Origin of the sequence: Eubacterium maltosivorans (assembly GCF_002441855.2) — a bacterium.
Taxonomy (GTDB): domain Bacteria; phylum Bacillota; class Clostridia; order Eubacteriales; family Eubacteriaceae; genus Eubacterium; species Eubacterium maltosivorans.
Map to the genome: position 1 here is coordinate 1 of NZ_CP029487.1, position 110,368 is coordinate 110,368.

Here is a 110,368-nt window from a genome sequence, read left to right on the forward strand (position 1 = left end):
AATTTTCAATTTTATACCGTTCACGTTCTGTCAAATGCTGTCCCATGATCGTTACCCCCTATAACGTACAAAACAATATTTTAACACAAAACTGTCGTGGCTGCGGTGCCGATCCGAGCCGGTAAAGGCGTTTTTCAAAAGCTTAACTGTTCAAACCCATCAATCTTTTCATCCTCAACAGGTTTTTCCCTTGTGAAATGCTTGATGTTATAAATCCGCCTGCAAAAGGCCTCCCAGGTTTCCGGGTACTGCTGCTGAATGAAATCATACTGACAGGTCAGCGGAATGTTCGAAATGATATAGACCTTGGTGTAGCAGGCAATCTTATTCAGATAGCGGCAGGGAAGCTCCAGCGGGTAGCGGTCTAAATAGTTGAGCATTTCCTGAATCTTCAGGGAGCTTCTGAACTCCTCGAAAATGACCACGTCCTGGCCCTTGTAACTGTCAAAAGGATGATCATAGTCTGTGATGCGGTACACATTTTCATAACCGTACTGATCCATGACCGACCGTGTTTTTCCGGTTCCCGTTTCGCCCCAGATATAAGTGACTTCCAAATCCCTTAAAACGTTTTTGAATTTCTCCTCCTTGACAATCTGCCTTGCCCGCTCAATCTTATCAATGTGCATCATGTAAGCCGGGTTCTCCTCGATGATGTCAAAGTTTGATAACCCTTGTTTAATCATGTCGTACAAATCTATGAGGTCATTTCTTTGGCCTTGACGCTCAACAGGCATATCGCCAAACTCCTCATGGGTTTCCGGTAAATTGGTTTCTTTTTTCTTGTCGTTAGCCCACTTCCCTTCTTTGTAAATATAATCCCGGTTTTCTTTACTGGTGCCCTTAGCCATCTCAAAATGCGCACGTTCAAACTTTTTCTTGATGGTGGAAAAGCGCACGGCATCGGAGCAGGCCATAAAGACATGGGTGTGATAAGTACCCGTTTCGCCAATCTCGTCACTTAAGCACCAATACACACAGCTTTTAAAGGTACCAAGCTGTTCTTTAATCTTTTCGTGGGTAAAGCCCTTTTCCTTGGGATTATTGATCGTTATCTGCCACTTCCTCGAGCGTGTATCCTTCATTTTTCCCCCTTTTTGTCACAGAAGTTTGTCACAACATTGTCACAAACTTGTTCATTGTTTACAATGGCTTTAAACCACTGTTTTTACGGTTTTGTCACAAGTCACAGAGGTGCGCTAAGGTAATACTAGCTTAGCGCACCTACACCGGATTGTTAATTTACAGCATATGTATAATCTCAATGGTCAACAAGAATACCGTATCAATCAGACACAGCATAATAGCGATAAAGGCCATCATTTCCGTGACATAGTGCTTTGATTGAAGATACTTTACCGGGACGAGTAAATAGGCCAGATAAGCCAGCAGGGACAGGAAAAAGGCAATCCCGCAGATAATGACGGGAATGTATTTAATGTTCATTTTAAACCTCTCAAAGTTTCAATTTGTTATAAAGATATTTAATCCAAAAGACAACCGCCCAGACAAAGTAGGCGAAGATGAACAGGGCTAACAGGATGTCAAACACATTTAATCCACCTCCAATAGCTGCTTTAAGCTGGTTTTCTGCTGCTCCAGAGGGCTTTTCCCCTTCTTAAGCTCTTTCATTAACTGCATGGTGTCATAGCTGTGACGGATTTTATTGTAGGCCACAAAGTTATAACGCCATGCCCGGTGTCGTTTTCTTGCGCCACGATCTGCCTTTTCATCATTGGCGAGGTACTCGGCAGTGTTAAAGGCTTTGTTGAAAATCCATCGGCCGAAGAACAGGGATTTACATTCAATGACAAAGTTGGTCTGTTCTCTCAGCTTTTTGTCGACTCTGGTAAACACCTGGGCGCTGGCCACGATCTGCTTGTGAAGCTTTCTCTGTTGGCTGATGTAGTCAAGCATGTTGTCCGGGCAGTCCTGCCATTTCTGGGACGCAAAGGTCAGGTGGATTTCATCAAAGCCAAAGATAATACCGTCATCGCCGTTGTCATAATCGATTAAGTCCTGCCAGCTGGTAATCTTTCCGTCCGCGTATTTGTAGTTGAAATTCGTATAGATTTTAAGTTTGGGGTATTTTTTATGCATGCGGTTTAAATACTCAACCATGGAGATGGTTTTACCGGAACCGCCAAGACCGCAGTAGAGCCAGAAGCCAAAGCCCCGGAACTTCTTTTTATCAAGCTTAATAAAATCGACAATGCCCAAAAAAAGGGCGATCAAGGGTTTAAATTTCATCATGTAAAAGATAAAGAAAACGGTAAAGGCGATAAAAGGGATGATATAATTCATAACAGTTTCTCCTTTTATTTTTTTGTTTATTTTGTGTTTGATGCGCGCTGATCAGAGTGGATGAGGGACGGAATAAAGTATCAGCGGTTAAAAATGAGTGTCTGTACTTATAATTTCTGCCAATGGCGGAAGGACAGAGGATGTGACCGATGCGTGAGCGCCGACTGAAACAAGCGCAGGTGTACTGCCGCCGTGACGGTGGCCGGGTGGTTACGGTGAAAGGGGACGCGATGCGGTACACCCGATGCACACCGCCCGCCTGCCCATGAAGGGCAGACGCGCGATGTGTGCTAAAGGAGCTGCAATACTGCCGAGATGATGGCACAGACCACCCAGACCGTCAGAATGATGCCGGAGCAGGCCAGGAAGATATCTAAGGGAATGTAGTGGCCAATGACGGCGCAGTAGTCGGTGAGGTTGTCAAAGACGGTCATGGCGTCGGGCGGAAGCTCGACCTTTGGAAAGGCGCCGACCATTCCGGCGACCAGACTGTAAAGCCAGTTATACAGGCCGAATTTTTCGAGCATGGTTTAATCCTCCTTCTTTCGGCTATTGCCACTGCCACCGCCGGAATTGTTATCGGTGTAGGCTTGTCCAGTTCCAACACGAATGCCAATGCCAAAGACGTTGGAGACCATGGCGAAGCAGGCTAAAGCCGTAACGACTTTAAAGAGCAGACCCACGCCGTGCTTGACCTGTTCTCGGGCGGGCTCGTACCAGTCCAGGGTGATCTGTTTGGTGGAACCGTCAAGGTAGGGATAGTAGATGATCAGGGGCCTTGTCTCAACGGTGATTTTATTCAAGGCAGTATTCATCTGGTCCACGATGGGAAAGACCTGTGGTATCTGCTCAATGATGGGTGTTGCGATGCTTTTTCCCTCGGGGATCGCGAAGAAGTCCGGGACGGACAAGGCAAAGTCGGCGATATTGGTTAAGGGAACCGAGATCGAACCCGTTAAAGCGTCAATGCCGGATTGAACCGTTGCGTCGATCCCGGTCAAGGCATCGGTGATATTGCCGAAGATTTCTTTACTACCGTCAAAGACGTCCTGGGCGGTGGCGGTGATGCCGTCAATGATGGTGTCAATGGCGGTTTTAACACCTGCTTCGATGCCGTCAAGGGATGGATTGCCAAGGCCGAGGAGTGCGAGAAGGGCGGAGAGCCAGGGCATGTCAATGTCTTCTGGTTTATCCGGGATGTCTGGGGTATCGGGGTCTTCGACTTCAGAACCGGTATAGCTGGGGTCGATCACGAGGTCTTCTCCGGTTGGGATGTCGTAGGGTAATGGCGGGGCGAGAACAAGGTCGCTGGTGCCATCCCAGGTGTTTATATTGTTGATGATGGTTTGAGGGAGGACGGTGGGAATGGTAAGGGAATCTGATTTAGCAATCTGGTTCACAGATGGATTTAATACATGCGATGTGCCCATAACAAGTTCACCTAAAACACTTAAATTTTCAGACGTATCATAAACAATGATAAAATAAGTTCCCATATTATAACAATCATAAGAATACACTTGACCACTCGAAGTAACTGCCCTTACATAACCTGTAATTGAGCCGTTTTTATATTTATCTGGTTTTGCAAGACCAGCCGTCCCTAAAGCATTATGACGATTGTAAGTAGTTTGTTCCCAGCTGGTGGGATAGGTAATTGGGAAAAAATAGTCCAAAGTATTAACGTTCGCATCATTAAAATACCAAGTAAAATTAGCTGTATTGGCTAAATAATCATAATTATCAAAACCGGGAAGAGCACTTGGATTCGGAGTTTCAAAATTCCAAAGTGTTTCCTGTATCGCCTGCAAAAACGCATAGATCACCGCCCCACTGGCAAGGGCTTTGATTTTGGCGCTCTCGGCACCGGACTTGATGGCTTCGCCTAGTTTGTTGGCTTGGTCGATGGCGGCGGATCCGGCGGCTTGGAGGTTGGCTTGAGCTTTTTCGGTGATGGAAGAAAGATCGGCAGGGGATACCTTATAGCCGCCGGAGATAGCACCGTTTGAAGTTAATGCCGCTAAAATCAATGCAACAACTGGAATACCAAATTTTAGAGTATCCTCAATCGTATTGGCTTTTACTCTATGTATAGAACTGAAAGGAGTAATAGCAATAACTAAAGCCATTAAAATTGCAATAAACTTATATTTAATCTTATGAGTATTTATAGATTCCATTCGTTACTCCTTCATGGTATAATTATTTAAAATACAGACTGGGGGTATGAAAATGTTCAAAATGCTTACATTACTAGCTTTATTGCTAATAGCAGTTTTTGGTATTCTGTTAATCGTATGTCCTGAAGATCGCTTAAATATTCCTGTGATAAAGGATATAGATAGATGGATAAGCAAACATAAATTAATAGGATATGGATGTATATATGGAACCATGTTTATTTTATTCATTGTCTACATCATGTTTAACTAAATTAAAAACCTGCCTACCACAGGGGGAGTGGTGGCAGGTTTTTTTAAGAGGATTAAAAATGATTGGTTGATGCTACAGGAAAGTGTAGATTATCCGGCGAATCAGGCTGATACCGATCATGGTGCCCATGATGCCAAGGCCGATGGGCACCAGCGTGGTTAAGCCGGAATTGATGGAGTCGGTGACGGGTTTTAACATGTCAGCGGTGATTTCCATAAATAAAGCTCCTTTCGTTTAGATTTTACAGGAAGGTATAAATGACACGACGAATCAGGCTGATGCCAATCATCGTACCCATGATACCAAGGCCGATGGGGACCATAACCCCCAGGCCGGAGTTAATGGAGGTGGTAACAGGCTTGATGAGATCAGCGGTGATCAGAAAAGCATTGACAACCGGTTCTTCAGACATAGGCGTACCTCCTTCTTTTGAATTTATATAACCGCCTGTCAGTAATCGACAAAGGCAGATATACACTTGTAAAAGATCAGACAAACAATGATGGCCGCCGTAACACCTACGGCCAGATACATCATGATGGTGATCTGATCCAGCCGTTCAATGATGGTATTCAAAGCGTTCACGGTATCCGTCACCGACTCTGCCACCACCGTAGGGGTCGGGCTGGCGGTTGGTGACGGGACTACCGTTGGTGTTAGATCATTCGTCAAAGAACTGGCGGAGTTTTCGAGGGCTAGTGTCAGGCGTGTCAGAAACATTCCGTGTGACCTCCTCTGGTTCTTCTAAATCGTCCAGATCGTCGGTCATGGGGAAACCACCCTTAAGCGGGCACCCGGTACAGAACTTGTACTCGCCCTGACAACCGGAGTGTACCGACCATTTGACCACACCGTAGACACAGACTGCGCCAATGATAAAACCTGTGATAAAAACCATGGTTTCACCTGTCAGGCTTTCTTCTGATCGTCAACGTTGATTAAGTCCATGGCGTAAAACTTACCTTTGTTGTTGAAGTAGATAAAGACAAACTTGTTCAAGTACTCCTTGAAATTGTAGTCTTTGGCAATCTTGTGTGAAACAAAGATATCCGCCGTGCGGGCACCCTGAAGGTTTTCAGCATCGTCATTATAGACGATAAAGAGCTTGACCCCTTCAATGCGGTTGCCTTCCTTAGTTTCAAAGTCCATGGGTAAATAACCGAGTAATTTTGCTTCCATAAATTTTTCTCCTTTAAGTTTTATTTATTTTCAAGCCTGTAGCGGTTAAGCAGAATCAGGCTGAATGATCATGCGTTTTTATTCATAATGATAATGGCTTGCCTGACTGGGAAAGGCAGGCGGCTGATAGATGGTGACGCGGCCTCCCTCGGGTACAATCATGATCAGCGGGAGCAGGTGATTGTACTGCTTTTGAAAGACCGCATCATTGTAGAGCTTTTTCAGTTCCTCAAGGGATAAGGCCAGACGGGGGACGGGTTTTTCTTTTTTAGGTAGTCGCATTAGGCATTATCCTCCGTCAATTCAATCGAATTTAAATATTCCAAAAATTCATCCATTGATTTATGTCTTGCCCGATCTGCCTTTACCGTATCGTGTTCAAGATTCGATTGAGCCAATCCATAGGTATAAGCGTCGCTCAATGCTATGGCAAAGTAGGCGATTAAATTATTTTTTTGATCTTTCGTCATTTTTCATATCCTCCTCAACCTCAAATGCATTGTATAGAAAGTTAATAAAATCAAATTCCGGGTCAGACTGGCTGTAAAGGGATAAGTCATTATCCAAAGCCGAAGCACGGCCCAGATCATAATTATAGTGAAAAGCTTTCGTTGCAAGCTCCATGAGTTCAGAGCGTTGCTCGTGTGTCATAGTAAAACCCCCTTAAAAAGTTCATTTGTTCTATGCGTTTTATTTTACAACTCAAGTTTTTTTAAAATTTGTGTGAAAAAGTGTTGACAAAGAGTGCGTGCTGCCGTATAATAATGCACGTACTCAAGTTGATGGTCGCTTAGCTCAGCTGGGAGAGCACCTGCCTTACAAGCAGGGGGTCATAGGTTCGAGCCCTATAGCGACCACCATTTTTTATGTACTGCGGCCTGGTAGTTCAGTTGGTTAGAATGCCAGCCTGTCACGCTGGAGGTCGAGAGTTCGAGTCTCTTCCAGGTCGCCATTTCTATTGTACATAAACGTAAAAGTATTTATTTTTTTCTAAAAAAGTACTTGACAACATTAATTTGAGGCGGTATAATTAATACTTGTCACTGCAAGTTTATGCAAGCCCAGATAGCTCAGTCGGTAGAGCAGAGGACTGAAAATCCTCGTGTCGGTGGTTCGATTCCGCCTCTGGGCACCACTTTAATCATCAAGTGGTCAGACAGTGTTAATCAATTATTAAGCGGAAGTGGCTCAGTGGTAGAGCATCGCCTTGCCAAGGCGAGGGTCGCGAGTTCAAATCTCGTCTTCCGCTCCACTATTAAGGTGCCATAGCCAAGCGGTAAGGCAAAGGTCTGCAACACCTCTATCCCCGGTTCAATTCCGGGTGGCACCTCCAATTTTAAACTTTAGTCGCTGATATAGCGGCTTTTTTTATTTAAAAAAGAGCCCTTGCAGGCTCTTTGCAGATTACTTCGTTTTTGACAAAATACCGATGGTAGATCTTCTGGGCAGGACAAAGGCCGCGTCCTCCATTGAAACCCCGATTTCGGCCGGATAACCGCCAAATAGGTTAAAAAGTTTGACCTGTTCCTCCTTTGGCCAGGCTTCGCCCGCGCCGGGAACATAATCGTAAATATCCGGCCAGCTGGCAGCACTGCCAACCTGTTTTGATACAAAGGCCTTTCCAGCGCCCACCAGAAGGTTCATGATACCATCCATCATAAAAAGATCCATCTGATCCGTTAAGGAAGCCGCGTAAGCGTCAATTTCAGTGCCGCAGGTCGCAATGTACGCGTAAAGGGCATCGCCCTCATCCAGATTTGCCATAAGCTTCGGGCTTGTAAAAGCCGCGCCGTTGATCACGATCCGCGTTTCTGTTTTTTCATCGACAGAGCCGGAGATCACCAGTGCCTTAGGCACCGCGGCGGCATTCGTCTGATCCAGCAGAATCTGCGCCTGGTTTAAAAGCCGTTTACGGTTCCGAAGCTTCAGCGCGTCGTTCAGAGTATCCATCGTTATTTCGAAGGGAATCGGATTAAAGATTTGCCCATTCATAAAAATCACTTCCTTAATTAAATTCTTAATAGCATTATAGCACACCTTTACATTAATATATCCTAAAAGAAAATAATGAAACATCGGTTTTACTTATGCCCGTTCATAAATTTTTTTGAAATATTATTGACATTTTCAAAGGAAAAGAGTAAGATAATATGCAGTTGCTCATGTGCGAAGTGGCTCAGTGATAAGTAGGGAACCTAAATCTATGGTTTGATTTAAGGTGAATCACTTATACAAAGTTAACTCAAATCCGGAATTTGGAGTGTCCGGGAGTGTAACACAAGCCGAAAGCACGAAAGACAGAATACCAGTTTTATTAAGCGGAAGTGGCTCAGTGGTAGAGCACTGGCTTCCCAAGCCGGGGACCGCGGGTTCGAATCCCGTCTTCCGCTCCAGTATAGTAAAAAAGATGCCTGAAACCCAGTGTCTGATTGGGGGACGGGCTTTTTTATTTGTACCCGGTGCCTGGGGATAAATGGTTCAGCACAATTTTATTAAATTTACATTTAATAGAGGGCTTAAATTAATTCTTATATAAGATTTAAAGATTAGAATAGTGTCTGAACATTATTTTGAAAGGGACTTTAAATTTATGAAGAAAAGAAGGCGTTCCAGAAAGAAAAAACGGTTCAGGCCGCTTATCTGGGGAATCGTGGTGATCACAGGGATCCTTCTTCTTAACTGCAGCTTTATGGCTGGAAGGGGAAATAAAAACAATGACAAATCTCAGGAAGAGGGACTTTCGTCAGCGGTTGTTGAGTACAGACCGGTGGTCGCGCAGTACGCTGCCGAGTATGGGATAGAAGAATACACGGATTATCTGCTGGCGGTCATGCAGGTAGAATCCGGAGGCAACCATGAGGATGTAATGCAGTCCAGCGAATCACTGGGGCTGCCGCCGAACAGCCTGGAGACAGAAGAGTCCATCAACCAGGGATGCCGCTATTTTGCAAAGCTGTTGAGACTTGCTGCGGAAAAGGGCTGTGATTTTAACACCGTCGTGCAGGCCTACAATTTCGGTGACGAATTTCTGGACTTTATCGCGGAAAACGGAGGTATCTACACCATAGAGCTGGCAGAGGAATACGCCAGACAGAAATCCGGCGGCGAAGAAGTGACCTATTTAAACCCCATCGCCCTGAAAGCAAACGGGGGCTGGCGCTATAAATACGGAAATATGTTCTATGTTCAGCTTGTTTACCAGTATGTCTGAGACAGGCCAGAACAGGATTTTTAGATAAAAGGAGAAAGAATGAAAATAACACCGGAAGAAAAGCGACGCAATCTGGATATTTTTTACGTGGACGGGCTGATTGATAATATTCTCGAGGAAATGCTGAAAGAAGTCGATAAGCTGACGCCAGAAGAGAGCGTTCATTTTAAAAAGAAGAAAAATATAATTATTTAGATTTCAGATATGATTAAAATATGCTGACAGGGGTATAATTAGTTTTGAACACACATACCTCTTACTTAAATTAATAAAACTTACTCCCCCAACTTTTCCTTTTTTAAAATCCCCAGCTCCTTGCGAACCGGGGATTTTTCTGTTGTTAAAAAATGGAATTTAGATTATAATATAGTGCTGGAAATTTAAAAGAGGAGGTGTACAGAATAGAGGATCTAACCATTGTGCAGGCTGAGAAGAAGGACGTAGAGGCGCTCTTAAAATATCGCGATGCAATCGGCGCTGAGAGCGACAATTTAACCTTTGGCAGAGAAGGCTCTGGCATGACACTGGAAGCCCAGGAGGCTTTTATCCAAAAAACAAGAAAAGACGAGGGATCAGTCATATATGTTGGAAAAATTAATGATGAAATCGTGGCTCTGGGCTCGATTACAGCCTATAATAAACCGCGTATCCGCCATCGGGGAGAGCTGGGTTTGACGGTTCGGAAACCGTACTGGAACCAGGGAATTGCTACAAAAATGATGCAGGCCCTGATGGATTTCGCAAAGGAGAGCACAAGCTGTGAGATCGTTGAGCTGGAGGTCCGGTCAGATAATAAGACTGCTGTCCACCTTTATGAGAAGTTTGGTTTTAGAACCATCGGTGTCTATGAAAAATTCTTTAAAATCGGAGAACAATACGCCACAGCCAATTTGATGACCTGCTGTCTATAGGTTGTAGGCGATCTTTTTGCGGGGATACTGCCCACGGATGTACCTTCCGTAATATTTGCCGACAGATTTCGCGGCCAGCATGCCCTGGTAATGGCGGAAAGGGACATTAAAATATTCGTATAGATTACCGTTTTTAAACTGGATATACAGATTCCCATTGTGGTACCCGATGGAATCGACCAGGGTAGAGCTGACAAAATGCATTGACATAGAATTCACGCCCTTTTTGCTCATTATAACATGCGAGTATAGAAAAAGCCACTGACAGGCAGTGGCTTGAAAATTATTGCTTTTTCCATTTATGGCCGGCTTCCTGAGTAGGGGGAAGGCGGTCGCCCTTGGCGATTGTGACGACACGGCCGTTTTTAATTTCACCGCCGCGTGGGCCTACTTCCTTATAGGTACCTGGTGCCTGATTGTCTGTACCAGGATTTACGAGTTCTGACATCATAGAAATCACTCCTTTCAAGATTAAAGGTGTTTGTATTTTGTATAGAACAAATATATCCAAAGGGCATAATGAATAACACTCTTAGTAGCCATTCAGCAAGATGCCAATAAACTTTTAAGAAAAATCGGCTTTATTTAGAATATGAGAGAGTAAAGATGAAAATAAGTTATCCAACACCAAAACATAGGCAATATATAGATTATATGCAGGCCATCTGCAGCGAGCAGCGACTTTCACTTGTTTTAGAGGGCTCTCTGGCTGCGGGAAAGGCCAGCCGTTTTTCGGATATTGACTTGATTTTAACTGGAAGTGTAGCAGTAGCACAACTGGAAAAAATAATATCAGGTTATGGATATTTAGCCATGACCAATTATACAGAAAATCCAAAAGGGATTTTAATCTTAAATTATGCGGATGGTATAAGTGTTGATCTGGATATTCGCAAGATTGTGTTAAAAGAGGAAATTGAAGCAAATTGTATTTTATGTGATTTTGGATTTGACTTTGGAAAAAATGTCGAGCGTCTGGAATTAAAGACAGATTTGGTGCCAGAGCGACCTCTCTGGTATAAAATCCTCCGACTTATCCACCGCTGCTGTTTAAAGTATTTGGCAGATAAGGTAGAGAACGCAGCAGGATTGGCAAAAGAGGTTGCTCTAGGGGTGGAACAATGCTGCGGCATATCGCTTCAAAGACAAGGAATTCCAGAGAGAATGGTTGAAGCTTTTAACAGCATCGATAAATATTTTGATACAGGAGTTACTATCCAAGAACTTTTTAACCCTTTGTTCAAAGCGATGAGCGAAAAAGAATAAAAAAAGGCAAAAATTTACCCTTTTGGAATGTTGAAACAGATATAGTAAAAATAGTGGTCTGTTTTATGGTCGCCCAGCCTCTTTTTCTGTCAAGATTTTAGCAGTAAACAGAGGCAAAATACATTGAAACTTTAGCATCGAAAGAATAAAATAATGAGGAATTCCAAAGAGCTTTTGTCTTTAAAGGCAAAAGCGACTGAAAAGAATTGAATAATTCTTTTCCCCTCATTTTTTGTCTCCGGTCCGCCGGAGGCATTTTTGTTTTTTGCATAATGGCAGTCATTCTGTTAAAATGAAGCTAAAAAATGGGAGGGAATTATACAATGACCGATAAAAGAGAAGAAGGTGCTCTGGAGGGATTGAAAATACTGGATTTTTCAACCCTTTTGCCGGGTCCTTTCGCTACAACCATGCTGGCAGACCTGGGGGCAGAGGTACTGAAAATAAGCGGGCCGGGCAAGCCGGATATTGTATTGGACTATCCGCCTTTTATTGAGGGGACCACTGTATCGGCGAACCAGGCTTGGCTTGGGCGCAATAAAAAGACCATGCTGCTGAATTTGAAAAAGCCCGGAGCCGTAGAAGTCGTCAAAAAGCTGATCATGGAATACGATATTGTGATGGAGCAGTTCAGACCTGGGGTTATGGAGAAACTGGGGCTGGGCTATGAAGCCCTTGCCGAGATCAACCCGCGCCTGATCTACTGCTCCTTAACTGGCTATGGACAGACAGGGCCTCTGAGCCATAGGGCTGGACATGATATTAATTACCTGGCAAGAAGCGGAAACATGGCCCAGGCCGGACGTGCAGAAACAGGACCAGTCCTGACCAATATGCAGGTTGCGGATGTGGCGGTTGGCTCGATGAATTCAGTCATTGGAATTTTGGCAGCGGTCCAGTACCGGAATCGGACGGGGAAAGGACAGCGTGTGGATATTGCCATGCTGGACGGCCTTATTCCCTTTAATGGTATGGACGGCACTGCCTTTCTGGCAGCTGGAAAAGTTCCGAAGCGGGAAGGCGAGCGCCTGAATGGCGGCTGTATGTATGATTTTTATGAGACAAAAGATGGGCAATACCTGAGTGTTGGCGCTCTTGAGCCAAAATTTTGGGCAGAGTTTTGCCATTGCATCGGGCGTGAGGATTTGATCGAGGGATCGGTGTGGCCAGAGGACGTAAAGGCAGTCAAGGAGGTCATAAGGGGGATTCTCAAGGAAAAAACAAGAGATGAGTGGATGGCTGTTTTTGACGGCTGCGATGTGTGTGTGGAGCCAGTGCTCTCAGTACAGGAGGCTTTGTTGGAGGACGCGCATATTCGCGCGCGTGAAATGGTGGTAGAGGTAGAGCTGCCGCTGTCGGATGGTAAGAAGGTCCCCCAGTACGGCACTGCAGTCAAGCTGTCCGAAAGCCCCGCCCAATACCGGTTCGGCGGTTATCCGGTCGGTTATCACACCGAAGCAGTGCTGAAAGCATTGGGCTGCTCAGATGACGCGATCGAAAGCTTAACTTCTATATAATTTAACAAGCTTTTAACTGGTGCTCTGGTCAGAAAGCAGCTATAATAAAGCAGACACCAGAAAACTTTTCATTTCTCTCTGGGGCTTCCGCTTTTTTGGTGGGAGCTTCTTTTTGTATTAAAAAAAGCCTGGTAATCCAGGCATAAGGTAATTAGAAAAGACGTCCACCGCCGAATATAAAAAACAGCAGACTGGCAAATTTAAAAACAACCACCATAAGACCAATGGTCCGTCCGGTTTTGGCATTATCGTTTTTCGGGTCCGCCGCCAGTTCTTTTTTCCCCATAAAAAAGGCCACAGCGCCGCAGACGATAATCAGACCACTTAAAACAAGCGAAACAGGGTTAGTGTTGTTTTTAAAGGTCAGCAGAATATTAAGCGCCCACAGAATAATGGCTATTACACCAAAGGTATAGCCTCTCTTACCAAATTGAAAGCCCATATTTTTCTCCTTTTCTTTTGTTAGTTGAACGTTTTGGCTCAGTGCTATTATACTTGTTCAAATAAAAAAATACAACATCGAACCATTGATTTTCTCCTTTTCTGAAATTTAGGGAGAAGTGTTATTTTCACCCGGTCTTTGGGTAAAAACTAGATAACACTAAAAGGAGGTATTTATGATGGAAAAGGATACAAGCGCATTTTTAAAAGATAAAAGAGGTGCCGCCTTGACAGCCGACAACACAGGTAAGTGCGGTGAGTATATCTACGAGGAAACCATTTGCTCCGCCGAATTTCCGCAGGGATGTATTGATTCGGAATCACCGAAGCCCGATGCAGCGGCGGATGTTGAATAAACACGATTAAGCAAATCCGGGCACGTCTGAGGGCGTGTCTTTTATTTTATTAAAACGTGGCGTCGTTTTCATTGTGGTTTAATGTTTTTATAATCTCTGCATGATATAATAAAAGCTCAAACCTATAATCGTTATGAGAAGGTGATAAAATGAATAACGGAACAATGATGCAGTATTTTGAATGGTACCTCCCGGCGGATAAGCTGTTATGGAAGCGTTGTGCCGCTCAGGCGGGAAATCTGAAAAAAGCTGGAATCACTGCTGTATGGCTGCCGCCTGCCTATAAGGGAGCGGATGGTATTTACGATGTGGGCTATGCGGTTTACGATACATACGACCTTGGAGAATTTGATCAAAAGGGGGATGTTGCCACCAAATACGGCACCCGCGAAGAGTACCTGATGGCTATTGACGCCTTTCACAATGAGGGAATTCAGGTTTTAGCCGATATTGTATTAAACCACCGGATTGGCGCGGATGAATGTGAGGAAACAGAAGCGATCCAGAGTAAGGAAACAGACCGTAACGAGCAAATCGGCGAAAAAAGCGTTATCACAGCCTGGACAAGGTTTACCTTTCCGGGAAGAGATGGAAAATACTCGGATTTCACCTGGAACTGGCGTTATTTTGACGGGACAGACTGGGATAATAAAAGCAACAGCGGCGGTATTTACCGGTTCCATGACAAGGGCTGGGACAGCGAGGTCGATCCGGAAAACGGCAATTATGACTACCTGATGGGCGCAGATGTTGATATGACCAACCGCGAGGTGGTCGAGGAGCTGAAGCGGTGGGGAAAATGGTACCTCGAAACCGCCAATATGGACGGTTTCCGTCTGGATGCGGTCAAGCATATTCGTTTTGAGTTTTTTGATGAATGGCTCTCCTATCTCAGAGAGACAACTGGCAAGGAGCTTTTTTCAGTGGGCGAATACTGGAGTGCGGAGGTCGAAACGCTGGAGCATTATTTTAAGGTCTGCAACTGGAGCATGTCGCTCTTTGACGTGCCTCTGCATTTTAAATTTCATCAGGCCTCCTGTGAGGGACAGGCCTTTGATATGGGCAGTCTTCTGGAAAACACGCTGGTCACCACTTTTCCAGATAAAGCGGTAACCTTTGTGGATAACCACGATACCCAGCCAGGACAGTCTCTGGAGTCCTGGGTTCAGGAATGGTTTAAACCCCAGGCCTACGCGGTGATCCTGCTGCGGGAAGGCGGTTATCCCTGTATTTTTTATGGGGATTATTACGGCATGCCCCACGATAACCTGCCGGCAGTCATTGGATTGGAAATGCTTTTGAGGGTCCGGAGCCTTTACGCTTACGGACAGCAGCACGATTATTTTGACGATGCGAATATTGTGGGATGGACAAGAGAAGGGGACGTCGAGCATCCGGATTCTGGTATTGGAGTTTTACTCTCCAACGGACCGGAAGGTGAAAAGCGTATGTATCTTGGAGCCACCTTTGCAGGTCAGTTCTTCAGAGACTGTACCCGCCATTTTTCGGAGCCGGTTTTCATAGATGCAGAGGGCTACGGCGTTTTCAGGGTTTCGCAGGCCTCGCTGTCCGTTTGGGTTAACGAGCGGGCCTACGGAGTGCTGATGATTAATCTCCCATAAAATACAGGATTAGGAATGGATTGTGAAATGTTATATTTGATGGAAAAATCGGGGATTCACCGTGCAGAGGAAAAAACGGCGCTGGAGCCGGATAAGAAATATATTGGTGTCTACACATATGAGGAGGCCAGCGGGCAGGGGGATAAATTTGGACTTCATGCCGGGTTTTTAAATCGGACGCTGTCCAATGACTCGATTCGCTTTGAAAGCTACGACCATCTGGATATGCTCTGCATTGCCGTGGTCGATCTGGCGGTAATGAAGCTGGATGTCCCCACAATGCATCTGTTTATCCAGGAAAACGCTTTTTTGATTGTCTGTGAGGATATGGCGTTTGTCAGCAGAATTCTTGAGCAGATTTCAGTGTACGATAAGCTCGAGGTGAGTTTTGGACGGCTGCTGTTTCATCTTTTTGACAAGCTCCTGGAGGACGATAACAGTTACCTGGATAAATTTGAAGAGAAAATTATGGCGCTTGAGAAAAAGATCATCAATGACAAAAGAAATAAAAACTATGTGAATAATATTATCGGCTACAGAAAAAAACTGGTACTGCTGAAAAGATATTATGAACAGGTCAGTGTTGTTTTTAAGTATATTGATTTAAATGAAAATAAGCTTTTTGATCATCAGTCTTTAAAACTGCTGCGAATTTTGTCGGGGAAAGTGGACCGCCTTTATAACAACGTGCTCTCGCTCATCGAATATGTGACTCAGATACGGGAGGCTTATCAGGCCGAGGTCGACATAAACCTCAATACAACAATGAAATTATTTACGGTTATCACCACCATCTTTTTTCCGCTCAGCCTGATTGCAGGCTGGTATGGTATGAATTTTAATATGCCGGAGTATCAGAGCCTTTACGGCTACCCTATGGTTATTATTCTGAGCGCCGGAGTGATCATTGCCTCGATTATCTATTTTAAGCGGAACCACTGGTTTTAAAAAGTTGACAAAAAATGTTGTTTTTTTCTGTAAGTTGGATATATTTATTAAAACAACTTAGGGAAGGATTGTATCGATGAAAAATTTACTCAAAGAATTCAAAGAGTTTGCGCTCAGAGGCAATGTGATGGAACTGGCTGTCGCGGTGATTATGGGCGCAGCCTTTCAGGGAATTATCAGCTCATTGACCGGGGACATTATTTCGCCAGTTCTTGGCCTTTTTGGCGGTGTTGATTTCAGTAATCTTGCAATTAATATTGGTGATGCCAGTATCCGGTATGGCGCCTTTGTAACAGCGGTTATTAATTTCATTATCATGGCCTTCGTCATTTTTTTAATGGTCAAGGGCATGAACAAGCTGGCAGGCCTCAGAAAAACAAAGGACAGCGAGGTGGATGAAGAAAAAACAAAAACCTGTCCTTACTGCTATACTGAAATACCCGAAAAAGCAGTGCGCTGCCCAAATTGCACCACAGTTTTGGTTAAACGGAAAAAGCAAGCGGCAGCAGAAATCCAAAAGGAAGATTAAAGCTTATGCGGGACCAGATAGGCAAGGGATGATTCGGGTATAATTAAGAAAAACCATTAAAGGAAGTGTTTTAAAATGAAAATACTATTTCATGTTGATGATACAGACCGGTTAAGCATGGCGGCAACCAATGCTGCCAATGCCGTTAAGTACATTCAGGATAACAAGCTTACTCTTGAGGCCGAGATTGTGGTGAACGGTGAAGCTGTGGCCGGGTTGGTTCGCAGGCGTATTGATGAGCCGCTATACCAAAGCCTGCAAAAGCTGGCAGACGGAAAGGTGTGCATTGCTGCCTGTCAAAACGCGTTGAAGGCTCATCAGCTTTCAAAAGAAGACCTGTGCGATTTCGTTACTGTTGTCCCCGCAGGGGTCATTGAGTTAGCCCGGAAACAGGAAGAAGGCTATGCTTACATTAAGCCTTGATAAAAAATCGTTATGTAAAAAAGCTATCGCTGTGTTCTAGGCGGTAGCTTTTTTATTGTTTAAGAGATCTTAGAATATGGGCTCAAATGGCTTAATGGGCTTGCTGGTCCTTGAGTTTGTCGGTGACCGCATTTGTCTTTTCCTTGGCTGCATCGCCGGCCTCGTCAGTCTTATGCTTTAGCCTGTCAATCGTTTCATCAGCTTTGGTTTTTGCTTTAGAAGCCATTTCTTCAGAGTTGCTCTGAACCTTTTTTCTGGACTCCTCAACCGAGTCTTTGGCCTTATCGGCCGCTTCGTTCAGCTTATCCACCATATTTTCAGCCGCATCATTTATTTTATCGGCAGCCTTTTCCACACTTTCGTTCACCTTATCGACCGCTTCCTTTGCTTTCTGGCTGGCTTTATTGTTTATTTCCTGTGTTCTTTCTTTTAATTCATCAAGATTTTTCATTATGAGTGCTCCTTTCTGTCAGAATATTCTCAAATTTTGTTAATATTTTATATACCCGCATTGTGAGCTTTAAACAGAAAAGCAATATAGGATCAGTTTAATTAAAGCAGCGATAGTGGGCTTTGGCAGAGGCGCTGCAGATGCTGGATTATTTATAAAATATTAAATTAAAATAATTCCGCTTTAAAAGATTGACAAACTTGCAAAAAAGATTTAATATTATAAAATGAACAACGTTCATTTTGGAGGAAACAATGAATACAAACGTAACGTCCAGGGAAGCGCTGGTGACGGCTGCCCGGGAAATCGCGCTGGCAGAAAGCCTATCTAAAATCAGTATACGGCGGATTGCCACTGTATGCGGCATCTCTGTTGGCGCAATATATAATTACTTTCCGACCAAAAGTGAGCTGATGATTGCAGTTATTGAAGACTTTTGGCGGTCCGCCTTTCATGGCGTGGGAGACGATTTATTTAAAGAAAAGAATTTTTGCCTTTTTATAAAAGGCGTCTATGAGCGTCTGTATTGCAATGTGCAGGAAGTTTATGAAAGCTGGCTGGAAGAAATTACCAGGCTTGATCTGGGCCAGAGCGGTAAGGAGCAGGAAGCACGGCATTTTGAGCATATCAAAAAAGGGCTGCTGAAGGTTCTGGAGAACGACGATGCCATAAGACAGGACGTCTGGAATGATCAGTTCACAAAAACAGGGCTCATTGATTTTGTTTTTGACAATTTACTGCTCCTTATGGGAAAAAGGGAAAAGGAATGCTGCTTTTTAACCCAGATGCTGGAGCAGGTGCTCTATCGCGAATAAAGAAAGGATCAATCAAATGAAAAAAATAATTCCAAGAGTTGATAAGCTGACGCTGCTGGTACTGGCCGGTGCCGTCTGGTTTATTGCAGGCTTTAACATTATGCGTATCGGCACACCAGATATGATTGCAAACTGGCAAAGCCCGGTGTTGCCCCTGTTGTTTTCGGTGGTAGTATTTGGCCTGTTTTTTAAATTTGTTTTTTATAAAATGGTGGTTAAGCATAGCGCGCGTATTATGAATTACGGAGACGAGAAAATACCGTTTTACCGCTTTTTTGATAAAAAGAGCTATCTGATTATGATTTTTATGATTACTTTTGGGGTAACCTTAAGAATGTCACATTTAATCCCACCGCTTTATCTCGGTACTTTCTATACCGGGCTGGGGGCATCCTTAATCGGCGCTGGTATTTTCTTTTTTATCCAGTACCGGAGAAACGCTGTGGCTGTAAATGCTTAAGCCTTTCTGATTTAATGTGATTGAGCACACATCTTAACATGTTTCTAATGACACCTGTTGGGTAAATATATATAATAGAAATATAAAAAGAAAGGAGTGCTAAAATCATGCTATATAGTACAGAAATGATGCGGAAAGCAATGTCTCTCGCAAGACATGCCTATTCAGACCGTATCGACAGAAAAGGAAGATCTTTGTTTTTGATGGCCTGTGCAAAGGCAGAAAAAATGAAAACAGAGAAAGAAACCGTCATTGCCCTGTTAAAAACGACAATGGAAGAAACAAATCTGACACTTAATGAAGTGAAGCAGGCGGGCTTTGAAGATGCGATAATCAATGCTCTTCCAAGCGGACAGTCTGCTAAAAAATGCTATGTGAAATCCACATTAGAAAGTCTGACGGCTTAAACGTTCGCTCGGAAAGCTCAGGCTTTCTTTTTTTATTTTTTGAAAAAGGGGTAATAAATATAAGATGAAGGGAGGCAGCTTTGTGTTTGATGATTTTAAAAAATTTGCGTTTAAGGGAAATATCCTTAGCCTGGCCATCGGCGTGGTCATTGGTAACTCTTTTAATAAGGTAGTATCCTCGGTAGTCAGCGATATTCTCATGCCCTTTTTTGGCTATCTGACAGCAGGCATTGATTTTAAGACGCTGAAACTGGTGCTGCATCCGGCAACCCTTGAGGGCGATAAAATTATCCGGCCAGAGCTTGTGATCTCTTATGGGGATTTTTTGCAGAATGTCATTGATTTTTTTATTATAGCGCTGTCCATTTATATTGTGACAAAAGCCATTCGGAAGATCAGCCGCAAAGATCAGAATCAAGATCAGCAGGATGCAGTGACGGAAATTGACCTTTTGACCGATATAAAAAATATATTGGAAAAAGATCAGAGCAGCCCTCCGGCACCATTGCCGGAAAGTGTGAAGGCTCAAAAAACAGACCTGCCAGAACAAAATGTTCCGATTCACAAAAATGCGCAGAAGCTGCGGCTTGATAAAAAGTATAGAATCCATTAAAATAAAGAGTAAACTTATTTGGAAAAACATGTAAAAGTTAAAGGGGAAACTATTGAAAGAACTATCCGTATTTGATATTATCGGGCCAAATATGATCGGGCCTTCCAGCTCCCATACCGCAGGAGCTTTAAGAATCGCACTTCTGGCCCGCAAAATGGTCAAGGAGACCATCCGAAAGGTAGATTTTGTGCTCTATGGTTCTTTTGCCAGGACCTACCGCGGACATGGCACAGACAAGGCCCTGGTGGCTGGAATTTTAGGCTTTGGCACCGAGGACTACCGTATTCGGGATTCCTTTGAGTATGCCAGAAAAGCAGGGCTTGAATACCGTTTTATTGCTAATACCGAGAAAAAGGATATCCATCCCAATACTGTAGCCATTACTATCACCGATATAGAGGGACAGACCACTGTTGTCGTCGGAGAGTCCGTAGGCGGCGGAGCCGCAGTGATCCGGGAAATCAACGGTGTCGAGATTGCCCTTTCCGGCGAATATAACACTATTCTGGTCAAGCAGAGGGATAAGCCCGGCGTGCTGGCCCATATCACCCGATGCCTGAGCGACTGCCAGATCAATATCGCTTTTACCAAGCTCTATCGAGAAAAGAAAGGCGAAATCGCTTATACAATTATCGAAACCGACGAAGAGATCACGGGCGAGGTCATCGCAGCCATCGAGGCGTCCGAGAATATTTTCAGCGCTACGCGCATCGAGCTGTAGGAGGAAAGCGATGAATTTTACAAATGGAAGTACCCTGTTAAAAAGCTGTCACCGCCATCAGTGTCCGATTTCAGAGGCCATGTTCAGAAGAGAAACGACCTATCTGGAAAACACGCCTGAAGAAACAGAAGCCCGGATGCATCACGCCTGGGAAATTATGAAGGACGCGGTCAGAACCTCCCTTGAGGAAGAGCTGACCTCTGTCGGCGGACTTATCGGCGGTGAGGCTCGGAAGCTTAACGCGCGCCGCCAGGCAGGCAAAAGCATCAGTGGTCCTCTGACCGCTAAAGCCATCGCCTATGCCATGGGCGTGCTTGAAGTGAACGCCTCCATGGGGCTGATCGTTGCGGCGCCTACTGCTGGCTCCTCCGGCGTACTGCCTGGAGTTCTCATGGCCGTTCAGGAGGAACACGGCTTTAGGGATACCGAGATGGAAAAAGCATTATTCAACGCGGGGGCTATCGGCTATATTATTTCACGGAACGCAACCGTTGCTGGAGCAGAAGGCGGCTGTCAGGCCGAGGTCGGTGCCGCCAGCGCCATGGCGGCCAGCGCGCTGACCGAGCTCTTTGGCGGAACCCCGCAGATGTGCCTGGGTGCCGCCGCAAACGCTCTTTCAAATCTGCTGGGACTGGTTTGTGACCCCATTGCAGGATTGGTGGAAGCGCCGTGTCAGAAGCGGAACGCCATCGGGGCTTCCAATGCCATTATCAGCGCAGAGATCGCATTGAGCGGCGTGGAAAGCCTTGTTCCCTTTGACGAGGCAGTCAGCGCCATGCTGCAGGTCGGAAGACGGCTGCCGCCAGAGCTACGGGAGACAGCCCTTGGGGGCATGGCCGCAACGCCGACAGGCTGTGCGCTGTGCAAGCAAATTTATAAAGGACAGGATGAGGAGGAAAGAGAATGAAAAGAGAAGATTATTTGTCCTGGGATGAATACTTCATGGGGATCGCCCTGCTGGCAGCCAAAAGAAGCAAGGACCCTGGAACACAGGTAGGAGCCTGTATTGTAAGCCCGGACAACAAAATTTTAACCATGGGCTATAATGGAATGCCCACAGGCTGTCATGATGACGAGATGCCCTGGGAGCGGGAAGGCGAGCCCCTTGAGACAAAATATCTTTACGTCTGTCATGCTGAATTTAACGCTATTTTGAATAACGGCGGTCGTTCTCTGAAAGGAGCGACCCTTTACGCAACCCTTTTTCCCTGTAATGAATGCGCCAAAGCCATCATTCAGTCGGGAATTCAAAAAGTTATTTATATGGAGGATAAATACGCAGATACCGACGCGGTCATTGCCTCCAAAAGAATGTTCGATATGGTTGGGGTCACCTACGAGGCCTATGAAGTTAAGCATAAGAAAATTGTCATTGAGCTGTAAAGCTAAAAAAGCTGCCGGCAAAACCCGGTAGCTTTTTTACCTTTCTTTATTCCTTGATGACAACCCCCAGAAGCCTTGAAAGCTCAGCGGCCTGAAAAAGATTTACAACAGCGCCTCGCAGCTCCTGGCTGCCGGAAACCGTGATCCGGCTCAGGGTATCGCTCGTGAAATCTATACCCTTTAAAGGCGTATGGAGAAAATCAGCTTCAGTGAGGTCGCACTGCTGAAACTGGGTGGTTTTCAATTTACAGTCCTGGAAGCTGACATTTTGGAGGGGGCAGTTCTCAAACAGGACGTGCTTGGTTTTACTGGTGGAAAAATTCATGAAATTTCCAAGGCATTCCGTAAAGTGGCATTCTTCCAAAATACAGGCGTTAAAATCGGTGCCCAGCAGTTTGCAGTTTTTGAAGACGACGCGGTGGAAGGTGGAATCACTGAGGTTAAGATTCGATAGATCACAGCCGGTAAAAATAACGTCGGCAAAAAAAGTATGGGTCAGGCCAGAAGATAGAAACTGACAGTTCTTAAACTGGCAGTGGTGAAATTCAAGCTTTGACTGGCGGAAAGCTTCAAGACCAGTATCGCTGAATTTAAAGCTTTCGATATCCTCATCCTCATCAATACATTCATAAATAATTGTGAGCAGGTCATTATAAGGCTTTAGGGGATCGGGAAAAGCCGGTGGTTGTAAGCGCATAAGGACACTCCTTTCATGATGACTTATTATAGCATAACAGATATCAGAATTAAATAGAAAATTTGTTCTTTTTCTGTTGACTAATTCGATCTGATGTTTTATACTAATTTAAAGAAAGAACGGATATTTGAAGGGATGAGGGCTTAAAATGGAACTGTTGGACAAATTGAAAATTCTAACCGATGCTGCAAAATTTGACGTAGCCTGTACCTCCAGTGGGGTAAAACGGAATGGAAAGAAGGGTGCCTTGGGAAATACGGTGGCGGATGGCATCTGCCATAGCTTTGCAACGGATGGCCGCTGCATTTCTCTTCTGAAGGTGCTGATGACAAATGTATGTGTCTATGACTGCAAGTACTGTGTGAACAGGGTTTCTCAGGATGTTGAGCGCGCTGCATTTACCCCAAGGGAGCTGGCAGATCTGACCATTGGCTTTTACCGGCGAAATTATATCGAAGGCCTTTTTCTCAGTTCTTCGGTCATAAAAAATCCTGATTATACCTGTGAAAGAATGATTGAAACCCTGGCGCTTTTGAGAGGGGATGAATACAATTTTAACGGCTACATTCATGTAAAAGCCATACCAGGGGCCGATCCAAGGCTTTTGACACAGCTGGGCTATCTGGCGGACCGGATGAGCATTAACATTGAGCTTCCGTCTGAGGAGGGCCTTAAACGACTGGCGCCGGATAAAACAAAGACCTCCATTTTTAAGCCCATGGGGATGATTACAGATAAAATCGAAGAAAACAGCTATGATGTGGTCAAATACCGCCATACCCCCAAATTTGTCCCGGCCGGCCAGAGCACACAGATGATCATCGGTGCAACCCCGGACACAGACTACAAAATATTAAACCTGACAGAAGGCCTTTATCAGAAATATTCGCTTAAACGCGTGTTTTTTTCTGCTTATGTGCCTGTGTCAGAAAATAAACTACTGCCGGCCCTCGACACTAAACCGCCGCTTTTGCGAGAGCACCGGCTGTACCAGGCGGATTGGCTGCTCCGGTTTTATGGCTTTCACGCGGCTGAGCTGCTGGATGCCGAGCATCCGAATTTTAACCCACTGGTTGATCCAAAGTGCAGCTGGGCGCTGGCGCATCTGGATCAGTTTCCCATTGAGGTGAATACTGCCTCCAGAGAAATGCTTCTAAGGGTGCCGGGTATTGGGGTTAAAAGCACCACGCGTATTATTCAGGCACGGCGGATGGGGAGGCTGGATTTTGAGGGACTGCGTAAAATCGGTGTGGTCTTGAAGCGGGCTCAGTATTTTATTTTGTGCAGCGGAAAAATGGTTGAAGGGCTTAAGGTAACGCCGGACGGCGTGTTGAGAGCGCTGATTTCAGAGCAGGGACAACGCGATTTAATTGAACGGAAATATGAGCAGCTGTCCTTCTTTGATAAAGATCAGTCGCCTGTGCTGCATAGGGAGGTTTTAAAATGTCTGACACAATGAAGCAGGTTTATCTCTATGATGGTAGCTTTGAGGGGTTTCTGTGCTGTATTTTTGAAAGCTATATAAAAAAAGAAACCCCTGTCGATATTGTGCCAGATACCTTTAAGCAGTTTTTTCTCTATCCCATTAAGGAGATTGAAACAAACCGCAGACACGCCGACAGGGTTTTCCGTTCCTTTGATATTAAAATGTCTCCAGAAGTGACTGACTTTATTAAGTGTGGATTTCTGACCTGTCATCCTAAAAAGGAAATGTTAATGTATCGTTTTATCCGAAAAGGTTACCGTGTGGGGGGCGGTATTATCGACTGTCTGGCTGATCCGGATGTTCATGAGCTTTACAGAGCGGTCAAGCACCTTAAAAACGAAGCCCATCTTCTTCGGGGCTTTATCCGGTTTAGTGAGTATAATAAAACCCTCGTCTCAGTAATCGCACCTAAAAACTGGGTGCTTCCTCTTTTAGCAGAGCATTTCAGCGATCGGTATAACGGAGAAACGTTTATGATCTATGACGAGGTCCACCACTCAGCCCTTATCTATCACCCTTATGAGTGGATGCTTGTGCCGGTTGAGGATTTTACGCTGCCGGAGGCTGATGAAGAGGAGCTTCTTTTTCAGCAGCTGTGGCAGCGCTTTTACAATACGATCGGTATTAAGCAGCGTTTTAACCCGAAATGCCAGATGACGCATATGCCAAAACGTTATTGGTCTCATACGGTTGAGCACCAGCCTGAGCGCCTTGGCGAATATGGGCAGAAAAAACATTTAAGCGGAACCTAGCGGACAGCTAGGAAGGAGCAAATGGTCTCCTGCTTGACAGAACGGTATAATCCAGCGATGGTTTTATCCTGACATTTGCCTAAATAGGTTTTAAGGGAAGGCCAGCGCAGGCCTTTTTCAACAATGATGGCAGAAATTGCCTGACTGACAGCCTCTTTACATTTTTTTCGGGGTTGTCCTTCAAATTGTTCTGCCAGCGACAGGGCTTCCCGCTCTGTTATAAGGATTGACGCATTGTTATCGTCCAGGAGCCTGCGGGCTACAGCGTTATTGAGTACCAGACCAAAAATATTTTCAGTAAGATCCCGGCTGGGATAACCGACATTGGCGGCAAACCGGTTCAAAAGCGTAATAATCTCGTCCTGATCGAACTGATTACAAAAGTGGTTTTCGAGATAGAGATTATTGATAATTTCTTTCATATAATGGATGCCGGAAAGGCTTTTTTGATAGTAGGAGGGAAGGTATTCCAGCATACCGGGCGTTTCGGTTGCCTTGAATTCTGGATCGTACTCTTTGAAAAATAAAGGTATATCGTCAATGGTGGTGTTGTAGGCATAGACGTCAACCTTTAGTCGGTTTCCTTTCAGGCGAGTATAGAGTAGTTTCGACTGATTAATTTCCTGTTTAATCTGGGTCAGCCCTTCGGTAAAAAGACTTGGAAGGGTTGAGGTTTGAAGTTTTTCGATGGCATCTTCGGGATTTTCATATTGTGATAAGATGGTGTCGATACAGTAAAAAATGCCATCGGTCAGCATACCTGCGATTTCTGTCTTGACAGAGCTTCCCCCCTGGGTGTAATGGCTGATCTGGCGGGTAAGCAGTGCGCTGAGATGCTTTTGAAAAGTTTCGAGATTGTTCTTGTTGATCATTCCAATGCGCACCCCCTCATATAACAATGTTTTTGTGTACTCGGCAGGGTCTAAATTTTTGACTTTCAGTGTGTTAACGGGCTCCATTTGTTTCATTTTAAATCTCCTGTTTGTGTAATTTGCTTCTGCAAAGTGCGTTAATTTGTCGATCCATCAGGATATCTTCGGCATTTGTCAATCCGCGGTCCAGAGCATCTGCCAGATGCTCGATGATGCAGTCGTCGCTGATACGGTCCAGAGTGTCCTCTTTGATAATATAGAAGGCTTCGACCAATTCTTCAAGGGTTTGGATATAGTTTTCTGGCCAGAGACTTTGAGAGTGGCAGACCGCGCGGATGATTTTTGGCAGTATGCCCTGGCCAATTTCTATACGTCCATGGCTTTTGAGTTCGCCGGCATTATACATGGTCAGCCTATGGGCTTCGTCAGGAGTGAGGGAAAGGCCGTATTTAGCGGCGTTATCATTGGTACAGAGAATGGCATTTTCTTTTTCAACAATGTCTAGAGTACCAGAATTCAGCAGTGTAATCTGAAAATTCTTCATAAATATCCTCCTTGCCTATTGACAAAATAACCGATATGTGATATAATTATAAAATTAATATAGATAAATAATTTGAACGCAAACACTAGTATAACATTGATCACGCAGTGCTGTCAATGTTTTTTATTTTTTTGAAAAAAATGGTTGATAAAATTTATCGGTCATTGGAAATATACAAAAACCGCTGCAGGGTGCCTGCAGCGGTTTTTTAATGGCTAGTCTTCCGTAAAGGAATTGATTTTTAAATAGTCGATAAACTGCTCAGCCGTACGTCCGGAACGGTTAAGATGCCGCAGCTCCCATTGGATGGCCAGAGACTCGATTCTTGCGGCGGGCATATTAATACCGGCCTCCTTTGCGAGTTCCAAAACCATGGAGAGATAGCCTTTCTGATTAGGAACCTCAAAGGTGAGCACCAGACCAAAACGGCTAGAAAGTGAGAGCTTTTCTTCCATGACATCCTTGGTATGAACCGCGTTATCGCGTTCGGACATGGTTTCAGTTACAAGATGGCGTTTGTTGGAGGTGGCATAAATCAGCACATTCTGCGGGTTTTCCTCGAGAGAGCCCTCCATGACATTTTTGAAAATCTTATAGTCTGCATCGTCCTCGTCAAAGGAGAGATCATCGATAAAAAGAATGAACGGGTAAGGCCGTTTTTTTACATATTCGATGACCGAGGGGATATATTCCAGCTGGTCTTTTTTTATTTCAACCATTTTAAGCTTGGTATCCTTAAAGGTATCCAGCAGGGCTTTGACCATCGTGGATTTTCCGGTACCCATATCTCCTTGAAGCAGTACGTTCAGACCAGTGTAATTGTTTATAAAGGAGGCAGTATTGGCAATGAGTTCCTTTTTTTGCATATCATAGCCGACAAGGGAATCCATAGGCTTATATTTTTGGTTGGTAATAGGGGAAAGGCGTCCACCGTCCACAATTTTAAAGCTGACATTAATTTCAAAAATTCCAAGACCGTGATGGTTGATGTATTCGTTGGTGGCGGTAAAGGCTTTATCGATGTTCTCAGTAGAAAAGGCCAGATCGATTTCATCACAGGGAGGAACCGGGAAAAAGATATGGGCAGAAAAGATATTGGTGTCGTCAAGATTTGTTTCCTTTAAAAAGGTATCCCAGTCAAAGTGATAGAGCTTCATGAAAATTTCAAATTCATGGTACATGCTTTTGGCAAAGGGGTGCTGCTTAGTAACGGGACCTCTTTCGAATAAAAGCGTCAGAGGATTCTCATTCCCGACGATCTGGGTGATCAGAAAATCCTTCCAGGGAGTTTTAGCGTAATTGGTGTCCTCGCTTTTATTAAAAGAATAGCCCAGCATCAGAGATTTCAAATGATAGTATGTGTCCAGATATTCCTTTCGATATTCGGCGCCCTTTAAGCCGGATTCATAGGCTTTTGAAAGAATCAGAAAATCCTTGAGGATCGGGTGCTCCAGAACGGGGCGGTAAAAGGAAAGTGTACTAAAGATATCTGACGCAATCACACGATTTATATTATCAGAGCTTTCAGTTGTCATATTTTGTTCACCTCAATAGTAAATTGTATTTTGTATTCTATTATAGCATAAGCGATTGCGTGATGGGACTAAAAAACAAAAATCTTAAAGATTCATCCTTTTTGTAACGAAAAAGTTACAAAAATCTTGAGAAAAGTTTACGTTTATGTTAAAATTCAATTGTCAACATGTTTTAGCGCTAATTTAAGGAGAAAATATAAATTGAAAACCTCAAAATTTGGAGATAAGCTGAGTTCTGTTGAAGAAAAAATTAACGCAAGGCTGGACAAATTTAACGATAAAATTGGAAAGCGGATTTTTACTGCCAGAGCGTCTGCCATTGTGGTAACAGCCTTTATGGTCTGTGTCGGAACGGGAATTGCCCATGTCCAGACAACAGCTTACGAGGTGTTGTATAATGGACAAAGCATTGGATATGTCAAAGATCAGAGTACCTTTGATAACGCTCTCGGAGAGCTGCAGCAAAAGCTTTCAAAGGAATATGGCAATGATAATGTTATTATTGCAGATGATATCAAGCTTAAGCCTGCCCGTACAATGGGAGAAAAGCTCGATGTGGACCAGTGTGCCGAGACCATTTATAATGCCGGAGTCGATGTTAAGCTCAAGGGGGCAGCCATCATGATTGATGGAAAGGCAGCCATCCAGACCGACTCTAAGGAGACAGCAGAAAAGGCGCTGAATGATTTTAAAAAGCAGTACGCCCAGGTAGAGGGTGCGACCGTTTTAAGCTCTGAGCTTAAGCAAAATGTCACGATTGATGAGCAAAATGTGGAAGTGCCTGATGCAAAAAATTATGATGTTACGATGTCATACCTGAAAGAAGGAAACGAGATTACAGCTCAGACCACCGTTCAGCCGGGGGAAACTGATGGAAATCTTATTGCGGCCAACCGTGGAACAACTGTTGACCGTCTAGCAGCCATGAACGCTGATAAGGATCTGAATGCTTTAAAGGAAGGTGACGTCCTGAATACAACTCAGAAGTCGCCTGTACTGACAGTGGTTACCATTGTCGAAAAGCAGTATCAGGAAGAAATCCCCTTTGAGACAGAAGAACAGCCTACCGATGAGCTGATGACTGGCGAAGAGGAAGAAATACAGAAAGGGGAAAACGGCCAGAAGGATATCGATGCTGTTTTTACCTATGAAAACGGCCAGGAGGTCGGTAAAGAAGTTAAATCAGAAAATACTACCAAGGAGCCAGTCAAGGCAGTTAAACGTGTGGGAACAAAGGAAGCGGCAGCTGCGCCTGTATCCAGAGGCTCCATCAGCGGCAGCGGACAGTTTCTGATCCCGACCAGCGGCCTTGTGGGTGAAATAGGACGCCCGGGCGGCGGATCAAGCAATCACTCCAATGGCTGCGCTGTGGATATTTTGAACAGCTACGGCACCCCGGTTTATGCATCAGCGGCTGGAACAGTAACGCGCGCGTCAAGCTTTGGCGGCTATGGAAACTGTATTGAAATTCAGCATGAAGGCGGCTACTCGACATTGTACGGCCACCTGAGCAGCATTGATGTCAGTGTTGGACAGACTGTCGGCCAAGGTGAATATATTGGAGGAACCGGTTCTACCGGATCTTCAACGGCTAACCATCTTCATTTTGAAGTGAAGATTGGCGGTGTTGCCCAGCTTATTCAGGATTATATCCCTGTTTCGTCTGGCGCTTATGTTTAAAATTTGTTAAAATAAAACTGCTGGGATTAGCCGGCAGTTTTTTTAGTGGAAAGGAAACCCTATGAGTGATCCTAAGACAGTTCAGAAAGCCTATGACCAGAGTCTGAATTACATTTCTTTTAAAAATCGGACTGAAAAGGAAATGGTCGACTATCTGGAAAAAAAAGAGTACAGTGAGCGTGTGATTGCAGAGGTTATGGCAAAGCTTATACAGTATGCCTTTATTAACGATACCGCTTATGTAAAGAATTATTGCTATAACAATATTCATTTCAATTTCTGGGGCAGGATTAAAATGCGTTATGACCTGAAAAAACGTGGGATTCCTCACGAGTTGATCGCCAGCTTAGAGGAGCTTTATACGCCGGAGCAGGAACGGATATGCTGCGAGAAACAGTATGAAAAAGCGGCCCGTCAGTACAGCCGGGAAAGCTACAGGAAACGCAAAGGTAAAATCTATACCTTTTTGCAGAGAAAGGGATTTCCGGGTGAGGTTATCCGCGAGGTGATCGAGGCTAACCTGCCAGAGGATGAAACTGAAAACCTGACTGAGGAAGAGGCCGAGGCACTTCTTGAAAAACAGATGACCGAACTCAGACGTTTTTATGAAAAATACCGCAGAATGCAGGAAAACAAAGGTTATACAGGCCGAGAACTGAAGCAGCGAGTTACCCGTAATCTGATGAGCAGAGGCTACAGCTACGATCAAATACGAATAATGACCGAAGAAGACGAATAATTATCTTTTTTGCCGTTAAGGTTACAAAGAATTTTGGTGATTGGTATAAATTTATCCTTAAAAAGCATGCGGGTTTGTATTATAATAAGCTTATTAGGATTAAATTAGGATTCGGAGGCAACGAGCGATGAAAATTGTAATAATGGAACCCCTCGGCATTACAGAGGATGCACTGCAGACCTTGAGCATGCTGCTTCGTGCAGACGGGCACGAGTTTATTGCTTATGAAAACCGGGAAACCGACACAGAAAAGCTGATTGAGCGGGTAAAAGACGCCGATGTTGTCGTACTGGCCAACCAGCCTTTTGGAAAAGAGGTTATTGACGCCTGCAAAAATCTGAAGCTGGTGGATATTGCCTTTACAGGGGTTGACCATGTAGATGTTGCCGCCTGTAAGGAAAGAGGCATTATCCTGTGCAATGCGGCGGGCTATTCGACCAATGCGGTGGCCGAGCTGGCCTTTGGTCTTATGATTGATGTCTACCGCTATATTGTGACCTGTGACCATGAAACCCGCAATGGCGGCACCATTGGCGGACTGATCGGCCATGAGCTCTGTGGTAAAAAGCTGGGAATCGTAGGAACTGGCGCCATTGGTCTGAAAGTGGCAGAAATTGGAAAAGCTTTTGGCTGTGAGCTTTTAGCCTACAGCCGGACTGTTCGCTCAGAAGGTCTAGAAATGGGTATCAAGTATATGGATTTAGAGGAGCTCCTCAAGCAGAGCGATATTGTAACGCTTCATATTCCTGTAAGTCCAGAAACACAGGGACTGATCAGCCGGGATATGCTGGCGCTTATGAAGCCTGAAGCCATTATAATCAATACATCGAGAGGCGGAGTTATTGACAATGAGGCACTGGCTGACGCACTAAAAGAAGGTAAAGTGGCCGGCGCCGGCATTGATGTTTATGAAGGAGAACCGCCGCTGCCAAAGGACCATCCGCTTTTAAGCGCACCGAACACAGTTCTTACACCACACGTGGCATATGCTACAAAAGAGTCCCTGTATAAGCGAGCAGTCATTGTATTTGATAATATTCGCTGCTGGCTTGAGGGCAATCCACAGAATAGGGTATAGGTAAAAATGAAGAAAATACTAGTTGTAACAGCCAGCCCTCTGGCTGAGAATTCTGTCAGCTGTCAGCTGGCAGGTGTTTTTATGAAAAATTATCAGGAGGTACATCCAGAGGATCAGCTTAAGTGCATTGATCTCAGCCGTCTGGAGCTTCCAGAGATTGACGAAGAGCTTATTGCCTACTTTAACGGGCAGTCTGACTCAGATAATGGCGCCTATACAGAAATAGACACCCTTTGTGAAGAATTTATGGCGGCGGACAAAACTGTTTTTGCGCTGCCGCATTGGAATTTAATCGTTCCGCCGAAGATGATCAGCTACTCGCTGGCGGTTATGCGCGCGGGCAGGAGCTTTCGTTATACGGAAAAAGGGCCGGTCGGCCTGCTGAAAAATAAAAAAACTCTGATTCTGATGGCCAGCGGCGGTACTTGTAATACCGATAATCCTGTTATGCACTGTTATGGCGTGGACTGGCTTAAGGGAATCCTTGGCCTGTGTGGGATTAAGGATGTCTCTGTGATTTATGCCCAAGGTATGGAGGAACAGCCGGATAAAACACAGGAGATCATGAATAATGCCTGTTTAGAGGTTGAAGCCTTCTCAAAAGAATGGTAAAATAAAAGCAGATGCGAAAAAAGCGTCTGCTTTTTTAATTTATTTTATAAAAAATTAAGCGAAACATATTAAAATAGAGTTTGTTATTGAGTTTGCTTTATAGTCACAACAGGAGAGATAGTATGCTAAATACAAAAATAACCGATAAGACACCCATGGTGGATATACTTAAAAAGGTTGGCGCGGAGGTATTCGTTGGAAACGATACCACAGATCCTTACGAGGTAGCGCAGGCCTTAATCAAGGAATTATATGATTTGGAGAACACCTATACAGCGGCGATTAAGGAGGTGCGCACCAAGCTTGAGATTTTGAACGACGAGTTTCAGTCAACCCATGAGCGCAACCCGATCCATACCATTCAGTCCAGAGTAAAATCACCCAAGAGCATTGTTGAAAAGCTGGATCGCAAGGGCTTTGACCTGTGCGTTGAGTCCGCCAGAGAAAATCTGGATGATATCGCAGGGATTCGTATCATTTGCCCGTATATTGAGGATATCTACGCTGTTAAAAATCTTTTGAAAGCGCAGGACGATATTGAGCTTGTCCGCGTTACAGATTATATTAAAAAACCAAAGCCAAATGGTTACCGTAGTCTGCATTTAATTTTAAAGGTACCGGTGTTCTTTTCGGACCATAAGGAGATGGTTAAGGTAGAGGTACAGATCCGGACCATCGCTATGGATTTCTGGGCCAGCCTGGAACATCAGCTCCGGTATAAGGCAGTGGATTCTGCCAACATCCCCGAGTCTGTCGCCCGTGAGCTGAAAGAGTGCGCTGATACTATTGCAGAAACAGATGTGAGAATGCAGGATATCCATAACCAGGTAATCCGATAAAATACAGCCGTCAGAAAGCTGCTCTAGCCTCTGACGGCTGTATTTTTGTTTAATAAAACCTTGCGAACTGCCTGTTTTAACAATTTCAAATTGTTATTTTAAGTGTAATAGGATATAATTGTTCTACAGCATGAATATTATGGAGGAAAAAAGTGTCAAAGAATGATTACTCCAATCTTGGCGAGGAAATTAAATCCATTGTGAAAGAAGCCATAAACTCAACGGATTTTAAACAGCTCAACAAAAATATAAGCAATACGGTGAACAGCGCCCTGGAAGAAGTAAAAAAAGGCGTGCAGAGAGGAAAAGCCGTATGGTATGAAACAAGTGCCAGGATTGATGATGAAGAAGAAACAGTAACAGAGGCGCAGGTGGTAGAGCGGCCGCTGCGCGCACCGGTGGCAAAGTCGCCGGCTGGTAAAATATCCAGTATCATTATGATGGTGCTGGGATACTTTGGAATAGGATTCAGCGCCTTTGTATTGGCGGCTGTGGGAATTGCAGTCGGTATATCCGGCAGTCTTATTGCAATGGGTGTATCTATGGGGGTGCTGATCCCTCTGCTGATCGTATGTATCATCCTAGCTGTTACAGGAACAAAATCCAGAGGCCGGGTAAAGCGGTTTTATGAGTATGTTCGCACCCTTAACGGGCAGGCCTATATCTCAGTAAAACAGCTTGCATCCAGCGTTGGAAAAAATGATAAGTTTGTCGTGAAGGATTTATTGAAAATGATTCGTTCTGGTATGTTCCCTGAGGGGCGGATTAATGAGGAAAAAACCTATCTTCTGCTAAGTGATGAAGCCTACGACGCTTATGAAAAATACGAGGAAGGCGTCCGTCTGCGCGAGCGTGAGGAGCGCCGTTTAAGAGAAGAGGTAGAGCGGCAGCAGAGAATGGAAGCCCAAAATCCGATTCTCAAGGAAACGCGTCTGCTCATAGAAGAAGGCAAGGAAAGTATCGAACAGATCCGAGAGGCTAATGAGGCCATTTCAGGGGAAGTGATCTCACAGAAGCTTGACCGCCTGGAAATCATACTCTGCAAAATTTTCGAGTATGTTGAAAACCATACAGATGAGCTTCCCGAAACCCGCAAATTTATGGGCTATTATCTGCCAACGACCCTGAAGCTGGTTAACGCCTACCGTGAAATGGACGCGGAGCCCATCCAGGGAGAGAATATCCGGAGCGCGAAGCATGAGATCGAGGAGACACTGGACACCATCAATTATGCCTTTGAAAATCTGCTTGACAGTTTTTATCAGGACAAGGCGATGGATATCTCTACAGATATTACAGTGCTTGAAACCATGCTGGCCCAGGAAGGCCTGACAGAAAAAGACTTTAACACTGGAGGAAAGTAAAATGAGTGATGAAATAAAAGATTTTGAAACCGTTACGCCGACCCTGACTTTTGACCCCTTCGAGGAAGTAAAGGAGCCGATGCCAGAGACGGTAAAAGAAATGGCTGTAGAGGATGCAGCTTTTAATGAAAATACGCTGACGCCAGAAGAACGTCAGATGGTGGAAAATTTTTCACAGCAGATCGAGCTTACCAATTCTAATATGATCATGCAGTATGGAGCAGGCGCACAGAAAAAAATTGCGGATTTTTCAGAAACAGCGCTGGACAGTGTCAAGAGTAAAGATCTTGGTGAAATTGGCAATATGCTTACCAATATGGTCACAGAGCTTAAAAGCTTTGATGTTCAGGAGGAAGAAAAAGGATTCTTTGGTTTCTTTAAAAAAAGTGCCAATAAGATAACAGCTATGCGTGCAAAATACGCAACAGCAGAAACAAATGTTAATAAAATATCGGAAATTCTGGAAGGTCATCAGATCCAGCTTATGAAGGATGTAGCCATGCTGGATAAAATGTACGAGGTTAATAAAACCTATTTTAAAGAGCTTTCTATGTATATTCTGGCTGGCAAGAAAAAGCTGGCCAAAACTCAAAACGAAGAACTGCCGGCACTGGTAGAAAAATCTAAGCTCAGTGGTTTACCGGAGGACGCCCAGGCAGCCAACGATTTGGCCGCCATGTGCAATCGCTTTGAAAAGAAAATTCATGACCTTGAGCTTACTCGTATGATCTCATTGCAGATGGCGCCGCAGATTCGTCTGGTTCAGAATAATGATATTCTGATGGCAGAAAAAATTCAGTCTTCACTCGTGAATACCATTCCGCTGTGGAAGAGCCAGATGGTACTGGCACTGGGAGTTGTCCACTCAGGGCAGGCAGCGGAAGCTCAGAGACAGGTTACCGATATGACCAACGAGCTCCTCAAGAAAAATGCCGACACCCTTAAAATGGCAACCATTGAAACCGCCAAAGAATCTGAGCGCGGTATTGTAGATATCGAAACTCTGAAGCATACAAATGAATCGCTGATTTCCACTTTTGATGAAGTCCTGCGAATCCAGGCTGAAGGACGAGAAAAACGCCAGGCCGCTGAGGTTGAAATGCAGAAAATTGAAAGTGAACTGAAACAGAAGCTGTTAGAAATTAAAAAATAAAAAGCAGGGCCCCGCCCTGCTTTTTTTATCTGGTTTTATAGTATAATGGATTTTATATAACGCAGTCTATGAAGGATGAGGCTTATAAAAGAAGGGGATGAGGATATGCTGGATCATTTTAAGGATATAACTAAAATGCAGGAAGTACTGCATGAGGCTCAAACGGGGCTATGGGTCATTGAACTGGAGGAAGACAGAAAACCCAGAATGTATGCGGACAGTTCAATGCTGGACCTGCTGGGTTTTGAAGAAGCGCCCACTCCGGAAATGTGCTATCAGTGGTGGTACGACCGTATTGAGGATGATTACTATCCGATTGTTCAGACTGCGGTGGAGAGAATCACGCAGGATGACAGGGCAGAGGTGCAGTATCCCTGGCAGCACCCAAAATGGGGCAGAATTTATGTGCGCTGTGGGGGTGTCAGAGACTGGAATTACAAAAAGGGAATGTGCCTTAGAGGTTATCACCAAAACATCACCAATACAGTAATGCTTAAAAGGGAATATGACGCCATTATACAAACGCTCAGTAAGAGCTATACCGGTATCTTTTTATGTAATCTAGAGGATAAAACCTATAAGGCCATAAAAATGTCTGAAGTTTTTCAGAAATTTCAAATGGATTTTTCCAATTATGAGAGATTTATAGAGAGCTATGCAGTGGGGGAGGTAGCGCCGCAGTATCAGGAAGCCTTTTTAGAAACAGCAGGAATAAAAAATATCTGCAAACGCATCAGAGACGGTGAAAAGCAGAGTGAGGTTCTCTACCGAAATCAGATGGGGAGGTGGCGGCGAATCAAGATTATGCCTTCATCCGAGTATTCGCCGGCGTATCCGTGGGCGATTATCGCTTTTGACGAGCAGGACGTGGAAATGGAAAAAAGGATTGATGATACCATCACACAGATTGCAGTGTCGCAGATTTATAAGATGGTTATCTGTCTTGATTTTGAGCGGGCCGAGTATCATTGTATCCACTATTATGGTGAGCTGCTCCATTTGTCGAAACACGGAAAATCACATGATTTTTATCGGCAGATCATTAAATTGATGCCTTTGGAGGATAAGAAAGCTTTTGACAGCGTCTTTGACATTCAAAGCTACGATAAAAAAGGCTACCTTGAAGGGGTCCTGAGGCTTTGGGATAAAGAAAGGGAAGCCCTGCATTATTATAATTATTACGCTGTCCGGATTGATCAGGATAATGAGGAGCGCATTATATTAATGCTGAGAAACATTGATGACAAACAGGAGGCGCAACGAAGGGAAAATATATTGTCCAATTTATGCCAGTGTTATTACTCCATCTACCTGTTTGATCTGGAAAACAACGTGGAGGAGGCGATCTGGCAGGAAGAATTTATCAGGGAGCGCCATGAATTTCCAAAAGGCAGGCTGGATACATACTATTCAAAATTTGTCAAGGAGTATGTTTACAAAAGGGATCAGGAAAAGATGTACCGTGCGGGGAGTCCGGATTTTTTAAAACATGTGCTCTCACTGGAGCAGCCAGTTTATGAGGTGGATTTCAGAAGACGATATCCAGATGGCCTTTACTGGGTACGATCGCGGTTCAGCATTGCTGAAATAAGGGATGGAGAGGTAACCAAAGTCATTTTTGCCAATATGAATATCAATGAACAAAAGCTGGAAGAGCTGGAGCAGGAGGAGCAGAACCGCAAGGCGCTTCTTGCCGCCTATGAAACAGCCAAAAGCGCCAATGAGGCGAAAAGCAGCTTTTTGGCACAAATGTCCCATGATATCCGCACGCCCATGAACGCCATTATCGGGATGTCCGCCATCGCGTCCAGTCAGATTGATAACCCACAAAAAGTAAGGGAATGTCTGGAAAAGATTAATTTATCAAGCAAACATCTGTTGGCGCTTATCAATGAGATTTTAGATATGTCTAAGATCGAAAAGGGGAAAATTGCCCTGACAGAGGAACCTTTCTGCCTCAGTGATGTGGTTGAGGATGTACGTGCAATGATCCGGGCAGACGCAGTGGATAAAAAGCATGAGTTTACAGTGATCACAAAGGATCTGGAGCACAATATGCTGACGGGAGATGCTGGACGTATTCGACAGGTACTGTTAAATTTAATCAGTAACGCCATTAAATATACTACAAGCAACGGAAAGATTTTTTTTACAGTGCAGGAGGTATCTGCCACAGTACCCGGCTATGGGAGCTTTGTATTTACCGTTGAGGACAATGGTATTGGTATGGATGAGGACTTTCTGGATTATATTTTTGTACCCTTTTCACGGGCTGAGGATCCACAGGTTCAGAGAATCCAAGGAACTGGTTTGGGAATGGCCATTTCGCAAAAAATAGTGGCGGCCATGCAGGGAAACATCCAGGTTGAAAGTAAAAAGGGAGAAGGCAGCCGATTTGTAGTCACCCTAAATCTGAAAATAGAGGAAGGCCACTCGGCTGCCCGGGCCGAAACAGTAAGAAAACCCGCTGTTCAAAAACAAACATCTGGTTTCTCGGGTAAAATAAAGGTGCTGTTGGTGGAGGATAATCCGCTCAATATGGAAATTGCACAGACTATACTGGAAGAAAAAGGATACCTGGTGGAATGTGCTGAGAATGGAGCTGAAGCGCTTAATCTTTTTATAAAGTCAGAGCCCTACACCTACCAGCTTATCCTAATGGATCTGCAAATGCCAGTGATGGATGGCTGTGCCGCGACACGTGAAATCCGGGAAAGTGTGCATTTACAGGCAAAAAACATACCGATTATTGCGCTGACAGCTAATGCCTTTGCGGAGGACATGGCTAAGGCACTGGCGGCAGGGATGAATGATTATGTCTCTAAACCTATTGATTTTAACAAATTGACCGACATCATTGAGAAATGTATAAAAGAATAAAAATAAACCGTCCGAGCTCTGTTTTAAGAGCTTCGGACGGTTTTTGTTCGTTATAAAAGTTTTTCTGCGAGCGCCGTTACTTTTTTCAAAGCCTCGGGGACGTCGATGCTCTGGGGACAGTGCTCAATGCACTCGCCACAGGAAACACACTGCGACTCTTGTTTTTCTGAACCCAGCGCTCTATAGCCGTTGACAAAATCATTTTTATCCTCGCCTAGCATATACTCGTTATAGAGCTTGAAGAGTCCTGGAATCTCTACGCCGGAGGGGCAGTCCATGCAGTACCTGCAGCCGGTGCAGGGAATGGTCTTTGTTTTTGTGAAGATATCGCCGGCCTTGTTGACAAGCGCCATCTCGGATTCGGATAAGGGCTCAAAATTTTCCATGGTACAGATATTATCAGCGACCTGGTCCATGGCGGACATGCCGCTGAGCACAGTGAGCACATTTGGCAGAGTGGCAGCATAGCGCAATCCCCAGGAAGCCAGGCTTTTATCTGGTTCAGCCTCTTTAAGAACAGCAGCCGCCTCATCACAGAGGACTGCCAGGGTGCCGCCGCGCAAAGGCTCCATGACAATACATGGAAGACCATGTGTTTCAAGAATTTCATACTGGCGCTTGGCATTCTGAACATTCCAGTCCACATAGTTTAACTGAAGCTGGACAAAATCCCAGTCATAACGTTCAACCAGCTCCTCCAGCTTTTCCGGAGAGCCGTGAAAGGAAAAGCCCAAATGGCGGATCTGTCCGTCAGCCCTGCGCTTCAGCAGATGTTCCATAATGTTACAGTCATCATAAACCTTAAAGCTTTCATCCGAAATCGCATGGCAAAGGTAAAAATCAAAATAATCTACCTGGCAGTTTTCTAACTGCTTTTCAAAGATCTCATCGACATCCTTTTCCTCTTTTACCAGAAAACCTGGCATCTTACTGGCAAGATAAAACTGATCCCGGGGATATTTTTTCAGAGCTTTGCCCACAAAGGGTTCAGACAGCCGCTGATGATAGTTGAAAGCTGTGTCAAAATAATTAACGCCGTGTTCAAAAGCATAGTCAAAAAGCGCCTGCGCGGCCGCTTCATCAATCTCCGGTCTGTCCGGGCTGATTTTTGGCAGGCGCATACAGCCAAAACCTAAAATTGAAATGGCGTCTTCAGTGTTTCGATAGCTACGTTTATACATTCTCTCCTCCTAATTATGTAAGCCTGTTCTTATGATAACGCTGTAAAAGGGAACTCGCAAGTAATTTTCATATAATTTGAAAAATAAAAAGACACAAGAGGAAAATCCACTGTGTCTTTGAGCGTTATTGATAATTTTGAATAAACGTGGTGTAAAAAGTAATGGCTCGGCCCAGGTTTTCAATGGAAATACGTTCATTGACGTTGTGCATGGCGTCGCGTTCATTTTTAGTGACCTGCACAGGGGTAAAACGATAGATATTTTTTGATACTATATCATACTTACGCGCGTCAGTGCCGCCCAGCGAAATGGATGGAGTCGTTTCTGCGCCAGGGAAGATAACAGAAATGCAGGCTTCCAGATGTCTGTAGGCCTGAGTATCCGTCTCCGAAAAAACAGAAGGGGGATGATTCATCAAGATTTCAAAATCTGGTTTTTTCTTACCGCAGAGCTTAGTGATATGCCGGATCATATCTTCTACGTTGTCTCCCTGCAGCATACGGCAGTTTAAAATAGCGGAAGCCTCTCCTGGGACCACATTAGCCATATCGCTGCCCTGCAGAATGGTCGGCGCAATGGTGCTTCGTATCATGGCATTGGTCATGGGAACCTTTGAGAGTTCTTTGTAGAGCGCAGGCTTTAAAAGCTCAATATGGTCATAAAAACGGCGCTTTCTGCCATGAACATCCGGCGAGACTTTTTTGAGCAGCTGCTTGACCGGCTCGGTAAGATGCGGCGGCATAGGATGATCCTCGATACTGACCAAAAGCCTTGAAAGTTGATGAATGGCGCTGCCCGGTGAGGGCACGGCAGAGTGTCCCCCCTTCTGTGAAAAGGTAACTTTTAAATTGGCCTGTCCCTTTTCGCCGACGCCGACAGTCGCCATTGGACGGTCGATCTGGGGAAAAAGATTTTCAATGCACATGCCGCCCTCATCCAGCACACACTCAAATTGAATGTTCTGGGACTTGAAAAAAGAAGCAATCCGTGAGGCGCCGAGGTTTCCGCCAACTTCCTCGTCAAATCCAAAAGCGAGATAAACATCGCGCTCAGGCTGCTGCTCCATGGTAATAAAGCGTTCCAATGCCTCGAAAAGAGCAATGATCTGGAATTTATCGTCTAAAGCGCCGCGCCCCCAGATATAACCGTCGGCAACGGCGCCGCTGAAGGGTGGGTAAGTCCATCTAGATTCGCTGCCCGGATCGGTCGGGACCACATCGTAATGCCCCAGAAAAAGCAGAGGTCTGGCTTCACGGTTTTTACCTTTCAGGCGGTAAACTAACCCGTAATTATTCACACGGGTATGCTCAAGATGCTCGTGGCAGATGGGGTAGGCTTCCTTTAAAAAGACAATAAAATCATCAAAAGGCTGATAATCCGGCGCGCGTCCGGGCCGGTTAGAAATTGTTTTTATCTGAATGGCCTTAGAAAGGTTCTGTATTGCTTTGTTGAGCGTAAGGGTCGTATTCATGGCGTCACATCCTTTGACAAAATTAAACTTAATGCTATTATATCATAATTGCGAATTCGCGAAAACGAAAATTAAGCCAAAATAATCTCTACACCCATATCTCGGTATAGCTTTACAATGTCAGGGTCTGCGTCGGAGTCTGTGATCAATGTGTCCCCGGATTTTAATTTTCCGACACAGACAAAATCATCCTTACCAAGCTTATCGGAATCGGCCATAATCACCAGCTTTTTTGAGATTTCCGCCAGAACCTTGTATAGACCGATTTCCACCAGACTGCCGTGATGCAGGGAACCGTCGGTGCCAATGCTGGTCACACCGATATAAGCTGTTTCAAACTTGAATTCCCGGATCATTCCCTCCGCGAAGCTGCCGGTAGTCGCCAGGGTGTTGCTGCGCAGCTCACCACCGATGATAATAATCGAAATATTTGTACGCTTGCTGAGCTCAAGGGCTGTGTTGAGTCCGTCTGTCACAATAAGCAGCCGTCTGGAATTATCCAGCTGCCGTGCCAGGGTAAAGACCGTGGTGCCAGAACTCAGAAAAATTTTCTGGCCGTCTGTAATCATGGCGGCGGCTCTTCGGGCGATGCGCTCTTTATGTTCGGTATTTGTGTTTAAACGCACATAAAGAGGTTTTTCCAAAAGAATATCTGTATTGTTTAAAACAGCACCGCCATGGGTTCTGGAAATTTTCCCTTCATTTTCCAATTTATCAAGGTCTCTGCGGATTGTCATCTTTGTTACACCAAAAAGATTACAGAGCTGCGAAACCTCCACACTGCCGTGTTGTTCTAATAGTTGTAGAATTTGTTCCTCTCTTTGTTCTTTTAACATCGTTTATGTCTCCTTTATGTGCTCTTTTGTGTCACTTATCTATAGAATAAACCATTTTAGGATTAATTGCAAGTAGATTAAAGGTAAACGGTTGACTTCTATTATGAAATGTGCTATTATACAAACATAAAGTATCCAAACGAACATGTTAAAGGTTCATTTAAAACATGAGGAGGAATAACAAAGATGGCAAAGTATGTAATCGGTATCGACTTCGGTACGCTCTCCGGTAGAGCTGTTGTGGTCAATGTAAAAACAGGGGAAGAAATTGGCTCGGCATTTTATAATTATCCGCATGCGGTAATGGACAGAGAGTTGCCAGATGGCACAAAACTGCCAATGGACTACGCGCTCCAGCATCCGCAGGATTATCTGGATGTTTTCAAGAACGCTGTTCCAGAAGTTTTATCACGCACACAAGTAGACCCGGCAGATGTTATCGGCGTAGGGGTTGACTTTACGGCATGTACAGTCTTGCCAGTAAAAGCTGACGGCACACCCATGTGCTTCTTAGACAAATATAAGAACGACCCAATGGCATATGTTATGATGTGGAAACATCACGGCGCTCAGAGCTATGCCAATAAACTGACTGAAATCGCAGAACAGCGCGGAGAAGATTTCATGGCCCGCTATGGCGGCAAGGCATCGTCTGAATCCATGACACCCCGTCTGTGGCAGATCTGTGTCGAAGACCATGAATTATATGAAGACATGGACTATTACATTGAAGCTGGCGACTGGGTAATCTGGCAGCTGACCGGAAAACAGACCAGAAACTCCTGTGCGGCAGGCTACAAGGCTTTATATCACAAAGTAGACGGTTATCCGTCAAAGGATTTCTATAAAGCGCTCGACCCACAGCTTGAAAATGTAGTGGAAGAAAAATTAAACTGCCCAATCTCACCGATCGGCAGCAGAGCAGGTGAAATTGACACAAAAGGCGCAGCGTTGACAGGCCTTAAGGTTGGCACGGCAGTAGCCATTGCCAATGTCGATGCCCATGCAGGTGTACCGGGTGCCATGAAACAGGCTGGTCCGGACCAGATGCTCATGATCATGGGGACATCCACCTGCCACATGCTGATCTCGAAAGAAGAAAAAATTGTACCCGGCGTCTTTGGCGTCGTTGAAGATGGTATTCTGCCAGGTTATTTTGGATACGAAGGCGGACAGAGCTGTGTAGGGGATCATTTTGCATGGTTTGTTGATAACTGCGTTCCTGAAGAATACGCTAAAGAAGCAAGAGCACGCGGTCTAAACCTGCACCAGATTTTAACCGAAAAAGCTGAAAAAATGGCTGTCGGTGAAAGTGGACTTATCGCGCTTGACTGGTGGAACGGCAACCGCTCCGTCCTCCTCGACAACGACCTAACGGGTATGATGCTCGGTATGACACTGCAGACAAAACCAGAGGAAATGTACCGTGCATTAATCGAAGCAACCGCTTATGGTACCAGAGAAATCATTGAAAACTTTGAAAAATGCGGTGTAACGGTCAATAATCTGTACGCGACTGGCGGCATTGCCATGAAGAATGCTATGATGATGCAGATCTACGCCGATGTTACCAGAAGAACGATCCGCATTGCGGGCTCCGAGTATGGCCCGGCCCTTGGCGCTGCGGTTATGGCTTCTGTAGCAGCGGGCGCTGCTGAGGGCGGCTATGATTCTGTATTTGAAGCTGCTCAGGTTCTGGCCAATGAAAAAGATATTCTTTATACACCAAATGAAGAAAACGCAAAAGTATATGACAAGCTGTTTGCGGAATATGCCATCTTGCACGATTACTTCGGCCGCGGCGAAAACGACGTAATGAAACGTCTGAAAGCCATCAAGGCAGAAGCAGCTAAATAGTCAGTAAAAGTCATTCCTCAAACAGGGGAATGACTTTTTTTGTCCCAAATGATTTGTTTTTTTTTGGAGGATTTTATCAATTTACAATTGACGAAATGTTATAAATGTGCTATTATAAAAACATAAAGTAACAAAAAGAACATTTGAAGATCGACAGAAAATTTTAATCATTTAGGGAGGAACCATGTTAGAAGAACTGAAACAGCAAGTTTATGAAGCCAATATGCTGCTGCCGGAGTATAAGCTCATTACCTTTACCTGGGGTAATGTATCCGGTATTGACCGGGAAAAAGGTCTGATCGCCATTAAACCCTCCGGTGTGGAATACGACAAGCTAAAGCCAGAAGATATGGTCATTGTCGCGTTAGAAGATGGTAAAGTGGTAGAAGGAGACCTGAATCCTTCATCCGATACCGACACACATCTTGAGCTTTACCGTGAATTTTCAAATATCGGCGGTGTGGTACACACCCACTCACAGTGGGCGACCATTTGGGCTCAGGCGGGAAAAGATATTAATGCTTACGGAACAACCCATGCTGATTACTTCAATGGACCGATTCCCTGCACGCGTGTTATGACCGATACAGAAATTGAGGGTGACTACGAGCTCAATACTGGCAAGGTTATTGTTGAAACCTTCAATGATATGGACATCAATCCCGATTATATGCCAGCCGTACTGGTTAAAAGCCACGGCCCGTTTACCTGGGGGAAAGACCCGCACGAGGCTGTCCACAATGCGGTCGTTTTAGACCAGCTGGCCATGATGGCCTTCTACACCGAGCAGCTGGCTGGCGGCGCATACCCAATGCAGGATGCACTTTTAAACAAACATTTTTACCGCAAGCACGGCGAAAACGCCTATTACGGCCAGAAGTAGCGAACCAGAGAAACCAAATCCATGATTTTGTGTTCCTTTAAAAACAAGCTTAAAAAACAAATTAAGTATCTGAATCTAACCTGTTTATAAAATCAAAAGGAGAAAAACATGAGTTTTAAAGAATTATCCATTAACGAATTAATCAACCACGAATTTGATTGCAGCTGCGGGAAAAAACATATTGCCAGCATCGAAAATATCGCCATCGGCAAAAACGCTTTAGATAAACTGCCAGGCATTATGGAAACCCAGAAATTAAAAGACGGCAGCACCCTGAGCAAAAACGATAAAATTTTTATCGTGGCCGATGTAAATACCTGGGAAGTGGCAGGAGAACGCGTTGAAAGCATGGTGGCGGGAGCGGGCTATCCTGTTGAAAAATATATCTTTCCGCATAAAAGCATGCACGCAGAAGATAAATACGCCGAAGAAATGAAGGAACATTTACCGGCTGATACCAAGCTGATCATTGCCATTGGCTCAGGCTCTTTAAATGACTTAACCCGTTATGTCGCGTTTGGCGCGGGACTGCCGTATTATATTGTGGCGACGGCACCATCTATGGATGGCTACGCCTCAAACGTTTCTCCTTTAGTTCATAATAATCTTAAAATTACCTATTCTGCAGAATGTGCCAATGCCATCATCGGCGATACCGATATTCTGGCCACCGCGCCGGATGTCATGATCGCAGCTGGTTTAGGTGATGTTTTAGGTAAATATTTAGCCATCAACGACTGGAAAATGTCTGAGCTGATCAATGGCGAATACTACTGTCCAGAAGTTGGGGAGCTGGTTCTCTACTCTGTTAAAAAATGTGTTGATACTGTACCGGGTCTCGTGAACAGAGAATCCGACGCGCTTCAGTACCTGATGGAATCCCTGGTACTCATTGGGATTGCCATGAGCTATATCGGTTTCTCCAGACCTGCGTCTGCCTCAGAGCATCATATCTCCCACTTCCTGGAAATGAAGTCCATCTTCAAGGGCGAATACGGCCAGCTGCACGGTACCTGTGTGGGTATGGCAACCTGCATTGTCAGCGATATGTATGCAAAATTCCTGACCATGCCTTTCGATTATGACAAAGCGCGCGCACATGCAGAAACCTTTGATTACGATACCTGGGAAAAAGAAATCAAACGTTCCTTTGGTCTGGGTTCAGATGAAGTTATTAAGCTATACCAGCAGGTACACCAGAATGATCCTGAAGTGGTTGAAAAGCGTATTGACAGCATTCAGAATAATGAAGCGAAACTGGTCAGCCTGATGGAAAATGTGGTGGCAGATACTCAGAAAGCGCCGGAGCTGTTAAAAGCCCTCCACGGTCTTACCAGTCCGGCTGAGTTCAATGTAACAAAGGAAGAATTCAAGGATATTTTAATGTACGCCAAGGAGCTGCGTAACCGCTATGCTGCACTTCAGTTCTTCTATGATATGGGCGTTCTTGAAGAATTAGCGGATGACATTATTGACAAATATATGAAATAAACCTTCAATAAAAAAGGACAGACGATCGTGTCTGTCCTTTTTAATTTATAAAAGCCCTATGTTTAAAAAGACAAGCTGAGGAACCATGGTGCAGAGGACCAGCGCAGCAAAGACAATGGCATAGGTCTGCCGGTTCATTGAGAGCACCCCGATAAATTCGCGGAGAAAAGCGTTTGGAAAGTAATAAAGCGCTGTCTTTGCCGGAATGCCTGTAAAATCAAGTCCAGCGTCGCGGGCATAAAGACTGGCACGGAGAACATGAAAGCTGCTGGTTACAAATACCCCCCGAGCATTCGGCATAAGCCTGTCAATGATCGCCTTGGAAAACAGCATGTTTTCCCGGGTGTTTCGGGAATGATCCTCCACTAAAATGTCTGATTCATTATAGCCTTTGGATAAAAGGTAGTCTTTCATTACCAAGGCCTCCGAAACCGATTCATCCATTCCTTTACCGCCAGAGACAACAAATTTTGCTTTCTTTCCAGTCATTTCTATCTGTTTTTCATAAAAAGCAATGGCCCGGTCCAGGCGCTTGGCCAGAAGTGGAGTAACCTTACCGTCAATTACCCGGCAGCCCAGGATCAGAATAAAGTCTTCGTCGTAGGAAGGCTTGTTGAAATAGTAAAGAGCAGAGGCATTGGCAAAGCTGATAAACAGAAAGCCGAAAAACAAAACGACAATCGCTAGCATGGAATAGATCAGCGGAATGACAGGATTCACATTCATAAAAAAGGGAAGCGTGCAGAACAGTATCAGCGCGGCAAGAATAATGAGTCCGAGAAACAAGGTTAAAAGATTACTGACCTGCGTTCCCTCGCGCGATACCATCCGCTGTCCATTGATCATCAACGCAATGCTAGAGAAAAGCAGCAGCAGAGGCATCATTAAAAATACCAGCGCGACAATTCCGAGTATCACCCAGATAATCGGATTGAGAGGGGATATTAAGGCATAGCCGAAAAGCCCAAGAAGAAACAGGGCGAGAAAGACCGTCATCAGAATGCCGCCGGCAATGGGGCGTTTCTGCTTATAATACAGACGATAAAACAGGATAAAGACAATAATGGCAGGTATTAAAAAAATCATGGCATTCTCCTGATTGAAATTTATTTTTATAGTATAAATATACCCGCCATTATGAAAATAAAGCAGACATTTTATGACCGGCAAATTTTACCGGTTGTCACCAGCCGTTTTTTTAAGCTTTAGCCGGTACTGTTCCTGAATCAGATCAGCCACCAGGCTGCAAAGGGCCACGCTGTCTTCAATATGCATCTGCTCGCTGATGGTGGCGTCAAAAAGAAGCTGGAAAGCCCCCGGGAAATCCTCATCACCCGCCCAGAACTGGATGCGGGCAGGAATACGCGGCGCAAAGAAACCCTGTGCGCTGAGATCCGCTTTGTTCTCGACAATCGAAAAGCCGATCTCTGGCAGAGCCGCCTTCAGTATATCCGGATTACAGCTGTCATAAAAAACGCCCATGGGCTCAATGACATTCTGCCGGATATTCGGATAAAAGACCGCGCCTCTGGGCTGATCCTTATAAGAAATCCACTTTCCTGAAAGGGGGAGATCCACAGCGTGGGAAAAATAGTTGAGCGCGATGAGACGCCAGCTGATGTCAGGCTTTTCGGCAGTGCCTGCAAAAAACACATCGCCGTGGGGGTAGGGGATGCTCAGAAGCTGTCCAAAGCAGTCAAGGGTGAAATCCCCCGTTTTTTCATCGTAAGGGCAGCCGGTATTTTTTGCGATCACCACAGGATCAAGGGCCCGCAGCTTGCGCCGGCTTTCGTCAAAGGCGCCGCGGTAGGCGCCCTCCTCAGGGTTACTTTTCATATAATCGTACATGGTCTGATACCTCACTTTGTAAGTTATGCCCATTATAGCATGCCGGGGCAGCAGAGGCAATTTCACATTGGCGTGGGTTTGTGCTACAATAGCTTTACTGAGAATGGGGGGATGAGCATGGCCTATGAGGTGGTAGAGCTTTCGGTGCGGGAGCTGGTAGAATTTATTATGCGCTCCGGCAGTATTGACAGCCGTTTTGGCGGTTTTGACCGGGCCGCAGAGGGGGCGCGTATTCACAGAAAGCTGCAAAAAGAAGCCGGAGAGCATTACCGGTCAGAGGTTACCCTGGCCGAGACCACAGACATCAAGGGCTTCACCTTTAAAATACAGGGCCGGGCGGATGGAATTTTTGAGGAGGATGGCATTACCGTCGTCGATGAGATCAAAACCATCACCCAAAGCCTGGAGGATATGGATGAAGACAGCCGCCCAGTGCACTGGGCCCAGGCCAAGTGCTATGGCTATATTTACGGCAGCCAGCAGGGACTTGACTTCATCGATATTCAGCTCACCTATTATCAGGTGGATACAAAAGAGATCCGTCGGTTCCGTAAAAGCTTTTCCGTTATCGAATTGGAAAATTTCTATCTTGCTCTCTTAAACGCTTATATCCGCTGGGCGGAGATGCAGCGTCAGTGGGTTGAAAAGCGGAATCATACCATCCGCACTTTGGATTTTCCTTATAAAACCTACCGCAGAGGCCAGCGGGAGATGGCGGTGGCCGTTTTTAACACCATCAAAAAAAGCGGTAAGCTTTTCTGCCAGGCGCCCACCGGCATTGGAAAAACTTTGTCCACGCTTTTTCCCTCCGTGAAAGCGCTGGGCAGCGGTATGGCAGAAAAACTTTTTTATCTGACGGCCAAGACCATCACCCGCCAGGCTGCTGTGGACGCCTTTGCACTTATGAAGGAAAAAGGCCTGGAGCTTCGAACCGTTACCCTGACAGCTAAAGATAAAATCTGCTTTCTGGGCGAACGCAGCTGTAACCCAGATGATTGCCCCTACGCCGACGGTTATTTTGACCGTGTGAGCGATGTGCTCTATGAGGTGCTCCAGAAGGAAACCGTCTTTTCAAGAGAGAATATCGAGGCCATCGCGCTTGAAAATAATCTATGCCCCTTTGAGTTTTCGCTGGACCTTACGCTCTGGTGCGACGCCATTATCTGTGATTACAACTATCTCTTTGACCCGGTGGTGGCCCTGAAGCGCTTTTTTATGGACGAGAAGGGGGACTACGTCTTTCTGGTGGATGAGGCCCATAATCTGGTAGACAGGGCAAGGGAAATGTATTCGGCTGCTCTTAGGAAATCCGATTTTCTGAACCTTAAAAGGCAGCTGACCAAAACAGATAAACGTCTTAGGGAACCTCTGAATAAAGTAAACCAGGCCATGATCGATCTGCGGAAAAGCTGCCCGGACAGCCGGTCCCGCATCAGCCGGGAGGAGCTTGGAGATTTTAATGAGCTTCTGGGCTTCTTCTGCTTTGCCTGCGAGGAGTGGCAGAAAAAGCACCCGGACCACCCATCGGCCGAGGCAGTGCTGGAGCTCTATTTTCAGGCCCGGACCTATTTAAAGATCGCCGAGTTTTACGATGAGCACTATATTACCACTATTCACATTTACGGCAGCGAGGTGATCGTGAAGCAGGTGTGCCTGGACCCAGCGCTGCTGCTGAGGGCACGGCTGGCCTGCGGCAAGGCATCCGTCCTCTTTTCAGCCACTCTCACCCCTCTGGAATACTTTATCGCAGTGCTGGGCGGCGAGGAGGAAACCCCGCGCTACGAGCTGCCATCCCCCTTTGACCCGTCGAAGCTTGGCATCCTGCTGGCAGATACCATCAGCACCCGCTATGTGGACAGAGAAGAGAGCTATGCCCCCATCGCTGAAATGATCGCCGCTTTTGCCGCAGGAAAAAAGGGCAATTACATGGTCTACTTTCCATCCTACGCTTACCTTAACGCAGTCTGCGAGATTTTTGGGGAACGATTTCCAGATATCAAGACCATGGTCCAGGAGCGGGATATGGACGAAGCCGCAAGAGAAGCCTTTCTGGCAGCCTTTGACGCCGAAAATCCTGAAACCCTCATCGGCTTCTGTGTGATGGGCGGTATCTATTCCGAAGGGATCGACCTCAAGGGCGACCGTCTTATCGGAACGGTTATCGTAGGTGTAGGCCTGCCTCAAATTGGCGACGAGCGCAATATCATCCGGAATTATTATGACGATAAGCAGGGCAGCGGCTTTGCCTATGCCTATCAGTTTCCCGGCATGAATAAGGTTCTCCAGGCTGTTGGACGCGTCATCCGGGATGAGGATGACCGGGGAATGGTGCTCTTTATCGATAACCGGTTTTCAAGCAGCAGCTATCGCAGGCTCTTCCCGCCGCATTTATCCCATTATATAAAGGTGAGAAGTGTGCAGGACATTGGGCGGGAGACCAGAGAATTTTGGGATGAAACGAAAGATTGTGAATAAATACTGTAAATAATAATTAAGCTTCTATATATTATAGTAATCCTGACAGCGGCGCGTCCTCATGGGCTTTAACCTGCTGCCAAAGCTGACTGAGAGTGAGGAAGCAGCCTGCCTGGCCGCAGAGTTCTGAGGTATAAACCTTTATCTGCGTTGATTTTTTAAAGGCGTTGGGGTATAATGAAAAATGATAGAGGGCAGGGCTGAGGTTTTATTCAGGTCTGCCTTTTTTTATAAAATGATGGGGAAGCAAGAGAAAATTTCCGTTACGGAAAGGAATAAAAAATGACCGTTCAATTTACAGATCAGTATATTTTTAAAAATGAAGCGTATGATATTACAGCTTTGGAGAACACGCTGGCATTTGATCCTTCGGATTACGGCGCCTTTCCAATATCCTTCTGTCCAGCCTGCGCCAGGGGCTTTTATGGGCAGTACGGTTTGCGCGATGGCCGGCTTTGTCTGAGAAACCTGTACATGACCACCCTGGGTGATTATCCGGAAATCAGGGGCGTGGCTCCGGAGACCAACCGCCAGGATTTTTTTCTGAGCCTCTTTAAGGTTTACCGTGGCGTCAATATCCCGGCGGGCTACAGCGGCGGTATGTTTATTGGCCGGGATCTGGTGGAGGATTTTTATGAATCCACAGGTGTTCAGAAGCATTATGCCTACAAAGATGTGTATCTGCTCAAGTTTAAGGACGGACGCCTGAAAAGCGCCCGGGATTATTCCGATAAAATGCAGAAGATCCGGGATGATATTATCTGTGATACCAATTATTTTTATTATGATGAGGCTTCCTTTTCCTTTGTGCGCAATCCGTCGTACGATTCGCCCTATGAGGTTAACTGGGAGGATCTGGTCAAACAGGAATAGGATGGGCAGAGCCGCATGTCTGGGAAAATTTATGTAAATGGAAGCAGAGGAGGAGAAGATGGGAAACATTGAACTATTACTGGGCGATATTACAAGGGATTACGGTGTGGACGCCATTGTCAACGCGGCCAACAGCTCGTTGCTGGGCGGCGGCGGTGTGGACGGCGCCATCCACCGTGCGGCGGGACCAGAGCTTTTAGAGGAGTGCCGGACGCTGAAGGGATGCCCCACCGGCGGGGCGAAAACAACCAGAGCATACCGACTGCCCTGCAAATATGTTATTCATACAGTAGGGCCGGTGTGGCACGGCGGTGGCCAGCACGAGGCGGCGCTTTTGAAAGACTGTTATCACAATTCCATGACACGTGCTCTGGAAGCTGGAGCCCGCTCAGTGGCCTTTCCGTCAGTTTCGACCGGGGTGTACCATTATCCGGTGGATCAGGCGGCAGCCATTGCCCTGAAAACTGTCCGGGATTTTTGGAACGCCCATGCCAGCAGCTTTGAGCGCATTTTGTTTGTTCTGTTTGACGAGCGCACTCTGGCGGCTTATAAAAAGGCCTATGAAGACCTTAATTGAGCTTTATGACCCGGCCCACCCGGTCAAAAATATTCTGGCGTCGCTGATCTTTAAGCCGGAAGCCTTGGTGTTCATTGGCCTGAAGGGCAGCCTTACAGACCGGGCACAAAGCCTTATTGAGCGTTTGCTGCGGCGAAAAGGCATTGAGGCAGAGCTGTGTTTTATCGAGACCGATTTAAAGGATGGCAACCGGGTTGTGCGTATGTTTGAACAGATCACCTGGGAGCACGCAGACTGTGTCTTTGAAATTTCAGGCGGCCCAGATCTGCTGCTGGCTCTGGTAGGACATTTCTGCGCTCTGCGCGGTGTTCCGCAGTTGTATAAGGATATGGACAGTCAGGAGCTGATCTGGATTACCAGTGAAGGGGAACGGCGGGAGCCTCTGTTACTGCCGAAGCTTGACATCAGCGATCTGCTGCTGGCTTACGGTGCACGTCTGGAACGCACCGACCATTATTATCCAGATCTGGGCGATGCGGCTCAGGAGGCCTGTATCGGCCGGATCTGCCAGGTGTTTCTGCGGTTTCTGGAGGAATGGCCCCACGTCAGTGTCTGGTTCCAGTATGTGTGCCGCAACGCGGTTGAGGAGGACCAGGCCTACGAATGCCTGGAGGTCAGTGAGAAGCGGGATGGCCGGGTCAATATGCTGCTGCGGCAGTTTAAAAATCTGGATGTGTTTTACGCTTTGCAGAAGGCGGGCGCGATTCATCATCTGGCCGTTGACAGGTGGCGCATCAGTTTTCGGTTTGAAAACACGGAAATCCGGCGGCTTCTCACCAATCAAGGCGTTTGGCTGGAGCTCTGCACCTACCTGAGCGCTGCGGAAGCCGGTGGATTTGAAGATCTGGTCATGAGCGCTGTCATTGGATGGGATTATGAGAATAAGGAGCATTACCCACAGAATGAGATTGATGTCATTTTACTGAAAGGCATCAGAGCCCTGTTTATTTCCTGTAAAACCAGCATTACCAAGCGTTCGCCCTACGATTTATATGAGATTAAAACCTTATGTGAGCGTTTTGGCGGTGATATGGCACAGGCGGTCCTTGTTACCGCGGACAACTGTCTGGATATTAATCACAGCCTTTATGTCCGGGCGCGGGAGATGGGAATTGTGATTTTGGATATTAATACCATTAAAAAGGGAAATCTCGGAAGCGATCTGCTTAAGATCGCGGAAGGGCGTTACCATTTCCCGAAATAGGAGGAAATTGAAAATGGATGAGCAAAAAAAGCCGCTTCTGGTCGTTGGGGTCAAAGGACAGCAATATGTCTATGCGACAGAAGAAAACCTGGAATACAGCGAATACAGACAGATAAAGGATATTGCGGAGAGCACTACACACTACGCTGCCAATGCCCGGTGTGTCAATCCGGATGTGCTGGCCTTTCAGTTTACCACAAGGGTAAAGGAGGAGCTTGGGGTGGTCCTTATACCCGTTCCGGTTTGGCCTCAGATTGTTGTGAAATTTAAAAAATAGCGAACAGCAGATTTTGGTACATATCGTGTGCCGGATCTGCTGCTTTTATTTTTGTCTTTCTTAAAAAGACTATTGTCTTTTGCTTTAAGGTGTGTTACACTTTTATACGTTGTCTTAAGAAAGGCTTAAGATGCAACAAAACTCTGGAGAGTCTCTTTTAAAAGAGCGCCGAAGGTGTACCCCCTGTTTTCAGGGCTATCTCTCAGGCAAAAGGACAGAGCAGTTATTTTGCTTTTGTTCAACTCCAACGACATCAAGAAGGAGGAACAAAAATGTTTCAACAATTCACTGATTTTCTGGTATGGGTGGATGATAAGGTTTGGGGAATTCCGCTCATTGTCTTGATTTTGGCAGTCGGTATTTACCTGACCTGCCGCCTGCATATTTTACAGATTCGTCACTTACCAAAAGCGCTTAAGTTTATGGTCAAAAATGAAGAAGACGGGACCGGTGAGGTCACCAGCTTCGGCGCTTTGTGCACGGCTTTATCGGCCACCATCGGCACAGGCAATATCGTCGGTGTGGCAACAGCTCTTGTTGCTGGCGGCCCCGGCGCGCTGTTCTGGATGTGGATCGCGGCCTTCTTTGGGATGGCCACCAAATATGCCGAGGGCGTTTTAGCCATCAAGTACCGTGTGATCGAGGAGGACGGACATGTGCTGGGCGGCCCTTTTTATTACATTGAACGCGGGATGGGGGTAAAATGGCGCTGGCTGGGCAAGATTTTCGCTTTCTTCGGAGCAGGAGTCGGCCTTTTGGGCATCGGTACCTTTACGCAGGTCAATGGGATTGCCTCCGCGGTCAACGGCTTTTTTGATCCAAACAATGCCTGGACGGTCAGCCTTTTTGGTTCAGACTACTCATGGACTGTTGTGATCAGCGGTTTGATTTTAACCCTTTGTGTAGGGATGGTGGTTATCGGCGGCATCAAACGTATTGCGCGGGTTTCTGAAATTATTGTACCTTTTATGGCGATTGCCTATTTTTTGTGCTGTCTTTTGATTCTGATCATGAACTTTAAAGCCATTCCGGCCGCGCTGCTCGAAATTATTCAGAGCGCCTTTGGCATGCGCGCGGTAACCGGCGGAGCCATCGGTGCGATCATCGTGGCTATGCAGAAGGGGATTGCCCGGGGGATATTCTCAAATGAAGCCGGCCTGGGGAGCGCCCCCATCGCGGCGGCAGCCGCCCAGACCAGGGAGCCTGCCCGTCAGGGGCTGGTCTCCATGACAGGGACTTTTATCGATACGATTATCATCTGTACCATGACAGGACTCAGCATTGTCATCACCGGGGCCTGGGATATTGGCCTTGAGGGCGTGGCGGTTACAACACACGCCTTTCAAACCGGCCTGCCATTCGCGCCGCAGGTCAGTTCATTTCTGCTGATGATCTGTCTGGTGTTCTTTGCCTTTACAACGATTCTGGGATGGAATTATTATGGCGAACGCTGTCTGGAATATCTGGCCAATGGAAGAAGCGCGGCGGTGACAACCTATCGCTGGCTGTATATTCTGGCTGTTTTTATCGGTCCGTTTATGACGGTTTCAGCGGTGTGGACCATCGCGGATATCTTTAACGCTTTGATGGCGCTGCCGAACTTGGTAGCTATTATTGCTCTCAGCGGCGTGGTGGTTGCGGAAACAAAGGCTTATTTTAACCGGGCGAAAGCGCTAAACCCCATGGGGCTGGGCACAGATCCGGAAGAAGCATAAAAAAGATCTTCAATCCCTCTTTTGATATTCTTTGCAGTCTGGCAAGAGACTGCAGGGAAGCCTGTATCTAAAAAAGCCCGAAGCAGCTCGCTTCGGGCTTTTTTGTTTATTTTTTCACTTTTGCGCCAAATTGGACTTCATCTGCGCGTTCCTGTTCCTCGCTGGAAAGTGGCTTATCTTCCTTTTCATTCACCTTAGCACCGAAAAATACCTCATCATCGCGTTCCTGTTCTTTGGTTTTTTCACCGTTTCTTGCTGGATCCTCTTTTACATCTGCACCAAACATAATTTCATCGTTGCGTTCTTTTTCATTACTCATCGTTAGCATCTCCTTTGCTTGTAATGTTTTTCTTATGTATACTCTATACCCATATTGAAGTATAATCAACATGATATCCGAAATTTTATTTTATTTTATGAAATTTTACTGGTATACCATAACAGTTATTAAGACTTTATTAAAAGTCCGCTTGACGCGCCATGAGAGACTTATTATAATAGAAATAACATTGGATTTAGTCTAATAATAAGGAGTGAAAAAATGGAAACAAATTTTGATGGCTATGCCTATATTACGGAGGAATGTATTAATGCTTTCAGAAAGGATACCACCATTGTGCCGGTTGAGCTGGCTGTCCGGATTATGAAGCATCCGGATTTTCCCATGCACTACCCTTACCACCATTATCTGGTGCCGGCGGTTATGCTGACAGCAGTATACCGGCTCCAGGGTGAAGAGGAAGCTCTGAGGATGGCTCTGGAGGAAGCGAAGAGCCGGGCGCTCAATGTTCTTAAGGGGTTTTGCGGCCTGTATGGTGATTGCGGTGCAGCTGTGGGGCTGGGGATTTTTATGAGTATTTTGACCGGCACAACACCTCATTCGGAGGAAACCTGGGCCATGACCAATCGGATTACAGCCGGCAGTCTGATGAAGATTGCGGAAATAGACGGTCCGCGCTGTTGTAAACGCAACTGTTTTCTGGCGTTGCAGCACGCTGTGCCCTTTCTAAAGGAAACACTGGATGTTACCCTTGAGGCGCCAAAGAAAATTGTGTGCACCTTCAGCGATATAAACGAGGACTGTAAAGGGACGGCCTGCCCCTTTTTCCAGCTGTGAGGTAGGGAGATGAAGGTTCCGATTTTAATCGACCACCGGGCAGCGCCGGTTATTAAGGATGAAAATGTCTGTGAATGTAAGAAAGAACCAGTGCTTATGACATATAAGAAGGCTGTAATCTATTGGCAGAAAGAAATGGGTGCGTCCGTATCCCGGGGAGAGCTAGTGGCAGAGGGAGAGATTGAAAAACAGAGCATCGCTGTGACTGCGCCGTCTGACGGCATTCTCAGTGAGATCTGTGTGATGGATGGACAAAAGGCAGGGGTGGATATGCCCCTTGGCTATATTGAAAGCGAGGACTAAATGGAGCAGGAAGCCCTGGAGCTGCTGGTATGCCTGGCCGAAGCTGGCGATGCGGAGGCCATGGAGCAGGCGGCGGATTATTATTTTTACAAAACCAATAAGCAAAAATTGAGTGAGGAAAACTTTGACCGTGTCTGGTCTTGGTACCACACACTGGCAGAGCAGGGAAACGGACACGCCATGGCCGTGATCGGCGCCATGTACTACGAGGGCGTCAATATAAAACAGGATTATACCAAAGCGCGGCAATGGTATGAAAGAGCTGCGGAAACTGGCGATGTCTGGGGCATTAACAATTTGGGCTATTGCTACTATTACGGCCGTGAGGTGGATGTGGATTACCAGAAGGCCTGGACCTATTTTGGGCGTGCCGCTGCTCTGGGTAACCACTGCGGTATGTATAAAATCGGTGATATGTACTACCACGGCAAATATATGAGACAGAGTTTCGAAAAGGCTGTGTACTGGTACCGGAAGGCCATCGGGCAGATTGATGAGGATTGTCCTGAGTATCCAAACATCGCGGCCCGGCTGGGCCACTGCGCCTTAAAGGGAGAAGGAGTGGATAGGGACGTACTGCTGGCCCTGAAATGGCTTCAGGCGGCAGAATACGGCTGTTACCAGTTTCTGCTCAGAGGGGACGCCTTTGCGCATCTTTCCTTTCCAGGCGTCAAGGCAGATCTGGCGGAGGCACGGGCCTGGCTGGAAATTGCCATTGAAGAGACCCGCTCAGTGGTGCAATATACCTGACGCCATAAGTCGCTGCCTGTTGCGTTTTCAGGCAGCGGCTTTAATTTAAAAAGGCTTAAAAGAAAAAGTTTTTCTTTGGGGGATTGACAGAATGTGTAAAAGATAGTATAATAAGTCTCGTATTCAAGGAAGTATCAATTGATTTCACATATTTTTGCAAGTCATTTTGGTTTTACTTTTCGAAATGATTTACAAAAATATGTGTTTTTTTATTTATATGTTCCTAGAATGAAGTTTTAATTTAGGAGGTACCGTAAAATGAATAAAGGTACAGTAAAATGGTTTAACAGCGAAAAAGGTTTTGGATTTATCTCTAGAGAAGAAGGCGACGATGTATTCGTACATTTCTCTGCGATCGTTGGCGATGGCTTCAAAACTTTAAATGAAGGTCAGGAAGTTACCTTTGATACAGAAGAAGGTCCAAGAGGCTTACAGGCTAAAAACGTTAGTGTTGCTTAATTTAAATTAAGCCAAAAACAGCTGGAACAGCATTTGCTGATCCGGCTGTTTTTATTTTGGGATACGGGTATACTTTTTAAGCCAGAAGGTTTATAATGATTAATAATTTTAATAAAGGAGTGATACATGATGTCTGATTATAAAGAAATAACAACCGGGGATTTATCCCTTAACCCCTTTAAGCGTATTGCGAAGGATTGGATGCTGATCACCGCCGAAAAGGACGGAAAGGCCAATACAATGACCGCAGGCTGGGGCGGTCTGGGAGTAATGTGGGGAAAGGATGTAGCTTTTATTGTTATCCGTGAAAGCCGCTTTACCAAGGAGTTTGTGGATGGATCAGAGCATTTTTCCCTGACCTTTTTTGGTGAAGGCTATAAAAAGGAGCTGGGCTATCTGGGCTCTGTCTCTGGACGGGATGAAGATAAAATCGCCAGGAGCGGCCTTACACTGGTGCCAGACGCTGCCCCTTACTTTAAAGAGGGGAATCTTGCTCTGGTCTGCAAAAAGCTTTACGCCATAAATATGGGGCCAGAGGGTTTTACCGCTGGGCCGGAGCTTGATAAAAAGTGGTATGCCGATAAGGACTATCATACTCTGTACGTGGGAGAAATCGAAAAAGCTTATACTAAATAGCACAGATTGTGAAGACCATGAAATTTTCTGAAACAGCAGTTTGACAAGGCCTTAAAAGGGTAATTATTAATTGTCAGTTGAATTGATTCAGAAAGGATTGAATGTCATGAATGTAAGTATTGATGAAAGCGGCTGCATCGGCTGCGGATTATGTACACAGGTCTGCCCTGAGGTTTTTGAAATGGGTGATTCCGGCGTAGCCGAGGTCATTATGGAAGAAGTTCCGGAAAATCTGGAAGACAGTGCCCAGGAAGCAGCAGACAGCTGCCCGGTAGAAGTGATTACAGTAGAATAAACAGGAGACGACCGGTAAAACATACCAGTCGTCTCCTGAGGGTTCGCAGGCCTCTGGTCCGGCATCCGCTGCCGGCGCCAGGGGCTTTTTCATCAATGAAGAGCGCTGAAGTCTTCCAGCGTGGTCTTCTGCCCGGGCGGAATAACACAGAAATTTTGTGTCCAATGTCCTGTCAGCAGCTGCTCCAGAATGGTCAAGCTGCCCTCGCCCTCGATGAGTTCAAGCTCTGTAAGGGCTGAAAACGCATCGAGTTCTTCTTGTACCTCCGATATATCATAAGAGCCTGTACGGATCATCATCATGTAGGTGTAGTTTTTGAAAAGCACCCGCGTGATTTTTTTTGATTGTTCTTTTCCATAGCGTTTAAGCTGGTAGTTCAGGTCCTTTGTCACAGGACACTCGCCCCGAAGCCAGCCCTTTGTCAGGAAATAGGTGTTGCTTCGTATCTCATCCAGAGCCGAGTTATCGTTCAGAAGCATATCAATACAGTCGCCAAAACGGGGAATCACCATGGCAGCGCCAGGGCACTTAATACCTACAAGGCCGTTTCCGCAGTTTCCGTAACCCAACAGTACCTGATCCAGGCCTGTTATGGAGTTGAGCACTTCCTGCAGGGCTTCTCGCAGGCGGTCCGGTGCGGCATGAAGTGAGTTTCCCATCCAGTGAACCGGTATTTCCAGCTGATGCAAATCCATTACCTTGTGGATTTCATCCTTCAGGGTTTCGCACGCAATTAACAATTGCCCCATGGGTGTAATGCCTCCTATCCGCATGCAAACATTTAACAGTCTGTATATTATAACACACTTCAGGACATTTGTGTGCCCTTTATGAACTAAAATGTATCTTGTTAAAGGGAAGCGGGCAGTGCTATAATGAAAAAAACACTTCTTTTGGAGGCAGAGATGAATTTTAATGATGGTTATTTTTTAAACAATTTTCACAAAGCAAGATTTAAGGATATGGCCCGCCGTCATGGCAGAGTGTATCAGGCGCCGGCATACTTAGTCAGCGCTTATATTTTCAGCTCAACGCCTGAGCTGATGGCTAGGACTGAGCCCAGTATGAACGATTCAGCCATTGATTTTGCTAAAGTTTTGAACGGAGAGCTGAGTGCGGAGGAAAAGATTCTTGTTCAGTTCGCCGCTAACTTTTATGATCCGGCCAGGTATGAAAGCCCGTCGGTTTCGGCATTGATCAACGACCTCTCAGGGGAAAGCTATACAGTGATGCTGAACATTTTTAAGATGTTCAATTAGTTTAAATAAGAAAGAAACAGGGTATATCAGAAGCAGTATTAATGAAAAGGAGAGAAGCAATGAAACGAAAATCTTTTGTTTTAGTGCTGCTTTTGATCGCTCTGTTATTTCTGGGGGCAGGCTGCAGCATGACAAAGCCATCAGGCGAAAGCGCGTCTGACCCAGACAGCAGAACCCAGGAAATGGATGGGGAAGCCTCAAACGACAGCACAATCAATGAATTTAAACGCGAAACCTCAGAAATCTCGCAGAGAGTGGATGAGGTAGTGCCCATTGAAAATGATATGAATGAAAAAACGCAGCAGTTCAACGGGATTATGCAGAAAATTGACGCCTTGGATCAGAAAATTGATGATTATGAGAACCAGATAGAAGCAGACTATAAAAACCAGAAGCTCTCGGAAAGGGATTATAAAGTCGCCAAAATGGATATTGAAAAGGCGGACGATGACCTTGGGGCTGTAAAGGAAAAACTGGAAAACAAGTTTGCGATGGATGACTGATTTTAACAAAATAAGCCAGAGAAAGATGCGCAAAGCTAAATTCTCTGGTATTTTTATTGAAAAAAAGGCAAAAACATTCGGAAAAGTTTCTATTTTCATATCTTTTTTTGACATTATCTCTAGAATTTTGTATAATTGTATCAATACATTCAAGAAATTATTGAAAGGCCGGAAAAAATGAATCTTAATCATCTATATTACTTTAAAACTCTGGCTGGATTGGAACATTATGCGAAGGCTGCCAAAGAGCTTAACATTAGTCAGCCAAGCTTGAGCTATGCAATTGCGGGACTGGAAAAAGAGCTCGGCGTTCCTCTGTTCAGGAAAAAAGGCAGAAATGTGGTACTGACCAGTTATGGGAAGGCTTTTGAAGAGTATGTCACCATTGCCATTGCCCAATTGGAGGACGGTGTCCGCTTTATCCAAAATATGGACGGAGAGGAACAGGCATAAAAGATACGAATAAGATATTTAAAAGTCGAGAACAGCGCAAGCTGTTCTTTTTTTGCTTTGAACGAAGGGGGACGGTGCCGGGAGTGATTTTCAATAAATGATAAGGGTATATTATACATATGACTTACATAGGAGGTTAAACAAATGGAATCAATTGATTATTACAGCACCAGTAATACTTTAAATACTTTTATGACTGCCCTTTTCGGCGCGGCTGCCGGCGTTGTGGCCGTTATCTCAGCCCTGATCGGTATCGTGCTATACCTGCTTTTAGCATACGCCTATTACCGGATGGCAAAAAACAGAGGTCTGGACCATGCCTGGACAGCCTGGATACCCATCGCGCAGCTTTATCTGCTGGGAATGCTGATAGACCGCCGCGTTTATTTTGGCAGCGCCAAAATTTCCAATGCACATGTCCTGTTGCCCATCGGCTTTATTCTGGTACCGGCCATCGCCTTTATTCCAGTAATAGGATATCTTTACGGGGTTGCCTATACCATCTATGCTTTCGCGGCGCATTACCGCTTATACCGTCTTTATGGTACATCTAACCAGGCCTTAGTATTTCTGATTTTAAGTATTATTTTCCCGGTGACAGAACCCTTTTTCGTCTTTGTGTTAAGGAATAAGCCTTCGGTTGAATATCAGACATATTTTTAAAAACAACACAATTGTAATTGAAAGTATCTAAATACTAACAAAAACAAAACTAATGGTTATGGTATTTATCTAAAAGAATCATATCACAGTGTAAATGGTGATATGATTTTTTTATTTTGAGATTGCACTGTAAAAGAAAATCTTGTATAATATATCTGCTTGGATTATAAGGATAAAAGATGTTGGCTTTTTAAAATCAACGGCCTTGATCCAGGTACAAACCTGGCTATTCTTAAGAGACTCCCTCTCTGTTTGAATAGACATTTACATTTCTTTCGCAGAGGCTCAGGCTTCTGCAACGGGTGGAGGAGCGCGCCAATTTCCTCCATTTACTCTTCTTTGAGACAGCACTTTTGCTGTCTCTCTCTTGATATCAGCCAACACTGGTTTTTATGAAGGAGCAAAAAAATGACTGCTCAAGTATATAAAACAGACAGCCTGCCGGGTCAGGAGCAAAAACAGGAACTTTTTATCCGGCGGCTTGGGGAAATACTGAAAGAAAAAAGAACAGAAGCGGTCCTGGCCGCCATGGATATTCAGAATTTTAAATCGGTCAATGAAATTTGGGGCATGAAAAATGGCAACCGTCTTTTGTCAATCATTGTCGACCAGTCGTTAAAAGTTTTGGGTGGCGGAGAGAGCGTTTCGCGCTTTTTTAAGGACCGTTTTTACCTGCTGCTGTTAGGGCCGGTGAATACTATAAAAGAGAGGCTGGAAGCCATGAGGCGGCAGATAGAAGCAGAGTTTGTGCGCTGTATTGGTTATCCCTATTCGTTAGTGGTGAGCCTTGGACTCTGTGAGTATAATGATGACGTAAAAAGTGGAGACGAGTGGCTCATACGGGCAAACTATGCGCTGGAAAGCGCTGAATTGCCTGTTGGGGATGGCTTCGCAATTTATGATAACGCCATGCAGAAAAATCTTCAGGAAGTCCGAAAGATTGAAAAACGGATGCAGTTTGGTATTGAGAACAATGAGTTCAGAATATATCTTCAACCGCAGTTTGAACTGGCAACAGGACGCCTGTCCGGTGCTGAAGCCCTGGTTCGCTGGATCAGTCCAGAGACTGGGTTGGTCAGCTGTCCGGATTATTTTATTCCTTTATTTGAGAAAAACGGTTTTATCAAAAAACTGGATCTTTACATGATGGAGCAAACCTGCCGGGTGCTTAGGGACTGGAAAAAGCAGGCCCTTGAGCCGGTGCCCATCGCAGTGAACATTTCACGCCGCCATATCGGAGAGCCAGGCCTGGCTAAGAGACTGCTTGAGATCTGCGAAGCTCATGGAGTACCGCCGGAATACATTGAAATTGAGATGACTGAAACCTTTGAGCTTGCGGAAAATAAAACACTTCAGAAAGCTCTGATTACGTTGAAAAAAGCCGGATTTTCACTGGCTTTGGACGATTTCGGTAAGGAAAACACCTCCATAAGCTTGCTCCGGGAATCCTGCTTCGATGTGATTAAATTTGATAAATCATTTTTGTCTGGCTGCATAGAGGATAAGCGCGCCCGGGGCCTGCTGAATTCTATGCTGCAGATGGTTAAGAACCTTGGAATTAAGACACATGTAGAAGGGATTGAGCGCTGGGAAGAGGAAGATCTATTAAAAAAATACCAGTGTGACCGGGTGCAGGGGTTTTATTATGCAAAACCCATGCCCGCAGATATGCTGACAAACTATTTGCCAAAAACATAAGCAGGGCTTGTGTTTTTTAACTCCAACAAAACAGGAAAAGCACAAATAAACGGGGGTATCGTAGCTGTGTGTTCTGCTTTGGAGGAGTTTTTTTATTGCCTGAAAGACACTTTATAAATAATATTTTTAATATTGTAGGTTTTTTAGAACGATTATGGTATAATCAAGGCTACTAAACGCGTACAATCTGGAACCGGAGGACAGAGTATGAGTGAATTAGCCACCCAGAATTTGGCAACCTATGTTTATGAAAATCTGCTGCTTAGAATCATGACAGGAAAATTAAAAAAAGGCGATGTTCTGCCGTCCAGAAAGAAGCTGGCAGAAGAATACAATGTCGCGGAGATTACCGTCCGAACAGCGATTCAGATGCTGGCTCTAAACAGTATGGTGAGCACCTCTCAGGGAAAGGGAACGGTTGTCACTTTTGATATGCAGCATGACGAAAATTCGCAGTTTTATTGGAGTTTTATGTCTAAGCGTGTGGGCTCCATTGTGGATGTGATGCGGGCCACATCGCTGTTTTTTTCGGATATTATGATCTATGCGGCTCTAAACTGTGGCCCCAAAGATATTGCCCGTTTCAAACGGCTTTACATTGATTACCAGGAGGCCTGTGGAAGAAATATCGTTGTCTGCTTCAGCCGCTTCTGGACAGAGCTTCTGGAAACATTGAAAAACGCGCTTGTCAAAGAGCTTTACCAGCAGATGGTTCAGTTTACCGGATTGTTTTCCATCATTTTTGAAGAAAAAATGATGATGGATTTTAAAGAATGGTCACTGCCTTATCTGCAAGTCTTTTTTCGGGGAATAGAGGAGGGCGATCTGGACAAGCTGCAGCAGGGACTGGGCGCAGTGTTTGGAGATACCGAGTTTGTGACGTATTCCGAAATGTATAACGACAGGCTGGGGACAGAGGAACAGGTTCCTTTTTACTGGTTTATCAGCAGTGAACGTCACAACCTGACGGACTCCATTATTAATGTTATTCTGAAACGTATTGAAATCGGCGAATACCAGATTGGGGACTCTATCCCCTCCCTTAATGCGATCCGGGAGGAATTTCAGGTTTCAGTCAAAACTGCCAGAAGCGCCCTTTCCAGTCTGGAGGAGACAGGCGTGGTCGAACGGTCCCAGGGGAAAAAGGCAGTGGTCACTAAACGTGAGGCCATCCGAATAGACAAGGAAAAAATACCAGTGCGGCAGATGCGGAACGACCTGAAAAATCTGCTGGACGCCCGTGCCGCTTTGCTGCTTACCCACAAGACCTTTGTCCGTGAGGCGTTAAAGGGAAAACGCAAAAATGAAGGGCTCTGCCAGCAGAAGAGCCGGCTGAAGACAGTGACCTACCATTCGCCGATCCCCCTGTTTAATGAGATGATTCTGCAGATAGAATCACCGACTCTTCGTCATATTTATACGCAGCTTGAGAACATCCTGATTAAAGGCAGTTATTACAGGCAAACCGCTGATTATGATTACAGCGACCGTGTCAGCGCTATTATGGAAAATTATGAAAAGGCCCTGAACGCTTATCTTGAGGAGGACGAGGAAATCCTGGTGAAAAGCCTGTATGCGGTTATTCGTATACAATACGATGTGACAGTGGATTACTGCCGCAGAAAAGGCGTTTTGGTCGAGCGGCCCATTACCTAAGCCAAAAAGGGATTTGCTTAACTTAAGGAAGTAAAAACTTTTGCTGAAGCCTGACAAAAAACTACCCTTACTTTCCTTGACGAACGCGGGAGTAAAACTTATAATTAAAAGCGACACGTATGTCGTTTTGGAGGTTTTATGAGTACACTGAAGGCTGATATGAAGCGGAATTATATTTTAGACAAGGCGCGGGATGTTTTTATCCAGAAGGGTTTTGCCGCCGTTACCATGAAGGACATTGTGGAAGCCTGCGACATCAGCCGCGGTGGACTGTACCGCTATTACGGATCGACCCGGGAGATTTTTCTGGCTCTGTTCCAGCGTGACGCTAAAGAGGAGCTGGAGCGTGTAGAGGTAGCGATTTGGGAGGAAATGTCTGCCAGAGACATTCTTTTTTCCTATATGAAGCGGCAGAAATGTGCCTTTGAGCAGGAGAGAACCACCTTATCCAACGCTGCTTATGAGTTCTTTCTGGAAAACCCCGATGACCGGGTGATCTTTCAGTGGCAGTTTGACGGTATCTCCGAGATGCTGCGGGAAATTTTGGAGTATGGGGTTCGAAAGGGTGAGTTTGTTTTGCCCGACACTGCGGCCTTTGCAAGACACCTGGCTCTTTTTATCAACAGCATGCAGCTTTCATTGCCCCTGCTAAACTTTCCGGGTCCGCGAATTGAGGAGCAGTTCGGATTGCTTTTAAGACCGATTTTAGCCAGTTAAACAATAAAAAATTCCCAGCCGGGTTCTTTGATTCGGCTGGGAATTTTTAGTTTATACGCTTATTTCGCTTTTAAAAAGACAAGGATGACCGCCCCGGGGCCGGTGTGTGTTCCGATGACGCAGCCTACCGGGTGCATTTCGATTTTGTCCAGATGGTGGTCGCGGATGGCCTGGGCTTTAAAATCCATGACCTGCTCCTTGTCCCGGGTATAGCCGAGATAGACCGGCACATTGGGGTCAAGCCCCTGAGCCTTGGCGATCTGCTCAGAGAGAATTTTATTACCATTTTTCAACCCACGGGCCTTTGCCAGCATTTCAAGACTGCCCTGGTTCAGGGTAACGATGGGTTTGATCCGCAGCAGGGAGCCCATGGTGGCCGCGCCTTTGCCGAGACGGCCGCCCTTATGCAAATATTCCAGTGTGTCGACCATGGCCAGCAGTACCAGTCGGTGGCGGGCCTCATCAAGGACGGAGACGATCTCATCAGCGGTTTTACCTTCAGCCCGCATGTTGACAGCGTATTCGACCAGCAGGCGCAGGCCCATGCTGGCGTTTAAGGTGTCGATGATGTGAATGCGGTCATACTCCGCCATATTTTTGGCCAAGGTCGCGCTCTGGACTGTGCCACTGATTTTGCTGGACAGGAGCAGGACAATGACATCATCACCGGCCTTTTTTGCCTCCTCAAAATAAGGGAGAAACTGAGTGGGTGTTGGCTGTGAGGTGGTCGGCAGGGTTTTTGAGCTCTCAAGGATCGGATAAAATTCCTCAATGCTGATATCCACACCTTCATCGTATTGGTTGTCGCCTACGATGACCTTAAGCGGGACGATGGAGACATCCAGCTTTTTGGCCTCCTCCTGCGAAATATCGGAAGTTGAATCGGTAATAATTTTTATAGACATGGATAATTCCTCTCTGTTTTCATTTGAAATTTAAAATAACTTTAACTTAAAACTATTAGCATTTATAATTTTATCAGAGAATGCTTAAATGTCAAGGAGTTTTCAAAAGTTTTCATTTTTCTAAAGTAAAAAGCCGCGGCCAAAGGTGGCTGCGGCGGGCAGGCTTACAGATGAAAAAGGGATAATCTACTGCTTTCTGTCGATGAGCTGGGCGTCTTTTGTGAAAAAGGTTTTATAACCCAGGGTGACAAACAGAACCACCGTGATGGCTGTGCAGCCCAGAATAGCCAGCATGATGCCGATCTGGTATTTGATGGCAGTCAGAGGAAAGGTCCCTGAGAGGATCTGGCCAGTCATCATGCCTGGCAGGGAGACAATGCCCATAGTAAGCATGTTGTTCATGGTGGGGAGAATGGCGCTGTCAAAGGCGTCGTTGACGATATCCCGGGTTGCGGCCTTTGGGGTGGCACCCAGCATGAGGGCGCTTTCGATCTGGTCGTGCCTTTCAAGCATGGCGCTGCACAGCTTGTTGGCCCCGAGGGCAATACCTGTCATGGCGTTGCCGACGATCATGCCGGAGATGGGAATCATGTACTGAGGGTTAAACCAGGGCGTAACATGCAGCACACCCAGCATGAAAATGACTGCGGTGATGCTGTAGCCGGCTGCCATGGAAACTGCGATGAGCTGCCTGAGCTTTTTGCTCATGGGCGTTTTTACACGCTTCAGGGCATTGAAAATGGCAAATCCAACCATGACGGAGAGCATCAGCAGTGTCAGCCACCAGCTGGGGTTTTCGAAAACATACATTAAAATATAGCCCATCACTGTGAGCTGGAGAGTCATGCGGGTGGTGGCAATAAGGATCATTTTTTCACGTTTGATGCCCCTTGCCTTAAAGATGACCAACAGCAGAAGCACAAAGATATAGGCGATGGCGAGGTTAAGAATGGAAAGATCCATAACCGTACTGTTATTCATGGGCGTAGCCTCCTGTCCGTCCGTTCTCAATGCGGATCGTCCCCTCCGGGTAAAGGCCGGAGACCTCCTCGGAGTGGGTGACCATGATAAGTTCCTTTTTTTCACGGATCACAAAATCTGCCAGATTAGTGATGATGAAATGCTCCGTTTCCTTATCCAGCGCTGCCGAGGGCTCGTCCAGCAGATAGACCTCCGCGTCCATGAGCATGACACGGGCCAGGCAGAGCCGCTGCTTCTCACCGCCTGAAAGGCTGAGACAGGGATCATCCAGCGGCTTGTCCAGTTTCACCTGCTCGAGAGCGTTGAGCAGGCGGTCCCTTGACGCGGGCAGCTTCTCAGAAAAGCGGAGGCCGATCTGTAAATTTTCTTCGAGGCTGCCGCTGTAGATTACCGGGTTCTGCCCGAGCATAACAACCTCACGGCGCAGGGATACAGACGGGATATCAGCGAGGTCACTGCCGTTATAGATAATGGCCCCGCTGTCGGGGCTATACAGCTTGTTTAAATGTTTGAGCAGCGTGGTTTTTCCGCTGCCTGAGGAGCCGATAATACAGGTGATGGGACGGTCGATGGTCAGGGCCTCGATGTCCAGAATGTTCTTGAATTTTAGGTTGCAGATTTCAAACACAGCTTTTTTCCTTTTTATTTTTATTCTAGCACATTTTACGCGCTGAGAGTAGCCTAAATAAAAGGCCGTGTTCTTGAAAAGCACAGGATAAACTAAAGAAAGCCGGCGTAAAATAATCTTATATTAAAATTATGACGAAGCGGAGACGGCATCGTTTAAGGAAATAATTAAAAAGATCTGAATTCCAGATCTTTTTTTGAGTTGAATTTGACCCGCCTTTTTATATGACGTATAATAGGTAGCGTGAGAAATAAACAAACGAGGCGACAATATGATTACATTTAATAAACCTCCCTTTATGGGGGACGAATTCAAATATATCAAGGAGGCGATCGACAATAAGCAGATCAGCGGCGACGGCGCCTTCACGGCCAGATGCAAGGCCTGGCTGGAAAAAAGCTGCGGTGCGCCGGAGGTGCTGCTGACAACCTCCTGTACCCATGCCCTTGAGATGGCAGCTCTGCTTTTGCAGATACAGCCGGGCGACGAGATCATCATGCCTGCCTATACCTTTGTGTCCACCGCCGATGCCTTTGTGCTGCGGGGGGCACGCATTGTTTTTGTGGATATCCGTCCGGATACGCTGAATATTGATGAAAAACAGATTGAAGCCGCGATTACCTCAAAGACCCGCGCCATTGTCCCGGTGCACTACGCCGGCGTTTCCTGCGAGATGGATACCATCAGCAGCATCGCCGCGGCATACGGCCTTAGTGTGGTGGAGGACGCGGCCCAGGGAGTGATGGCTTTTTATAAAGGGAAAGCTCTCGGCACCCTCGGTGATTTTGGCTGCTTCAGCTTTCATGAAACAAAAAACTACAGCATGGGCGAGGGCGGCGCTATTTTGATCAATGATCTGAAATACAAGGAAGAGGCTGAAATCATCCGGGAAAAGGGAACCAACCGAAGCCGTTTTTTCCGGGGTGAGATCGACAAATACACCTGGGTGAACCACGGCTCGTCCTATCTTCCGAGCGATATGAACGCAGCTTATCTGTGGGCGCAGCTGGAGCACGCGGATGAAATTAACAACGACCGGCTGGCCAGCTGGAATTATTACCGCGACGCGCTTCTTCCCCTGGCCCAGAGAGAACAGATTGAGCTGCCTTTTATTCCAGAGGAGTGCACACACAACGCCCACATGTTTTATATCAAGGCCCGGGATCTTGAGGAGAGAACCGCGTTCATGGCCCACATGAGGGAGGCCGGCATTCAGGCGATTTTTCATTATATTCCGCTGCACACCGCGCCCGAGGGCTTGAAGGTTGGCCGTTTCAGCGGCGAGGACCGTTACACGACCAGCGAGAGCGAGCGGCTTGTGCGGCTGCCTATGTACTATGGACTGGCAAGGGAAGATCAGAACCGGGTGATCAGTGCCATCGAAGACTTTTACCGGGTGTGAACGTGAAGGAGAATGGATCGATGAAGGAGAAAATTGCAATTATCGGCGCCAGTGAGTTTCAGAATCCGCTGATTCTGAGGGCAAAGGAGAAGGGCTATGAAACCCATGTTTTTGCCTGGGAGGCAGGAGATATCGGTGAAAAAACAGCCGATGTCTTTCACCCTGTCAGCATTGTTGATAAGGAAAAGATTCTGGAAATCTGCAAAGCCGAGGAGATTGCGGGAATCTGCTCCATTGGCTCAGATCTTGCGTCCCTGACCGTCAGCTATGTGGCTGAGGCCCTGGGGCTTCGGGGGAATTCCATGGCGTCTGCTGAGCTCAGCACCAATAAATACGCTATGCGCTGTGCCTTTCAGGCCGCGGATGATCCGATTCCCGGCTTTATGGAGGGAGATGCGGCCACCCGCCCCCAGGACGTGGCGCTTACGTACCCGCTGATCGTAAAACCTACAGACCGGTCTGGAAGCCGGGGAGTTACAAAGATCGAGGGCCCGGATGGGCTGGAAGCCGCCATTCATAAAGCCCTTGAGGATTCCTTTGAAAAAAAGGTCATGATTGAGGAGTTTGTGGAGGGAAGAGAGTACAGTGTGGAGTGTATCTCTTATGAGGGAATTCATGTTTTTCTTGCGCTGACGGAAAAAAGAACTACCGGTGCGCCTAATTTTATCGAAAAGGGACATTTGCAGCCAGCCGAGGTCACACCTGCTCTGCGCAACCAGATCATCACCATTGTCAAAAAAGCACTGGATACCCTCCAGATAAGATTTGGCGCGTCTCATTCAGAAATCATTATCCAGAAAAACGGTGTTATCCGCATTGTTGAGATCGGTGGCCGAATGGGAGGAGACTGTATCGGCTCACATCTGGTGCCCTTGTCCACTGGCTATGACTTTGTGGGCATGGTCATTGATATTGCCTGTGGGAAGGCGCCGGATTTTTCCATTATCCACGAGCCCTCCCCGGTCGAAATCCGTTTTATTTTTGGACCGGAGGATCTGGCAGACTACGAGGCCATGAAAGCGGCGGAAAAGGATCGGATTGTGTTCACCTCCTTACCGGAAAAGCTGGATGATCACCCGGTTACAGACAGCTCGAGCCGCTATGGCTTTTATATTTTTGAAAAGGAAAGGGTGGGTGTGAATGTCGATTAGCGAAAAAATATCCTTTGTGATTCCCTGCTACCGCTCAGAGGATACCATCGAAGCAGTGGTGCGGGATATTGATGAGACCGTCAGGCAACGGCCAGGCTATGATTATGAGGTCATTCTGGTCAATGACTGCTCGCCGGACAATACCTATGAGGTATTAATGCGCCTGGCAGACACAAACCCAAGAGTGCGGGTCGTGAACCTGGCCCGGAATTTTGGGCAGGCATCCGCCATTATGGCGGGCTACCACTATGTGACCGGCGACCTGGTCATTAATCTGGACGACGACGGGCAGACAGACCCTAAGGAATTCTATAAGCTGGTGGACCGGGTGCACGAGGGCGATGATGTGGTTTACGCCAAATATCCGGAAAAAAAGCACAGTGCTTTCAGAAACTTTGGCTCCAAAGTCAATGATATGATGGCAGACGCGTTGATCGGAAAGCCCAGACACCTGGTTTTTACCAGTTATTTTTGTGCAAGACGTTTTGTCATCGATGAGGTGCTGCGGTATGACAAGCCCTTTCCTTATATCGACGGGCTGCTCATGCGGGTTACCAAGCGGGTGAGCGCTGTGGAGATTCCCCATAAGGAGCGAGAGACAGGGGAGTCTGGCTATACCATCGGCAAGCTTTTTTCACTTTGGCTGGACGGCTTCACAGCCTTTTCGGTCAAGCCTCTGCGGATCGCGACGGTTTTGGGCTTCTTGATCGCCATGGTGGGGTTTGTCTACGGCGTTTACACAATTGTTCTGCAATTTATTGAACCGAGCGAGGTCACGGGCTGGGCGTCGCTGATGGCGGCCACAGTCTTTCTGGGCGGCATGATCATGGTCATGCTGGGGCTTGTGGGTGAGTACATCGGCCGTATTTACATCAGCCAGAACAACGCGCCGCAGTATGTGGTGCGGAACACATTAAATATTGAGGATGGGAAAAATGGAAAAGATACGCGTTAAGGATTTTGTTTTTCTCCACGCCCTTTTACTGGTTTATTCTTTCTCATCCGTCTGCTCGAAGGCAGCTGCGGCTCAGACGTTTCTGTCCCTTCATTTTTTTATTTATTATGGTCTGGTGCTGGTGATACTGGCAGTTTACGCGCTGCTGTGGCAGCAGGTGCTTAAGCGGATGCCGCTGACGGTGGCCTTTGCGAACAAAGCGGTGGTGATCATCTGGGGCATTGTCTGGGGCATGCTCTTTTTTGGTGAGACCCTTCGGATTTCCATGGTCGTCGGGTCTGTTATCATCATTGCTGGCATTTATCTGGTGGTGAGTGACGATGAATAATATGCTTTTTTATACCATTTTGTTTCTGGTCTCTGTGTTTATATCGTCTGTTTCCCAGATTATTTTGAAAAAGAGTGCGGAGGTTAAGTACGCGAGCCTTATTCGGGAGTACCTGAACCCTATGGTTATTACCGCTTATACCATTTTTCTGGCGTCTACCCTGCTGACCACCTTTGCCTATAAAGAGGTTCCGCTGTCGCTGGGGCCGGTGCTTGAGGCCACAGGCTATATCTATGTGGCGGTGTTGGGAACCCTCATTTTAAAGGAAAAGCTGAGCCGGAGAAAAATCATCGGCAATGTGCTGATTATTGCGGGGATTATGGTTTTTGCGTTGTTTTAAGCGAGGAGGTAATGGATGAAAAAAATATTGACAGTACTGCTGGTTTTAACGCTGCTCTACATTGCGGTGCCTTTTTTGTTCAAAACAGGAAATTTTGTGCTGAACGGCGCGCTTGTACTGGCGACCGCGGCGTTTCTGGCATTCTGGTGCAGCCTGGTATTCACAAAGGAGGAACAGGATGTGGACTAAAGCCTTTTTTAAAACCTATCAGCGGGAAATTTTCTTTGTTTTGTTCTGCTTCTTTTTTTATTTTGCCTGGTCGCAGCTGATTCCCTATAATAATGCGCCGGATGAGGATATGCGGTACGATATTGCCCATTTTATTTTTAAGAATGGCGTACTGCCACTTGGCAATGAACCGGAAATTGTCAATCCCCTCTGGGGACAGTCTTACGCTTATCAGCCAATTTTTGCCTACCAGATCGCGGCGGTGTTTATGCACGCGGGCGCGCTTTTCGGCATGGCTGAGGATCAGCTCTACCTCGCGGCCCGTTTTGCCAATACGCTTATCGCCACAGGTACAGTGGTGCTGGTGCTGGCCATTGGAAGAAAGTGCTTTGTTGGAAAAGGCATTTACCTTTTCGCGGCGCTTATCTGCCTTCTGCCGCAGTTTGTTTTTATTTCCTCCTATGTGAATAATGACACGCTGGCGTTGTTTTCCACAGCGCTGATCCTTTATTCGTGGATATTGGGCATGAAACGCCACTGGGATTTAAAAAGCTGCGCGGTGATGGCTGTGGGGCTTTCACTATGTTTTTTGTCCTATTACAACGCTTACGGTTTTATTCTGTGCAGTGTGGTTCTGTACGCAGGAGATTACCTGATAAACCGTAAAAAATGGCCGCTCAAAAGGTTTCTGGGTCTGGGTTTGGCCATTATTGGGATCTGTGCTGTGCTGGCAGGCTGGTGGTTTGTGAGAAGCGCCCTGCTGCACGACGGCGATTTTTTAGGCATGCGGACAAGCGCCGCGCTGGCAGAGCAGCTGGCCCAGCCGGCCTATAAGCCTTCGCAGCACGTAACGCCCATGAGCTCAGGCTATTCGATTCTGCAAATGCTGTTTACCTCCTATCAAAATATGGATAAGGTGAGCCCGCCCTGGGTTTTTGTGACCTATATCAGCTTTTTGGGGAACTTTGGTTTTATGAGTATTCCCATGTCAAAGATTGCCTATGTTGTTCTGACCGGTATCTTTGGTGTAGGGGGCGTCGGCTTTTTGCTGTGGTGGTTTAAAAAAGCGCGGAAGGAAGAGGGCGCCCGCGGCCATTTATGGACAGCCACGCTGATACTGGCGATTCTGCTGCCCATTGGTTTGAGCATATGGTATTCTTATTCGTCGGATTACCAGCCTCAGGGGCGCTATGTGATCACTGCGCTCATTCCACTCATGTACTTTCTGTCAAAGGGTCTGGTGTGGGTGGAAAATGCGCTGCGGTCCAAAGGATTTGCCGTACCAGTAACACTTTTGACGATTTTTGCTGAGATAGTGGTGGTTTTTTACGCATTCTGCGGCAATCTGGCGGCAGCGGTGCTTTCCTGACAAGCGCCGCCACTTTACAGGTGTGATATAATAATGTTAGGGTGAAATAAAAGAAGCCCAATAGGATAATAAAATGATGGAGGTAACAATGGAAACAATTCAGATGATCTCAAATCCGACTATGAGCAGTATTTTAAACCGCCGGAGTATCCGGAAATACAAGCAGGAGTCTGTTGGAATGAGCGAGCTGGCAACCATTATGGAGGCCGCCCTTCAGGCCCCAACAGGACGGAACGAGCAGTCCTGCGATATTATCATGGTTCAGGACAAGGACCTGCTAACGGAAATGAACGCTGGCTTTAAGGCCTACGCCAACGAGCATGGCAGCCGCTATGATCTGTCCGCGGACAATTATTCAGTTTATTACCACGCGCCGGCCTTTGCTTTTATTGTGGGCGATACCGCGAATAAATGGCGCTATGTGGACGGCGGCATTGTGGTTGAAAACATGGCGCTGGCAGCGGAATCCATGGGTGTGGGCACTTGTATTATCGGCATGATTTTAGACTATATGACCAGCGAGGACGGCGCGGCCATGATGAAAAAGATCGGCGCGCCTGAAGGCTATGAGTTTATCATCGGTCTGGCTCTGGGCTATCCGGATGAAGCGCCGGAAGCGAAGCCGAGGGATGGCTCGAAGGTACGCTTTCTGTAATCTGATACCACATAAGGCATGGGCGCTGTTTTCGGACAGCGTCCTTTTTTTATTGACACAGGGAAATCTTGGCAGCGCAAAGGATGTCGCTTTTTTACAAGCCGCCAGAATCTGAGATGGGTATAATAACAGATATAAAAGCGAAAGGAAAGACTTGAGATGCAGAGTACTTTTTATAATGAAATTAAAACATGGATGTACCGAAACGCGCGGCATGTGGAGTTATGCCTGTGGCAGTATTTTTTTGAAGGCGGGGATAAAAAAGCCGTTGCCGATGCGCTGTTATCCTACCAGAATGAGGACGGCGGCTTTGGCCACGCTGTGGAGCCGGACAACTGGAATCCAAATTCTACCCCCACCAGTACAGACCATGCGCTGGGGCTTTTAAGGATGATCGATTTTTACGACATGGAGCATCCGGTTTATGAGGGAATATGGAAATACCTGAATGCAGAGAAAGACCTGGCAGACTATGGCTGGCGCTTTACAGTGGAGAGCAATAACGACTATCCCCACGCGCCATGGTGGAACTACAGCGAGGAGATGAACCGCAAGGAGTATCTTGGCCTGACGGCCAGCTTTTCAGCCTTTATCCTGAAATACGGCGCTGCGGAGTCTTTGCTTTACCAGAAGGCTCTTAAATTCACCCACACTTTTATGAAGATGCTGACACAGGATATAAGCTACGGCGAAATGGGCCTGAGCGGCTATATAGTGCTCATCGACACGGTCAGAGAGCTTAAGCTTAGCGGCTATGACTACAGCGCCCTGGTACAGACACTGGGCAAAAAAATAAAAAAGGCCATTGGGGAGGACGAAACCATCTGGGAGCAGTACGGCGTGCGCCCGTCAAACTACATCAACAGCCCCACCAGTATCTTCTATGAAGATAATGCAGAAATGGTGGATAAAGAACTGCAATATCTGCTGGACACTAAGCCCAAAGACGGTGTCTGGGGGATTACCTGGACCTGGTTCGACAATATGGCGCAGTACGGCGATGCCTTTATCCTCAGTGAAAACTGGTGGAAGAGCAACTGGGCCATTATGAACACCCTGTTTCTGAGAAACTTTGGAAAGCTGTAAAGTGGGCATAAAAAACGGCACGCGCTAAAAGCGGTGCCGTTTTTGTGGTTTTTTAGAAAAATTCATCCACATAATATTGGATCGGATAGGTCATATATTCGACGGGTTTCATTTTTTCAACGGTAACATAACCGGCAGGCGCGTTCAGCAGGGCCGGAATCCGGTTGACAACTGTGGCGCAGGTGTGTTCTACTGTGGCTGGTTTTTCCACATAGAAGGTGGTATCCGGTTCTCCGAAAATTTTCCAGTCACACATATCACCGTCGTTAGGTCCGTAAACCTTGCCGATACACTGCGTTTCGATCACTGGTCCCTGGAAGGTCTCGGTAGTGACCACAGAGCTCATGCCTATGGCATTGCCGCGCTTAATGGTTTCGCCCAGAGTTTCGGAATAAACATCCTCATCAGAGAAGAAGGGGACGTTTTTCTGAGTCTGAGACTTGATGGTCCATCCCATTTTAGAGCACAGCGCTTCGTTGGAGTTCCAGACGTAGGAGGGCTCAAGTGTTTTGGGATGGGCAATCTGTTCTTCAAATTCTTCGGCGGTAAGGCCGGCTCCGTGGGCCTTGGCCAGTGCCAGGCCGTAATCTTCAACATTATAGCTCACAGCGCCCTCGATGCGGTCGATACGGTCAACACCACCTGCGACGGCGCCGATCATGTTAATCCAGAATATATCCTGCATGCCGGAGCCCGCAATGGTACAGCCGGTTTCCTTGGCAATGACATCGAGCCGGTTGGTGATGGCAGGGGAGGTATTCCAGGGGTAGATCGCTTCCTCACAGGTTGTGATGGCATTGATACCGCGCTTCGCTACTTTTTCGAGGGCTTCCTCCATATCGTCCATAAAGCTGAACATGGTCACAATGGCGACATTTGCGTCGGTATTGTCTAAAACCGCATCGGCATCATCGCTGATGGTGACGCCCAGTTTTACGCCAAGTTCGGCAAAATCACCGATATCCATTCCCACAACATCCGGGTTAACATCGATGGCGCCCACAATTTCTGCGCCTTTTTCATATAAATAGCGGATGATGACCTTGGCCATCTTGCCGCAGCCGTATTGAACCACACGGACTTTTTCTCTAAACATTGGCTTAAACCTCTTTTCTTTGAATTTACAGGTTTCCCTGCGTGCATCTTCTTTTAGAAATATACCCAAAACCAAAGGATTAAACAGGGGCTTAAAAAACCTAAGGAACGCACCTTGAAAATACCGGCAGAAACCGTTACAATGGGGAAAGAAAGGGAGCGATAAAATGAAAGTCATTGTTTTAGCCGCCAGAGCGCGGATTGAGAAATACACAGATTTCAGCCAGATTCCAGAGGACTGGGAGCTCGTTTTTGCCCAGGGGATGACCGACGCCGAAATCTTAGAAAAGGCCGGTGACGCGGCATTTATTTTTGCCGACCCGGTGCTGCCAGTCAGCGGCGGCCTGATCCGGGGCCTGCCGAATCTGAAGTTGATCCAGTCTGAGGGCGTGGGCTATAACCGGATTGATCTGGAGGCTGTCAGGGAAAAGGGTGTATATGTCTGCAATAACGCCTCCGCCAACAGTGGCGCTGTCGCTGAGCAGATCATCCTGTTGATTTTAGCGCTGCAGCGCAGGTTTATGGAGGGCGCCCGTATGGTGTATGAGGGTGGGCAGGCAGATGCCAAGCAGCAGTTTATACTGGACGGCCTCATGGAGCTGGGAGACAGCACGGTGGGCATTGTTGGCTTTGGCGCCATCGGTAAGGAGCTGGCCAGACGGCTGGACGGCTTTGGATGCCGGATGCTCTACTATAACCGCCACCGCCTGAAAGCGGAAGAGGAGGCTGAGCGGAAGGTTACCTACTGTGAGCTTGACACCCTGCTCGAAACCTCGGATATCGTGAGTGTTAATCTGCCGGTAACGCCGGAAACCACTGGCTTTATCGATTCTGAGTTTTTAAAAAAGATGAAAAAAACCGGCATTCTCATCAACACCGCCCGGGGCGAGATCATGGATCAGGATGCTGTGGCTCAGGCTCTGCTTGATGGAAGTATTGCTGGTGCTGGGATTGATACCCTCGCACCAGAGCCTTTTACGCTGAACAACCCGATTTTAAGGCTGCCTGAGGAAGTCAGGGAAAAGAAGCTGGCCGTCTCGCCCCATGTGGCGGGCACGACCTATCATGTTTTTCATAAGATGCACCGGGACAGCTGGAAGAATCTGCGCCTGGTGGCAGAGGGGAAGGAGCCGGAAAATATTGTGATCAGGCCATAAAAAAAGCACGGCGCAAAAATGCGTCGTGCTTCAGTTTGTCGACAAAGTCGGTCATGAGATGCAAAGAGAAAGCTTGAAGCCGTTTGGGTGGAAAATTGAAGGTTGAAAGTGGAAGGTTATGGAACGTTTTTGTTGACGCAAAAACGACTGGAACAGCGGCCGGAGGCCGCATTCAATCAAATCGGCCAACGGCTGATTTGCACCTGAACTTTCCTCTATCCACTTTTAACTTCAAAAGCTTGCTTTTTAACGCTCTGTCTCTTGATGTTAAAGTTTGTCTGCAGTCTGAGATCGGCGCAAAATTGCGCCGATCTTTTTATGCGCGCTTCCAGTAAACGTGGATGCTGAAAAGTGATCCGTCCAGACTGGCGGAGACCTGGTGGCCCATGGTCTCTGCCAGATTTTTGACAATGGCCAGTCCAAGGCCGGTGTTCTGTCCGGTGCGCATGCGGTCGGCTGTGAAAAAGCGGTCGAAAATGGAGGCGACATCCGCCTCGGTCAGGCCGCCGGCCTCGTTTGCGAAAAGGGTGACCACGGTATTTTCCTCAGTGTACTGGCGGATTTCAAGGCGCTGGCCGCCGTGCTTCAGGGCATTCTGAATCAGGTTGGTAAAAATGCGGGTGACCGCGCCGGCATCAGCGGCAACCTCGGGCAGGTTATCCTCAAGATCGACCGCGAGATGAACGCCCTTCTCCGTAAAATCCTCATAGAAAGCGGCCAGCAGCTCGCAGAGAATGGGGTGGAGCGCAACCGGAGAGAGGCTCAGGGGGTATTCGCCGGATTCCATGCGGGAGAGGTCGTAAAAGCCTGTGAGCAGGGTTTGCAGGGTGTGGGAGCGTTTTTCCACCACTGCCAGGTACTCGGCCCGGTCCTCAGCGGGCAGGGCAGGGTCTTTTAAAAGCTGGGTGTAGCCAAGAATGGCCGTCAGCGGCGTTCTCAGGTCATGGGAGATGTTGGCGATCTGCTGCCGCAGCGCCTTTTCCCGCCGCAGGGATTCCACCTGAACGGCCTGCTTCTCGTCCATCAGGGCATTGATTTCATGAACCAGCGCCTCAAGGGGACGCCCGGGCGCGGGCAGGGTCAGGCGTTTGTTGGGCGTGTCTTTGCCGGAGCGGCTGATGGTGCGCAGGTCATCCCTGAGCCTTTTGAGGCTTTGGCGCTCAAGCAGCAAAAGAGCCAGTAAAACGGCCGACAGGGCCATAAAAAAGACGAGTATCAGGAACATGTTTCTGACTCCTTTCAAAAATGTATGGAAAAGCACGCTAACGTATTTCCCGGCGTCTGTAAACCGCCAGGCCGATAAGGGTGGCGATTACCGCGTAGGCCAGGCCGAGGATAAGGCAGTAGGCCACCGAGGTGGCGGGGAGGAGGGCGGCGTTTGCGATGCTGTCAATGCTCTCCACCTTAAAGCCGACGGCCATCATATTGCCCATGTTGGCAACGCTGATATCCAGCCCCATGATGGCAGTGTAAAAGGGGGTTACCAGAGCGGTGCTGAACAGGGGCATAAAAGCCGGGTTCAGCAGCGTCAGGGCATAGAACAGAAGATAGGGGACAATCAAAAAGCCCATGTACACAAAGCTGAAGGCTGTGCTGTTGGGGATGATGAAGGCGCAGGCGTTGCAGAGGCACAGCGCGCCGATATACAGGGGAATGGCCGCGGCGATACGGTTAAAAACCAGGCCGATCAGGTTCATATCCTCAGGAAAACCCAGCAGCAGAAACAGGGTGGCCAAATAAACGAACAGGGTGATCAGAGATATGACCGCGGTCACGATGATGGAGACCGCGAGCTTTCCAAAATATACCTGGGTTCGCGTGAAGCCAAAGGACAGCGTGTTTTTAAAGGTTTTGTATTTGTACTCCTCAGAAAACACAATATCAATCATAATCAGCACCATGTATACCATGATCAGAAGCATGGGGACAATAACGGAGAGGCTGGTCCGGATAAGCTCCTGAGAATCTGCGGGGTTACTCCGGAACGCCATAAAAAATACGACGTTGACCAGGGCTGCCAGCAGCGCGAAGATGAGCAGTGTGTTGCGCGTATAAACCCGGTTAAAGGTCTTGAAGCATTCTGCCTTGATGTAATTAAGCATTTTCCACACCTCCGATGACTGAGATAAAATAGTCCTCGAGGCTAGTGCCTTTGGGGGTCAGGGAGCAGAGACCAACGCCGTTTTGCGAAAGGGTCTGGGACAGAAGCGGCGCCTGATCCAGAAAGCCGTAAACACGCAGCACGCCGTTGGGGAGCACCTCATAGGCTCGGCAGTCCAGGCAGGTTTCCAGAACCATGGCAGCTCTTTCGGTATTGTCGGCGACTACCTCAAGATATTCCTGACACTGGCTTTCCAGCTCACTGGCAGTGATCTCGTTGACAAGGCGTCCTTTATGGATAAAGCCGTAGCGGGTGGCCAGGGTAGAAAGCTCAGAGAGAATGTGGCTTGAAATCAGAATGGTGACCTCCCGCTCCTGGTTAAGCCGGAGCAAAACATTGCGGATTTCCACAATGCCCATGGGGTCCAGCCCATTGGTAGGTTCATCCAGAATCAGAAAGTCGGGCCGGTGCATGATGGCCAGGGCCAGGCCGAGGCGCTGTTTCATCCCCAGCGAGAATTTTTGGAATTTCTTCTTTCCCGTATCGCTGAGGCCAACCAGCTCCAGGGCTTCCTCCACGCACTCTTTTCCGGCAATGCCGCGCTGTATCCGGTAGTATTCCAGATTGTCGCGGGCGCTCATAAAGGGATAGAAGCAGGCGTCCTCAACAATGGCGCCGATGCGGCGGCGCATGGTGTTCAGCCCGCTCGCCGAGGCTTCGCCCCAGAGCTCGATCTCGCCCATGTCCGGTAAAGCCAGCGAGGTGATCAGACGGATCAGCGTGGTCTTGCCCGCGCCGTTTTTGCCTATGAGGCCATAGATATCCCCCTTTTTCAGAGAGAGAGAAATCCCCTCCACAGCCGGGACATGATGGTATTTTTTAGTCAGGTTTCGTGTTTTAAGTACGGTTGTTTTCATATGGTTCACCTGTCCTTTCGTTGGCCTTATTATAGCGTGGAAGTTGTAAGGGAGTATCAAGCAAATCTTAAGAAAGCGTGAAGTTTGGCCGCCTTTGGCGTGTCAGAAAATTTTAACACACAGAGACAAAGCCTTAAAAAGAGGGTTTTTGAGTTGAAAGTTGAAAGTGGATAGTGGAAAGTTCAGGTGCAAATCTGCCGCAGGCAGATTTGATGCGATGCGGCCGGAGGCCGCTTTTTATTCGCTTTGGCGTCAGCCAAAGGGGTCATGAACCTTTCACCTTCCACTTTCCACTTTATCTACCCCTCCAGCTTAAACCCGATGCCCCACACGGTTTTGATATAGCTGGTGTCCGGGTCGATTTTGGCGAGCTTGCTGCGGATATTGCTGATGTGCACATTGACGGTGTTGTCCTCGCCCAGAAATTCGTCCTCCCAGACCTGGGTAAAGAGATTTTCGCGGGTGAAGACCTTTTTGGGGTGGGACATGAGCAGGTGCAGGATTTTGAATTCCCGGAGGGTCAGGGAAACCGGCTGGTTCTTCAGGCGCACCTCCATGCTTTCCGCGTCCAGGACGAGATCGCCATTTGTCAGGAGGTCTGGGCTGCGGCCGGCCTCTGAAAAGGCTACGGCGCGCCGGAGCTGGGCCTCGACACGGGCCAGCACCTCGCCCACGTCAAAGGGCTTGCAGATAAAATCATCTGCGCCCAGCTTTAAGAGGTCGATACGGTCGGCCACGGAGGCTTTGGCGGAGATGATGATAATGGGAACGGTACTGGATCTGCGGATCTGGGCGACCAGCTCCTCTCCGGTAACGCCGGGGAGCATGAGGTCGAGGAGCACCAGATCATACTGGTACTGCTCAAGGCACATTTTTCCCTCACTGCCTGAAAAGGCGGGGCGCGCGTGATAGCCGGCTCTGGTCAGCAGCTTTTCCAGCAGGCTGTTAATGTCCGGGTCGTCTTCTACAATAAGAATATGATAGGGGCTCATGGGCGGTTCCTTTCTTTGCCGGGGGTTATTTTATAATGTCGGCCACACTGCCGCGCACAAAGGCGACGAGGGTTTCGGGCGTCATCTCGATCTGATAACCGATCTTTCCAGCGGAGACGATGATGTGCTGAATGCTCTGGCAGCTTTCATGAAAGACGGTTTTGAAGGCCTTTTTCATGCCGATGGGGGAGCATCCGCCGCGCACATACCCAGTGACAGCGTTGATATCCTTGACATGGATCATCTCGACGGATTTTTCACCTGCGGCCCGGGCGGCTTTTTTTAAATCCAGCTCCTCGGCCACCGGAATCACAAAGACGCAGTAATCGCCGGAGTGGCCGTGGCACACCAGGGTCTTAAAGACCTCCTCCACGTTTTGCCCCAGACGGGCCGCGACGGTAACGCCGTCCACAGCGCCGTCCCCGTGCTCGTATTCGTGCGGGGTGTAGGGGAGCTTCGCCTTATCTAAAATGCGCATCACATTGGTTTTGTTTTTATCTTTTTTTGCCAATTCAAGTCACTTCCTTTTTGTCTGTGGATTGATTACGGGGATATTATAGCACAAAAAAAGATCGGCGCAAAACTGTGCCGATCTCAGGCTGTCAAAAAACGTAACGGCAGAAGTTAAAGTCTTAAAAAGAGGTTTTTTAAGTTGAAAGTTGAAAGTGGATAGTGGAAAGTTCAGGTGCAAATCTGCCGCTGGCAGATTTGATGCGATGCGGCCGGAGGCCGCAATTTTAATCGCTTGAGCCAGCGCGAGAGCGTACTGTAACGATCCACTATCCATTATCAACTCGAGCTGCTTCAAGCTTTCTCTTTGCAGCTTATGAGCAACTTTGTTCAGCCCAAAAAAAGATCGGCACAATTTTGCGCCGATCTTTTTGGGGGTTATTTAGAATTTTTCGGTTTCAAAGGCCTTCCAGGGGATATCTACCTGAGCGCCATTGTTAATGATGTCATCCACATGCATGAGCAGCGGGAAGTCTGCCAGATCGACCTTGCCGTTTTCGGCCAGTCTGCGGACAGCCTTGGCGGTGCGGGTAGCGATGACAATGGATTCCAGTGTGACGCCTGCCAGCTCCTGCATGGCGTCGTCGAAGGACATGCCGCGGCCAAGAAGGGTGCCGATTTTGCGGGTTCTGCCGCCAAAGATGGTGACATAGAGGTCGCCCGCGCCGTAGATAATATTTTCTTCACCGCCGCCGACTAACTGGAGAAGCTGTTTCATCTCTTTCACGCTCTGGCCAAACAGAGCCGCCTGGGAGTTGTAATGCTGGACGCCGATGCCTTCATTTTTTTCTGCGATGCCGACAGCCAGGGACACGCCCAGAGCATAAGCGTTTTTGAGGGCGACGGCGCATTCGACGCCGATCACATCGGTTGAGAGGCTTACATGGTAGTAGGGCGCTGTGAACATGGCCTTGATTTTGCGCAGGATTTCGATGTCGCGGCCGCAGAAGGCCACCGCGGAGTTGTCCTTATCGGCCAGCTCGTAGCTGGTGCAGGGGCCGCCGATGCCGTTGATGGAAAGCTTTTTGCCCTCGGGAAGCCGGGATTCCCAGTAGTGGGGATAGGTGATCATGGAGCCGTCCTCCTGGTCGATCATCCCCTTTGTCACCGCGATCATGGGGACATCGTCCGGGATGATGGGGAGGATATTTTCCGCGAACCAGTCTACGCCGAAGCTGCTGACGCCGCATAATACGACATCCGCGCCTTTAAGGGCTTCTTCCACTTCCTCTGCCTGATAATATTTAACGGTGTCCGGCAGGGTTCTCTTTAAATTAATATGGAAGTTTGATTTGCGAAGCTCGTCGATGACTTCTCGGTCAAGGGGGGTGCCCACCAACCGTACTTCATGTCCGTTTTCGATCACAGGGTAGGTTAATGCAGACGCCATCTGGCCTGCTCCGACATAGGTAAGAATGCTCATAGTTTAAATCTCCTTTGGTTCTTTTGTTTCTCGTGATATTTGATTGCTGACTATAGAATACGCCTGTTTTTTTGAATTGTCAAGCAAAATTTGAGAAATATTTCAAATAATGAAAATAATCTCATTCATGTAATTTGTATCGTGTTTTTCAGGAAAATAAGCTTGACAAAGTATTGAAGAACCATTACAATGAAAATAATCTCAGATATTGAAAAATTTCTCTACCACCAAGAAGGGAAGACTGCATTATGGAACAGAGCAAAGTTAATCAGATTCTTCGCGTCGCTAAAATGTACTATGAGCTCAAGATGAGCCAGCAGGATATCGGCGCCAAGGAAAACATTTCAAAATCCACGGTCAGCCGTCTGTTAAAGAACGCCATGGACGAAGGGTTTGTGGAGGTGCGGATCCGCCAGCCCCATTACGCGCTGGCCGATCTGGAGGCTGAATTTACAAACCGCTTCGGAATCCGCAAGGTAGTGATCGCGGCGGATGTTGTGGAAAACCGGGAGGTGCTGGTACAGGATGTCTGCAGCGCCATGGCGGCAGACCTGCCCAAGTACATCGAGGACGACAGCGTGGTGGGCGTGGCCTGGGGACGCACCTTAAATGTCCTGATCAGGCATCTGCCCAAAATGAGCAGAAGCAATACCCTGACCATCCAGCTCAACGGCGGCGCCTCAAGAGCTCTGTATGAGTCGGGCGCAACGGATATTGTCAAGGCCTTTAAGAACGCCATCGGCGGCGACGGCTATCTGCTGCCCGCGCCGGCCATTGTGGACACCCCGCGCATCGCGGAGGTGATCATGGGGGATTCCCAGATCAGCTCGGTGCTCCAGCTGGCAGAGCGCTGCCGGACCGCGGTCTTTTCAGTGGGCAACATTACCGAGCACTCGGTGCTCTATGAGCTGGGCTGTTTCAGCCCGCGGGAGTACATGGGCTTTAAGGCTAAGGGCGCGGTGGGCGATGTGTGCTCACATTATATTGACATTGATGGCAACGTGGCGGATGAAAACCTGGACGGCCGGGTGGTGGGAACCTCCCTTGAGAATATCAGGCGGATTCCCAATAAGCTGATGGTGGCCGTGGGGCTTGAAAAGGCCGAGGCGGTTCTGGGCGCGCTGCGGGGTGGTTATGCCGACGTGCTCTATCTTGACGAGCCGCTGGCGAGAAAGGTTCTTGAGATTGACGAAAATTCAGAGGACTTGAAAAAATAAATCAGCGTGTCAAAAAAGTGGCATAGACCGAGACTGCGCCTTTTATCCAGATAAGAAAAAAGGTCCAGGCGCTGAGGTAAACGGCCAGGAATCGTGCCAAATAATTGGAAGAGCCGGACACTGGTGAGATCAGGCATCCACTTTAGTGAAGAAAATATTCGTGTGAGGGCAGTGCCCGCAGGACGCTTTTTTCTTCCTTAGGTAAAAAGCTTCGTCTCTCAGGTTTTTCGACAATCCGAAAATAAATTTCAAATTTCTAAGGGGGAAATTAACATGAAGCAAGCAAACTATTTTATGGGTATTGATTTGGGTACGCAGAGTGTGCGTGTGGTGGTGGCCGATATGAGCGGCAACGTGGTGGTATCGGACGAGCAGGCCTATGAGACACTGTATCCTCAGGCGGGCTGGGCGGAGCAGCGGCCTGCGGACTGGTGGCGCTGTCTGAACACCGCGGTGGCGAACGTGACCGACAAGCTGTCCATCGGCCTGCGCTACAGCATATCTGCCATCAGCGTGTGTGCCACCTCACCCACCATTATCCCGGTGGATGAAAACTGCGAGGCCCTGACTAATGCCATCATGTGGATGGACAACCGGGCGGTTAAGGAGACTGAGCTTGTCAACGCCACCCATCATCCCATCCTTGACTACTGCGGCGGCGAAGACTCTGTGGAGTGGACGGTTCCCAAAATGCTCTGGATCAAAAACAATCAGCCGGAGGTTTATAAGAAGTGCTATAAAATCATCGAGCAGCTGGATTATATCAACCATAAGCTCTGCGGCAAATTTACCAACTCGGTCTGCCAGGCAGCCTGTAAGGCTCATTATGTGGCCTGCGAGGGCGGCTGGTCCGACGACTTTTTCTGCCAGGTGGGCCTTGAGGATTATAAGGATAAGATGATTCTTGACGTGACCCGTGTGGGCGATGTGCTGGGAACCATCAATAAGGATTTTGCGGAAAAATACGATTTGAACCCGGAAATGCTGGTGGTGCAGGGGGGCATCGACGCCCACATCGGCATGCTGGGCCTGGGGGTAGACCGGGCCGGTAAAATGGCCATGATCATGGGCACCAGTTTTGTGCAGCTCTGCTTCTCAGAGCAGAAGCTCCAGCTGGACGGCCTCTGGGGGCCTTACGACGCGCCCATTATCCCGGACGCGTGGCTTTTGGAGGGGGGACAGACCTCGGCCGGCTCCATTGTAAAATGGTATATGCGTGAGTTTGGCGTGGACAAGCTGGACAACCCCTATGCCTATATGAATGAGCAGATCGAGGGCATCGCCCCCGGAGCCGACGGGCTGGTGGCTCTGGACTTTTTCCAGGGAAACCGCACCCCCTACAAGGACGCCAACGCCAAGGGGGTGATCTACGGACTGACCCTCAGCCATACCAAAGCACATATTTACAGAGCTTTGCTGGAATCCGTAGCCTTTGGCACCAAGAACATCATCGACAGCTTTGAGAAAAACGGCAGCCCAGTCAATACCATTGTGGGCTGCGGCGGCGTGACCAAGGATAAGGTGTGGATGCAGATCATCTCGGATGTGACCGGAAAGCCCATCGTGGTGACTGAGGACGCGGGGGCCAGCGCCCTGGGCTGCGCCATTGTGGCCTCTGTAGGCTCTAAGGCCTACACGAATTTCGAGGAAGCCACCCGCGGCATGGTCAAGGAAGCCTACGTCGTGGAGCCAAACCCCCAAACCCACGCCGTGTATGAAGGCATCTTTGAAAAATATGTGGAAATCTACCGTCAGTTAAAGGGAACCATGGCGGGGGCGTAAACAAAGATTTATTATGAAACGGCAGTGGGGTAAGAGGAGGATGGTTTAGTGGAAGGTTGAAGGTTGAAGGTGGAAGGTGGAAAAGTTGAAAGTTGAAAGTTCAGGAGCAAATCTGCCGTCGGCAGATTTGATCAGACGCGGTCTGCGACCGCAATCTTGGTCGCTTGAGCCACGGGCGAAAGCGTACTGCAACTATCCACTATCAACCATCCACTATCAACTCAAATGGCTTTAAACTTTAGCTTTGCATCTCATGAACAGCTTTGTCGACACGCCAAGATCGGCGCAATTTTGCGCCGATCTTTTTGTGTCGTGTGGAATTTAATATACATTCACCCCCCTCTGTGATATGATTAATAAAGAGAAAAATACGTATCAATAACAACAGAGAAAAGGAGGGTATATATGAAAGTAAAACTTTGTGATCTGAAAGCTTTGGAAAACCTCACCATTGCGGCGTACGACATACCGGATAATATGGTGCTGGCCTCCAAGGTTAAATTTACCAAGGCAGCGGGAAAGAACAACTGCTTTATCTCCGGGGCCCCTTCACAGGCCATCGACCGGGATCTGGAGGTGCTGTCTGTTTCTGCGCACCGCATATCCTGTACCTACTCCTTCTCCATGAGTGAGAAGGGCTATGAGGAGCTGATTGAGACCTTGATGAAACGGCCGGATTTTACCAATAACCCCAAGTATAATAAAAAATATCACCGGGTTTTTTATGTGAACAAGCGCAAGTTCACCATCTCTTATTTTAACAAAAAGCGCATTGCCACTGTCTACGCCAGCAACGATCTGTTCGATACCGATCTGGCGCCTTTGTTTGACCGCCAGTGGGGGGACCCCATTGAGAGCGGCACTGCTAAAAAGGAGGCGGCCAAAAAGGAAACGGCTAAGGAAGCCCCCAAAAAAGAGGCGGCTAAAAAGGCGGCGGTGAAAACCGAAAACCACAAGTGGGAAAAGAAAAAACAGCCGGCGGTCGCGGCTTCGCTCACCGCTCTGCCGGTGGCCGAGGAGCCTCTGAGGCTTGAAAAAAGTGAGCCACACTGGACCGTGCAGGATATCAGCTTCAGGGTCAACCGGATTGTGGTGGTGGCCGAAAAGCTGAGTGTGAGCGGGGTGAAGCGCGTTAAGGATATCACGGACAAGAGCAACAACAGCGTGAGCCTTAAAACCGAGAACAGAGGGCCCGGACAGCGAAAGCAGGCGGTCACCCTGACCAGCAACATCAACAGCTACCTGGTGGAAGCCATCGACTGCGTCAAGGCCGAATCTCCCGAGCCCTTATCCTTTGAGCTGCGCTTCCCCATGAAAACCGCCACCTGGGATTATATCTGCCGGAACAGCTGGCTGGACGGCGCAGCCAACGAGACCATGGAAAACGGCTTTAAGCTGGTTTCCGAGGGGCAGTCCGTGTTCTTTTCGCGCAACAACAATACCGGCGTGTGTGAGATGAAGGGCCTGAGCACCGGACTGCTGCGGGACTGCATCATAAGGCTGGAGGATATTTTTGAGAACAACACCGGCGACCGCCGGGTAGAGAAGGAATCCATCAACGAGGTGATCCGGAAAAAGATCCCTTACACCATCCGCATCTTAAAGGATCAGGCGGACCAGTTCATCAACCTGATTTCCCCGTCCTTTGTGCTCCTGAACGACGCCAGCATTGAGCTGACCGACTACAGCCCCATGGTCTTTTCGGTGTACCGCGGCGTTGAGCTGTACCTCAAATACCTGGCAGACCTGAGCGGCATCGACCTGGCCAACCAGCCGGTGGGCAAAATTTTTAAATCCGTCGGACGCCAGAAGCACCAGTATCTGCAGATGATCAACGACTCCATGAAGGGCGAGATGCTCCAGTCCATTTTTGAGAACTTTGGGAGCTACCGCAACGCCCTGTTCCACGCTAATCTGGACAATGTCATGGTGATTGGCAGCCGGGAGGCGGCTGAGGATATCTGTATCAGCGCGCTGCAGAACCTGGAGGCGGCCAGCTTTCAGTTTCATCTGGAAGAGATGACGATCACCATCTGAGGAGGAGCGTTTATGCCTTTTTATCTTGCCGATTACCATGTTCACACCCGTTTTTCCTTTGACTCGGAGGAGACCATCGGGGCCATCCGTAAGATGGCTGCCGCCAGGGGGCTTACTGAGGTGTGCATCACAGACCATTTTAGCGTCAACCCAGAGGATAAGAGCTACGGCCTTTACCCCTACCGCAAGGCTTATGAGGAGTACCTCAGGGACAGCGCCGGGGAGGGGCCGGCTGTGCGCTTCGGCCTTGAGATCGGAGAGGGGCAGTACCGGAGGGCGGTTCTGGAGGATTTTCTGGCCCAGGCCGATTATGATTTTATCATCGGTTCGGTCCATAATATCGGGGATATCACCATCCGCCAGACCATCAGGGAGCGGGGTGTGGACTACGCCTTTGACGCTTACTATGACGAGGTGCTTGGTCTGGCTGAGGAGGGCGACTACGATGTACTGGGGCATCTCGACCTCATCAACCGCTATGCCTGGGACGAGCAGGGAATTTACCGGCTCGACGCCTACACCCATCAGATCGACGCGGTCTTAAAGGCTGTGATCCGCCGTGGCCGGGGCATTGAGGTTAACACCTCCAGCCTGTATAAAAACTGCCGGCAGTTTATGCCCAATCCCTGGATCGTGGCGCGCTTCAGAGAATTGGGCGGGCAGATCGTTACCCTTGGTTCCGACGCCCACAGCGCCGGACGGGTGGGAGACGGGCTGGCTGAGGCGGCCGCCCTGCTGAAAAGCTGCGGCTTTGAGGCAGCGGCAGCCTTTGAAAAACGCCGGCCGAGGCTTTGGGCCCTGGAAAAATTTGACAGTGAGCGATAAAACGACCGATTTTGTTTAGTATTTAAACCTTTCTGATAAATTTTTGTCAGCCTTGTTATTTCGTATGAATTAAGCTACAATAGAGTATATGAAACTTGGAAAGTGTAGATTATAAAAAATGGAGTTATTTGAAGTTAAAACAACGGATGAAATGAAAGCGTTAATGGAGCATTATTTCTCAGATTATCAGCTGGAAACAGAGACGGTTCCCCTTGAGGGGGCGCTGGGACGCGTTTTAAGCGCGCCCGTGGTTTCGGGTGTAAACGTCCCGCACTTTGACCGGTCGGTGGTGGACGGCTATGCGGTAAAGCTGCGGGACGTGCAGGGCGCCAGCGAGTCGATCCCAGCCTTTTTAAAGCTGACCGGCGCGGCGGCCATGGGGCGGGAAACCACCCTCTCCCTGCACACTGGCGAGGCCGTTTATGTGCCCACTGGTGGCATGGTGCCCGCGGGCACCGAGGCCATGGTGATGATCGAGTACACCGAGCGGTTTGGCGAGGATGAGCTGGCCGTCTATAAGGGGGCCGGCTCCCTTGAAAACATGATGCTCACCGGCGACGATATCCGGGCCGGGGCGCGGGTTTTTGAGGCTGGGCATACCATAAGGCCTCAGGATGTGGGGGTTTTGTCCTCTGTGGGCGTGGTGGAGGTTCCGGTCTACACAAAACCGCGGATCACCATTATCTCCACCGGTGACGAGATCATCAGACCTGGCCAGACGCCAGGGCCTGGCCAGATCGTGGACATCAACACGCCGGCCATCGCTGCCCTCAGTGAAAAACTGGGCGCAGAGGCGGCCGGCGTGGCCTACGCGGCCGACGACCCTCAGGCCATCGAGGACGCCATTGTCCGCGGGCTGGAACAGAGCGACGCCGTGGTGCTCTCCGGCGGCAGCTCGGTAGGAGAGCGGGACTATACCCTGGCAGTACTTAAAAAGCTGGGCGAGGTCTTTCTGCATGGGCTGTCCATCAAGCCGGGCAAGCCCACCATCATGGGCAGGGCCATGGGCAAGCCAGTCATCGGCCTGCCAGGGCAGCCCGCGTCGGCCATCATGGTTTACATGGTGGTGATGAAAAAGCTCATGAACATCTTTCATAAAACCGATCTGTATAAAAACCAGTATATTGTGGGAACGCTGACCGAAAACGTCCACGCGGCGCCGGGGCGGCGCACCTTTCAGACGGTTGCTGTGGAGACGGGCGAGGACGGCGTGCGTGTCAAGCCTACCTACGGAAAATCGGGGATGATCACCCTGCTGGCCTATTCGGACGGGTATATCGAGATGACGGAAAATGAGGAGGGGAAAAACCCCGGCGACAGCGTGAAGGTCATGCTGTTTTAGCGCGAAAGGAGAGAATAATGGCAAAAATAGTGGATATCAGCGCGCGTAACCTGTACCTGAAAAACGAGGATCTGGACGACGCTGTTGCAAAATATTTAAAAATGGCCGAGGCCGGGCATGGGGGCGTCTGCAGCGAGCGCGCAGACGTGACGGAGGCTCTGGGCAGGGTGACTGCGGAGCCGGTCTTTGCGAAAATATCCTCGCCCTATTACAACGCCTCTGCCATGGACGGCATCTGCGTCAGGGCGCTGGAAATTGTGGGGGTGGATGAGCGCAGCCCAAAGGTGCTGACCCTGCATGAGGACTTTGAGTTTGTGGACACCGGCGATGTCATCGAGGAGCCCTACAACGCGGTGGTCATGATCGAGGATGTGGTGGCCGAGGACGCGGACCATGTGCGGATCTCAAAGCCTGTGTCCCTCTGGCAGCATGTGCGGCCCATCGGTGAGGACATCGTAGCCGGGGAGCTCATTGTTCCCGCCTACCACCAGGTGCGGGCCATGGACATCGGCGCGCTTTTGGCCGGGGGCATTCTCACCCTCGAGGTATTGAAGCGCCCAAGAGCGGGCATTATCCCCACAGGCACCGAGATCATCGAGGCTGGCGAGCCCATGGAAAAGGGCAAAATCATCGACTCCAATACCCGTATGTTCGAGGCCCTGATCACCGAATATGGCGGCGAGCCCACCCGCTACGCCCCGGTCCCCGATGATTATGAGGTCATTAAGGCCGCCATCCAGCGCGCCGTAGCCGAAAACGACCTGGTGCTCATCTCGGCCGGTTCCTCTGCCGGCACCGAGGATTACACCAGAGCCCTGGTCGAGGAGCTGGGCGAGGTGGCCATTCACGGGGTGGCCATCAAACCGGGCAAGCCGGCCATTCTGGGGTTCATCGAGGGCAAGCCCGTCATCGGCATTCCCGGGTACCCGGTATCGGCCTATTTTGTGTTTGAGAACTTTGTGAAACCTGTGGTGTTAAGCATGACCCATCAGCGGCCTGTGGGCCGGCCAGTGATTAAGGCCACCCTGTCCAAACGGCTCATGTCCACCTTAAAATACCTGGAATTTGTGCGCATGAAATGCGGCAAGGTGGGCGGACGCTTTGTGGCCACTCCCCTGGACCGCGGCGCAGGCGTTACCATGTCGCTGGTGAATGCCGACGGCATTCTGCGCGTGCCCAAAAACGTGGAGGGCTACGAGGCCGGCCAGGAGGTCGAAATTGAGCTGCTGCGCCCGGTGGAAGAAATCGAAAACACGCTGGTGACCATCGGCAGCCACGATGTGATGATCGACATGATGGCCAATATTATCCATAAAAATAAAAAGCTGGTGAACCTGTCCTCTGCCCATGTGGGCAGCCTGGGCGGCATCATGGCCTTTAAAAAGGGCGAGTGCCACCTCACGCCCACCCATCTGCTGGACGAGGCCACTGGCGCCTATAATATCCCTGCGGTCAGGAAGTACCTGGGCGAGGGAAAGGCAGCGCTCATCAAGGGCGTGAAGCGTGTCCAGGGCCTGATGATCCCAAAGGGCAACCCCAAAAATATTGGCGGCGTTGAGGATCTCCTGCGGGAGGGCGTCACCTTTGTGAACCGCCAGCGCGGGGCCGGCACCCGGGTGCTGTTTGACTACCTTCTGAAAGAGAAGGGCATCGATCCGGCGCGGATCGTGGGCTATGACCGCGAGCTCAACACCCATATGATGGTGGCCTCAGCGGTGCAGTCCGGCTCCTGCGACGTGGGCATGGGCGTGCTGTCCGCGGCCAACATGATGGGACTGGATTTTATCCCCGTGGGGGACGAGGAGTATGATTTTATTGTGTCACAGGAAAACCTGGAGGACGAGAAGGTCAAGGTTTTTCTGGAGGCGCTGCGGGGCGAGGAGCTGCGCCGCGCGCTCACCGAGCTGGGCGGCTACGGCTTTGATGAGCCTGGAAAAGTGGTGCTGATTTGAGAGACCATTTTGGACGAAAAGTGAATTATATGCGCATTTCCATCACCGATCTGTGTAACCTACGCTGCGTTTACTGCATGCCTGAGGCGGGCGTGCCCAAGCGCCGCCATGCCACCAACCTCACCTTTGAGGCCATTGAGGCCCTGGTGCGGGCAGGCGCTGAGATGGGAATCGACAAAATAAGGCTTACCGGCGGCGAGCCGCTGGTGCGGCGGGGCGTGCTGGAGCTGGTGGAAAAAATCGGCGCGATCCCCGGAATCCGGGATTTTGCCATGACCACCAACGGCATTCTGCTGCCCGCCATGGCCAGAGACCTGAAGCGCGCGGGGCTTGACCGGGTGAACATCAGCCTGGACACCTTTGAGCCTGAGAAGTACGCGAAAATCACCCGCTGCGGCAGGCTGGAGGACGCTTTGGCCGGTATTGAGGCCGCCCGAGCGGCCGGGCTCACCCCCATCAAGCTCAACACCGTTTTGATCAAGGGCTTTAACGACGATGAGATCGAAGCCTTTGTGGACTACACAAAGGACCACGCCGTGGACGTGCGCTTCATCGAGCTCATGCCCCTGGGGCAGGGCGCCGACTACGCTTTCGGGCAGTATCTGTCCGGCGACGCGGTGCTTGAGCGGGCGCCGGCGCTCACGCCTGTGGTGGCTGCGCCCGGCGCGCCCGCCAGGCTCTTCGAGCTGCCTGGCGCCAGAGGGAGAGTGGGGCTCATCAACCCCATCAGCCACCGGTTCTGCGCAGACTGCAACCGCATCCGCGTCACCGCTGACGGCAAACTCAAGCCCTGTCTCCACTCCGATGAGGAGCTGGACGTGGCGGCCCTGCACCAGGCGGGGAAAAGCTACCGGGAGATATTGGAAATGGCGGTGACGGCCAAGCCGGAGCGCCACCACATCGATGAACGGGAAACCATTAAAAAAAGAAACATGAACGAAATAGGAGGATAGAATGGCCATCTCAGACGAATTTACCCATTTTAACGCAGAGGGCCGCGGCCGCATGGTGGACGTGACCCACAAAAAGGATACGGAGCGCATGGCGCTTGCCCGCGGCGCCATCTACATGAAGCCCGAAACCCTAGAAAAGATTTTAAGCCATCAGATGAAAAAGGGTGATGTGCTGTCTGTGGCGCAGATCGGCGGGATTATGGGGTGCAAGCGCACCTCGGAGCTGATCCCCATGTGCCACAATATCCCCATTACCGCCAGCGATATCCGCTTTGAGCCCGACGCCGAAAACAGCTGTATCCATATCGAGGCCGAGCTCAAAACAACGGGCAAAACCGGCATCGAGATCGAGGCCCTGACCGCTGTGTCAGTGGCTGCCCTGACCATTTACGATATGTGTAAAGCCGTCGACCGGGATATGGTCATCGGCGATATTAAACTGATGAAAAAGACCGGGGGCCACTCTGGCACCTTTGAGAGAAAAGAGGAGAAATGATGATAAAAGGAAAAGTGATCGCTATCAACCGCAGCGAAAAAAAGGGCGTGATGAAAACGCCCGTCGGCGAAGGCGTGTTTATTGAAAAATTTGGACTGGAGGGCGACGCACACGGCGGCGACTGGCACCGCCAGGTGAGCCTGCTGGGCCAGGAGAGCATCGATAAAATGGTGGCGCTGGGCGCGGGTGAGCTGACCCCCGGCAATTTTGCCGAGAACATCACCACCCAGGGCATTACCGTCTACGAGCTGCCAGTGGGCACCCGGCTGAAAATCGGCGAGACCCTCCAGGAGGTCACCCAGATCGGCAAGGAGTGCCACAAGGGCTGCGAGATCGCCAAAAAAGTGGGCGACTGCGTCATGCCCAGAGAGGGCATTTTTACCATTGTTCTGAAGGGCGGCGTGGTAAAGCCCGGGGACAGTATCGAGGTGTTGGAGGATTAGGCAGGGCGAGAGATCGGCGCAATTTTGCGCCGATCTTTTTGGGCTTTTATTTATTCTGAAAATATTGTATAATAAATGTGCAAATTATGTGCAAGTGATTGTAAGGAGGGCAGATAATGGATACCACCAATGTGACGGTTCGAATGGATAAAAAGCTGAAAGAGGAAGCGGACGCGCTTTTTTCTGAGCTGGGACTCACCACTAATTCGGCGATTAACGCTTTGGTACGTCAGGCTGTGCGTGACGGCGGCGTAACCTTTAAAATCAAAAAAACGCCGGATCATCTTGACAGCCTGATCGAGGAGGGCTATGAAGACTTCTTAAAAAGGAAAGGACGCCCGGCAGAAGAATTTTTTGCAGAGATGCAGGAGAAGTATGGTGAATGAAAAGCTATGAGGTGATTGTCACCGACGCGGCGCAAAAAGATATTGAAAGGATATGGCGGTATATTCGTACAGAGCTTTTAGAACCAGAGGCTGCGAAGGCATTTAGAAAAAAATTGAAATCGGAAATTTTAAAGCTGGGGCAGATGCCTGCCCGGCATTCGGCTTATAAGAAAGAGCCCTGGGCTAAACGAGGATTGAGATTTTTTAAAACAGGTCATTTTCTGACATTTTTTATTATATTGGAATCAGAACGGCAGGTTTATGTTTTGCGAACCGTATATGAAAAAAGAAATCTGGACGATATGTGGCATTGAGTTTATGGGAGCACGGCGTAATTTTGCGCCGTGCTCTTTTTGGCTTTTATCAGGCGGCGTTTCAGCTTTCAGCTGCAGATTGGTTATGCGGGACAAGCCGAACAGCCGAAAATCCTTTCTTTCATGACAATATCCTTGAAAATACCAGTGGCCGCTTTTCAATACAAGCTGATACGGCTCGACGGTTCGTGCGGCGTTATATGCGCTCTGCGTATATATCCGCGTTTATATGCCACTCGCCGTCCTCTTTTACAGTGATATTCTGCCAGTGAAAATGGGTATCCTCAATTTTGATAAACACCCATTTTTGCCTTTCGTCGTCAATGTTTGTAAGAACGACCATATCGTTTTGTTTCCTCGCTTCAAGCCGCATGATTCTCCCTGTATAACCATAGGCGATATCCCATGTGTGTGTATCAGGATTGTAGACCCGAAGCGTTGTGCCATACTCAGTAAGGGGATGTGGGGGTTGGGTTTTAGTTTCGCGCGAGGGTAAAATAATCACATCCTGTACTGCCATGCCCTCAAGAACCCACGAAAAATGCCATTCGCCTTTGACTGAGCAGGCTATATTGTGGTCTGTATAATCGAGTTTCCAACTGCCGATAAGCTTTCCAAAATAATTATATGCCTCGGGCAGCTCTGCGCTCTTACCACTGCTTGTCAGCGTTTCAATAAAGTGATTCATTTCAATCCTCCTGATAATCGGTTTTAGCTGCGCTATGGGAATCCCTCTCCAGGGACTGCGGAATGTGATTTCCGCAAAGTGCTGCCAGTTATTATCTATTATAGCATATTGGCAGGGTTTTACCTAACTAACGGCTGTTCAGCATATTTCCCAAAGCGGCGGGCAGCGCCTTGCCTCCAGACCAGTCTAATCCCGGACCAACGCCAGCTCTTTATGAACCCGGAAAGCCATAAAGACCGTCACCACAGCGGAGAGCACGTCCGCGACGGGCTGAGCGCACAGGATACCGTTCAGCCCCCAGAGAGCCGGGAGGATCAGAATGACCGGGATGAAGCAGATCCCCTGACGGCAGGCGCCCAGAATACAGCCCTCTTTTGCCCTGCCCATGACCAGAAACAGGAATGAATAGACTGTGTAGAAGCCAAAGAGCATGAAAGACAGGCCGCTCAGCCGGAGCCCGGCCGCCCCGATGCGGATCATTTCCATATCGTTTTTTGTAAACAAAGACAAAATCGGCGTCGCGAATATGGCAGCCGTCAAGCCAAAGGCCACACAAAACAGGGTAGACCAGAGGATGGCGGTTTTGATGGCCTCGTGGAGCCGGTCAAATTTACCGGCCCCATAGCTGAACCCGGCGATGGGCTGGAAGCCCTTCAAAAACCCAAACACGACCAGTGTGCCCATGGACATGATCTTGGTGAGGGGCCCCATGGCGGCCAGGGCAGAAGCGCCGTATTCTTTGGCGGCGTCGTTGATCATGCCCATGGAAAGGCTGGTCAGCAGCTGGAAAACCAGTGTGGGAATCCCGATTTTCAGAATTTCGGACAGAATTTCTCTGGAAAAGCAGCATTCCCGGATACTGAAGCTGAACACGCTTTTTTTCATAAAGATATAGCCCAGATAGATGAGCGTGGAGACAATTTGGGAGAGGGCTGTGGCCGCAGCTGCTCCGGAAACGCCAAGACCGAGAGTATAGATGAAAATGGGGTCCAGGGCCACGTTTAAGACAGCGCCGGCCATGAGCGCGCACATGGCGGTTTTGGCGGCCCCCTCGCTGGAAACAATGTTGTTCATGGTCACGTTGAACACGTTGAAGATCGAAAACAGGATGTAAATACGGGTATAAGCAAGGGCGTAGGGCATAACGCTGTCCAGAGCGCCGAGCTGTTTTAAAATAGGCTCCAGAAAAAGAACTGAGCATAAAATCACGAGCGCTCCGATAAAAACGCTGCTGTAAAGCGCCGTGCTGGCCACCTTGCCGGCGGTTTCGCCATCGCCGCGCCCCAGCAGCCTTGATAGGCAGGCGGCGGCGCCGTTTCCAAACAACAGGCCCAGGCCCACGACCACCTGCCCGAGGGGAAAGGCCACCGTGACAGCGCCCATGGGGCCGGTCCCAAGACCGCCCACAAAATAGGTGTCGGCCAGGTTGTACAGGGCGTTGATGAGCATGCCGGCCATGGTCGGGAGCCCCAGCGCGAGAAGGGCTTTGGGAATGGGGGCGCTGCCCAGCAGTGCCATTTTTGAGTTGTGTTCCTTCATGTTAAAATCTCCTTTTACTTGACAATGGTTGTAAAATATAGTACTATAAATTACAGTAATCCGACTGAGGAACCCATAATACTATAAATTATAGTATCTGTCAAGAAGAAAAGGGAGGTTATTATGGCAACCATTGATCTGATCGTACTCGGCATGCTCACAAAGGAACCGATGAGCGCGTACGATATCCAAAAGCAGGTAGAATACCGGAACATATCCAGATGGGTGAAAATCAGCACCCCCTCCATCTATAAAAAAGTCATAAAGCTTGAGGAAAAGGGGTATATTAAAAGCGATGTGGTGAAGGAAGGAAAAATGGCCGAAAAGGCCGTCTATGCCTTAACCGACGCGGGCGAGAGGGAATTTGAAAAGCTGATGACAGAGATCGCCTGCAAGCCCATCAACATCTTTCTGGATTTTAACGCAGTCATCGTTAATCTCGGCAGTCTTCCGCCCGAAAAGCAGAAGCAGTGCCTGGACAGCATCGAGGCGAATGTAAAAACCCTGAAAGGCAATCTGGAAGAAAATATGGCGTTGAAAGAGACCCTGCCGGAAATCCCGGAAACTGGGAAAGCTGTTCTGCGGCAGCAGCTGATACTGGCCGAGGCCATCGAGGCCTGGATGGCCACACTTAAGGAGCGTTTTTAGGAAAGGCCGCAGCGGCATGGATAGGAAAAAAGATCGGCACAATTTTGCGCCGATCTTTTTTAATGGCAACGACTTTCTTTACCAATGTGGCACAATTTATCCGATCTGTTATAATGGTTAAAGAATGTTAACGAAAGAAGGTGGAAATCATCATTAAGCATTCCATTAAAATGATCAGGGAAAAATATATTGGTCTCGGCCTGTGCCCAGAGGTCTGCGTTGCATGGAGCGCCGTTCTGGACGCGCGGGATTTATAGGAGGGGCCCTATGGAAAAAACATGTGAAGAACGGATTGCTGAGATTACGCAGGGCTTTGAGGCCTGCCGGAATGCCTTTACCGCCATCGGCGATGAGACCCGGCAGCTCATCCTGCTGGTGCTTTTGCAGAGCGACCTTTCCGGTATCCGGGTCGGTGAGATTGCTGAAAAAACCCACCTGACAAGGCCCTCGGTGTCCCACCACCTCCAGATTTTGAAGGCGGCGGGCATTGTGAACATGCGGCGGGAGGGAACCCGGAACTACTATTATATCAGCGCGGATGAAACCCAGTGGAAAGCCCTGGCAGAGCTGGTAAACAATATTTACGACGGTGTGGTGCACATTGGTGAAAATGGCGCGCACGTCTTTGAAAGGAGCAGTTTAAAATGATTTTATATTTTTCAGGCACCGGAAACAGTGCCTACACAGCCAAAAGAATCGGCCGGGAAATCCAGGATGAGGCCCTCGACCTCTTTGATAAAATAAGGAATCACGACCACAGCGCCCTGTCCTCAAAGCGGCTCTGGGTGGTGGCCGCGCCGACCTACGCGTGGCGGATTCCCCGGGTGGTGAGTGACTGGCTCATGAAAACAGAGCTTGAAGGCGCCCGGGACATTTATTTTGTGCTGACCTGCGGCGGTGGTATTGGCAACGCCGGCGCATATCTGAAAAGGCTGAGCGAGGCCAAAGGCCTGCGTTACCGCGGATGCGCGGAGGTCAGGATGCCCGAAAATTACATTGCCCTTTACGACGCGCCCGGCAGAGAGGAGGCCCTGGCCCTCATCGACAAGGCTGAGGCTCCGATCAGCGCCATTGCCCGGCGCATCGGGGAGGGGGCGGTGCTGCCCGGACCGTCAGCCACCTTTAAGGATAAAATCCAGAGTGGACTGGTCAACGATGTGTTTTACCCTGTAGTGGTACATGCCAGCAAGTTCCGGGTCACCGGCGCCTGTATCTCCTGCGGGAAGTGCGAGGCGGTCTGTCCCCTTTCCAATATCCGGATGGAAAACGGCAGGCCCCGCTGGGGCAAACGCTGCACCCACTGCATGGCCTGTATCTGCCGCTGCCCGAAAGAGGCCATCGAGTACGGAAAGCACAGCGAAGGACAGCCGCGGTATGTCTGCCCAAAGACCGTTGAGGCCCCGGTTTATAAAAACAACGAAGCCGCGCAGTAAACCAGTAAAAGAGCCATGACCAGATTGACCGTTTTGGTATGTCTGGTGAAAAACTGGCAGAAAGCAGCGCCGAACAGAGCCCAGACAAAGGAACCGGAAGCGCCGATGAGCGACAGAAGAACCGTGAATCCGGCCAGCGCCCAGGGGGATTGGTAAAACGGCAGAATATAAAGGGAGGCGGCCGTAATGGCGTAGATATAGATTTTTGGGTTGGCGAATTGCAGGAGCATGCCCGACAGAAAACGGGCCTCCCCGCCGCCCTTTTCCTTTAAATCCGCTGTGCTTTTCCAGACCTTCCAGGCAAGGTACAGCATGTAAGCGGCGCCCAAAACCTGCATGATGATTTTTACCCTGGGCAGGAAGGTGTAGAGCGTTGCGCTGAAAGCCATGCAAAGTGTCATGATAACGGTAAATCCGGCCAGGATACCCAGATTAAACCGGACGCTGCGCCGGAAGCCCAGGCGCGCGGCGTTGCTCATGGAGAGCAGATTATTGGCCCCCGGTGTGTAGGCAGTGATGAAGCAGTAAATCAGAAAATCGTATAAATGAAACAATTCAAACCTCTCTTTCCTTTACAAAAGTGCTTTTAGATTATATAATAATACAAAGTGAATATTATATCGCACAAAGTGTGTGATATAATGATACATCTTGTGCGATATAATGTCAATAGGGAGGTGTTTTTTTGGATACGATGAATCAAATCATTGCTAAAAATATAAAAAGGCTCCGTGAGGAGCGAAAATTGAGTATGGATGAGCTCGCGAGGCTGAGCAGCGTGAGCAAAAGTATGCTGGCGCAGATCGAACGGGGAGAGGGCAACCCTACAATATCGACCCTGTGGAAGATATCGAATGGCATCGGCGTCCCCTTTGATGCCCTGACCCTTCGTCCCAAAAAACCATATGAGATCGTAAAAACCGCAGAGCTGCAGCCGCTGCTTGAGGACAATGGAAAAGTGAAAAACTACGCGCTTTTCCCCGACGATGAGAACCGGCGCTTTGCCGTCTATTACCTGGAGTTGGATAAGGGCAGCTACTGGGAGTCGGAGCCGCACCTGCGGGGAACCACTGAGTTTATCACCCTGTTTGGGGGATGTGTTGAGATCTGCGCAGACGGCCAGCGGCTCATTGTGGAGAAGGGGGAAAGTATCCGGTTCAAGGCTGATACTGCGCATTCCTATAGAAATACAGGGGATGAAACCGCCATACTGCATATGATTCTTTTTAACCCATAATGGGGTACGAGAAAAATTGGGCGTTTGAGCCAGAAAGCTTAAAGGATGCGCCTGGGCTTTGCCTTTGTCCCCGGATATGTTAAAATGATGCTGAACAAAATAATCAAGAAGGAGAACATGCTTTATGTATCAAAACCGTAAAACGGATATTGTGTCAGGCCGGGAGGTCTGCGCAGCATAACGCGTCAGAAAACCTCCCATAGGTTAGTGTAATACAACTTTAAGGAGGAAAAAACATTGAATAATATCACATTGAAGCAGATGGGAATGAACGACCGGCTAATCGAGAGTGCAGGCGAGTACAGCGGGCTTTACGCCGGGCGGGTAGTGTCGCAGTATAAGGATTCTTACCGGGTGATGACCGAGAAGGCCGCGCTGATGGCCGAGGTCTCTGGCCGGCTCCGGCATGGGGCGGCCGGGCCCGCGGATTTTCCAGCGGTGGGCGATTTTGTCATGCTGGACCGGGAGAGCGACGCGGGCGGCCATGCCATTATCCACCACGTGCTCCCGAGAAAGAGCGCCTTTATCCGCAAGGCGGCGGGCACAGCCCAGGAGGAGCAGGTGGTCGCCAGCAACATCGACACGGTTTTCATCTGCATGGCCATGAATAAGGATTTTAACCTGAGGCGGCTGGAGCGGTACCTGGCCATTGGCTGGGACAGCGGTGCGGCGCCTGTGGTGGTTCTGACCAAATCCGACCTGTGTGAAAACCCGGCGGACCGCCTGGCCGAGGCGGAGTCCACCGCCATCGGGGCCGACGTTGTCATGACCACAGCTCTGGACGGCGTGGGCTTTGAGGCGGCCATGCCCTACATGAGACCCGGGCAGACCGTGGCCTTTATCGGCTCGTCCGGCGTGGGCAAATCCACGCTCATCAACGGCCTGGCAGGAGCAGAAATATTTGCCACCGGCGGCCTGAGAAGCGACGACAAGGGCAGGCATACTACCACCCGGCGTGAGCTGATTCTGCTGCCAGGCGGCGCCATGGTCATCGACACACCAGGCATGCGTGAGCTGGGCGTGGAGAGCGCGGACCTGGACAGGGCCTTTGCCGACATCGAGACCCTGGCAGAGGACTGCCGGTTCCGGGACTGCACGCATACAAACGAGCCGGGCTGCGCGGTGCTATGTGCGGTGGAAAAGGGCGCGCTGGACGCGGACCGGTTTGCGAGCTACCAGAAGCTGAAAAAGGAAGCAGGCTATGAGGGCCTGAGTTCCCGCCAGATCGAGGCGAAGAAGCTGGAGCGCATGTTTGGCAGCGTGGGCGGCATGAAAAACGCCCGGCGTTTTTTAAAGGATAATGACAAAAGAAGAAAGCGTTAAAAAGAGACCGGCGCGGTTTTGCGCCGGTTTTTTTGTGTTGGCAGCCGGAAAGCTTAATGAAAGATTTAGTAATGGTGCATTGAGCGCAAAAGACTTGCCTTGAGAGAAATATGTGTTACAATAGGGCCAAGAAAATGTTTACATCGATGGGCACTTTCGAATAAAAACCTCAGGGAAGCTGGCTGCAGCTCTTGCAGGAGGGCAGCTCCGCCTCGAGATCCCGGGTGGTGTTGGCCTTGGCCCAGGCGCAGATATTCTGGAGGATGGGCAGGACAGACCGCCCCTTATCGGTCAGGGAATACTCGACCCTTGGGGGAATCTCGTTATACTGGGTCCGGATAATCAGGTTGTCGGCGATCAAATCCTTTAGCATGGAGGCCAGAACCGTGTCGGTGATGTTACTCAGCTCTTTCTTGAGCTCCTTGTAACGCATGGCGGAAGACAGGGACAGCACGCAGATGATACGGGCCTTCCATTTGCCGCCAAAGGCCTCGAGGCCGTGCTCAATGGGGCACATTCTTTCTTTTTCGAGTTTGTGCTGGTATTTCATAGGTTCCTCCTATCGCTTGTTTTATTTAATTTTAACACACTTTTCGGTTTTGGGTAAAAAATTTTGCGGTTTTCCCATTACTCATTAATTTATGAGTGACTCATAAATTTGTAAACAACTTGTTTTGGGAAAAAATGGTGATAAAATAAAGTTAAGAAATCAATTACATCGGGGGAGGGAAGAATGATGGAGATTCATTCCAAAAACGGCCTTGTCTTTATGGTTCAGGTTGACCACTTGACAGGCGAGTGTGTAGGCCAGGCCATCGACCACCTTTATGGCGCAGGGGCCGCGAATGTCCAGGTGGTGTCTGCCATCACCAAGAAAAACAGGCCGTCTTACATGTTTTTTATTGACTGCTGTCCCGCTTCCGGAGATGCGGTGGAGGCGGCCATTGCCAGCGAGCTGACCAGCGGCGGCTGGCACCGGATCAGCACCGAGCACCGCTACCAGTATAATGATAAGCTGAAGCGGCCGGTGGAACTGCAGTACCAGGGAGAAAGCCTCAGCCTTACCGTTGAGGGCAAGCGGTTCGAGAGCGGCAGCCTACGGCCTGAGCACGACAGCGTGATGGCCATGCGGGCGGCGGTCTATGAAAAGTGGGGGCGGTCCGTCGCCTATGACGCGGCCTACCATATTGCCTTTTCAGTCCTGAGGGACGAAGAAAACAGTGTTTATCAAATTTAATTTTAAGATTTTCAGGAGGGAATATCATGAATGATGTTAAGAGCAGAGTGATCTCTGCAGTGGAAATGGCTTCGGTATCCAATATTTCGAATCTGACCAACGACCGGATCGAGGCGCTGGCTGGCGGGCACGGCATGGTCAACATGGCGATCCACACCGTGGCCAACGTGATTACCAAAGAGCTTTTAAAGGGAGAACGTCTCTCCATTGAGTTCGCGGACGCCAGACGGCTGCCGGTGGACGATATTATGGAAAAGGCCATCAATGTGGCCAAGAAATCCGGCGCCGACGGGGCTAACGCGGCCCTGATCACCGCCTGTATCATGTACCTGGCTGGCTCCGCCGCCCAGGTGGGCATTCCGGCGGGTAACCGGAAGCTGGGGGCCACAGCCCGCATGATGGCCGGCGTGGACCGCAGCGGCGTGGCCGCTATTCCTACAGCCAAGATGAACAATAAGATCTCGGATTTCCCGGCAGTGCTGGCCATCAACAAGGCCATGATGGAGGGCACCCTCTCGTCCCTTGACGGGCGCAACGTGCCCATGAACGTGGGTGGCGGCCCGCTTTACGGCCACAGCGCTCTGGGCGAGGACTATGTCTGGCCTGAGCTGGCCGTCAATGGCGCGCGCATCGGCACGCAGGCTATGCTGGACGCCATGGCAGGCGCGGTGATGGTTCCCCATCCCTTTACCGCCGCGGTGCTGGGCGCTGCCGCCATTTTGGAGATTATCCATCCCGACGCCGAGGTGCCTGAGGGCGAGGGCGTCTACGGACGCACCAGCTCGGCCTATCTGGTGGGTAAATCCGCAGTGGCCACCGCAGGACTGCCGGAGGAAGTACACTTCAAGGTTACCGGCGAGGCAGTGGACACAGCCAAGCTGGTGGGCGACGTGGGCCTGATTCTCAAAGATATCGGCGCGCCGTCGGTCATTGGCATGATGGCCTTTGATGAAATCTTCTCCTGCTTCCAGGAAGGCATTGCGGGCTTCTCCGGCGGCCCGGTCAACGCGCCGCTGGGCCATGTGGGCGCTTACGCGGTTATCGGTATGAAGGCCCTGATCAAGAATGAGGGCGACGCGGCCAAAACCGGCCGGGAAATCGTGGCTGAACGCAGCGCCTGCTCCTTTGATCCGGAAGTGGCACAGCTCAGCATTAACACCATCTGCCGCAAGGCAAACGAGCTGTGGCGCGGCCCAGTGACCGATATGCTCATCGACGCCACCGAGCCTGCCCGCGCCTGGGCGATTCACCGCCGGGCAGAGTACGCCTATGATCAGCTTGAAGCCGGCACAAGTCTGGAGGCCGTCGTGTCCAAATTTGACGATGACCGCATCGCCGAGGTCGAAAAGAACGCTGGCGTTCTGCTCTCCGGCATGGTGGGCGAGCCGGTAACCATCAAAGTGCGCCGGATCGAGCCCGCTGCCCGCAGAACCTCCAAGCTGGCTCAGAAATACTGGTCCTTCGACCCGGCTGTGGACATTACCGTGACCGTGGGCGAAAATGTGGCCGAGATGGACGGCTTTGTCCATGACATTATCCCCAAGGTGGTACGTGGCGAACGGGACGACGTGGCCTGGGCAGTGCCTCTGGGCGCGGCCGTGATGGATGAGCTGGCCCTGTGCGCCTGCAGTATCTTGAACGTGACAGTGCCCGCGGCGGTGGCGGCGGCCATGAAGAAATGCGCGCCGGACGAAGCCGGCGACATCGTGGAAAAGGCCGCGCACCTGACCCGCGCCATCCCGGGCGGAAAGTTTGCAGCCCAGAAGGTTGCGGCGCTGGCCCTCAGTATTGTGGAATACCAGGCATAGCAGGCCGAAGCAGCAGCCAAGGCAGAACAGTGCGCGCCCGCGGGTCCAGAGTTACCTGGATCCGCGGGCGTTGCTGTCTGCCGGATTAAGAAAAGGGGAGCAGGAAGATGACAAAAAAAGAAATAGAACAATTGTTAACCGCGGTGCGCTCCGGCGCTCTGGAGGTGGGCGACGCCCTGGAGCAGATCCAGGAAATGCCCTATAAGGATCTGGAGTACGCCAAGGTGGACTATCACCGGGAGCTGAGAAACGGCTTTCCCGAGGTGATCTATAGCCCGGGAAAAAGCCTGGAGCAGATTCAGGGCATTGTGGCCGATATGCTGAAGCGCACAAAGGGCAATATCCTGGCCTCCCGGGCCGACGAGCAGGTCTACGCGGCCATCCGGGAGCTGACCGGGGACGCGGTTTACTATAAAGACGCCCGGTCGGTGGTGGTCAAGCGGCAGGAATACCCGGTGTCAGAGGATTATATCGCGGTCGTGACAGCAGGCACCTCGGACATCCCGGTGGCCGAGGAGGCGGCTGTGACCGCCATGGTCATGGGTAACGCCGTGCGCCGCTTGTACGATGTGGGCGTGGCGGGTATCCACAGGCTGCTCGACAATGTGGAGGTCATCAACAGGGCCCGGGTCATCATTGTGGTGGCCGGCATGGAGGGCGCGCTGGCCTCAGTGGTGGGCGGCCTCACGGACAAGCCGGTGATCGCCGTGCCCACCAGCATCGGCTATGGGGCCAACTTTGGCGGCATTTCGGCCCTTTTGGGCATGCTGACCTCCTGCGCCAGCGGCATTGGCGTGGTCAACATTGACAACGGCTTTGGGGCGGCCTGCATGGCCTCGAAAATCAACCAGCTTTAGGAGGAACGGATGAAAATCGTGTATTTTGACTGCTTTGCGGGCATCAGCGGCGACATGACACTGGGGGCCTTTCTGGACTGCGGCGTGAGTGCTGAGACTCTGCGGCAGGAGCTTGAAAAGCTGGGCCTGCCCGGCTTTCACCTTGAGATTGAAAAGACGAAAAAGCGGGGCATCACGGGCACCAGCTGCCGGGTGGCCGCTGACCGGGAGGAGCACAGCCACCGCCATTTCGCTGAGATCCGTGAGATGATTGGGAACAGCGGCCTGGACGCGCTGGTCAAGGAAACGGCCCTGGCCATCTTTGGACGGGTGGCACAGGCCGAGGGAAAGGTGCATGGCCTGCCGCCCGAAAAGGTTCACTTTCATGAGGTGGGGGCAGTGGACTCCATCGTGGATATTGTGGGCGCGGCCATCTGCGCCCATGCCGTGGCAGCCGATAAATTTCTGGCCTCCGCGGTCAATACAGGGCAGGGCATTGTGGAATGCGCCCACGGCGTGCTGCCAGTTCCGGCGCCGGCAACAGCCGAGATTTTGGCCGGCACAGGCTTTGAGCTCTACGCCCGCTGCGCTGAGGGCGAGGCTGTAACACCGACTGGCGCCGCCATTCTGGCAGAGCTGGCCAGCCCCGCAGGCGGTTTTCCCGCCATGCGCGTGGATAAGGTGGGCTATGGCTTTGGCGAGCGCGAGTTCGAGGTGCTTAACGCCCTGCGGATCTTTATCGGCGAGGCGGACGGACTGTAGACAAAGTTGAAAGTCTCCAGCAAAGTTAAAGCGAAAGGCAATTTCAGGTGGAAGGTGGAAGGTTCATGACCCCTTTGGCTGACGCCAAAGCGAATTTGCACCTGAACTTTCCACTATCCACTTTCAACTTTCCACTTAAAAAACCCTCTTTTTAACGCTTTAACTTCTCATGATAAAATTTTCTGACACGCTCAAACCTGACAGACATTGTCAGGTTTTTTTGGTATAATGGTACAAAGAGCCAAAAGGCGGCAGAGGGAGGAAAGCAATGAGTGAAGCGTATATTAATCTGACGGCCGGGAATCTGGACAGCGAGCATTTGTGCTGCGCCATATCCGACAAGAAGCACCAGTGCGGTGTGGGGGTGAAAAAGCAGTGGCTGCGGGACCGGCTGGCCGAGGGCCATGTTTTCAGGAAGCTTGACGCCAAGGGAAAGGTTTTTATCGAGTACGCGCCGCTGGAAACCGCCTGGGCGCCGGTGCAGGGGGAGAACTATCTCTACATCTACTGCCTCTGGGTGTCGGGCTCCTTTAAGGGGAAGGGCCACGGCAAAGCGCTTCTGGACTACTGCGTTCAGGACGCCAGAGACCAGGGCCGGTCGGGCGTGTGTGTGATCAGCGCCAAAAAGAAAAAGCCCTTCCTGTCCGATAAAAAGTTCCTGGCGCACCAGGGCTTTGAGGTGGCAGACAGCATCGGCGAGTACGAGCTGCTGGCCCTGTCCTTTGACGGCGCCCTGCCCTGCTTTTCGGAGAGCGCCCAGCGTCAGGCCGCTGACAGCGATGCGCTCACCGTTTACTACGGCATGCAGTGCCCCTATATTCCAAACTGCCTTGAGCAGATCAAGGCCTTCTGTGCGGATAACAGCGTGCCCCTCAGGCTGGAGGCAGTGGATTCTCTGGAGAAAGCCAAGGCTGTGCCCGGTATTTTTAACAACTGGGCGGTCTTTTATAAGGGACAGTTTGAGACCGTGCACCTCCTTAACGAGGGTGCGCTCAAAAAGCTGCTGAACCGGCAGCGGTGAACAGAAGGGAGATAAAAAATGGCAGTTGCAACAAAAAAAGTCCGCTTTTCCTGCGGCATCGATACACTCTGGAATGCAGTGGTGGACAATGAGAACAGCGCGTGGCGCAGCGACCTGAGCAGAATCGAAATTTTGGACAGCCGGCGTTTTGTGGAGTACACCAAGGGCGGTTACCCCACAGCCTTTACCATCACTGCCCTCGAGCCCTGCAGGCGCTATGCCTTTGAGATGGAAAACACCAACATGAAGGGGCGGTGGACAGGTGTGTTCAGTGAGGAAGACGGCCAGGCGGTCCTCACCTTCACCGAGGAGGTCGCCCCCAAAAAGTTTTTCATGAAGCCCTTTGTGGGCGCTTACCTGAAAAAACAGCAGGCTCTGTATGTGGCCGACCTGGAAAAAGAGATGATGAAAGAAAAATAAGCGCAAAAAACAGCGTGTGGAAGAAACTATCCGCGCGCTGTTTTTTTGCGCGTCCTGCTTTCAGGAGCGCGGGTCTGTAAACTTATAGCCAATGCCCCAGATGGTCAGGATAAACTCTGGCGCGTCGGGGTTGGGCTCAATCTTTTTCCGGAGCTTGCGGATAAAAGCCATGATGTTGCTGTCGGCCATGAGGTAGTCCTCGGCCCACACCGCCTGGTAGATCTGTTCCTTGGTAAAGACCTCGCCTTTGTTTTTAGCCAGAAAGTGCAGGATATCAAACTCCTTGGGGGTCAGGCCAATCTCTTTTCCGTCGTAGAGCACCCGTCGGCTTTTGGGGTGGATCTCAAGGGCGCCGGCGTAGATGCCGTCGTCCATGAGGCCGGCCAGGCTCTCGCTGTGGCCGGCCAGGCCCAGTACAAGGGTCGCCGCATCACCGTCGAGGAGGTCACGCAGGCCCTGGCGCAGCTCCTCGGCGTAGGCAGACTGGACCGGCAGGGTCTCCAGGGTCTGGTACAAAGACTGGGCAAGGGCGGAATCCATCATGATAAAGCTTGCGTTTTTTTTCATCTGGGTTCCTCCTTTCTAGATCAGTTCGCCGTATTTCGCAGTGTAGAGCCGTTTCAGCACAGTGGTCAGCAGCATGTAGGCCGCCACGACAGCCAGCAGAAAGCCAAAGTAGCGCGGCGGGAGTATGGTCAGCCCCAGCACGCTGAACAGCGGGGTAAAGGAAAGCCCGGTGAACAGCAGGATACCGGCAACGGTGATGAGCATGACCGGCGCCGAGGGCCGGCTCTGCAGAAACGGAATTTTTTCGGTGCGCAGCATATGCAGGATGAGCACCTGAGTCCACATGGATTCTAAAAACCACCCGGTCTGGAATACCGCCATATACTGGAGCTGCAGGGCCGGGTCGGTGAGCTGGGTATAGAGCAGGCCGCCGGTAAGGGAGGGGCACAGCACAAAGTACAGAAACAGAAAGGTGATCCCGTCGAACAGTGAGCTGATGGGCCCGAAAAAACCCATGAACCGCCCCAGGGTTTTTCCCGACCAGTCCCTGGGGTAGGCACAGGCCCCGCTGTCCACGTGGTCCCAGGGGAGCACAATGCACAGGGTGTCGTAGAGCAGGTTCAGCAGCAGGAGCTGGATGGCCGCCATCGGCAGAAAGGGCAGGAAGGCGCTGGCGAAGACAATGGAGAGTATGTTGCCAAAGTTTGAGCTGGCAGTGATTTTGATGTATTTGGTCATGTTGGTAAAGGTCTTTCGTCCCTCCAGAATGCCGGCCTCCAGGACGTTCAGATCCTTTTGCAGCAGGATGACGTCCGCCATGTCCTTTGCCGCGTCCACGGCGGTATCCACCGAGATGCCAACATCGGCCTGGCAGATTGCCGGAATATCGTTCATGCCGTCGCCCAGAAAGCCCACGGTGTGGCCGTTTTCCTGCAGAGCCTCCACGATCCGCACCTTCTGGCTCGGGCTCAGCTCGGCAAAGACAGCGGTTTTTTCCGCGGCGCGGCGCAGCTCCAGGTCGGACAGGGCGTCCAGCTCTGTGCCGGTGAGCAGGCTGTCTGCGTCGACGCCGATCCGCTGGCAGACCGAGCGGGCGATCTGCCGGTGGTCGCCGGTCAGGATTTTGGTCTGGACCTGCAGTGCTCTCAGCCCGGCAATGGACTGGGCCGCGGTGCGCTTGGGCGCGTCAAAGAACGCCAGATAGCCCATCAGGATCATGTCCCGCTCGTCGTCTGTGGTGACATGGCTCTGGCGGTTCAGGGCCTTCCGGGCTACAGCCACCACCTTCATGCCGTCCTCCAGCATCTCGGCCACCACCGCGTCCAGGCTGGCTCTGCCGTCCCGGGTAATGGGGCGGACAGCGCCCTGGTATTCCACAAAGGTACAGCGGGAAAAGACTGCCTCCACATCCCCCTTCATGACCAGGGTATGCCCGCCGCTGCCGGCCAGGAGAATGCTGGCGTACTTCCGGTTATAGTCAAAGGGAATCTCATCCACCTTTTGGTACTGCCTGGCTAGGGCTGCGCAGGCGTCCTCCTTTCCCGGCATGGTCCGGCATTCCAGAATCGCGGCGTCGATGGG

At 48.8% G+C, this 110,368-nt stretch carries 126 protein-coding genes, 6 tRNA genes, 1 pseudogene and 1 riboswitch (1 of these 134 cut by a window edge); of the genes and pseudogenes, 87 read left to right on the plus strand and 46 right to left on the minus strand.

What is annotated here, in order from left to right; genetic code table 11:
- Nucleotides 1–134: 134 nt before the first annotated feature.
- From CPZ25_RS00005 to CPZ25_RS00055, 13 genes are all read right to left on the minus strand, one after another.
- Nucleotides 135–1,085: a replication protein gene (locus CPZ25_RS00005; RefSeq protein WP_096919280.1), complete on the minus strand. Its 951-nt coding sequence runs from the start codon at nt 1,083–1,085 to the stop codon at nt 135–137.
- 157 nt (nt 1,086–1,242) lie between these two features.
- The gene (locus CPZ25_RS00010; protein ID WP_096919281.1) at nt 1,243–1,446 is read right to left on the minus strand and encodes a hypothetical protein; all 204 of its coding nucleotides are present in this window, start codon (nt 1,444–1,446) and stop codon (nt 1,243–1,245) included.
- Nucleotides 1,447–1,554: 108 nt separating this feature from the next.
- Nucleotides 1,555–2,304 (minus strand): zonular occludens toxin domain-containing protein, encoded by a 750-nt coding sequence (locus CPZ25_RS00015; protein WP_096919282.1) that lies wholly within the window; start codon nt 2,302–2,304, stop codon nt 1,555–1,557.
- Nucleotides 2,305–2,594: 290 nt separating this feature from the next.
- Nucleotides 2,595–2,831 carry a hypothetical protein gene (locus CPZ25_RS00020; protein WP_096919283.1) on the minus strand — a complete coding sequence of 79 codons (237 nt, stop codon included), beginning with the start codon at nt 2,829–2,831 and terminating at the stop codon, nt 2,595–2,597.
- Between the two features lie 3 nt (nt 2,832–2,834).
- Nucleotides 2,835–4,484, minus strand: coding sequence for a hypothetical protein (locus CPZ25_RS00025; protein WP_096919284.1), 1,650 nt, complete (start codon nt 4,482–4,484; stop codon nt 2,835–2,837).
- A gap of 325 nt (nt 4,485–4,809) precedes the next feature.
- Nucleotides 4,810–4,953, minus strand: coding sequence for a hypothetical protein (locus CPZ25_RS20275; RefSeq protein WP_167495124.1), 144 nt, complete (start codon nt 4,951–4,953; stop codon nt 4,810–4,812).
- Between the two features lie 25 nt (nt 4,954–4,978).
- Nucleotides 4,979–5,149, minus strand: coding sequence for a hypothetical protein (locus CPZ25_RS20280; protein WP_167495125.1), 171 nt, complete (start codon nt 5,147–5,149; stop codon nt 4,979–4,981).
- 38 nt (nt 5,150–5,187) lie between these two features.
- On the minus strand, nt 5,188–5,457 hold the full coding sequence (locus CPZ25_RS00030; RefSeq protein ID WP_096919286.1) for a hypothetical protein: 270 nt from the start codon (nt 5,455–5,457) through the stop codon (nt 5,188–5,190).
- Nucleotides 5,399–5,635 carry a hypothetical protein gene (locus tag CPZ25_RS00035; RefSeq protein WP_133067066.1) on the minus strand — a complete coding sequence of 79 codons (237 nt, stop codon included), beginning with the start codon at nt 5,633–5,635 and terminating at the stop codon, nt 5,399–5,401. Before CPZ25_RS00035 ends, CPZ25_RS00030 begins: the two co-directional genes overlap by 59 nt.
- Nucleotides 5,636–5,646: 11 nt before the next feature.
- Nucleotides 5,647–5,916, minus strand: a complete 270-nt coding sequence (locus CPZ25_RS00040; RefSeq protein ID WP_096919287.1) for a hypothetical protein — start codon at nt 5,914–5,916, stop codon at nt 5,647–5,649.
- 78 nt (nt 5,917–5,994) lie between these two features.
- Nucleotides 5,995–6,198: a hypothetical protein gene (locus CPZ25_RS00045; RefSeq protein WP_096919288.1), complete on the minus strand. Its 204-nt coding sequence runs from the start codon at nt 6,196–6,198 to the stop codon at nt 5,995–5,997.
- Nucleotides 6,198–6,386, minus strand: coding sequence for a hypothetical protein (locus CPZ25_RS00050; RefSeq protein ID WP_096919289.1), 189 nt, complete (start codon nt 6,384–6,386; stop codon nt 6,198–6,200). Before CPZ25_RS00050 ends, CPZ25_RS00045 begins: the two co-directional genes overlap by 1 nt.
- Nucleotides 6,364–6,567 (minus strand): hypothetical protein, encoded by a 204-nt coding sequence (locus tag CPZ25_RS00055; RefSeq protein ID WP_096919290.1) that lies wholly within the window; start codon nt 6,565–6,567, stop codon nt 6,364–6,366. Before CPZ25_RS00055 ends, CPZ25_RS00050 begins: the two co-directional genes overlap by 23 nt.
- A gap of 133 nt (nt 6,568–6,700) precedes the next feature.
- On the opposite strand from CPZ25_RS00055, the gene CPZ25_RS00060 reads away from it, so the two are divergent.
- From CPZ25_RS00060 to CPZ25_RS00080, 5 genes are all read left to right on the plus strand, one after another.
- Nucleotides 6,701–6,776, plus strand: a tRNA-Val gene (locus CPZ25_RS00060).
- A 15-nt stretch (nt 6,777–6,791) separates the two neighbouring features.
- A tRNA-Asp gene (locus tag CPZ25_RS00065) sits at nt 6,792–6,868 on the plus strand.
- 107 nt (nt 6,869–6,975) lie between these two features.
- Nucleotides 6,976–7,051: transfer RNA gene (locus CPZ25_RS00070), tRNA-Phe, on the plus strand.
- 42 nt (nt 7,052–7,093) lie between these two features.
- Nucleotides 7,094–7,168, plus strand: a tRNA-Gly gene (locus CPZ25_RS00075).
- A 7-nt stretch (nt 7,169–7,175) separates the two neighbouring features.
- A tRNA-Cys gene (locus CPZ25_RS00080) sits at nt 7,176–7,249 on the plus strand.
- Between the two features lie 71 nt (nt 7,250–7,320).
- On the opposite strand, the gene CPZ25_RS00085 is transcribed toward CPZ25_RS00080, so the two are convergent.
- Nucleotides 7,321–7,908, minus strand: a complete 588-nt coding sequence (locus CPZ25_RS00085) for a hypothetical protein (protein WP_058695201.1) — start codon at nt 7,906–7,908, stop codon at nt 7,321–7,323.
- 326 nt (nt 7,909–8,234) lie between these two features.
- On the opposite strand from CPZ25_RS00085, the gene CPZ25_RS00090 reads away from it, so the two are divergent.
- From CPZ25_RS00090 to CPZ25_RS00100, 4 genes are all read left to right on the plus strand, one after another.
- Nucleotides 8,235–8,309 (plus strand) — tRNA-Gly (locus tag CPZ25_RS00090).
- A 197-nt stretch (nt 8,310–8,506) separates the two neighbouring features.
- Nucleotides 8,507–9,127, plus strand: a complete 621-nt coding sequence (locus CPZ25_RS00095) for a lysozyme family protein (RefSeq protein WP_058695200.1) — start codon at nt 8,507–8,509, stop codon at nt 9,125–9,127.
- 39 nt (nt 9,128–9,166) lie between these two features.
- Entirely contained in the window at nt 9,167–9,322 is a 156-nt protein-coding gene (locus tag CPZ25_RS20285; protein WP_158501363.1) for a hypothetical protein, read from the plus strand.
- Nucleotides 9,323–9,519: 197 nt separating this feature from the next.
- Nucleotides 9,520–10,038, plus strand: a complete 519-nt coding sequence (locus CPZ25_RS00100) for a GNAT family N-acetyltransferase (protein WP_096919292.1) — start codon at nt 9,520–9,522, stop codon at nt 10,036–10,038.
- Here CPZ25_RS00100 and CPZ25_RS00105 read toward each other — a convergent pair.
- Nucleotides 10,033–10,248: a KTSC domain-containing protein gene (locus CPZ25_RS00105; RefSeq protein WP_207670837.1), complete on the minus strand. Its 216-nt coding sequence runs from the start codon at nt 10,246–10,248 to the stop codon at nt 10,033–10,035. The two genes, CPZ25_RS00100 and CPZ25_RS00105, sit on opposite strands and share 6 nt — an antisense overlap.
- A 73-nt stretch (nt 10,249–10,321) precedes the next feature.
- Complete coding sequence (locus CPZ25_RS00110; RefSeq protein WP_013379637.1) at nt 10,322–10,489, minus strand: YjzC family protein; 168 nt, start codon at nt 10,487–10,489, stop codon at nt 10,322–10,324.
- 155 nt (nt 10,490–10,644) lie between these two features.
- On the opposite strand from CPZ25_RS00110, the gene CPZ25_RS00115 reads away from it, so the two are divergent.
- Both CPZ25_RS00115 and CPZ25_RS00120 read left to right on the plus strand, forming a co-directional pair.
- Nucleotides 10,645–11,304 carry a hypothetical protein gene (locus CPZ25_RS00115; RefSeq protein WP_133067067.1) on the plus strand — a complete coding sequence of 220 codons (660 nt, stop codon included), beginning with the start codon at nt 10,645–10,647 and terminating at the stop codon, nt 11,302–11,304.
- A gap of 323 nt (nt 11,305–11,627) precedes the next feature.
- Nucleotides 11,628–12,821 carry a CaiB/BaiF CoA transferase family protein gene (locus CPZ25_RS00120; protein WP_167495126.1) on the plus strand — a complete coding sequence of 398 codons (1,194 nt, stop codon included), beginning with the start codon at nt 11,628–11,630 and terminating at the stop codon, nt 12,819–12,821.
- Nucleotides 12,822–12,972: 151 nt separating this feature from the next.
- Here CPZ25_RS00120 and CPZ25_RS00125 read toward each other — a convergent pair whose 3' ends face one another.
- The gene (locus tag CPZ25_RS00125; RefSeq protein WP_058695195.1) at nt 12,973–13,263 is read right to left on the minus strand and encodes a hypothetical protein; all 291 of its coding nucleotides are present in this window, start codon (nt 13,261–13,263) and stop codon (nt 12,973–12,975) included.
- A 175-nt stretch (nt 13,264–13,438) separates the two neighbouring features.
- Here CPZ25_RS00125 and CPZ25_RS00130 point away from each other — a divergent pair, with 175 nt between their 5' ends.
- The 5 genes from CPZ25_RS00130 to CPZ25_RS00150 all read left to right on the plus strand — a co-directional run bounded on the left by CPZ25_RS00130 (nt 13,439) and on the right by CPZ25_RS00150 (nt 17,140).
- On the plus strand, nt 13,439–13,618 hold the full coding sequence (locus CPZ25_RS00130; RefSeq protein WP_013379641.1) for a hypothetical protein: 180 nt from the start codon (nt 13,439–13,441) through the stop codon (nt 13,616–13,618).
- A gap of 149 nt (nt 13,619–13,767) precedes the next feature.
- Nucleotides 13,768–15,240 carry an alpha-amylase gene (locus CPZ25_RS00135; RefSeq protein ID WP_058695194.1) on the plus strand — a complete coding sequence of 491 codons (1,473 nt, stop codon included), beginning with the start codon at nt 13,768–13,770 and terminating at the stop codon, nt 15,238–15,240.
- 27 nt (nt 15,241–15,267) lie between these two features.
- A complete protein-coding gene (locus CPZ25_RS00140; RefSeq protein ID WP_167495127.1) occupies nt 15,268–16,188 on the plus strand; it encodes a magnesium transporter CorA family protein in 921 nt (306 codons plus the stop codon).
- A 76-nt stretch (nt 16,189–16,264) separates the two neighbouring features.
- Nucleotides 16,265–16,717, plus strand: a complete 453-nt coding sequence (gene mscL, locus CPZ25_RS00145) for a large conductance mechanosensitive channel protein MscL (protein ID WP_058695192.1) — start codon at nt 16,265–16,267, stop codon at nt 16,715–16,717.
- A gap of 75 nt (nt 16,718–16,792) precedes the next feature.
- Nucleotides 16,793–17,140: a DsrE family protein gene (locus CPZ25_RS00150; protein WP_074618212.1), complete on the plus strand. Its 348-nt coding sequence runs from the start codon at nt 16,793–16,795 to the stop codon at nt 17,138–17,140.
- A 91-nt stretch (nt 17,141–17,231) separates the two neighbouring features.
- Here the strand turns inward: CPZ25_RS00150 and CPZ25_RS00155 are convergent, their stop codons facing one another.
- Nucleotides 17,232–17,591, minus strand: coding sequence for a hypothetical protein (locus CPZ25_RS00155; RefSeq protein ID WP_058695190.1), 360 nt, complete (start codon nt 17,589–17,591; stop codon nt 17,232–17,234).
- A 254-nt stretch (nt 17,592–17,845) separates the two neighbouring features.
- Between CPZ25_RS00155 and CPZ25_RS00160 the strand changes: the two genes are divergently transcribed.
- The 7 genes from CPZ25_RS00160 to CPZ25_RS00190 all read left to right on the plus strand — a co-directional run bounded on the left by CPZ25_RS00160 (nt 17,846) and on the right by CPZ25_RS00190 (nt 21,990).
- Complete coding sequence (locus CPZ25_RS00160) at nt 17,846–18,406, plus strand: TetR/AcrR family transcriptional regulator (RefSeq protein ID WP_058695189.1); 561 nt, start codon at nt 17,846–17,848, stop codon at nt 18,404–18,406.
- A 16-nt stretch (nt 18,407–18,422) separates the two neighbouring features.
- On the plus strand, nt 18,423–18,866 hold the full coding sequence (locus CPZ25_RS00165; RefSeq protein ID WP_058695188.1) for a hypothetical protein: 444 nt from the start codon (nt 18,423–18,425) through the stop codon (nt 18,864–18,866).
- A 107-nt stretch (nt 18,867–18,973) separates the two neighbouring features.
- A complete protein-coding gene (locus CPZ25_RS00170) occupies nt 18,974–19,273 on the plus strand; it encodes a hypothetical protein (protein ID WP_058695187.1) in 300 nt (99 codons plus the stop codon).
- Between the two features lie 82 nt (nt 19,274–19,355).
- Nucleotides 19,356–19,886, plus strand: a complete 531-nt coding sequence (mscL, locus tag CPZ25_RS00175) for a large conductance mechanosensitive channel protein MscL (RefSeq protein ID WP_243129327.1) — start codon at nt 19,356–19,358, stop codon at nt 19,884–19,886.
- 52 nt (nt 19,887–19,938) lie between these two features.
- On the plus strand, nt 19,939–20,607 hold the full coding sequence (gene sdaAB, locus CPZ25_RS00180) for an L-serine ammonia-lyase, iron-sulfur-dependent subunit beta (RefSeq protein WP_096919297.1): 669 nt from the start codon (nt 19,939–19,941) through the stop codon (nt 20,605–20,607).
- A 10-nt stretch (nt 20,608–20,617) separates the two neighbouring features.
- Nucleotides 20,618–21,514: an L-serine ammonia-lyase, iron-sulfur-dependent, subunit alpha gene (gene sdaAA / locus CPZ25_RS00185; RefSeq protein ID WP_096919298.1), complete on the plus strand. Its 897-nt coding sequence runs from the start codon at nt 20,618–20,620 to the stop codon at nt 21,512–21,514.
- The gene (locus CPZ25_RS00190) at nt 21,511–21,990 is read left to right on the plus strand and encodes a deoxycytidylate deaminase (RefSeq protein ID WP_096919299.1); all 480 of its coding nucleotides are present in this window, start codon (nt 21,511–21,513) and stop codon (nt 21,988–21,990) included. The genes sdaAA and CPZ25_RS00190 overlap by 4 nt, the downstream gene beginning before the upstream one ends.
- Nucleotides 21,991–22,036: 46 nt before the next feature.
- Here the strand turns inward: CPZ25_RS00190 and CPZ25_RS00195 are convergent, their stop codons facing one another.
- Nucleotides 22,037–22,687, minus strand: coding sequence for a pentapeptide repeat-containing protein (locus CPZ25_RS00195; protein ID WP_096919300.1), 651 nt, complete (start codon nt 22,685–22,687; stop codon nt 22,037–22,039).
- Nucleotides 22,688–22,835: 148 nt separating this feature from the next.
- On the opposite strand from CPZ25_RS00195, the gene CPZ25_RS00200 reads away from it, so the two are divergent.
- On the plus strand, nt 22,836–24,146 hold the full coding sequence (locus tag CPZ25_RS00200; RefSeq protein WP_096919301.1) for a putative DNA modification/repair radical SAM protein: 1,311 nt from the start codon (nt 22,836–22,838) through the stop codon (nt 24,144–24,146).
- Nucleotides 24,131–24,925, plus strand: coding sequence for a TIGR03915 family putative DNA repair protein (locus CPZ25_RS00205; protein WP_058695181.1), 795 nt, complete (start codon nt 24,131–24,133; stop codon nt 24,923–24,925). Before CPZ25_RS00200 ends, CPZ25_RS00205 begins: the two co-directional genes overlap by 16 nt.
- On the opposite strand, the gene CPZ25_RS00210 is transcribed toward CPZ25_RS00205, so the two are convergent.
- From CPZ25_RS00210 to CPZ25_RS00220, 3 genes are all read right to left on the minus strand, one after another.
- Entirely contained in the window at nt 24,922–25,893 is a 972-nt protein-coding gene (locus CPZ25_RS00210) for a DUF6179 domain-containing protein (protein ID WP_096919302.1), read from the minus strand. The two genes, CPZ25_RS00205 and CPZ25_RS00210, sit on opposite strands and share 4 nt — an antisense overlap.
- Nucleotide 25,894: 1 nt before the next feature.
- On the minus strand, nt 25,895–26,341 hold the full coding sequence (locus tag CPZ25_RS00215) for a DUF6323 family protein (protein ID WP_074618220.1): 447 nt from the start codon (nt 26,339–26,341) through the stop codon (nt 25,895–25,897).
- Between the two features lie 215 nt (nt 26,342–26,556).
- Nucleotides 26,557–27,876, minus strand: a complete 1,320-nt coding sequence (locus CPZ25_RS00220; protein ID WP_074618221.1) for an ATP-binding protein — start codon at nt 27,874–27,876, stop codon at nt 26,557–26,559.
- Between the two features lie 201 nt (nt 27,877–28,077).
- Between CPZ25_RS00220 and CPZ25_RS00225 the strand changes: the two genes are divergently transcribed.
- The 8 genes from CPZ25_RS00225 (at nt 28,078) to CPZ25_RS00260 (ending at nt 38,221) form a co-directional block, all read left to right on the plus strand.
- The gene (locus CPZ25_RS00225; protein WP_074618222.1) at nt 28,078–29,556 is read left to right on the plus strand and encodes a M23 family metallopeptidase; all 1,479 of its coding nucleotides are present in this window, start codon (nt 28,078–28,080) and stop codon (nt 29,554–29,556) included.
- Nucleotides 29,557–29,617: 61 nt separating this feature from the next.
- The gene (locus CPZ25_RS00230) at nt 29,618–30,295 is read left to right on the plus strand and encodes a RecX family transcriptional regulator (protein WP_058695176.1); all 678 of its coding nucleotides are present in this window, start codon (nt 29,618–29,620) and stop codon (nt 30,293–30,295) included.
- A gap of 127 nt (nt 30,296–30,422) precedes the next feature.
- The gene (locus tag CPZ25_RS00235) at nt 30,423–31,373 is read left to right on the plus strand and encodes a 2-hydroxyacid dehydrogenase (protein ID WP_074618223.1); all 951 of its coding nucleotides are present in this window, start codon (nt 30,423–30,425) and stop codon (nt 31,371–31,373) included.
- Between the two features lie 6 nt (nt 31,374–31,379).
- Nucleotides 31,380–31,985 carry an FMN-dependent NADH-azoreductase gene (locus CPZ25_RS00240; protein WP_096919303.1) on the plus strand — a complete coding sequence of 202 codons (606 nt, stop codon included), beginning with the start codon at nt 31,380–31,382 and terminating at the stop codon, nt 31,983–31,985.
- Between the two features lie 122 nt (nt 31,986–32,107).
- Entirely contained in the window at nt 32,108–32,824 is a 717-nt protein-coding gene (locus tag CPZ25_RS00245) for a GTP pyrophosphokinase (RefSeq protein WP_083337185.1), read from the plus strand.
- Nucleotides 32,825–32,976: 152 nt separating this feature from the next.
- Nucleotides 32,977–34,188, plus strand: a complete 1,212-nt coding sequence (locus CPZ25_RS00250; RefSeq protein WP_058695173.1) for a 5-bromo-4-chloroindolyl phosphate hydrolysis family protein — start codon at nt 32,977–32,979, stop codon at nt 34,186–34,188.
- Nucleotide 34,189: 1 nt separating this feature from the next.
- Nucleotides 34,190–35,341: a toxic anion resistance protein gene (locus CPZ25_RS00255; RefSeq protein WP_058695172.1), complete on the plus strand. Its 1,152-nt coding sequence runs from the start codon at nt 34,190–34,192 to the stop codon at nt 35,339–35,341.
- Between the two features lie 105 nt (nt 35,342–35,446).
- Entirely contained in the window at nt 35,447–38,221 is a 2,775-nt protein-coding gene (locus CPZ25_RS00260; protein ID WP_096919304.1) for a response regulator, read from the plus strand.
- A 50-nt stretch (nt 38,222–38,271) separates the two neighbouring features.
- Here the strand turns inward: CPZ25_RS00260 and CPZ25_RS00265 are convergent, their stop codons facing one another.
- From CPZ25_RS00265 to CPZ25_RS00275, 3 genes are all read right to left on the minus strand, one after another.
- A complete protein-coding gene (locus tag CPZ25_RS00265; protein ID WP_058695170.1) occupies nt 38,272–39,402 on the minus strand; it encodes an aldo/keto reductase in 1,131 nt (376 codons plus the stop codon).
- Nucleotides 39,403–39,526: 124 nt separating this feature from the next.
- On the minus strand, nt 39,527–40,873 hold the full coding sequence (locus tag CPZ25_RS00270) for a M20/M25/M40 family metallo-hydrolase (protein WP_074618228.1): 1,347 nt from the start codon (nt 40,871–40,873) through the stop codon (nt 39,527–39,529).
- Nucleotides 40,874–40,944: 71 nt separating this feature from the next.
- Complete coding sequence (locus CPZ25_RS00275) at nt 40,945–41,709, minus strand: DeoR/GlpR family DNA-binding transcription regulator (RefSeq protein WP_074618234.1); 765 nt, start codon at nt 41,707–41,709, stop codon at nt 40,945–40,947.
- 186 nt (nt 41,710–41,895) lie between these two features.
- Here CPZ25_RS00275 and CPZ25_RS00280 point away from each other — a divergent pair, with 186 nt between their 5' ends.
- The 3 genes from CPZ25_RS00280 (at nt 41,896) to CPZ25_RS00290 (ending at nt 45,940) form a co-directional block, all read left to right on the plus strand.
- A complete protein-coding gene (locus CPZ25_RS00280; protein WP_096919305.1) occupies nt 41,896–43,566 on the plus strand; it encodes a ribulokinase in 1,671 nt (556 codons plus the stop codon).
- Nucleotides 43,567–43,750: 184 nt separating this feature from the next.
- Nucleotides 43,751–44,449 carry an L-ribulose-5-phosphate 4-epimerase gene (araD, locus tag CPZ25_RS00285; RefSeq protein ID WP_058695166.1) on the plus strand — a complete coding sequence of 233 codons (699 nt, stop codon included), beginning with the start codon at nt 43,751–43,753 and terminating at the stop codon, nt 44,447–44,449.
- A gap of 108 nt (nt 44,450–44,557) precedes the next feature.
- Nucleotides 44,558–45,940 (plus strand): sn-glycerol-1-phosphate dehydrogenase, encoded by a 1,383-nt coding sequence (locus tag CPZ25_RS00290; RefSeq protein ID WP_074618229.1) that lies wholly within the window; start codon nt 44,558–44,560, stop codon nt 45,938–45,940.
- Between the two features lie 45 nt (nt 45,941–45,985).
- Here CPZ25_RS00290 and CPZ25_RS00295 read toward each other — a convergent pair whose 3' ends face one another.
- Together CPZ25_RS00295 and CPZ25_RS00300 are read right to left on the minus strand one after the other, a co-directional pair.
- On the minus strand, nt 45,986–47,026 hold the full coding sequence (locus CPZ25_RS00295; RefSeq protein ID WP_096919306.1) for a YdcF family protein: 1,041 nt from the start codon (nt 47,024–47,026) through the stop codon (nt 45,986–45,988).
- Between the two features lie 87 nt (nt 47,027–47,113).
- Entirely contained in the window at nt 47,114–47,788 is a 675-nt protein-coding gene (locus CPZ25_RS00300) for a DUF3786 domain-containing protein (RefSeq protein ID WP_167495128.1), read from the minus strand.
- A gap of 117 nt (nt 47,789–47,905) precedes the next feature.
- On the opposite strand from CPZ25_RS00300, the gene CPZ25_RS00305 reads away from it, so the two are divergent.
- The 6 genes from CPZ25_RS00305 to CPZ25_RS00330 all read left to right on the plus strand — a co-directional run bounded on the left by CPZ25_RS00305 (nt 47,906) and on the right by CPZ25_RS00330 (nt 54,909).
- Nucleotides 47,906–50,263: an ATP-dependent DNA helicase gene (locus CPZ25_RS00305; protein WP_096919307.1), complete on the plus strand. Its 2,358-nt coding sequence runs from the start codon at nt 47,906–47,908 to the stop codon at nt 50,261–50,263.
- A 282-nt stretch (nt 50,264–50,545) separates the two neighbouring features.
- Nucleotides 50,546–51,136 (plus strand): hypothetical protein, encoded by a 591-nt coding sequence (locus CPZ25_RS00310; RefSeq protein WP_096919308.1) that lies wholly within the window; start codon nt 50,546–50,548, stop codon nt 51,134–51,136.
- Nucleotides 51,137–51,194: 58 nt separating this feature from the next.
- Nucleotides 51,195–51,713 (plus strand): O-acetyl-ADP-ribose deacetylase, encoded by a 519-nt coding sequence (locus CPZ25_RS00315; RefSeq protein ID WP_096919719.1) that lies wholly within the window; start codon nt 51,195–51,197, stop codon nt 51,711–51,713.
- A complete protein-coding gene (locus tag CPZ25_RS00320; protein WP_167495129.1) occupies nt 51,697–52,917 on the plus strand; it encodes a Card1-like endonuclease domain-containing protein in 1,221 nt (406 codons plus the stop codon). Before CPZ25_RS00315 ends, CPZ25_RS00320 begins: the two co-directional genes overlap by 17 nt.
- A gap of 13 nt (nt 52,918–52,930) precedes the next feature.
- On the plus strand, nt 52,931–53,194 hold the full coding sequence (locus tag CPZ25_RS00325) for a hypothetical protein (RefSeq protein ID WP_096919310.1): 264 nt from the start codon (nt 52,931–52,933) through the stop codon (nt 53,192–53,194).
- 133 nt (nt 53,195–53,327) lie between these two features.
- Nucleotides 53,328–53,422: riboswitch (glycine riboswitch) on the plus strand.
- A 44-nt stretch (nt 53,423–53,466) separates the two neighbouring features.
- Nucleotides 53,467–54,909: an alanine/glycine:cation symporter family protein gene (locus CPZ25_RS00330; protein WP_096919311.1), complete on the plus strand. Its 1,443-nt coding sequence runs from the start codon at nt 53,467–53,469 to the stop codon at nt 54,907–54,909.
- Between the two features lie 106 nt (nt 54,910–55,015).
- Here CPZ25_RS00330 and CPZ25_RS00335 read toward each other — a convergent pair whose 3' ends face one another.
- A complete protein-coding gene (locus tag CPZ25_RS00335) occupies nt 55,016–55,228 on the minus strand; it encodes a hypothetical protein (protein ID WP_096919312.1) in 213 nt (70 codons plus the stop codon).
- 222 nt (nt 55,229–55,450) lie between these two features.
- Here CPZ25_RS00335 and CPZ25_RS00340 point away from each other — a divergent pair, with 222 nt between their 5' ends.
- The 6 genes from CPZ25_RS00340 to CPZ25_RS00365 all read left to right on the plus strand — a co-directional run bounded on the left by CPZ25_RS00340 (nt 55,451) and on the right by CPZ25_RS00365 (nt 58,469).
- Nucleotides 55,451–56,026, plus strand: a complete 576-nt coding sequence (locus CPZ25_RS00340) for a DUF5714 domain-containing protein (RefSeq protein ID WP_074616250.1) — start codon at nt 55,451–55,453, stop codon at nt 56,024–56,026.
- 9 nt (nt 56,027–56,035) lie between these two features.
- Nucleotides 56,036–56,329, plus strand: a complete 294-nt coding sequence (locus tag CPZ25_RS00345) for a lipoyl domain-containing protein (protein ID WP_096919313.1) — start codon at nt 56,036–56,038, stop codon at nt 56,327–56,329.
- Nucleotides 56,330–57,079: a tetratricopeptide repeat protein gene (locus CPZ25_RS00350; RefSeq protein WP_096919314.1), complete on the plus strand. Its 750-nt coding sequence runs from the start codon at nt 56,330–56,332 to the stop codon at nt 57,077–57,079.
- 258 nt (nt 57,080–57,337) lie between these two features.
- Nucleotides 57,338–57,538 carry a cold-shock protein gene (locus CPZ25_RS00355; RefSeq protein ID WP_058695152.1) on the plus strand — a complete coding sequence of 67 codons (201 nt, stop codon included), beginning with the start codon at nt 57,338–57,340 and terminating at the stop codon, nt 57,536–57,538.
- Nucleotides 57,539–57,667: 129 nt separating this feature from the next.
- Nucleotides 57,668–58,174: a flavin reductase gene (locus tag CPZ25_RS00360; RefSeq protein ID WP_096919720.1), complete on the plus strand. Its 507-nt coding sequence runs from the start codon at nt 57,668–57,670 to the stop codon at nt 58,172–58,174.
- Nucleotides 58,175–58,280: 106 nt separating this feature from the next.
- Complete coding sequence (locus tag CPZ25_RS00365; RefSeq protein WP_058695151.1) at nt 58,281–58,469, plus strand: ferredoxin; 189 nt, start codon at nt 58,281–58,283, stop codon at nt 58,467–58,469.
- 92 nt (nt 58,470–58,561) lie between these two features.
- Here CPZ25_RS00365 and CPZ25_RS00370 read toward each other — a convergent pair whose 3' ends face one another.
- Nucleotides 58,562–59,218, minus strand: coding sequence for a DUF1638 domain-containing protein (locus CPZ25_RS00370; RefSeq protein ID WP_058695150.1), 657 nt, complete (start codon nt 59,216–59,218; stop codon nt 58,562–58,564).
- Nucleotides 59,219–59,374: 156 nt separating this feature from the next.
- On the opposite strand from CPZ25_RS00370, the gene CPZ25_RS00375 reads away from it, so the two are divergent.
- The 7 genes from CPZ25_RS00375 (at nt 59,375) to CPZ25_RS00405 (ending at nt 65,418) form a co-directional block, all read left to right on the plus strand.
- Nucleotides 59,375–59,728: a hypothetical protein gene (locus tag CPZ25_RS00375; protein WP_058695149.1), complete on the plus strand. Its 354-nt coding sequence runs from the start codon at nt 59,375–59,377 to the stop codon at nt 59,726–59,728.
- A gap of 59 nt (nt 59,729–59,787) precedes the next feature.
- Nucleotides 59,788–60,231, plus strand: a complete 444-nt coding sequence (locus CPZ25_RS00380; protein WP_058695148.1) for a hypothetical protein — start codon at nt 59,788–59,790, stop codon at nt 60,229–60,231.
- Between the two features lie 177 nt (nt 60,232–60,408).
- Nucleotides 60,409–60,684 carry a LysR family transcriptional regulator gene (locus CPZ25_RS00385; RefSeq protein WP_058695146.1) on the plus strand — a complete coding sequence of 92 codons (276 nt, stop codon included), beginning with the start codon at nt 60,409–60,411 and terminating at the stop codon, nt 60,682–60,684.
- 144 nt (nt 60,685–60,828) lie between these two features.
- A complete protein-coding gene (locus tag CPZ25_RS00390) occupies nt 60,829–61,347 on the plus strand; it encodes a hypothetical protein (RefSeq protein ID WP_096919316.1) in 519 nt (172 codons plus the stop codon).
- Nucleotides 61,348–61,755: 408 nt separating this feature from the next.
- Complete coding sequence (locus CPZ25_RS00395) at nt 61,756–63,045, plus strand: putative bifunctional diguanylate cyclase/phosphodiesterase (protein ID WP_096919317.1); 1,290 nt, start codon at nt 61,756–61,758, stop codon at nt 63,043–63,045.
- A gap of 207 nt (nt 63,046–63,252) precedes the next feature.
- A complete protein-coding gene (locus tag CPZ25_RS00400; RefSeq protein ID WP_096919318.1) occupies nt 63,253–64,701 on the plus strand; it encodes a GntR family transcriptional regulator in 1,449 nt (482 codons plus the stop codon).
- 138 nt (nt 64,702–64,839) lie between these two features.
- Nucleotides 64,840–65,418, plus strand: coding sequence for a TetR/AcrR family transcriptional regulator (locus CPZ25_RS00405; RefSeq protein ID WP_013379704.1), 579 nt, complete (start codon nt 64,840–64,842; stop codon nt 65,416–65,418).
- A gap of 59 nt (nt 65,419–65,477) precedes the next feature.
- Here CPZ25_RS00405 and CPZ25_RS00410 read toward each other — a convergent pair whose 3' ends face one another.
- From CPZ25_RS00410 to CPZ25_RS00420, 3 genes are all read right to left on the minus strand, one after another.
- Nucleotides 65,478–66,323 carry a DegV family protein gene (locus tag CPZ25_RS00410; RefSeq protein WP_096919319.1) on the minus strand — a complete coding sequence of 282 codons (846 nt, stop codon included), beginning with the start codon at nt 66,321–66,323 and terminating at the stop codon, nt 65,478–65,480.
- Between the two features lie 186 nt (nt 66,324–66,509).
- A complete protein-coding gene (locus CPZ25_RS00415; protein ID WP_058695140.1) occupies nt 66,510–67,304 on the minus strand; it encodes an ABC transporter permease in 795 nt (264 codons plus the stop codon).
- Nucleotides 67,297–67,932 (minus strand): ABC transporter ATP-binding protein, encoded by a 636-nt coding sequence (locus tag CPZ25_RS00420; RefSeq protein WP_096919320.1) that lies wholly within the window; start codon nt 67,930–67,932, stop codon nt 67,297–67,299. Before CPZ25_RS00420 ends, CPZ25_RS00415 begins: the two co-directional genes overlap by 8 nt.
- Nucleotides 67,933–68,203: 271 nt before the next feature.
- Between CPZ25_RS00420 and rffA the strand changes: the two genes are divergently transcribed.
- From rffA to CPZ25_RS00460, 9 genes are all read left to right on the plus strand, one after another.
- The gene (rffA, locus tag CPZ25_RS00425; protein WP_096919321.1) at nt 68,204–69,334 is read left to right on the plus strand and encodes a dTDP-4-amino-4,6-dideoxygalactose transaminase; all 1,131 of its coding nucleotides are present in this window, start codon (nt 68,204–68,206) and stop codon (nt 69,332–69,334) included.
- 20 nt (nt 69,335–69,354) lie between these two features.
- Nucleotides 69,355–70,485 carry an ATP-grasp domain-containing protein gene (locus CPZ25_RS00430; protein ID WP_074616241.1) on the plus strand — a complete coding sequence of 377 codons (1,131 nt, stop codon included), beginning with the start codon at nt 69,355–69,357 and terminating at the stop codon, nt 70,483–70,485.
- Nucleotides 70,475–71,440: a glycosyltransferase family 2 protein gene (locus CPZ25_RS00435; protein ID WP_058695136.1), complete on the plus strand. Its 966-nt coding sequence runs from the start codon at nt 70,475–70,477 to the stop codon at nt 71,438–71,440. Before CPZ25_RS00430 ends, CPZ25_RS00435 begins: the two co-directional genes overlap by 11 nt.
- On the plus strand, nt 71,421–71,768 hold the full coding sequence (locus tag CPZ25_RS00440; protein ID WP_058695135.1) for an EamA family transporter: 348 nt from the start codon (nt 71,421–71,423) through the stop codon (nt 71,766–71,768). The genes CPZ25_RS00435 and CPZ25_RS00440 overlap by 20 nt, the downstream gene beginning before the upstream one ends.
- A complete protein-coding gene (locus CPZ25_RS00445; RefSeq protein WP_058695134.1) occupies nt 71,761–72,108 on the plus strand; it encodes an EamA family transporter in 348 nt (115 codons plus the stop codon). Before CPZ25_RS00440 ends, CPZ25_RS00445 begins: the two co-directional genes overlap by 8 nt.
- A gap of 15 nt (nt 72,109–72,123) precedes the next feature.
- Nucleotides 72,124–72,297, plus strand: a complete 174-nt coding sequence (locus CPZ25_RS20290; RefSeq protein WP_158501359.1) for a hypothetical protein — start codon at nt 72,124–72,126, stop codon at nt 72,295–72,297.
- On the plus strand, nt 72,287–73,645 hold the full coding sequence (locus CPZ25_RS00450) for an ArnT family glycosyltransferase (RefSeq protein ID WP_096919322.1): 1,359 nt from the start codon (nt 72,287–72,289) through the stop codon (nt 73,643–73,645). The genes CPZ25_RS20290 and CPZ25_RS00450 overlap by 11 nt, the downstream gene beginning before the upstream one ends.
- A gap of 88 nt (nt 73,646–73,733) precedes the next feature.
- The gene (locus CPZ25_RS00455) at nt 73,734–74,300 is read left to right on the plus strand and encodes a nitroreductase family protein (protein WP_074616239.1); all 567 of its coding nucleotides are present in this window, start codon (nt 73,734–73,736) and stop codon (nt 74,298–74,300) included.
- Nucleotides 74,301–74,459: 159 nt separating this feature from the next.
- Nucleotides 74,460–75,386 (plus strand): hypothetical protein, encoded by a 927-nt coding sequence (locus CPZ25_RS00460; RefSeq protein WP_096919323.1) that lies wholly within the window; start codon nt 74,460–74,462, stop codon nt 75,384–75,386.
- A gap of 52 nt (nt 75,387–75,438) precedes the next feature.
- On the opposite strand, the gene CPZ25_RS00465 is transcribed toward CPZ25_RS00460, so the two are convergent.
- Nucleotides 75,439–76,482, minus strand: coding sequence for an NAD(P)H-dependent amine dehydrogenase family protein (locus tag CPZ25_RS00465; RefSeq protein WP_096919324.1), 1,044 nt, complete (start codon nt 76,480–76,482; stop codon nt 75,439–75,441).
- A gap of 166 nt (nt 76,483–76,648) precedes the next feature.
- On the opposite strand from CPZ25_RS00465, the gene CPZ25_RS00470 reads away from it, so the two are divergent.
- The gene (locus CPZ25_RS00470) at nt 76,649–77,638 is read left to right on the plus strand and encodes a 2-hydroxyacid dehydrogenase (protein WP_096919325.1); all 990 of its coding nucleotides are present in this window, start codon (nt 76,649–76,651) and stop codon (nt 77,636–77,638) included.
- A 316-nt stretch (nt 77,639–77,954) separates the two neighbouring features.
- Here the strand turns inward: CPZ25_RS00470 and CPZ25_RS00475 are convergent, their stop codons facing one another.
- From CPZ25_RS00475 to CPZ25_RS00500, 6 genes are all read right to left on the minus strand, one after another.
- Nucleotides 77,955–78,863 carry a sensor histidine kinase gene (locus CPZ25_RS00475; RefSeq protein ID WP_096919326.1) on the minus strand — a complete coding sequence of 303 codons (909 nt, stop codon included), beginning with the start codon at nt 78,861–78,863 and terminating at the stop codon, nt 77,955–77,957.
- Between the two features lie 37 nt (nt 78,864–78,900).
- Nucleotides 78,901–79,740: an ABC transporter permease gene (locus CPZ25_RS00480; protein WP_074616235.1), complete on the minus strand. Its 840-nt coding sequence runs from the start codon at nt 79,738–79,740 to the stop codon at nt 78,901–78,903.
- The gene (locus CPZ25_RS00485; protein ID WP_096919327.1) at nt 79,733–80,656 is read right to left on the minus strand and encodes an ABC transporter ATP-binding protein; all 924 of its coding nucleotides are present in this window, start codon (nt 80,654–80,656) and stop codon (nt 79,733–79,735) included. The genes CPZ25_RS00480 and CPZ25_RS00485 overlap by 8 nt, the downstream gene beginning before the upstream one ends.
- Nucleotides 80,657–80,955: 299 nt before the next feature.
- Entirely contained in the window at nt 80,956–81,648 is a 693-nt protein-coding gene (locus CPZ25_RS00490; protein WP_096919328.1) for a response regulator transcription factor, read from the minus strand.
- Between the two features lie 25 nt (nt 81,649–81,673).
- A complete protein-coding gene (gene ybaK / locus CPZ25_RS00495) occupies nt 81,674–82,159 on the minus strand; it encodes a Cys-tRNA(Pro) deacylase (protein ID WP_074616232.1) in 486 nt (161 codons plus the stop codon).
- Nucleotides 82,160–82,540: 381 nt separating this feature from the next.
- Nucleotides 82,541–83,581 carry an NAD(P)H-dependent glycerol-3-phosphate dehydrogenase gene (locus tag CPZ25_RS00500; RefSeq protein ID WP_074616231.1) on the minus strand — a complete coding sequence of 347 codons (1,041 nt, stop codon included), beginning with the start codon at nt 83,579–83,581 and terminating at the stop codon, nt 82,541–82,543.
- A 248-nt stretch (nt 83,582–83,829) separates the two neighbouring features.
- Here CPZ25_RS00500 and CPZ25_RS00505 point away from each other — a divergent pair, with 248 nt between their 5' ends.
- The 11 genes from CPZ25_RS00505 (at nt 83,830) to CPZ25_RS00555 (ending at nt 95,328) form a co-directional block, all read left to right on the plus strand.
- The gene (locus CPZ25_RS00505) at nt 83,830–84,798 is read left to right on the plus strand and encodes a sugar-binding transcriptional regulator (RefSeq protein ID WP_096919330.1); all 969 of its coding nucleotides are present in this window, start codon (nt 83,830–83,832) and stop codon (nt 84,796–84,798) included.
- Nucleotides 84,799–85,071: 273 nt separating this feature from the next.
- Nucleotides 85,072–86,580: an FGGY-family carbohydrate kinase gene (locus CPZ25_RS00510; RefSeq protein WP_096919331.1), complete on the plus strand. Its 1,509-nt coding sequence runs from the start codon at nt 85,072–85,074 to the stop codon at nt 86,578–86,580.
- 405 nt (nt 86,581–86,985) lie between these two features.
- Nucleotides 86,986–88,617, plus strand: a complete 1,632-nt coding sequence (locus tag CPZ25_RS00515; protein WP_096919332.1) for a type II toxin-antitoxin system RnlA family toxin — start codon at nt 86,986–86,988, stop codon at nt 88,615–88,617.
- Between the two features lie 12 nt (nt 88,618–88,629).
- Nucleotides 88,630–89,442, plus strand: coding sequence for a histidinol-phosphatase HisJ family protein (locus CPZ25_RS00520; RefSeq protein WP_096919333.1), 813 nt, complete (start codon nt 88,630–88,632; stop codon nt 89,440–89,442).
- Between the two features lie 118 nt (nt 89,443–89,560).
- On the plus strand, nt 89,561–90,784 hold the full coding sequence (locus CPZ25_RS00525; protein ID WP_096919334.1) for a molybdopterin molybdotransferase MoeA: 1,224 nt from the start codon (nt 89,561–89,563) through the stop codon (nt 90,782–90,784).
- A gap of 17 nt (nt 90,785–90,801) precedes the next feature.
- Nucleotides 90,802–92,736: a molybdopterin biosynthesis protein gene (locus CPZ25_RS00530; protein WP_096919335.1), complete on the plus strand. Its 1,935-nt coding sequence runs from the start codon at nt 90,802–90,804 to the stop codon at nt 92,734–92,736.
- Nucleotides 92,733–93,689, plus strand: coding sequence for a GTP 3',8-cyclase MoaA (moaA, locus tag CPZ25_RS00535; RefSeq protein WP_074616224.1), 957 nt, complete (start codon nt 92,733–92,735; stop codon nt 93,687–93,689). Before CPZ25_RS00530 ends, moaA begins: the two co-directional genes overlap by 4 nt.
- A gap of 7 nt (nt 93,690–93,696) precedes the next feature.
- Complete coding sequence (gene moaC / locus CPZ25_RS00540; protein ID WP_175557164.1) at nt 93,697–94,185, plus strand: cyclic pyranopterin monophosphate synthase MoaC; 489 nt, start codon at nt 93,697–93,699, stop codon at nt 94,183–94,185.
- On the plus strand, nt 94,182–94,628 hold the full coding sequence (locus CPZ25_RS00545) for an MOSC domain-containing protein (protein WP_058695114.1): 447 nt from the start codon (nt 94,182–94,184) through the stop codon (nt 94,626–94,628). Before moaC ends, CPZ25_RS00545 begins: the two co-directional genes overlap by 4 nt.
- A 116-nt stretch (nt 94,629–94,744) precedes the next feature.
- On the plus strand, nt 94,745–95,014 hold the full coding sequence (locus CPZ25_RS00550; protein ID WP_058695113.1) for a type II toxin-antitoxin system RelB/DinJ family antitoxin: 270 nt from the start codon (nt 94,745–94,747) through the stop codon (nt 95,012–95,014).
- Nucleotides 95,011–95,328 (plus strand): type II toxin-antitoxin system RelE/ParE family toxin, encoded by a 318-nt coding sequence (locus CPZ25_RS00555; RefSeq protein ID WP_058695112.1) that lies wholly within the window; start codon nt 95,011–95,013, stop codon nt 95,326–95,328. Before CPZ25_RS00550 ends, CPZ25_RS00555 begins: the two co-directional genes overlap by 4 nt.
- Before the next feature lie 57 nt (nt 95,329–95,385).
- On the opposite strand, the pseudogene CPZ25_RS21080 reads toward CPZ25_RS00555, so the two are convergent.
- The 3 genes and pseudogenes from CPZ25_RS21080 to CPZ25_RS00570 form a co-directional block, all read right to left on the minus strand.
- Nucleotides 95,386–95,517 (minus strand): annotated as a pseudogene (locus CPZ25_RS21080) (WYL domain-containing protein); the annotation flags it as partial.
- 7 nt (nt 95,518–95,524) lie between these two features.
- Entirely contained in the window at nt 95,525–96,016 is a 492-nt protein-coding gene (locus CPZ25_RS00565; RefSeq protein ID WP_096919336.1) for a hypothetical protein, read from the minus strand.
- A gap of 186 nt (nt 96,017–96,202) precedes the next feature.
- The gene (locus tag CPZ25_RS00570) at nt 96,203–97,555 is read right to left on the minus strand and encodes an MATE family efflux transporter (protein ID WP_074616220.1); all 1,353 of its coding nucleotides are present in this window, start codon (nt 97,553–97,555) and stop codon (nt 96,203–96,205) included.
- 123 nt (nt 97,556–97,678) lie between these two features.
- Here CPZ25_RS00570 and CPZ25_RS00575 point away from each other — a divergent pair, with 123 nt between their 5' ends.
- The 3 genes from CPZ25_RS00575 to CPZ25_RS00585 all read left to right on the plus strand — a co-directional run bounded on the left by CPZ25_RS00575 (nt 97,679) and on the right by CPZ25_RS00585 (nt 99,636).
- Nucleotides 97,679–98,203, plus strand: a complete 525-nt coding sequence (locus tag CPZ25_RS00575) for a PadR family transcriptional regulator (RefSeq protein WP_096919337.1) — start codon at nt 97,679–97,681, stop codon at nt 98,201–98,203.
- Between the two features lie 267 nt (nt 98,204–98,470).
- Nucleotides 98,471–98,851, plus strand: a complete 381-nt coding sequence (locus tag CPZ25_RS00580) for an ArsR/SmtB family transcription factor (protein ID WP_096919338.1) — start codon at nt 98,471–98,473, stop codon at nt 98,849–98,851.
- A complete protein-coding gene (locus tag CPZ25_RS00585) occupies nt 98,848–99,636 on the plus strand; it encodes an EFR1 family ferrodoxin (RefSeq protein WP_096919339.1) in 789 nt (262 codons plus the stop codon). Before CPZ25_RS00580 ends, CPZ25_RS00585 begins: the two co-directional genes overlap by 4 nt.
- Here CPZ25_RS00585 and CPZ25_RS00590 read toward each other — a convergent pair.
- A complete protein-coding gene (locus CPZ25_RS00590) occupies nt 99,609–100,190 on the minus strand; it encodes a LysE family transporter (RefSeq protein WP_096919340.1) in 582 nt (193 codons plus the stop codon). The two genes, CPZ25_RS00585 and CPZ25_RS00590, sit on opposite strands and share 28 nt — an antisense overlap.
- A gap of 140 nt (nt 100,191–100,330) precedes the next feature.
- Between CPZ25_RS00590 and CPZ25_RS00595 the strand changes: the two genes are divergently transcribed.
- Nucleotides 100,331–100,873, plus strand: a complete 543-nt coding sequence (locus tag CPZ25_RS00595) for a helix-turn-helix domain-containing protein (RefSeq protein ID WP_339624247.1) — start codon at nt 100,331–100,333, stop codon at nt 100,871–100,873.
- Nucleotides 100,874–101,110: 237 nt separating this feature from the next.
- The gene (rsgA, locus tag CPZ25_RS00600) at nt 101,111–102,196 is read left to right on the plus strand and encodes a ribosome small subunit-dependent GTPase A (RefSeq protein WP_096919341.1); all 1,086 of its coding nucleotides are present in this window, start codon (nt 101,111–101,113) and stop codon (nt 102,194–102,196) included.
- A 169-nt stretch (nt 102,197–102,365) separates the two neighbouring features.
- Here the strand turns inward: rsgA and CPZ25_RS00605 are convergent, their stop codons facing one another.
- Complete coding sequence (locus tag CPZ25_RS00605; protein WP_058695104.1) at nt 102,366–102,746, minus strand: winged helix-turn-helix transcriptional regulator; 381 nt, start codon at nt 102,744–102,746, stop codon at nt 102,366–102,368.
- A 183-nt stretch (nt 102,747–102,929) separates the two neighbouring features.
- Here CPZ25_RS00605 and larC2 point away from each other — a divergent pair, with 183 nt between their 5' ends.
- From larC2 to CPZ25_RS00635, 6 genes are all read left to right on the plus strand, one after another.
- Nucleotides 102,930–103,433 (plus strand): nickel pincer cofactor biosynthesis protein LarC2, encoded by a 504-nt coding sequence (larC2, locus tag CPZ25_RS00610; RefSeq protein WP_096919342.1) that lies wholly within the window; start codon nt 102,930–102,932, stop codon nt 103,431–103,433.
- 26 nt (nt 103,434–103,459) lie between these two features.
- Entirely contained in the window at nt 103,460–105,241 is a 1,782-nt protein-coding gene (locus CPZ25_RS00615) for a hypothetical protein (protein WP_096919343.1), read from the plus strand.
- A gap of 107 nt (nt 105,242–105,348) precedes the next feature.
- Nucleotides 105,349–106,098, plus strand: a complete 750-nt coding sequence (gene larB / locus CPZ25_RS00620) for a nickel pincer cofactor biosynthesis protein LarB (RefSeq protein WP_074616212.1) — start codon at nt 105,349–105,351, stop codon at nt 106,096–106,098.
- Nucleotides 106,099–106,107: 9 nt separating this feature from the next.
- Complete coding sequence (gene larC, locus CPZ25_RS00625; RefSeq protein ID WP_074616211.1) at nt 106,108–106,839, plus strand: nickel pincer cofactor biosynthesis protein LarC; 732 nt, start codon at nt 106,108–106,110, stop codon at nt 106,837–106,839.
- A gap of 268 nt (nt 106,840–107,107) precedes the next feature.
- Nucleotides 107,108–107,860: a GNAT family N-acetyltransferase gene (locus CPZ25_RS00630; RefSeq protein ID WP_096919344.1), complete on the plus strand. Its 753-nt coding sequence runs from the start codon at nt 107,108–107,110 to the stop codon at nt 107,858–107,860.
- 18 nt (nt 107,861–107,878) lie between these two features.
- Nucleotides 107,879–108,280: an SRPBCC family protein gene (locus tag CPZ25_RS00635; protein WP_096919345.1), complete on the plus strand. Its 402-nt coding sequence runs from the start codon at nt 107,879–107,881 to the stop codon at nt 108,278–108,280.
- 60 nt (nt 108,281–108,340) lie between these two features.
- Here CPZ25_RS00635 and CPZ25_RS00640 read toward each other — a convergent pair whose 3' ends face one another.
- Nucleotides 108,341–108,847: a winged helix-turn-helix domain-containing protein gene (locus CPZ25_RS00640; RefSeq protein ID WP_058695097.1), complete on the minus strand. Its 507-nt coding sequence runs from the start codon at nt 108,845–108,847 to the stop codon at nt 108,341–108,343.
- Nucleotides 108,848–108,862: 15 nt separating this feature from the next.
- Nucleotides 108,863–110,368, minus strand: the 3' portion of a protein-coding gene (gene mgtA, locus CPZ25_RS00645; protein WP_096919346.1) for a magnesium-translocating P-type ATPase. 1,155 nt of this gene lie beyond the right edge of the window; the window shows 1,506 of its 2,661 coding nt (coding positions 1,156–2,661); its start codon lies off the right edge, out of view — the gene reads right to left on this strand; the stop codon is at nt 108,863–108,865.

Coding starts and splice junctions, on each gene's coding strand:
- sdaAA (WP_096919298.1), top strand. CDS start 20,618: ATGAATTTTACAAATGGAAGTACCCTGTTAAAAAGCTGTCACCGCCAT.
- CPZ25_RS00605 (WP_058695104.1), bottom strand. CDS start 102,746: ATGAAATACCAGCACAAACTCGAAAAAGAAAGAATGTGCCCCATTGAG.
- CPZ25_RS00430 (WP_074616241.1), top strand. CDS start 69,355: ATGAAGGAGAAAATTGCAATTATCGGCGCCAGTGAGTTTCAGAATCCG.
- CPZ25_RS00380 (WP_058695148.1), top strand. CDS start 59,788: ATGAAACGAAAATCTTTTGTTTTAGTGCTGCTTTTGATCGCTCTGTTA.
- CPZ25_RS00215 (WP_074618220.1), bottom strand. CDS start 26,341: ATGAAGAATTTTCAGATTACACTGCTGAATTCTGGTACTCTAGACATT.
- CPZ25_RS00565 (WP_096919336.1), bottom strand. CDS start 96,016: ATGAATCACTTTATTGAAACGCTGACAAGCAGTGGTAAGAGCGCAGAG.
- CPZ25_RS00595 (WP_339624247.1), top strand. CDS start 100,331: ATGAATCAAATCATTGCTAAAAATATAAAAAGGCTCCGTGAGGAGCGA.
- CPZ25_RS00325 (WP_096919310.1), top strand. CDS start 52,931: ATGGATGAGCAAAAAAAGCCGCTTCTGGTCGTTGGGGTCAAAGGACAG.
- CPZ25_RS00025 (WP_096919284.1), bottom strand. CDS start 4,484: ATGGAATCTATAAATACTCATAAGATTAAATATAAGTTTATTGCAATT.
- CPZ25_RS00445 (WP_058695134.1), top strand. CDS start 71,761: ATGAATAATATGCTTTTTTATACCATTTTGTTTCTGGTCTCTGTGTTT.
- CPZ25_RS00260 (WP_096919304.1), top strand. CDS start 35,447: ATGCTGGATCATTTTAAGGATATAACTAAAATGCAGGAAGTACTGCAT.
- CPZ25_RS00190 (WP_096919299.1), top strand. CDS start 21,511: ATGAAAAGAGAAGATTATTTGTCCTGGGATGAATACTTCATGGGGATC.
- CPZ25_RS00015 (WP_096919282.1), bottom strand. CDS start 2,304: ATGAATTATATCATCCCTTTTATCGCCTTTACCGTTTTCTTTATCTTT.
- CPZ25_RS00295 (WP_096919306.1), bottom strand. CDS start 47,026: ATGATTTTTTTAATACCTGCCATTATTGTCTTTATCCTGTTTTATCGT.
- CPZ25_RS00275 (WP_074618234.1), bottom strand. CDS start 41,709: ATGTTAAAAGAACAAAGAGAGGAACAAATTCTACAACTATTAGAACAA.
- CPZ25_RS00515 (WP_096919332.1), top strand. CDS start 86,986: ATGAAAGTAAAACTTTGTGATCTGAAAGCTTTGGAAAACCTCACCATT.
- CPZ25_RS00435 (WP_058695136.1), top strand. CDS start 70,475: ATGTCGATTAGCGAAAAAATATCCTTTGTGATTCCCTGCTACCGCTCA.
- CPZ25_RS00290 (WP_074618229.1), top strand. CDS start 44,558: ATGAGTTTTAAAGAATTATCCATTAACGAATTAATCAACCACGAATTT.
- CPZ25_RS00485 (WP_096919327.1), bottom strand. CDS start 80,656: ATGAAAACAACCGTACTTAAAACACGAAACCTGACTAAAAAATACCAT.
- CPZ25_RS00525 (WP_096919334.1), top strand. CDS start 89,561: ATGGAGTTATTTGAAGTTAAAACAACGGATGAAATGAAAGCGTTAATG.
- CPZ25_RS00465 (WP_096919324.1), bottom strand. CDS start 76,482: ATGTTTAGAGAAAAAGTCCGTGTGGTTCAATACGGCTGCGGCAAGATG.
- CPZ25_RS00055 (WP_096919290.1), bottom strand. CDS start 6,567: ATGACACACGAGCAACGCTCTGAACTCATGGAGCTTGCAACGAAAGCT.
- CPZ25_RS00575 (WP_096919337.1), top strand. CDS start 97,679: ATGGCAACCATTGATCTGATCGTACTCGGCATGCTCACAAAGGAACCG.
- CPZ25_RS00200 (WP_096919301.1), top strand. CDS start 22,836: ATGGAACTGTTGGACAAATTGAAAATTCTAACCGATGCTGCAAAATTT.
- CPZ25_RS00490 (WP_096919328.1), bottom strand. CDS start 81,648: ATGAGCCCCTATCATATTCTTATTGTAGAAGACGACCCGGACATTAAC.
- CPZ25_RS00010 (WP_096919281.1), bottom strand. CDS start 1,446: ATGAACATTAAATACATTCCCGTCATTATCTGCGGGATTGCCTTTTTC.
- CPZ25_RS20280 (WP_167495125.1), bottom strand. CDS start 5,149: ATGTCTGAAGAACCGGTTGTCAATGCTTTTCTGATCACCGCTGATCTC.
- CPZ25_RS00095 (WP_058695200.1), top strand. CDS start 8,507: ATGAAGAAAAGAAGGCGTTCCAGAAAGAAAAAACGGTTCAGGCCGCTT.
- CPZ25_RS00510 (WP_096919331.1), top strand. CDS start 85,072: ATGAAGCAAGCAAACTATTTTATGGGTATTGATTTGGGTACGCAGAGT.
- CPZ25_RS00415 (WP_058695140.1), bottom strand. CDS start 67,304: ATGAATAACAGTACGGTTATGGATCTTTCCATTCTTAACCTCGCCATC.
- CPZ25_RS00130 (WP_013379641.1), top strand. CDS start 13,439: ATGATGGAAAAGGATACAAGCGCATTTTTAAAAGATAAAAGAGGTGCC.
- CPZ25_RS00150 (WP_074618212.1), top strand. CDS start 16,793: ATGAAAATACTATTTCATGTTGATGATACAGACCGGTTAAGCATGGCG.
- CPZ25_RS00630 (WP_096919344.1), top strand. CDS start 107,108: ATGAGTGAAGCGTATATTAATCTGACGGCCGGGAATCTGGACAGCGAG.
- CPZ25_RS00030 (WP_096919286.1), bottom strand. CDS start 5,457: ATGTTTCTGACACGCCTGACACTAGCCCTCGAAAACTCCGCCAGTTCT.
- CPZ25_RS00350 (WP_096919314.1), top strand. CDS start 56,330: ATGGAGCAGGAAGCCCTGGAGCTGCTGGTATGCCTGGCCGAAGCTGGC.
- CPZ25_RS00480 (WP_074616235.1), bottom strand. CDS start 79,740: ATGCTTAATTACATCAAGGCAGAATGCTTCAAGACCTTTAACCGGGTT.
- mscL (WP_058695192.1), top strand. CDS start 16,265: ATGAAAAATTTACTCAAAGAATTCAAAGAGTTTGCGCTCAGAGGCAAT.
- CPZ25_RS00270 (WP_074618228.1), bottom strand. CDS start 40,873: ATGAATACGACCCTTACGCTCAACAAAGCAATACAGAACCTTTCTAAG.
- CPZ25_RS00635 (WP_096919345.1), top strand. CDS start 107,879: ATGGCAGTTGCAACAAAAAAAGTCCGCTTTTCCTGCGGCATCGATACA.
- CPZ25_RS00355 (WP_058695152.1), top strand. CDS start 57,338: ATGAATAAAGGTACAGTAAAATGGTTTAACAGCGAAAAAGGTTTTGGA.
- CPZ25_RS00280 (WP_096919305.1), top strand. CDS start 41,896: ATGGCAAAGTATGTAATCGGTATCGACTTCGGTACGCTCTCCGGTAGA.
- CPZ25_RS00045 (WP_096919288.1), bottom strand. CDS start 6,198: ATGCGACTACCTAAAAAAGAAAAACCCGTCCCCCGTCTGGCCTTATCC.
- CPZ25_RS00345 (WP_096919313.1), top strand. CDS start 56,036: ATGAAGGTTCCGATTTTAATCGACCACCGGGCAGCGCCGGTTATTAAG.
- CPZ25_RS00305 (WP_096919307.1), top strand. CDS start 47,906: ATGGCCTATGAGGTGGTAGAGCTTTCGGTGCGGGAGCTGGTAGAATTT.
- CPZ25_RS00165 (WP_058695188.1), top strand. CDS start 18,423: ATGAAAAAAATAATTCCAAGAGTTGATAAGCTGACGCTGCTGGTACTG.
- CPZ25_RS00035 (WP_133067066.1), bottom strand. CDS start 5,635: ATGGTTTTTATCACAGGTTTTATCATTGGCGCAGTCTGTGTCTACGGT.
- CPZ25_RS00135 (WP_058695194.1), top strand. CDS start 13,768: ATGAATAACGGAACAATGATGCAGTATTTTGAATGGTACCTCCCGGCG.
- CPZ25_RS00505 (WP_096919330.1), top strand. CDS start 83,830: ATGGAACAGAGCAAAGTTAATCAGATTCTTCGCGTCGCTAAAATGTAC.
- CPZ25_RS00360 (WP_096919720.1), top strand. CDS start 57,668: ATGTCTGATTATAAAGAAATAACAACCGGGGATTTATCCCTTAACCCC.
- CPZ25_RS00375 (WP_058695149.1), top strand. CDS start 59,375: ATGAATTTTAATGATGGTTATTTTTTAAACAATTTTCACAAAGCAAGA.
- CPZ25_RS00160 (WP_058695189.1), top strand. CDS start 17,846: ATGAATACAAACGTAACGTCCAGGGAAGCGCTGGTGACGGCTGCCCGG.
- CPZ25_RS00550 (WP_058695113.1), top strand. CDS start 94,745: ATGGATACCACCAATGTGACGGTTCGAATGGATAAAAAGCTGAAAGAG.
- CPZ25_RS00315 (WP_096919719.1), top strand. CDS start 51,195: ATGGGAAACATTGAACTATTACTGGGCGATATTACAAGGGATTACGGT.
- CPZ25_RS00400 (WP_096919318.1), top strand. CDS start 63,253: ATGAGTGAATTAGCCACCCAGAATTTGGCAACCTATGTTTATGAAAAT.
- CPZ25_RS00085 (WP_058695201.1), bottom strand. CDS start 7,908: ATGAATGGGCAAATCTTTAATCCGATTCCCTTCGAAATAACGATGGAT.
- CPZ25_RS00310 (WP_096919308.1), top strand. CDS start 50,546: ATGACCGTTCAATTTACAGATCAGTATATTTTTAAAAATGAAGCGTAT.
- CPZ25_RS00320 (WP_167495129.1), top strand. CDS start 51,697: ATGAAGACCTTAATTGAGCTTTATGACCCGGCCCACCCGGTCAAAAAT.
- CPZ25_RS00365 (WP_058695151.1), top strand. CDS start 58,281: ATGAATGTAAGTATTGATGAAAGCGGCTGCATCGGCTGCGGATTATGT.
- CPZ25_RS00235 (WP_074618223.1), top strand. CDS start 30,423: ATGAAAATTGTAATAATGGAACCCCTCGGCATTACAGAGGATGCACTG.
- CPZ25_RS00570 (WP_074616220.1), bottom strand. CDS start 97,555: ATGAAGGAACACAACTCAAAAATGGCACTGCTGGGCAGCGCCCCCATT.
- CPZ25_RS00155 (WP_058695190.1), bottom strand. CDS start 17,591: ATGAAAAATCTTGATGAATTAAAAGAAAGAACACAGGAAATAAACAAT.
- CPZ25_RS00115 (WP_133067067.1), top strand. CDS start 10,645: ATGAAAATAAGTTATCCAACACCAAAACATAGGCAATATATAGATTAT.
- larB (WP_074616212.1), top strand. CDS start 105,349: ATGACAAAAAAAGAAATAGAACAATTGTTAACCGCGGTGCGCTCCGGC.
- CPZ25_RS00140 (WP_167495127.1), top strand. CDS start 15,268: ATGTTATATTTGATGGAAAAATCGGGGATTCACCGTGCAGAGGAAAAA.
- CPZ25_RS00335 (WP_096919312.1), bottom strand. CDS start 55,228: ATGAGTAATGAAAAAGAACGCAACGATGAAATTATGTTTGGTGCAGAT.
- CPZ25_RS20285 (WP_158501363.1), top strand. CDS start 9,167: ATGAAAATAACACCGGAAGAAAAGCGACGCAATCTGGATATTTTTTAC.
- CPZ25_RS00615 (WP_096919343.1), top strand. CDS start 103,460: ATGAATGATGTTAAGAGCAGAGTGATCTCTGCAGTGGAAATGGCTTCG.
- CPZ25_RS20275 (WP_167495124.1), bottom strand. CDS start 4,953: ATGGAAATCACCGCTGACATGTTAAAACCCGTCACCGACTCCATCAAT.
- CPZ25_RS00125 (WP_058695195.1), bottom strand. CDS start 13,263: ATGGGCTTTCAATTTGGTAAGAGAGGCTATACCTTTGGTGTAATAGCC.
- CPZ25_RS00050 (WP_096919289.1), bottom strand. CDS start 6,386: ATGACGAAAGATCAAAAAAATAATTTAATCGCCTACTTTGCCATAGCA.
- CPZ25_RS00580 (WP_096919338.1), top strand. CDS start 98,471: ATGGAAAAAACATGTGAAGAACGGATTGCTGAGATTACGCAGGGCTTT.
- CPZ25_RS00475 (WP_096919326.1), bottom strand. CDS start 78,863: ATGTTCCTGATACTCGTCTTTTTTATGGCCCTGTCGGCCGTTTTACTG.
- CPZ25_RS00005 (WP_096919280.1), bottom strand. CDS start 1,085: ATGAAGGATACACGCTCGAGGAAGTGGCAGATAACGATCAATAATCCC.
- CPZ25_RS00500 (WP_074616231.1), bottom strand. CDS start 83,581: ATGAGCATTCTTACCTATGTCGGAGCAGGCCAGATGGCGTCTGCATTA.
- CPZ25_RS00020 (WP_096919283.1), bottom strand. CDS start 2,831: ATGCTCGAAAAATTCGGCCTGTATAACTGGCTTTACAGTCTGGTCGCC.
- CPZ25_RS00410 (WP_096919319.1), bottom strand. CDS start 66,323: ATGTCTATAAAAATTATTACCGATTCAACTTCCGATATTTCGCAGGAG.
- CPZ25_RS00195 (WP_096919300.1), bottom strand. CDS start 22,687: ATGCGCTTACAACCACCGGCTTTTCCCGATCCCCTAAAGCCTTATAAT.
- larC (WP_074616211.1), top strand. CDS start 106,108: ATGAAAATCGTGTATTTTGACTGCTTTGCGGGCATCAGCGGCGACATG.
- larC2 (WP_096919342.1), top strand. CDS start 102,930: ATGATGGAGATTCATTCCAAAAACGGCCTTGTCTTTATGGTTCAGGTT.
- CPZ25_RS00255 (WP_058695172.1), top strand. CDS start 34,190: ATGAGTGATGAAATAAAAGATTTTGAAACCGTTACGCCGACCCTGACT.
- CPZ25_RS00340 (WP_074616250.1), top strand. CDS start 55,451: ATGGAAACAAATTTTGATGGCTATGCCTATATTACGGAGGAATGTATT.
- CPZ25_RS00120 (WP_167495126.1), top strand. CDS start 11,628: ATGACCGATAAAAGAGAAGAAGGTGCTCTGGAGGGATTGAAAATACTG.
- CPZ25_RS00395 (WP_096919317.1), top strand. CDS start 61,756: ATGACTGCTCAAGTATATAAAACAGACAGCCTGCCGGGTCAGGAGCAA.
- CPZ25_RS00640 (WP_058695097.1), bottom strand. CDS start 108,847: ATGAAAAAAAACGCAAGCTTTATCATGATGGATTCCGCCCTTGCCCAG.
- CPZ25_RS00170 (WP_058695187.1), top strand. CDS start 18,974: ATGCTATATAGTACAGAAATGATGCGGAAAGCAATGTCTCTCGCAAGA.
- CPZ25_RS00450 (WP_096919322.1), top strand. CDS start 72,287: ATGTGGACTAAAGCCTTTTTTAAAACCTATCAGCGGGAAATTTTCTTT.
- CPZ25_RS00040 (WP_096919287.1), bottom strand. CDS start 5,916: ATGGAAGCAAAATTACTCGGTTATTTACCCATGGACTTTGAAACTAAG.
- CPZ25_RS00245 (WP_083337185.1), top strand. CDS start 32,108: ATGCTAAATACAAAAATAACCGATAAGACACCCATGGTGGATATACTT.
- CPZ25_RS00205 (WP_058695181.1), top strand. CDS start 24,131: ATGTCTGACACAATGAAGCAGGTTTATCTCTATGATGGTAGCTTTGAG.
- CPZ25_RS00210 (WP_096919302.1), bottom strand. CDS start 25,893: ATGAAACAAATGGAGCCCGTTAACACACTGAAAGTCAAAAATTTAGAC.
- CPZ25_RS00530 (WP_096919335.1), top strand. CDS start 90,802: ATGGCAAAAATAGTGGATATCAGCGCGCGTAACCTGTACCTGAAAAAC.
- CPZ25_RS00330 (WP_096919311.1), top strand. CDS start 53,467: ATGTTTCAACAATTCACTGATTTTCTGGTATGGGTGGATGATAAGGTT.
- CPZ25_RS00240 (WP_096919303.1), top strand. CDS start 31,380: ATGAAGAAAATACTAGTTGTAACAGCCAGCCCTCTGGCTGAGAATTCT.
- CPZ25_RS00385 (WP_058695146.1), top strand. CDS start 60,409: ATGAATCTTAATCATCTATATTACTTTAAAACTCTGGCTGGATTGGAA.
- rffA (WP_096919321.1), top strand. CDS start 68,204: ATGATTACATTTAATAAACCTCCCTTTATGGGGGACGAATTCAAATAT.
- CPZ25_RS00440 (WP_058695135.1), top strand. CDS start 71,421: ATGGAAAAGATACGCGTTAAGGATTTTGTTTTTCTCCACGCCCTTTTA.
- CPZ25_RS00520 (WP_096919333.1), top strand. CDS start 88,630: ATGCCTTTTTATCTTGCCGATTACCATGTTCACACCCGTTTTTCCTTT.
- CPZ25_RS00110 (WP_013379637.1), bottom strand. CDS start 10,489: ATGATGTCAGAACTCGTAAATCCTGGTACAGACAATCAGGCACCAGGT.
- CPZ25_RS00370 (WP_058695150.1), bottom strand. CDS start 59,218: ATGGGGCAATTGTTAATTGCGTGCGAAACCCTGAAGGATGAAATCCAC.
- CPZ25_RS00460 (WP_096919323.1), top strand. CDS start 74,460: ATGCAGAGTACTTTTTATAATGAAATTAAAACATGGATGTACCGAAAC.
- CPZ25_RS00390 (WP_096919316.1), top strand. CDS start 60,829: ATGGAATCAATTGATTATTACAGCACCAGTAATACTTTAAATACTTTT.
- CPZ25_RS00220 (WP_074618221.1), bottom strand. CDS start 27,876: ATGACAACTGAAAGCTCTGATAATATAAATCGTGTGATTGCGTCAGAT.
- CPZ25_RS20290 (WP_158501359.1), top strand. CDS start 72,124: ATGAAAAAAATATTGACAGTACTGCTGGTTTTAACGCTGCTCTACATT.
- CPZ25_RS00470 (WP_096919325.1), top strand. CDS start 76,649: ATGAAAGTCATTGTTTTAGCCGCCAGAGCGCGGATTGAGAAATACACA.
- CPZ25_RS00455 (WP_074616239.1), top strand. CDS start 73,734: ATGGAAACAATTCAGATGATCTCAAATCCGACTATGAGCAGTATTTTA.
- CPZ25_RS00265 (WP_058695170.1), bottom strand. CDS start 39,402: ATGTATAAACGTAGCTATCGAAACACTGAAGACGCCATTTCAATTTTA.
- CPZ25_RS00300 (WP_167495128.1), bottom strand. CDS start 47,788: ATGTACGATTATATGAAAAGTAACCCTGAGGAGGGCGCCTACCGCGGC.
- CPZ25_RS00105 (WP_207670837.1), bottom strand. CDS start 10,248: ATGTCAATGCATTTTGTCAGCTCTACCCTGGTCGATTCCATCGGGTAC.
- CPZ25_RS00405 (WP_013379704.1), top strand. CDS start 64,840: ATGAGTACACTGAAGGCTGATATGAAGCGGAATTATATTTTAGACAAG.
- CPZ25_RS00230 (WP_058695176.1), top strand. CDS start 29,618: ATGAGTGATCCTAAGACAGTTCAGAAAGCCTATGACCAGAGTCTGAAT.
- araD (WP_058695166.1), top strand. CDS start 43,751: ATGTTAGAAGAACTGAAACAGCAAGTTTATGAAGCCAATATGCTGCTG.
- CPZ25_RS00545 (WP_058695114.1), top strand. CDS start 94,182: ATGATGATAAAAGGAAAAGTGATCGCTATCAACCGCAGCGAAAAAAAG.
- CPZ25_RS00555 (WP_058695112.1), top strand. CDS start 95,011: ATGAAAAGCTATGAGGTGATTGTCACCGACGCGGCGCAAAAAGATATT.
- CPZ25_RS00585 (WP_096919339.1), top strand. CDS start 98,848: ATGATTTTATATTTTTCAGGCACCGGAAACAGTGCCTACACAGCCAAA.